This is a genomic window from Pseudomonas morbosilactucae (genome assembly GCF_023241665.1).
Lineage (GTDB): Bacteria > Pseudomonadota > Gammaproteobacteria > Pseudomonadales > Pseudomonadaceae > Aquipseudomonas > Aquipseudomonas morbosilactucae.
The window spans coordinates 111,941-216,524 of the sequence record NZ_JALQCX010000051.1 but is presented as its reverse complement, the minus strand read 5'-3'; the positions used below and the strand labels follow the sequence as shown (position 1 = coordinate 216,524).

The 104,584-nt window shown below is 60.9% G+C and carries 89 protein-coding genes and 4 pseudogenes (1 of these 93 only partly in view); 60 read left to right on the top strand and 33 right to left on the bottom strand.

Going from position 1 to position 104,584, the window contains the following annotated elements; all coding sequences use genetic code 11:
• Positions 1-7: 7 nt before the first annotated feature.
• A pseudogene (locus M1B35_RS25245) lies at positions 8-3,370 on the top strand (DUF637 domain-containing protein); the annotation flags it as partial.
• A 5-nt stretch (positions 3,371-3,375) separates the two neighbouring features.
• A complete protein-coding gene (locus tag M1B35_RS25240) occupies positions 3,376-3,693 on the top strand; it encodes a hypothetical protein (protein WP_268263407.1) in 318 nt (105 codons plus the stop codon).
• A gap of 31 nt (positions 3,694-3,724) precedes the next feature.
• Here M1B35_RS25240 and M1B35_RS32410 read toward each other — a convergent pair whose 3' ends face one another.
• The gene (locus M1B35_RS32410; RefSeq protein WP_425273448.1) at positions 3,725-3,811 is read right to left on the bottom strand and encodes a SymE family type I addiction module toxin; all 87 of its coding nucleotides are present in this window, start codon (positions 3,809-3,811) and stop codon (positions 3,725-3,727) included.
• Positions 3,812-4,267: 456 nt separating this feature from the next.
• Between M1B35_RS32410 and M1B35_RS25235 the strand changes: the two genes are divergently transcribed.
• The 4 genes from M1B35_RS25235 (at position 4,268) to M1B35_RS25220 (ending at position 9,009) form a co-directional block, all read left to right on the top strand.
• Positions 4,268-4,519 carry a DUF7660 family protein gene (locus tag M1B35_RS25235; protein ID WP_268263406.1) on the top strand — a complete coding sequence of 84 codons (252 nt, stop codon included), beginning with the start codon at positions 4,268-4,270 and terminating at the stop codon, positions 4,517-4,519.
• Between the two features lie 470 nt (positions 4,520-4,989).
• A complete protein-coding gene (locus tag M1B35_RS25230) occupies positions 4,990-6,120 on the top strand; it encodes a merozoite surface protein 3b (RefSeq protein WP_123334282.1) in 1,131 nt (376 codons plus the stop codon).
• A 1-nt stretch (position 6,121) separates the two neighbouring features.
• The gene (locus tag M1B35_RS25225) at positions 6,122-7,549 is read left to right on the top strand and encodes a DUF6384 family protein (RefSeq protein ID WP_268263405.1); all 1,428 of its coding nucleotides are present in this window, start codon (positions 6,122-6,124) and stop codon (positions 7,547-7,549) included.
• Positions 7,549-9,009, top strand: a complete 1,461-nt coding sequence (locus tag M1B35_RS25220) for a coiled-coil domain-containing protein (protein WP_268263404.1) — start codon at positions 7,549-7,551, stop codon at positions 9,007-9,009. Before M1B35_RS25225 ends, M1B35_RS25220 begins: the two co-directional genes overlap by 1 nt.
• An 83-nt stretch (positions 9,010-9,092) precedes the next feature.
• On the opposite strand, the gene M1B35_RS25215 is transcribed toward M1B35_RS25220, so the two are convergent.
• Positions 9,093-10,040, bottom strand: a complete 948-nt coding sequence (locus M1B35_RS25215; protein ID WP_341870163.1) for an AraC family transcriptional regulator — start codon at positions 10,038-10,040, stop codon at positions 9,093-9,095.
• Between the two features lie 207 nt (positions 10,041-10,247).
• On the opposite strand from M1B35_RS25215, the gene M1B35_RS25210 reads away from it, so the two are divergent.
• Complete coding sequence (locus M1B35_RS25210; protein WP_268263402.1) at positions 10,248-10,640, top strand: transcriptional regulator; 393 nt, start codon at positions 10,248-10,250, stop codon at positions 10,638-10,640.
• A 7-nt stretch (positions 10,641-10,647) separates the two neighbouring features.
• Here M1B35_RS25210 and M1B35_RS25205 read toward each other — a convergent pair whose 3' ends face one another.
• The 3 genes from M1B35_RS25205 to M1B35_RS25195 form a co-directional block, all read right to left on the bottom strand.
• On the bottom strand, positions 10,648-11,517 hold the full coding sequence (locus M1B35_RS25205) for a DUF6279 family lipoprotein (protein WP_268263401.1): 870 nt from the start codon (positions 11,515-11,517) through the stop codon (positions 10,648-10,650).
• A 65-nt stretch (positions 11,518-11,582) separates the two neighbouring features.
• The gene (locus M1B35_RS25200; RefSeq protein WP_123329930.1) at positions 11,583-12,302 is read right to left on the bottom strand and encodes a TorF family putative porin; all 720 of its coding nucleotides are present in this window, start codon (positions 12,300-12,302) and stop codon (positions 11,583-11,585) included.
• A gap of 208 nt (positions 12,303-12,510) precedes the next feature.
• Complete coding sequence (locus M1B35_RS25195) at positions 12,511-12,699, bottom strand: hypothetical protein (protein WP_030131898.1); 189 nt, start codon at positions 12,697-12,699, stop codon at positions 12,511-12,513.
• Positions 12,700-13,051: 352 nt separating this feature from the next.
• Here M1B35_RS25195 and M1B35_RS25190 point away from each other — a divergent pair, with 352 nt between their 5' ends.
• The 4 genes from M1B35_RS25190 to M1B35_RS25175 all read left to right on the top strand — a co-directional run bounded on the left by M1B35_RS25190 (position 13,052) and on the right by M1B35_RS25175 (position 16,596).
• Positions 13,052-13,888: a CvfB family protein gene (locus tag M1B35_RS25190; protein WP_123329932.1), complete on the top strand. Its 837-nt coding sequence runs from the start codon at positions 13,052-13,054 to the stop codon at positions 13,886-13,888.
• Positions 13,889-13,915: 27 nt separating this feature from the next.
• Complete coding sequence (locus M1B35_RS25185; RefSeq protein WP_268263400.1) at positions 13,916-14,329, top strand: DUF2177 family protein; 414 nt, start codon at positions 13,916-13,918, stop codon at positions 14,327-14,329.
• A gap of 284 nt (positions 14,330-14,613) precedes the next feature.
• Positions 14,614-16,065 (top strand): NCS1 family nucleobase:cation symporter-1, encoded by a 1,452-nt coding sequence (locus M1B35_RS25180; RefSeq protein ID WP_123329947.1) that lies wholly within the window; start codon positions 14,614-14,616, stop codon positions 16,063-16,065.
• Between the two features lie 402 nt (positions 16,066-16,467).
• A complete protein-coding gene (locus M1B35_RS25175; RefSeq protein WP_259740357.1) occupies positions 16,468-16,596 on the top strand; it encodes a PA1414 family protein in 129 nt (42 codons plus the stop codon).
• 108 nt (positions 16,597-16,704) lie between these two features.
• Here M1B35_RS25175 and M1B35_RS25170 read toward each other — a convergent pair whose 3' ends face one another.
• The 6 genes from M1B35_RS25170 to speB form a co-directional block, all read right to left on the bottom strand.
• The gene (locus tag M1B35_RS25170; RefSeq protein ID WP_123329951.1) at positions 16,705-16,956 is read right to left on the bottom strand and encodes an acyl carrier protein; all 252 of its coding nucleotides are present in this window, start codon (positions 16,954-16,956) and stop codon (positions 16,705-16,707) included.
• A gap of 30 nt (positions 16,957-16,986) precedes the next feature.
• Entirely contained in the window at positions 16,987-17,232 is a 246-nt protein-coding gene (locus tag M1B35_RS25165) for an acyl carrier protein (RefSeq protein ID WP_268263399.1), read from the bottom strand.
• A 288-nt stretch (positions 17,233-17,520) separates the two neighbouring features.
• Positions 17,521-18,900, bottom strand: coding sequence for a sodium:solute symporter family protein (locus M1B35_RS25160; protein WP_268263398.1), 1,380 nt, complete (start codon positions 18,898-18,900; stop codon positions 17,521-17,523).
• A gap of 155 nt (positions 18,901-19,055) precedes the next feature.
• Positions 19,056-20,567, bottom strand: coding sequence for a purine-cytosine permease family protein (locus M1B35_RS25155; protein ID WP_268263397.1), 1,512 nt, complete (start codon positions 20,565-20,567; stop codon positions 19,056-19,058).
• Between the two features lie 21 nt (positions 20,568-20,588).
• Positions 20,589-20,999, bottom strand: coding sequence for a YybH family protein (locus M1B35_RS25150; protein WP_268263396.1), 411 nt, complete (start codon positions 20,997-20,999; stop codon positions 20,589-20,591).
• Positions 21,000-21,008: 9 nt separating this feature from the next.
• A complete protein-coding gene (gene speB / locus M1B35_RS25145; RefSeq protein ID WP_123329962.1) occupies positions 21,009-21,959 on the bottom strand; it encodes an agmatinase in 951 nt (316 codons plus the stop codon).
• 264 nt (positions 21,960-22,223) lie between these two features.
• On the opposite strand from speB, the gene M1B35_RS25140 reads away from it, so the two are divergent.
• A complete protein-coding gene (locus tag M1B35_RS25140; RefSeq protein ID WP_123329964.1) occupies positions 22,224-23,117 on the top strand; it encodes a LysR family transcriptional regulator in 894 nt (297 codons plus the stop codon).
• A gap of 9 nt (positions 23,118-23,126) precedes the next feature.
• Positions 23,127-23,732, top strand: coding sequence for a tRNA-uridine aminocarboxypropyltransferase (locus M1B35_RS25135; protein ID WP_268263395.1), 606 nt, complete (start codon positions 23,127-23,129; stop codon positions 23,730-23,732).
• Between the two features lie 266 nt (positions 23,733-23,998).
• Here M1B35_RS25135 and M1B35_RS25130 read toward each other — a convergent pair whose 3' ends face one another.
• The 3 genes from M1B35_RS25130 to M1B35_RS25120 are packed head-to-tail and all read right to left on the bottom strand — an operon-like array spanning position 23,999 to position 28,902.
• A complete protein-coding gene (locus tag M1B35_RS25130) occupies positions 23,999-25,354 on the bottom strand; it encodes an HlyD family type I secretion periplasmic adaptor subunit (RefSeq protein ID WP_123329970.1) in 1,356 nt (451 codons plus the stop codon).
• 11 nt (positions 25,355-25,365) lie between these two features.
• A complete protein-coding gene (locus M1B35_RS25125; protein WP_123329973.1) occupies positions 25,366-27,525 on the bottom strand; it encodes a type I secretion system permease/ATPase in 2,160 nt (719 codons plus the stop codon).
• Positions 27,526-27,543: 18 nt separating this feature from the next.
• On the bottom strand, positions 27,544-28,902 hold the full coding sequence (locus M1B35_RS25120; RefSeq protein WP_123329975.1) for a TolC family outer membrane protein: 1,359 nt from the start codon (positions 28,900-28,902) through the stop codon (positions 27,544-27,546).
• A gap of 581 nt (positions 28,903-29,483) precedes the next feature.
• On the opposite strand from M1B35_RS25120, the gene M1B35_RS25115 reads away from it, so the two are divergent.
• Entirely contained in the window at positions 29,484-38,066 is an 8,583-nt protein-coding gene (locus M1B35_RS25115) for a retention module-containing protein (RefSeq protein WP_268263394.1), read from the top strand.
• Positions 38,067-38,163: 97 nt separating this feature from the next.
• Here the strand turns inward: M1B35_RS25115 and M1B35_RS25110 are convergent, their stop codons facing one another.
• Both M1B35_RS25110 and M1B35_RS25105 read right to left on the bottom strand, forming a co-directional pair.
• A complete protein-coding gene (locus tag M1B35_RS25110) occupies positions 38,164-38,607 on the bottom strand; it encodes a YbaN family protein (RefSeq protein WP_425273444.1) in 444 nt (147 codons plus the stop codon).
• The gene (locus M1B35_RS25105) at positions 38,570-39,157 is read right to left on the bottom strand and encodes a UPF0149 family protein (RefSeq protein WP_123329984.1); all 588 of its coding nucleotides are present in this window, start codon (positions 39,155-39,157) and stop codon (positions 38,570-38,572) included. Before M1B35_RS25105 ends, M1B35_RS25110 begins: the two co-directional genes overlap by 38 nt.
• Before the next feature lie 274 nt (positions 39,158-39,431).
• Between M1B35_RS25105 and recQ the strand changes: the two genes are divergently transcribed.
• Positions 39,432-41,558 carry a DNA helicase RecQ gene (recQ, locus tag M1B35_RS25100; protein WP_268263392.1) on the top strand — a complete coding sequence of 709 codons (2,127 nt, stop codon included), beginning with the start codon at positions 39,432-39,434 and terminating at the stop codon, positions 41,556-41,558.
• A 121-nt stretch (positions 41,559-41,679) separates the two neighbouring features.
• Complete coding sequence (locus M1B35_RS25095) at positions 41,680-42,114, top strand: MarR family transcriptional regulator (RefSeq protein WP_123329991.1); 435 nt, start codon at positions 41,680-41,682, stop codon at positions 42,112-42,114.
• Positions 42,115-42,225: 111 nt separating this feature from the next.
• Here M1B35_RS25095 and M1B35_RS25090 read toward each other — a convergent pair whose 3' ends face one another.
• The gene (locus tag M1B35_RS25090) at positions 42,226-44,415 is read right to left on the bottom strand and encodes a patatin-like phospholipase family protein (RefSeq protein ID WP_123329993.1); all 2,190 of its coding nucleotides are present in this window, start codon (positions 44,413-44,415) and stop codon (positions 42,226-42,228) included.
• A 71-nt stretch (positions 44,416-44,486) separates the two neighbouring features.
• Here M1B35_RS25090 and M1B35_RS25085 point away from each other — a divergent pair, with 71 nt between their 5' ends.
• Positions 44,487-44,774: an Rdx family protein gene (locus M1B35_RS25085; protein ID WP_123329996.1), complete on the top strand. Its 288-nt coding sequence runs from the start codon at positions 44,487-44,489 to the stop codon at positions 44,772-44,774.
• On the opposite strand, the gene M1B35_RS25080 is transcribed toward M1B35_RS25085, so the two are convergent.
• Together M1B35_RS25080 and M1B35_RS25075 are read right to left on the bottom strand one after the other, a co-directional pair.
• Positions 44,768-45,661 carry a DMT family transporter gene (locus M1B35_RS25080; protein WP_123329998.1) on the bottom strand — a complete coding sequence of 298 codons (894 nt, stop codon included), beginning with the start codon at positions 45,659-45,661 and terminating at the stop codon, positions 44,768-44,770. The two genes, M1B35_RS25085 and M1B35_RS25080, sit on opposite strands and share 7 nt — an antisense overlap.
• A gap of 117 nt (positions 45,662-45,778) precedes the next feature.
• The gene (locus tag M1B35_RS25075; RefSeq protein ID WP_123330001.1) at positions 45,779-46,537 is read right to left on the bottom strand and encodes a helix-turn-helix transcriptional regulator; all 759 of its coding nucleotides are present in this window, start codon (positions 46,535-46,537) and stop codon (positions 45,779-45,781) included.
• Positions 46,538-46,669: 132 nt separating this feature from the next.
• On the opposite strand from M1B35_RS25075, the gene M1B35_RS25070 reads away from it, so the two are divergent.
• A complete protein-coding gene (locus M1B35_RS25070; protein WP_268263391.1) occupies positions 46,670-47,491 on the top strand; it encodes a UDP-2,3-diacylglucosamine diphosphatase in 822 nt (273 codons plus the stop codon).
• 8 nt (positions 47,492-47,499) lie between these two features.
• Here the strand turns inward: M1B35_RS25070 and M1B35_RS25065 are convergent, their stop codons facing one another.
• Positions 47,500-48,090 (bottom strand): HD domain-containing protein, encoded by a 591-nt coding sequence (locus M1B35_RS25065; RefSeq protein ID WP_268263390.1) that lies wholly within the window; start codon positions 48,088-48,090, stop codon positions 47,500-47,502.
• 90 nt (positions 48,091-48,180) lie between these two features.
• Positions 48,181-48,492: an Mpo1-like protein gene (locus M1B35_RS25060; RefSeq protein ID WP_123330007.1), complete on the bottom strand. Its 312-nt coding sequence runs from the start codon at positions 48,490-48,492 to the stop codon at positions 48,181-48,183.
• A gap of 160 nt (positions 48,493-48,652) precedes the next feature.
• Here M1B35_RS25060 and M1B35_RS25055 point away from each other — a divergent pair, with 160 nt between their 5' ends.
• A complete protein-coding gene (locus tag M1B35_RS25055) occupies positions 48,653-49,714 on the top strand; it encodes an AraC family transcriptional regulator (protein ID WP_123330009.1) in 1,062 nt (353 codons plus the stop codon).
• Here the strand turns inward: M1B35_RS25055 and M1B35_RS25050 are convergent.
• Positions 49,671-51,125, bottom strand: a complete 1,455-nt coding sequence (locus tag M1B35_RS25050) for a TrkH family potassium uptake protein (RefSeq protein WP_123330011.1) — start codon at positions 51,123-51,125, stop codon at positions 49,671-49,673. The two genes, M1B35_RS25055 and M1B35_RS25050, sit on opposite strands and share 44 nt — an antisense overlap.
• Before the next feature lie 119 nt (positions 51,126-51,244).
• Between M1B35_RS25050 and M1B35_RS25045 the strand changes: the two genes are divergently transcribed.
• A complete protein-coding gene (locus M1B35_RS25045) occupies positions 51,245-51,811 on the top strand; it encodes a nitroreductase family protein (protein WP_123330013.1) in 567 nt (188 codons plus the stop codon).
• Positions 51,812-51,868: 57 nt separating this feature from the next.
• Here the strand turns inward: M1B35_RS25045 and M1B35_RS25040 are convergent, their stop codons facing one another.
• The 6 genes from M1B35_RS25040 to M1B35_RS25015 all read right to left on the bottom strand — a co-directional run bounded on the left by M1B35_RS25040 (position 51,869) and on the right by M1B35_RS25015 (position 56,019).
• A complete protein-coding gene (locus tag M1B35_RS25040; protein ID WP_268263389.1) occupies positions 51,869-53,215 on the bottom strand; it encodes a sensor histidine kinase in 1,347 nt (448 codons plus the stop codon).
• Positions 53,216-53,281: 66 nt separating this feature from the next.
• Complete coding sequence (locus M1B35_RS25035; RefSeq protein ID WP_123330017.1) at positions 53,282-53,722, bottom strand: LTXXQ domain protein; 441 nt, start codon at positions 53,720-53,722, stop codon at positions 53,282-53,284.
• A 193-nt stretch (positions 53,723-53,915) separates the two neighbouring features.
• Entirely contained in the window at positions 53,916-54,593 is a 678-nt protein-coding gene (locus M1B35_RS25030) for a response regulator transcription factor (protein ID WP_268263388.1), read from the bottom strand.
• Between the two features lie 7 nt (positions 54,594-54,600).
• Complete coding sequence (locus M1B35_RS25025) at positions 54,601-55,011, bottom strand: SH3 domain-containing protein (protein WP_123330021.1); 411 nt, start codon at positions 55,009-55,011, stop codon at positions 54,601-54,603.
• A 110-nt stretch (positions 55,012-55,121) separates the two neighbouring features.
• On the bottom strand, positions 55,122-55,421 hold the full coding sequence (locus M1B35_RS25020; RefSeq protein WP_123330023.1) for a YciI family protein: 300 nt from the start codon (positions 55,419-55,421) through the stop codon (positions 55,122-55,124).
• A 1-nt stretch (position 55,422) separates the two neighbouring features.
• On the bottom strand, positions 55,423-56,019 hold the full coding sequence (locus M1B35_RS25015; RefSeq protein ID WP_268263387.1) for a septation protein A: 597 nt from the start codon (positions 56,017-56,019) through the stop codon (positions 55,423-55,425).
• 87 nt (positions 56,020-56,106) lie between these two features.
• On the opposite strand from M1B35_RS25015, the gene M1B35_RS25010 reads away from it, so the two are divergent.
• From M1B35_RS25010 to arfB, 8 genes are all read left to right on the top strand, one after another.
• Positions 56,107-56,970, top strand: a complete 864-nt coding sequence (locus M1B35_RS25010) for a PHP domain-containing protein (protein WP_123330028.1) — start codon at positions 56,107-56,109, stop codon at positions 56,968-56,970.
• Between the two features lie 13 nt (positions 56,971-56,983).
• Positions 56,984-57,613: an L-threonylcarbamoyladenylate synthase gene (locus M1B35_RS25005; RefSeq protein ID WP_123334288.1), complete on the top strand. Its 630-nt coding sequence runs from the start codon at positions 56,984-56,986 to the stop codon at positions 57,611-57,613.
• A 120-nt stretch (positions 57,614-57,733) separates the two neighbouring features.
• Entirely contained in the window at positions 57,734-58,432 is a 699-nt protein-coding gene (locus tag M1B35_RS25000; protein WP_185039273.1) for a segregation and condensation protein A, read from the top strand.
• 12 nt (positions 58,433-58,444) lie between these two features.
• Positions 58,445-59,461, top strand: a complete 1,017-nt coding sequence (gene scpB / locus M1B35_RS24995) for an SMC-Scp complex subunit ScpB (RefSeq protein ID WP_268263386.1) — start codon at positions 58,445-58,447, stop codon at positions 59,459-59,461.
• 47 nt (positions 59,462-59,508) lie between these two features.
• Positions 59,509-59,700 (top strand): DUF1289 domain-containing protein, encoded by a 192-nt coding sequence (locus tag M1B35_RS24990; RefSeq protein WP_268263385.1) that lies wholly within the window; start codon positions 59,509-59,511, stop codon positions 59,698-59,700.
• A gap of 145 nt (positions 59,701-59,845) precedes the next feature.
• A complete protein-coding gene (gene rluB / locus M1B35_RS24985; RefSeq protein WP_268263384.1) occupies positions 59,846-61,054 on the top strand; it encodes a 23S rRNA pseudouridine(2605) synthase RluB in 1,209 nt (402 codons plus the stop codon).
• A 290-nt stretch (positions 61,055-61,344) separates the two neighbouring features.
• Positions 61,345-62,766 carry an amino acid permease gene (locus M1B35_RS24980; RefSeq protein ID WP_123330038.1) on the top strand — a complete coding sequence of 474 codons (1,422 nt, stop codon included), beginning with the start codon at positions 61,345-61,347 and terminating at the stop codon, positions 62,764-62,766.
• A gap of 88 nt (positions 62,767-62,854) precedes the next feature.
• The gene (gene arfB / locus M1B35_RS24975) at positions 62,855-63,268 is read left to right on the top strand and encodes an alternative ribosome rescue aminoacyl-tRNA hydrolase ArfB (RefSeq protein ID WP_123330040.1); all 414 of its coding nucleotides are present in this window, start codon (positions 62,855-62,857) and stop codon (positions 63,266-63,268) included.
• Here arfB and M1B35_RS24970 read toward each other — a convergent pair.
• The 5 genes and pseudogenes from M1B35_RS24970 to phhA form a co-directional block, all read right to left on the bottom strand.
• A pseudogene (locus tag M1B35_RS24970) lies at positions 63,265-64,463 on the bottom strand (MFS transporter). The gene arfB and the pseudogene M1B35_RS24970 overlap by 4 nt on opposite strands.
• Positions 64,464-64,578: 115 nt before the next feature.
• Positions 64,579-64,761 carry a hypothetical protein gene (locus M1B35_RS24965; protein WP_268263411.1) on the bottom strand — a complete coding sequence of 61 codons (183 nt, stop codon included), beginning with the start codon at positions 64,759-64,761 and terminating at the stop codon, positions 64,579-64,581.
• Between the two features lie 80 nt (positions 64,762-64,841).
• Positions 64,842-64,970 (bottom strand): hypothetical protein, encoded by a 129-nt coding sequence (locus tag M1B35_RS24960; protein ID WP_259740358.1) that lies wholly within the window; start codon positions 64,968-64,970, stop codon positions 64,842-64,844.
• Between the two features lie 170 nt (positions 64,971-65,140).
• Complete coding sequence (locus M1B35_RS24955; RefSeq protein WP_123330046.1) at positions 65,141-65,497, bottom strand: 4a-hydroxytetrahydrobiopterin dehydratase; 357 nt, start codon at positions 65,495-65,497, stop codon at positions 65,141-65,143.
• A gap of 69 nt (positions 65,498-65,566) precedes the next feature.
• Complete coding sequence (gene phhA / locus M1B35_RS24950; protein ID WP_268263383.1) at positions 65,567-66,358, bottom strand: phenylalanine 4-monooxygenase; 792 nt, start codon at positions 66,356-66,358, stop codon at positions 65,567-65,569.
• Between the two features lie 290 nt (positions 66,359-66,648).
• Here phhA and M1B35_RS24945 point away from each other — a divergent pair, with 290 nt between their 5' ends.
• The 32 genes and pseudogenes from M1B35_RS24945 to fliG all read left to right on the top strand — a co-directional run.
• Positions 66,649-68,217 carry a sigma-54-dependent transcriptional regulator gene (locus tag M1B35_RS24945; protein ID WP_268263382.1) on the top strand — a complete coding sequence of 523 codons (1,569 nt, stop codon included), beginning with the start codon at positions 66,649-66,651 and terminating at the stop codon, positions 68,215-68,217.
• A 225-nt stretch (positions 68,218-68,442) separates the two neighbouring features.
• Positions 68,443-69,183: a flagellar basal body rod protein FlgF gene (locus tag M1B35_RS24940; RefSeq protein WP_123330052.1), complete on the top strand. Its 741-nt coding sequence runs from the start codon at positions 68,443-68,445 to the stop codon at positions 69,181-69,183.
• 45 nt (positions 69,184-69,228) lie between these two features.
• Positions 69,229-70,014, top strand: coding sequence for a flagellar basal-body rod protein FlgG (gene flgG / locus M1B35_RS24935; RefSeq protein ID WP_123330053.1), 786 nt, complete (start codon positions 69,229-69,231; stop codon positions 70,012-70,014).
• Between the two features lie 61 nt (positions 70,015-70,075).
• A pseudogene (gene flgH / locus M1B35_RS24930) lies at positions 70,076-70,770 on the top strand (flagellar basal body L-ring protein FlgH).
• Between the two features lie 27 nt (positions 70,771-70,797).
• Positions 70,798-71,886 carry a flagellar basal body P-ring protein FlgI gene (locus tag M1B35_RS24925; protein WP_123334290.1) on the top strand — a complete coding sequence of 363 codons (1,089 nt, stop codon included), beginning with the start codon at positions 70,798-70,800 and terminating at the stop codon, positions 71,884-71,886.
• 10 nt (positions 71,887-71,896) lie between these two features.
• On the top strand, positions 71,897-73,162 hold the full coding sequence (gene flgJ / locus M1B35_RS24920) for a flagellar assembly peptidoglycan hydrolase FlgJ (RefSeq protein WP_268263381.1): 1,266 nt from the start codon (positions 71,897-71,899) through the stop codon (positions 73,160-73,162).
• A 10-nt stretch (positions 73,163-73,172) separates the two neighbouring features.
• Positions 73,173-75,230 (top strand): flagellar hook-associated protein FlgK, encoded by a 2,058-nt coding sequence (flgK, locus tag M1B35_RS24915; protein WP_123330059.1) that lies wholly within the window; start codon positions 73,173-73,175, stop codon positions 75,228-75,230.
• 13 nt (positions 75,231-75,243) lie between these two features.
• Entirely contained in the window at positions 75,244-76,821 is a 1,578-nt protein-coding gene (locus M1B35_RS24910; RefSeq protein WP_123330061.1) for a flagellar hook-associated protein 3, read from the top strand.
• Between the two features lie 123 nt (positions 76,822-76,944).
• Positions 76,945-80,517, top strand: coding sequence for a glycosyltransferase (locus M1B35_RS24905; protein ID WP_268263380.1), 3,573 nt, complete (start codon positions 76,945-76,947; stop codon positions 80,515-80,517).
• Positions 80,518-80,811: 294 nt separating this feature from the next.
• Positions 80,812-81,585 (top strand): glucose-1-phosphate cytidylyltransferase, encoded by a 774-nt coding sequence (rfbF, locus tag M1B35_RS24900; RefSeq protein ID WP_123330063.1) that lies wholly within the window; start codon positions 80,812-80,814, stop codon positions 81,583-81,585.
• Complete coding sequence (gene rfbG / locus M1B35_RS24895; RefSeq protein ID WP_123330065.1) at positions 81,567-82,649, top strand: CDP-glucose 4,6-dehydratase; 1,083 nt, start codon at positions 81,567-81,569, stop codon at positions 82,647-82,649. Before rfbF ends, rfbG begins: the two co-directional genes overlap by 19 nt.
• Positions 82,646-83,206, top strand: coding sequence for a dTDP-4-dehydrorhamnose 3,5-epimerase (rfbC, locus tag M1B35_RS24890; protein ID WP_123330067.1), 561 nt, complete (start codon positions 82,646-82,648; stop codon positions 83,204-83,206). Before rfbG ends, rfbC begins: the two co-directional genes overlap by 4 nt.
• Before the next feature lie 11 nt (positions 83,207-83,217).
• Positions 83,218-84,075, top strand: coding sequence for an NAD-dependent epimerase/dehydratase family protein (locus M1B35_RS24885; RefSeq protein WP_268263410.1), 858 nt, complete (start codon positions 83,218-83,220; stop codon positions 84,073-84,075).
• On the top strand, positions 84,065-85,135 hold the full coding sequence (locus M1B35_RS24880; protein WP_123330070.1) for a class I SAM-dependent methyltransferase: 1,071 nt from the start codon (positions 84,065-84,067) through the stop codon (positions 85,133-85,135). Before M1B35_RS24885 ends, M1B35_RS24880 begins: the two co-directional genes overlap by 11 nt.
• A gap of 19 nt (positions 85,136-85,154) precedes the next feature.
• On the top strand, positions 85,155-85,889 hold the full coding sequence (locus M1B35_RS24875; protein ID WP_268263379.1) for a cephalosporin hydroxylase family protein: 735 nt from the start codon (positions 85,155-85,157) through the stop codon (positions 85,887-85,889).
• Positions 85,890-85,940: 51 nt separating this feature from the next.
• On the top strand, positions 85,941-88,871 hold the full coding sequence (locus M1B35_RS24870) for a TIGR00180 family glycosyltransferase (protein ID WP_268263378.1): 2,931 nt from the start codon (positions 85,941-85,943) through the stop codon (positions 88,869-88,871).
• A gap of 97 nt (positions 88,872-88,968) precedes the next feature.
• A complete protein-coding gene (gene pseC / locus M1B35_RS24865) occupies positions 88,969-90,147 on the top strand; it encodes a UDP-4-amino-4,6-dideoxy-N-acetyl-beta-L-altrosamine transaminase (protein ID WP_268263377.1) in 1,179 nt (392 codons plus the stop codon).
• Entirely contained in the window at positions 90,147-90,854 is a 708-nt protein-coding gene (pseF, locus tag M1B35_RS24860) for a pseudaminic acid cytidylyltransferase (protein ID WP_268263376.1), read from the top strand. Before pseC ends, pseF begins: the two co-directional genes overlap by 1 nt.
• A 277-nt stretch (positions 90,855-91,131) precedes the next feature.
• The gene (locus M1B35_RS24855) at positions 91,132-92,058 is read left to right on the top strand and encodes a ketoacyl-ACP synthase III (RefSeq protein WP_123330079.1); all 927 of its coding nucleotides are present in this window, start codon (positions 91,132-91,134) and stop codon (positions 92,056-92,058) included.
• A gap of 85 nt (positions 92,059-92,143) precedes the next feature.
• Complete coding sequence (locus tag M1B35_RS24850; protein ID WP_268263375.1) at positions 92,144-93,433, top strand: motility associated factor glycosyltransferase family protein; 1,290 nt, start codon at positions 92,144-92,146, stop codon at positions 93,431-93,433.
• Complete coding sequence (locus tag M1B35_RS24845) at positions 93,430-93,696, top strand: hypothetical protein (protein ID WP_268263374.1); 267 nt, start codon at positions 93,430-93,432, stop codon at positions 93,694-93,696. The genes M1B35_RS24850 and M1B35_RS24845 overlap by 4 nt, the downstream gene beginning before the upstream one ends.
• 240 nt (positions 93,697-93,936) lie before the next feature.
• Positions 93,937-94,788: a flagellin domain-containing protein gene (locus M1B35_RS24840; protein WP_268263373.1), complete on the top strand. Its 852-nt coding sequence runs from the start codon at positions 93,937-93,939 to the stop codon at positions 94,786-94,788.
• Positions 94,789-94,861: 73 nt separating this feature from the next.
• The gene (locus tag M1B35_RS24835; protein WP_268263372.1) at positions 94,862-95,230 is read left to right on the top strand and encodes a flagellar protein FlaG; all 369 of its coding nucleotides are present in this window, start codon (positions 94,862-94,864) and stop codon (positions 95,228-95,230) included.
• 83 nt (positions 95,231-95,313) lie between these two features.
• Entirely contained in the window at positions 95,314-96,741 is a 1,428-nt protein-coding gene (gene fliD, locus M1B35_RS24830; RefSeq protein ID WP_268263371.1) for a flagellar filament capping protein FliD, read from the top strand.
• Positions 96,742-96,871: 130 nt separating this feature from the next.
• Positions 96,872-97,267, top strand: a complete 396-nt coding sequence (gene fliS, locus M1B35_RS24825) for a flagellar export chaperone FliS (protein ID WP_123330091.1) — start codon at positions 96,872-96,874, stop codon at positions 97,265-97,267.
• Between the two features lie 10 nt (positions 97,268-97,277).
• Positions 97,278-97,574, top strand: a complete 297-nt coding sequence (gene fliT, locus M1B35_RS24820; protein ID WP_123330093.1) for a flagellar protein FliT — start codon at positions 97,278-97,280, stop codon at positions 97,572-97,574.
• Positions 97,575-97,745: 171 nt separating this feature from the next.
• On the top strand, positions 97,746-99,221 hold the full coding sequence (locus M1B35_RS24815) for a sigma-54 dependent transcriptional regulator (RefSeq protein WP_123330095.1): 1,476 nt from the start codon (positions 97,746-97,748) through the stop codon (positions 99,219-99,221).
• Between the two features lie 128 nt (positions 99,222-99,349).
• Positions 99,350-100,547 (top strand): annotated as a pseudogene (locus M1B35_RS24810) (sensor histidine kinase); the annotation flags it as partial.
• Between the two features lies 1 nt (position 100,548).
• Positions 100,549-101,958, top strand: a complete 1,410-nt coding sequence (gene fleR / locus M1B35_RS24805; protein ID WP_268263409.1) for a sigma-54-dependent response regulator transcription factor FleR — start codon at positions 100,549-100,551, stop codon at positions 101,956-101,958.
• Between the two features lie 128 nt (positions 101,959-102,086).
• Entirely contained in the window at positions 102,087-102,413 is a 327-nt protein-coding gene (fliE, locus tag M1B35_RS24800; protein WP_123330099.1) for a flagellar hook-basal body complex protein FliE, read from the top strand.
• Between the two features lie 15 nt (positions 102,414-102,428).
• On the top strand, positions 102,429-104,216 hold the full coding sequence (fliF, locus tag M1B35_RS24795; RefSeq protein WP_123330101.1) for a flagellar basal-body MS-ring/collar protein FliF: 1,788 nt from the start codon (positions 102,429-102,431) through the stop codon (positions 104,214-104,216).
• A protein-coding gene (gene fliG, locus M1B35_RS24790; RefSeq protein ID WP_123330103.1) for a flagellar motor switch protein FliG crosses the window boundary here: on the top strand, positions 104,209-104,584 show its start. Its footprint extends 644 nt past the window's final position; the window shows 376 of its 1,020 coding nt (coding positions 1-376); the start codon lies at positions 104,209-104,211; its stop codon lies off the right edge, out of view. Before fliF ends, fliG begins: the two co-directional genes overlap by 8 nt.

Sequence of the window (104,584 nt, the reverse complement as noted above, 5' to 3'; positions counted from 1 at the left end):
TCGGTGGGGCGTGACCCTGACCGCCGAACAGATCGCGGCGCTGACCCACGACATGTCTGGCTGGAAAAGCCATGAAGTGAATGGCGAACAGGTGCTGGTGCCGGTGCTGTACCTGGCCCACGCCAACAAACGCCTGGCGCCCAACGGCTCCCTGATCGCGGGCAACGATATCAGCCTGATTGCCGGCAAGGATCTGACCAACGTCGGCACCCTGCGCGCGGCCAATGACCTGTTGGCGGTGGCGGGGGAGAGCCTGGTCAATAGTGGGTTGGTGGAGGCGGGCAATCGCCAGGACCTGCTGGCCGGCAACTACCTGGTTAACCGTGCCGGCGGCATCATCGCCGGGCGCGACGTGAGCCTGACCACCACCCAGGGCGACGTGATCAACGACCGCACCCTGACCACCCACCAGAGCAACAGTGAAGACTACGTCCGCGAGCAGCGCCGCGACTTCCTCGACAGCGCCGCCCGCATCGAAGCCGGCAACAGCCTGAGCATCGACGCCGAACGGGACTTCGACAACAACGGCAGCGTCCTGCACAGCGTTGGCGACACCCGCATCAAGGCCGGTCGCAACGTCAGCCTCAACGCCGTCGAGCAAGTGGTCAGCAACGACCGCGGCATTGGCAACCTCGACCAGAGCAAAACCCAGCACGGCGCCACCCTGGAGAGCGGCGGCGACCTGAGCATTGAGGCCGGAGGCAACGTCACCGCCGTCGCCAGCCAGATCGATGCCAAGGGCGATGTCTCGATGACGGCCACTGACTTGATGAACCTGGCCTCGGCAGCCAATGAACAGCACTGGGCCAGCAAGACCGGCACCACCAAGAGCGAAGAGGATCGCGTCCACCAGCAAGCCACCACGGTGACGGCGGGCGGCGGCGTGACGCTCAAGTCCGGCCAGGACATGACCCTGATTTCCAGCAAGGTCAAGGCTGGGGATGAAGCCTATCTGGTGGCCGGTGGCGAACTGAACCTGTTGGCGGAGCAGGACAGTGAGCACTCGCTGTATGACATGAAGAAGAAGGGGGGCTTTGGAAGCCTAAAGACCCAACGTGACGAAGTCACCCGCACCACCCATATAGGCAGCGAAATCAGTGCTGGTGGCAACCTGACGCTCAAGAGCGAGGGTGACCAGAAGTATCAGGTTGCCAAGCTGGAGAGCGGCAAGGACCTGACCCTGGACAGCGGCGGCGCTATCACCTTTGAAGGGGTGAAGGACCTGCACCAGGAGAACCACGAGAAGACCAATAACAATTCCTTCTGGGTGTCCTCCAAAGGCAAGGGCAATACCCACGAAACCCTGCGCCAGACCCAAATGCTGGCTGCTGGCAACATCGTGATCAAAGCCGTAGATGGCCTGAAGATTGATGTGAGGCAGGTCAACCAGCAAACCGTTAGCCAGAGCATTAATGCGATGGTCAACGCCGACCCACAACTGGCCTGGCTTAAGGAGGCTGAGAAGCGCGGCGGTGTCGACTGGCGGTTGGTGAAGGAGATCCACGACTCCTACAAGTACAGCGACTCCGGGCTGGGGCCGGCTTCGCAGATCATTATTGCGATTGTGATGGCGGCGGTCGTTGGACCGGCGGCAATGGGCGCGATGGGAACCGCAACAGGCGGCGCGGTGGCTGCGGGGACCATTAGTTCGGGAACGGCGGGAATGTTGGTGTCGGGTGCTGGAGCTATCGCGACAGGTGCTGCGACGAATGCAACTGTGAGTTTCATCAACAACGGTGGAAATCTGGGTGCGGTAGTTAAGGATGTAACTTCTTCCAATGCCATTCAAGGTTACGTCATTTCCGGTGTTACAGCCGGCTTGACCACCGGTTACTTCGATAAATGGGTCGGAGGTAAAACCGACGTTTTGACCGGCAAGGTTGACTTGCAATTAGACACTTGGACGGGGGTTGGCAAGTTCGCGGCTAACCAGACCTTGCAGGGAGGTACCTCGACACTGTTGAGCAAAGCCTTAGGGCGGGAGGGCAGTGCCAACGACACGTTGAAAAACGCGCTGTTCAACACCTTGGCAGCCGCCAGTTTCAATGCCGTGGGTGACTACACACAAGGTGTACTAAGCGACGGCATGCCGCCAAAAATATTAATCCACGCGATGGTTGGTGGCCTGCTGTCACAAGTGACTGACGGTGACTTCAAAACCGGTGCCTTGGCTGCGGGCGTGAATGAGGCAGTGGTTGTCCAGTTGGACAGGCTGGTCAAGCAAGACGAATCCCTGCTGAGTATGAGTTCGCAGATCGTGGGTGTGCTTACGGCCGCCGTGCAGAGGGATGCAGATGCTCAATCTATAGAGAAAGGCGGCTGGGTGGCGAAGAACGCTACGCAGTACAACTGGCTATTACATAAGGAGATAAAGGCGGCAGATGAAGCGCGAGAAGGCTGTAGGTTGCGCGGAGGTGACGTTGCTGGCTGTCAGAACAGGATTACTCAAGCTATGGATAGCTTGGACCAAGCTCGTAATTTTGAGCGGACTGAACAATTTCGGCAGGTACAACTGGCGGTTTATCAGGAGGGTATGACGCCGGAGCAGTATGAACAGGCTTTAGACCGCTACTGGACTGGGATCGATAAAAACCAGGTTGTCTTATCTGGATATGGGCCTGCTAAAGAGTGGGCATATATTGCCAGTGAGATGGGGGGTGGTTTTGCTGATGCAGCTTTAGGCTGGCCAGGCAAGTTCTACGACAGCATCGTCCACACGCTGACTCATTTGACGGATATTCCGGGCAATATTGTGCTGGCAGGCAAAGAGGGCGTTGACTGGCTCAATAGCCCGATACCCGGGCAAAGCCTAGAGCGTGCTGGTGATCAACTGCTGTTTTCGACACCTGATCGATTAGGTGGCATAGTCTTTGACGCGGCGACCGGAGCTATCACCGCAGCTATTGGCGGCAAGGCAGTTGAGTGGATTGGTGGGAAGTGGGTTGTTGCTGCAAAAGGAACTGTGCCTAGTGGGTTTGCGAATGCAAAGGAGTTTTCTAGTTTCGGCGGCAGTGTCAGAGATGGTCTGTCGAAAGCTGGTTACGGAAATGTTGAGCCCATTCTTCAGGGGAGCGCGGTAACAGGTAAAAGTTACCGAACTGGACAGGCGTTTGATGTTGGGAGGACTAGTGACTTTGATATTGCACTGGCAAGTCCGGAGCTTTTGCGAAAAGCAGAATCTCTGGGGGTTGGGTTAAGAAGTGGCGGGGCACGAACTGGTCCACTAAGCATGAGAGACCTAAAAGCGTTAGGTTTAAATGATCTGGCTAGTCAACTGACTAAGCAAGTCGGTCGAGATGTTAACTTCATGATTTATGGTTCGACATCCTCAGCAATAAGTCGAGCTCCAAGTCTTATTTTACCTAAGTGATTGAAATGGCTGCTTATGATTTATATGGTTTCAAGGGTGTGGCTATTTTGGAGGCAAAATCAAAAATCGAGGAAAAGTTAAATTTTTCTTTTGAGCAGAGAGATAGTTCATATCAGGGAGGGATCTATTATAAGTTTGGCGGCAAGGAGTCAGAAAGCTTTGTGCTGAAAGGAAATATTGACCCTTTTGATGGAGAGTCTGTTGAGCAAATGTTCTCGAACTATCCGATTTTGCTTTATGTGGACATGACTCTGCGCTCTGAGGAGATTAAATTGTTGTTGAGTACAGACTTTTATTTGCTCAGACATGAATTGTTTGACTAGAAATATCCCCCGGCGTTGCCGGGGGATATTTTCACTCCGCCGTAATCACCAAACACCCCTTCATCACCCGCATTTTAAGGTTCTCGTTCATCTCAAACCCCGCCTGCCGTAGCCACAGCCCCGTAGCCTAGTCTGGGACATTTTATACGGTGAGCATCGGCTGGGTGTAATGCATTCGGAGGCCGCGCCGCGTCTGGCGTAGGACATGATGCCGGAGCAATATGAACATGCTTTAGACAGCTACTGGACTGGCTTAGCAAATCCTAAAAATATTCGGTTCACGCAAGATAGTGTTTCTAATACTTTCAAATATGCAAAACCCTCTAGGCAAAAATTGATGGTTTGAAATCAGGAAAAATATCTCCAGATGATCTGCCATCTATCCGAGTATTTGAGAAGGATGGGAGAGTTTATAGTCTGGATAATCGGCGGTTGCTTGCAATATCTGAGGCGGGCGTTTCAGTTAAAGTTGTGCCCGCCACACCGGCAGAAGTTGCTAAGGAGGGTTGGAAAATGACTACGCAAAATAATGGTTCAATTATCTGTGTTCGAGGCGTTTGTAAATGAGGAACGTATGAGCGTTGAGCAAGTGGAAAATATACAGACAAAAGAAGAGTTTGCAGATTTTATCGAGTCGTTTAGAAAGGAGTTAGTACATGCTCCTGATGAATGGGAGAACTCTGATTTGGAGAGGTTTTTGGGTGCAATGGAAGCTTGGGTTAGGGCAATAGATATGTATGCAAAAAATTCTGGTGATAAGACCATTACTATTCCTAGTTGGAGGACTTTTGCAAAAATATTGTGTGCGGCGAAAGTTTATGAATAGTTGATCTAAAGCTCAGGATTTATCTGGAAGTTAAACTTAAAGTTCCCGGCTAGCCGGGGATCTTTCTATGCTTCACTCTGCCGTAATCACCAGCTTATTCTTACTTAGCTTGATTCTAATCTTCTGATTGATCTAAAACCCTACCTGCAACAACCAATGCCCACGTAATCGAAGCCATGGAACATTGGTGCTGGGGATACTCGGCTCTCGTTGAGAGTGGGGCAAGCAGCGATGAATTCTCTCTGTCCAAGTCGGGTGATATGCTCGCGCACGCCAGGTTGCTGGCTATCTGCCAGGGATGCACCAGGCCTTGCTTGATGAGAGGCCTCGGTTAACCCCGGCCCTTACGTAGAGGATGCCGGCAACGCTGTGACCGATTTTAAAGTGGGGGGTGGAAGCCCCCTTCGCCTATTCACCTATCAATGGATGATGGAGCTGCGCCTTCGCGGCTCCACCCCGGGAATATGCCCATGCTCACGAACTACCTCGAACGCTCCATGTCGGCCTTGCGCTCCATCGGTATCAGCTTTCCTCAACAGGACGCCCCGGTCCTGGCGCTGCTGGACAAGGTGGCGGTGTACGACGCTACCCGTGTGACCAATATTGCCGCCACCCTGCAGCAGTCCACGGTGTTCAACGCCGCCGTGCGGGACAAGCTCCAGGGTATGGACATCAGCACCCGCTATGCGGATATCGCCTCCAGCTTCGATTCGATCCGTACCGACGCCGAGCAGATGATGGAGTGGATGGCCGACGGCAAGTTGCAGTTCTCTGAGCGTATTCAGCTGGCGTGGCTGAACGTGCGTCGTGGTTCGATCCCGGATCGCTTCGAGAGCATCCGCGAGCATTACCTGGCAGTGGCCAAGTCGGCCAACGAGCAGATTCAGCTGGAAACCCTGATTCTCGAGGCGTATCAGGATTACCGCCTGGCCATGAAGTCGGCCGAAGTCGATGCCAGTGAAGTACAGAAAATCGCCCTGGCGCAGATGGACGCTGGGCGTAAGGCGCTGGCTGATGCCAGTGCCGCTCTAGAAGTAGCAGGGCTGGCGGCGGATCAGGCCAAGCTGGAGCTGGAGCGGGATGTGGCCCTGCGCAATCTGCAGGACGAAGATAAGCGCTTCCAGATCATCACCGACATCGCCGATCAGTTGAAGGCCGCCTATGGCGCGGCGGAGCTGGTGTTCGCTCGGCTCAATCAGTACCACGCGGTGAAAGAGCGGCTGTATCAACGGGCGGTGAGTTTCTTCGCCACGAACGAGATTGTGCTCACCGGGCTGGCGGCGGGCTTCACTTCGTCCGGTGGCTTGGCGGAAACCACTCAAACCCTGAACGCCATGACCGACGGGATCAATACCAGCCTTGAAGTGCAGGCGCGGGCCGGCGGCGATCAGCTCAATGCCGCACTCAAGGCCGGTTACGGTTCCAGCCTCAAGGCCAGTTCGGTGAAGGCCCTGGCCGATGCGGTGCTGGAGTTCCAGGCCAGCAGCCTGAGCCTGATCCAGGAGCTACGCAAGGAGTCGGCGTCGGCCGCCGCCGAGATCGAGTCGGTCACCGAGGACAGCAAGCGCCGTTTCACTGCGCTCCTGCAGAAGGGGGTGTGAGGTGAGCGGGGTTTCTCTCAGCGAACAGATGGGCGCTATGGCGCTGATCGATGAGCTGCGCCATGGCCAGACCGAGATCCAGAAGCACCTGGACCTGCCCAAACACCGCAAGGCGGTGGCCGAGCGCATTCGTGAGTTCTACAAGGCCAAGGGGGTCGAGGTCGAGGATGCGCTGGTGGAGCATGGGGTACGCAGTTACTTTGCTACGCGCCTGACCTATGACGTACCCACGTTGCGTTGGTGGGAACGGCGTTTGGCCCGGCTTTACATCGATCGTAAACAGTGGCTGAAAGGGACGTTGATTTGGACGCCGATTATCTTGTGGTCGTTGTATGCCTGGAGTCAGGTGATCAGCTCCCATGTCGAGCAACGACGGTACACACAGGCTGACTTGATCAGCATGCGGAGCCAGCTCGACAGCCGCTCGCAGCAGCTTTACACGCAAAGGGACCGATTGGGCAGATTGCATGAACAAGCAACGAGCGCTCGGGTGCCGGCTGCGGATCGAATGCTCGAGAAGGCGAGGGAACTGCTGGAGAAAGCCCAGAAGTTGACATTGATCTCGCTACCAGAGAAGGCTGTGCCGGAGGACCAGCGCAGCCTTGCTGATTCCAACAAGGTATTTGCGGCCCGAAACAGCCTGAATGCTGCAACCAACGCCATGGACGCATTGCAAGTTCAGTTGGACGATGTCTCGCGTGTGTTGTTGGGTAACCAGAAACTCAATGCCTTGGTCGGTCGAACCAGCTATTCCCCGATCAGTAAAGCTGTTCCCGAAGTGCTGACTGAGGCTGCTAAGGCACGCTCCGCATTGGATCAGGCCGATACTGTGGGTGTGGCGACTGCGCTAGCGGCGGTGGATCGACTCGAGCGCTTGATCGAACAGAACAGCCTGAGTCCGACTTACCTCGCCGCCCTTGAAAGCGCGCGTGGAGCAGTGGGCAAGATGGGGTTGAACCCGGCGGATGCTGCTCAGTTCGAGCCTCTGTTTACCAGCGTGGACCGGGCGATCAATGCACAAGATGCCAGTGCCGCAACCCGAAGCCTCAAGGATATTGATCAGTTGCTGACCTTCGCCAAGACACCCTTGAAGTTGGATGTGGTGAGCCGTGCCGGTGAAAAGTCCATGATCGAGCGTAATTACGACCCAACTGGGGGCAAGAGCTGGTACCTGCTGACCGAGGCCACGGATGCCGCCGGTAATGTGGTGCAGGTACCGATTACCAGTCGTGAAACCGGAGAGAAACGCTACGCCAAAGTATTTGGAGTCAGGGTCAGCGAGGCCACCTATCAGGAGGTCAAGAAGGACAAGCTTGCAGATGGTCACGTCGACAATCGGAGCATGGGGTCTAAAGACGCTAATGCGCTGGGCTTGAAGTTTGTCAAAGGGCGTACTACCGGCAACCCTGACTACATTCTGGAGTGGTGATGAGCTCAAACAATACGCTGACGCCTGTGAGTGAAGACTTGCAGCACCATGAGGGTGAACTGCGCGCGCTCCAGCAGGAGCTATCCCTGGCTCACAGTCAGGAGCTGCGCCTGCGGCAGGAAATCAGTTATGCCCTGGCCCAGGTAGCCCGTTATCAACTCAAGGGCGATTCGCAACAGTCGCTTGAGATCACGCGCCTGTTGGCAAAGCGCAACCAGGAAGAGGCCGAGGTGGCTGAACGTCTGGCCAAGGCCGAGGCCAAGGTGGAGCAGCATCAACAGATGTTGTTGGAGGTCTCCGCAGAGGTTCAGGCCCAGGCTGCGGAGCTCGATCGCCGGTTGGCCGAAGACCCCGAGTATCAGCAGCAGGTTGTTGCCTTGCATGCCACTGAGGCGGCGCAAGCAACTACGACCGAATCCTATGGGGAGTTGCGTGACGAGTGCGAGACCAAGTTGCGGAGCTTTCAGGTCGATCGGCTGTATTTGTACCTTAAAGCACGGAAGTTCGGCACCGAGGCCTACCCGCGTTGGACTCCCTGGCAGAGCTTGGATCGGTGGGTCGCAAAGCTTTGCAACTTCACTGAAAACTGGCGGGCCGAGCAGACTCTATATGCCATTCAGGAGGCAAACGAAGAGGCTGCCCGTCAGTCTGAACGTGAGCTGGTGGCCCAGCGGGCCAAAGTGTCTAACTTGTATAGTCGGTTTTCCGCGGCTTTTGATTTTGTGAAGCTTCAGCAGGCTCTGACAACGGGGGCGCAGGCGTTGGAGGCGGCCACGGCTCAGGCCAAGCAGGTCTACGACGAACTGGAGGTCTTCAGCCTCAGGCGTGATCCACATCTGGTTCGTGCGTCGCAGTTGCTGGCTGAGCAGTTGAACGAGATGAGCATTCTGGAGTTGGAGCGCCTGGCTGCGCAGACCAGCGGGCCAGAGGATGATGCGCTGGTGCTGCAAGTTCGAGGGATGCGTGCCGAGCTGGATGAACTACTGGTTCGCATGCCGCGCCTAGAGCTTAAGTGCAAGAAGGCTCGCAAGGATTACAAAAAGGCCAAGCGGATACAGCGCTTGCTGGAAGAGGAGGAAGCTTACGAGTCTGAGGAGGACTACGACGAGTACGAAGCTGATCAAGCCAGTACCGGTGACGGTAAGGCTGCAGCGCTTAGTTTGCTGAAAACGTCCTACACGGTAGCGAGCACATTAATGGGCGCGATTTTGAGTAGCAGTGCTGACTCCGGGTCCTCCAAGTCCAGTAGTTCGTGGAGTAACTCAGGAGCTGGCCGTACGTCCAGCCGTTCCTCTTTCAGCGATTTTTCGAGCGGCTCATCCTCAAGCGCTTCATCGAGCAGCTCCGGCTCCAGTGGCTCAGGCTCTAGCACATCCTCGAGTAGCTCGGGCTTCAGCACCTCTTCGAGCAGCACCCGTTCCCGCGATGGTGGCAGTTTCTCCACCAGCGACAGTCTTTAAGGCCGCGAACTCAAGCGAAAAAACACGGGGGAGCATTGGCTCCCCCGTGTCGTTTCCGGTTAGGGCCGTTTGTGGCCAAGGCGCTACAGCACCTTCACCGGAATACAGATCTCACACGCCAACGCCCCCGTCCTGGCGTCGTAGTACGCCTCCGCCGGATAGCGCTCGAACGCCGGGCGGGTGTCGAACTGCAGGCCACTCTTGGGCATCCAGTCGCGGCACAACTCTATCCAAGTGTCGCCGAGTTCGTGGCCCTTGCCGTTGAATTGCGCCACCGCATACAGGCCGCCTGGAAGGTGGAGGAGGCTGCCTGCACCGTTGGTCTTGAAGGTGGCATCCACTTCCACACAGGCGTCGTAACGCTGCCGGTGCGCTGGGGTGATATCGGGATCATCGTGGCCAATGCCGTAGCGCACTCGGCCTGATAGCTGGTTTTCCTGGATCCAGGGCGCCACTGTTTCGCGCCAGAACTGGCCGAGCTCCGGACCATAGGGGCCGATGTGGCGCAGGCAGGCGACGCGGGCGGGCGGCAGTTGTGTGAGCACGATGTGCAGGCTTGAGTGCTTCAGGTGAATGAAGGCATCGGGATCGTCAAACGCTGGGATGTGCGTCTGGCCAGGGTTGTTCAAGGTCCGCAGGCGCCGTTCGGGAACATCACTCTCGCGTCGGTGCCAGCGCTTGGGCTCGGTGCTGCGCCAGGTGGTCGGGCTTACGGAGAACTGCTGCTTGAAGGCGTGGGACAAGGCTTCGCCGGAACTGAAGCCAACCTCGCGTGCGACTTCAAGCATGCTCGCTTCCGGGTGGCTGGCCAGTTGATAAGCGGCACAGGCCAGGCGGCGTCGACGCAGATACTGGCCCAGGGTTTCGCCCACCCAGGCGCTGAACAGGCGATGGAAATGCAGCGCTGAGAAATGCGCCACCTGCGCCAGGTCGGCCAGCTCGATCGGCTGGTGCAGGTGCTGGTCGATGTACTCCAGGACGCGATTCATGCGGCGCGTGTATTCGTGGAGACTGTGGTCGGCGGGGCTCATAAATGCAGCTTAGCTGGCCGTGTCGGTCGTAGCTGTTTTTGTAGGGGCGGCGAGGGCGTTTTTAAAGGCCATCCACTGAGCAGCTGCCGACCCCGGCGTTTGTCGATCAAGGGACGGGCGGTTGGGTTAATTCCTGAACGGCTGGCCCTTCCCGCCAGTCACAATCGATGAAAGGCATTTCATTCGTTGGTTGGGAGGTTGATCAGGATGAGCACATACAACTGGGATTTGATCGAGCGCCTGTTGCATGAGGTGCAGAACGGCGCTGGCCACAGTTTCACCCCGCGTCCCTATGCCGAGCAGCATGCGGCGGCGCTGGCCGCTGAAGGTGAGACCCCCGGCAATCTGGACGAGCTGAAGGTGACAGCCACGGAATACGAAAAACTGTTGCTGGACCGCGGTTTTATCGAGTCGCGGCCTGAAGACGAAGGTGGCAATGGCGAGAACTTTATCCTCACGCCTCGGGGATCAAGCCTGTTGTGCCTGATCGACAGCAGCATCCCTGGCAATGATCACCCGCGTCAGGTGCTGGATGAGCAAGCCGACGCCCTGGCGCCGGAGACCTTTGATGAGGTGGCGTCTAAAGCGCAGATCGCCTGACGGGAATTCAGTCTTGATGGCTGGCCTGCAGGCATTTGAGCGCCTGGAAGTCGCTGCGCACGCCGTCGATTTTCTTCAGCAGACGCTGACGTTGTTGCGGCGTGCTTTCGGCCATCAGGTCCACCAGCAGGCTGCGGGCCGCCTGCTCGGTACTGGCGTAGGCCTGACGGTAACTTGGGGTCCATAAGCTTTCGCGGTTGACCAGCAGTTGTTCGATGCGTTGCGGGAAGTCGGTACTGTGCCGTTGCTCCACGGCGGCGCTGAACTGCGCCTGCCAGTGAGCGCGGTTGGCAGTCCATTGTTGGTTCTGATCGCCCAGGGCTGCCGACCAAGCGTCGACACGCTGTTGCTGGGCCGGGTTCAAAGGGCCGAGCCAGGTGTTCAGGCGTTTGCTCATGCGCTGGCTGCGTTGGCTGATTTGTTGCTCCAGGGTGGGTTTCAGGTATTGCTCCCGGCGCTCCTGCTGGTCCTTGGCAAAGGCCGCGTTCATCTCCTTGACCTGCTGGTCGTCGAGGCCTTGCAGCAGCTCAACGGCTGAAGGGGTGATTTGCCGCGCGGTCTCGGCGATGGCTTGCTTGGCTTCCTGGGTGCGGATTTGCAGGGCGGCGTCGCTGACCTGATTGCTTTCCACCATCTGTTGCAGGCGATCGAGCCAATCCAGGTAGCCCGGCAACTGGGTGCTGCAATGCCAGCTCAGGTGGTCTTTGAGGCGCTCGTTGAACCAGCCTTTTTGCTCGCTGTTCATGTCCAGGTAATCATTGAGCGTCCAGGGAATGATGACGTCGAGATTACGATAGGCCAGGCCCACGCGGCTGCAGGCCACCAGGACCAGGCTGAAGATCAGGAGCAGGGCGAGTTGCGGTAACCGGCGCGACATGGGCGAATCCTTGCGAATGCGGGTTCATGCATCTGAACCGCAAAGGCCTGCGGCAGTTCAGCCGATCAATAAAAGGCCCGTTCGGCCTTGAAGGTCAACAGCCCATCGCACTCGGCGTTGTGTCCGGAGTAGGCCGAGCAGTCGCCGCCGCTGAGGTTGGAGTCGCTGTAAATCAGGTTCAGGTCGATGCCCAGCCAGGGCCGCGAGAGTTTCACCGACCAGTCGTTGAAGCTGCTGACGTAGCCTCCGTCGGCGATCGACACCGGGCTATTCAACTGGTGGGTGCTGTACTTGAGGCTGATGCCGATGCCGAAGGGCTGGTTGCCGCTCAAGTCGGCGAACAGCGTGCTGTTGCGCTGGTCGGGGTCGTTGCTGAAGGCTGCCCCGAAGCGGCTGCCCAGCAGGGTCAGGCCACCGAAGAACTCGCGGCTGTCGAGGGTTTCCAGTTGCGGGTAGCTGTAATGGATCATCCCCAGTTCATAGCCCAGTGTCTGGTCGAAGGGCTGCTTGAAACCCACGTACGAGTCCACTTCCAAGTGGCTGGCGGGGCTGATGCCCATACTCGGCGCCCATTGGCCGACGTACCAGCCGCTGTCGTGGGCCAAGTCCAGGCCGCCGTGGAAAGAGCCGCTGCTGGACGGCTTGACTAGGCCCTGGGCCATGCTGCGGCTCGGCGTAGTGCCGAGCTTGAGGTCGAAGTCGCCCATCTCGCGCTGGAACACCTGCGCATCGACAGCTGGGCAGGCCAGCAAGGTGCTGGCCAGCAAAAGAGAGGGTTTGAGCATGCTGCACTCCATGAACAGCGAGGAGCAGGAACGGTAGAACCTACTGAAAGGCGCGATTTAGACGTGTGCAAGCATACCGATGAACGCTGTCCGATGAGGGCCGTTCGTCGATTTTTGCAGAGGTTCTGAAGGTGTTGCTGAGGGAGGGTGCCAGTCCTAGCGCCTTGAGGGGGACAAAGCGCATGAGGACCTGGGTGGTGCGGGGGTATTACTTTTTGCCCAGGGTGATCTGCTTGGACGGGCCGAAAGTCTGGCCACTGACGCCTTTGGCAATTTGCTGGATTTCGCCACCGGACTTCAGGAACGCAGCGATCTGATCGTTGATCGATTCGCTGGTCTCAACGGCTGGAGCTGGCTTTGCTTTGCTGTTGGATGCTTTTACGCGCATGGCGGCCATTTAACCTTTTTGAAAATTAACTTGGCCAGGCATCTTACCTGAAAGGCTTGACAATTGCTTGGCAAATATCCCTTTGAAATAACCCTCCCGGGCGTTGAATACGCCTAAGTTATTATTTGCACTATGTCCCTAAGCTGCTGTTTTAAATAAGGAGATTGGCTTGATTTGCAGGAGGCGCCACCAGCGACGTGGGATTCATCCCGTCCGTCGGACTGACGGGTGGCGTCGGGTGAAGGGGCCAAGCCATGAAAAACCAAAGCCCGGGCGGATTTTTCTCCAGCCGGTTCTTCGGCTGCCGAACCTGGCGCCCAAAACCGGGTAGAATGCCGCCCACGCAATGAGGGTATTGGAAATGGCTTTAGTCGGGCGCTACAACAGTTTGCAAGTGGTTAAACACACCAACTTTGGTTTGTATCTGGATGGCGGGGCGGATGGCGAAATCTTGCTGCCCAACCGTTATATCCCCAAAGATATTCCCAGTGAAGATGAAGACTGGCTCAATGTTTTTGTTTATCTGGACAGTGCAGACAAACTCATCGCAACTACTGAAAAGCCGAAAGTTCAGGTCGGTGAGTTCGCCAGTCTTAAAGTCGTTGAAGTTAACAGCATTGGGGTGTTCCTGGATTGGGGCCTGCCCAAGGATCTGTTGCTGCCGTACTCCGAAGAAAAGCGCCAGATGCATGCCGGCGAGTATTGCGTGGTGCACGTCTACCTCGACAAACACACCCGCCGCATCACCGCGACCGCCCGCCTGGACCGCTACCTGGACAAGACACCGGCCAGCTACAAACCGGGCCAGGAAGTCGATCTGCTGGTGGCCGAAGCCACGGATATGGGCTTCAAGGCCATTATCAATAACAAGCACTGGGGCTTGATCCACAAGAACGAGGTGTTCAAGTTCCTGCGTTCCGGCATGCAGGAAAAGGGCTTTATCAAAGAAGTCCGCGCTGACGGCAAGATCAGCCTCAGCTTGCAACCGGTGGGTGAAGAAGCGTCCACCAGCCTGAACTCCAAGATCCTCGCCAAGTTGCGGGAAAACAACGGTAGCCTGGCGGTCAGTGATAAGAGTGACCCGACCCTGATCAGCAGTCTGTTCGGTGTCAGCAAGGGCAACTTCAAGAAGGCCATCGGCGCACTGTACAAGCAGGGGCAGATTGTCATTCACCCGGATCGCATTGAACTAAGCTGACGTTCAACTCGATTCGGGATGTACGTCATGAAAACCACGCTGGTTGCCTACTTCGCTACATTGCTGGCCTTTCTGTTACTCGACGGTGTCTGGCTCGGGTTGCTGATGGGGGCAACGTACAAGGCGCAGTTGGGTTCAATGATGCTCGATCAGCCGCTGCCGGTCCCGGCAGTGGCGTTCTACCTCCTCTATATCCTCGGCTGCGTGGTGTTCGTGGTGCGTCCGGCGTTGAGCCATGGCGGCTGGCAACGGGCTGCGCGGCTTGGCGCCTTGCTTGGCCTGGTAGCCTACGGCACCTATGACCTGAGCAATTGGGCAACCTTGCAGGGTTGGCCGGCTTCCCTGGCGCTGATGGACATGGCCTGGGGCTGCGTGGCCACCGCCATTGCCTGCAGCCTGGGTGTCTTGGGCGCGCGGCAGTGGGGCGGTATCCCGCAATAAGGTCTGTTGCGTTTTCGTCTGTATACAATTATTTGTGCACCGATATCAGGCAATTGCGCACTGTCTGTGGGCAGTCGTGCCCATGATGATCTCGCCTTTAGTCCTCCTCTTGCTGTTCGCTCAATCGACTGAATACAAGGCTTGCGGCCGGATTCGGCACAGGTATCTGCACGATGGCACGCATTCTGCGTAGGGCTTCGTATACAAACCATGCCAGCTCCCGTACGCAGTGTGGTCACAAGGGCAGTCGCGGGGGCAGAGCTTGATCATCGAGGAGCCGCGCAATGACTGAGCAACTACCCGAGGGCTATAGCCCGCGCCTGTACAACCAGGATTTGGGACCGCTGCCGCAAAAATGGAACTGGTACAACATCTTCGCCTTCTGGATGAGTGACGTGCACAGCGTTGGCGGTTATGTGTTTGCCGCCAGCCTGTTTGCCTTGGGGCTGGCCAGTTGGCAGGTGCTGATCGCCTTGCTGGCGGGGATCTGTATCGTGCAGTTTGTCGCCAATCTGGTGGCCAAGCCCAGTCAGCAGGCGGCAGTGCCTTATCCGGTAATTTGCCGTTTGGCCTTCGGGGTGTTTGGGGCGAACATTCCGGCGGTGATTCGTGGCCTGATCGCCGTAGCCTGGTACGGGATCCAGACTTACCTGGCCTCCAGTGCCTTGATCATTGTGGTGCTGCGCTTTTTCCCCTCGATGGCGGTCTATGCAGAGCCACACTTTGCCGGCCTGTCCTACCTGGGCTGGTTCGGTTTTCTGGCCCTGTGGTTCGTCCAGGCCCTGGTGTTCTGGGCTGGTATGGAGTCGATCCGGCGCTTTATCGATTGGGCGGGCCCTGTGGTCTATGCGGTGATGTTCATTCTCGCCGGCTGGATCGTGTGGAAGGCCGGCTGGAGCCAGATCAGTTTTACCCTGGCGGAAAAGTCTCTGTCGGGCTGGCAAGCCTTTGGCCAAGTGATTGTGGCTACTGCCCTGGTGGTGTCTTACTTCTCCGGCCCCACCCTGAATTTTGGTGATTTCAGCCGTTACTGCCGCAGCATGCAGGACGTGAAACGCGGCAACTTCTGGGGGCTGCCGGTAAACTTCCTGGCGTTTTCCCTGGTGACCGTCGTCATCGTCTCAGGCACCTTGCCGGTGTTTGGTGAAATGCTCCACGACCCGATCGCCACCGTGGCGCGGATCGACAACGATGTGGCCGTGCTGTTGGGGGCCTTTGCCTTTGTCACCGCGACCATCGGCATTAATATCGTCGCCAACTTTGTCTCCCCGGCCTTCGATTTCGCCAACGTGGCGCCGAGCAAAATCAGCTGGCGCGCGGGGGGCATGATTGCCGCCGTTGCCTCGATCTTCATCACCCCTTGGAACCTGTTCAACAACCCGGAAGTGATCCACTACACCCTGGACGTACTGGCGGCCTTTATCGGCCCACTGTTCGGCATTCTGCTGGTGGATTACTACCTGATCAAAAAGCAGCAGATTGACGTCGACTCGCTGTTCAACGACAGCCCCAGCGGGCGTTACTACTACAGCGGCGGGGTCAACTGGACCGCGGTCAAGGCGCTGGTGCCAGCGACCTTGATGGGCGTTGCGATCACCTTCACCCCGGTATTGCAGCCGATGGCCAACTTCGCCTGGTTCACCGGTTGTTTCCTCGGCGGCGTGTTGTTCTTTGTCCTGGCCCGGCGCGAGCAGGCCTCAGGTTCGGTGCCTCTGGTGTCCGCGGTGTCTCGCTGAGGCACTGAGTTTCACGGCCCGGCGGGGATCTTTCTCCGCCGCTTTGCCGGATAATCGACAGCACACTATTCTTCGCCCCGGGGCTCGCTTCGGGGCTTTTTGTTTTCTGTCGAGTAACTGCCATGGTGTCGATTGCTTCCAAGGGGCTGCGGTGAGTATCGAGCGGCGCAGCGCCGATGGTTTCGCCCTCCAAGTGATGCTGGGCCTGTGCCTGTTGTGAGGCGTCGCATCAGGGGGCTTGAAGCGATTGCCGTCGACCCCATGAAGGGTCTTGTCCCATTGGCATTCATCCAGTAACAGTTCATTGCTAACTGAGTGGAGCAATGGCGAAAACTTAGGGCTATTATCTGACTTACGCGGCTCCAGAATCTCCGCTCGGCACGACCCTTAAGGGGGGGCACTATGAAAGACAAACTTCAAACCTGGCTGCACGACCTTGGCGTCGCATTGGGCCTGATCGAGCCACCGTTGCAACCGGTGCCGATCCCTACCGACGAAGAACTGCGCCGGCGCCAGCAACGCCGTCGTTAAGCGCTGACGCGAGAGCTGGGCCAGGCCCGGCTCTCCATGTCTCTGGCCTTTGTGGGTGTCGATGCACCCGCGAATTGTCGCAACCCTCGAATCCTATTCTTGCCCGGCTCAATGCCGGGCAATCTGTTGCAGGAACCGACTCAAGTCATTGGCGCTGCTGGCCGTCTTGAGCAGTTGGTCTTCTTCATGGGTAAAGGCCGTCAGGCCGAACTGGTCTTCCAGATGAAAGATCAGGTCCTCGATATCCTGCTTATCCAAACCCAACGCTTGCAGGCTGACATCGTCGGCAAAGTCGTGGTTGCCGTCGAGTTGGCGGCTGATGAAGTCGTGCACGACCTGGCGCACTTCGGCTCGTTTCATGGGCACGCCTCCTGAGGCTGCAAAGTGCGGTCAGCAGGTCAGGCGGGTTTTTTCCAGGATGTACTGGCTGAGCTCGTTGATGGAGGACACTCGACGCAGGTCGAGATCGCTGGCGAGCGGGATGTTGAAGTGGCTTTCCAGTGACTGGAACAGGGCGTTCAGGTCCAGTGAATAACTATCGCTGGCCTGGGCCTGGGAAGGCGGGACAAGCCATTTTCTGGCCATTTGTTCGTCGATGGAGCGGCGGATGGTTTGTTGGATGTCAAAGCGGTCCATAAAACACCTCTGTGCAGGGGAGGTTTTCTTGTTGGGTGACCCTTTCCTAGGGTGATGCGATAGCGCGCACATTGGCGGCTAGCGTTCCCTGTGCTGTCTTCCTGCAAAGACAACCGTCGCTGATTGCCAGTACAGCACAGCTTTTTGAGTGGCGTGGCTGCCATTCGTCAATCGCTTTTCGCTCTGTCGCGCGGTGCATTTTCCAGGCAAAAAAAACGGGTGCAGCCACCGACGCTGCCCCCGCTGAAGAAACCCGCTAACGAAAAAAGTGAGGCTGTATTGGCTGAATCAGAGGGCGCTGGCCACCACGACGGGGCGCCGGGACAGCAGGCTGACCACCACGAAACTCACCAGGCCCACGGCCAGGCTGTAGTAGATCGGGGTGTTGGCATCCAGGCCATCCTTGAACATGAACACCAGGGCGGTGACGAAGCCCAGGCCCATGCTGGCGATGGCGCCGGAGGTGGTCGCACGCTTCCAGAAAATCGCGCCGATCAGCGGGATCAGCATGCCGCCCACCAAGAGGTTGTAGGCCAGGGTCAGGGCGCTGATGACATCGTTGACGATCAGGGCGATCCCCAGCACCAGGATGCCGGTCAGCAGGGTGAACAGGCGGTTGATGCCCAGGCTCGACTGTTTGCCACCGCGCAGTTTTGGCAGCAGGTCTTCGGTCAGGGTGGTGGAGGCTGCGAGCAAGCCGGCGCTGGCGGTGGACATCATGGCGGCCAGGGCGGCGGCGATCACCAGGCCACGAATGCCGTCGGGCAGCGAGGCTTTGACGATGGCGGCAAAGGCATTGTTGACGTTGTCCAGGTCCGGCAACAGCACGTGGGCGGCCATGCCGATCAAGGCGCAGGCCAGGCCGTAGAGGATGCAGTAGACGCCGGCGACGGTGCCTGCGTATTGCGCGACCTTTTCATTCTTGGCGGTGAACACCCGTTGCCAGATGTCCTGGCCGATCAGGATGCCGAAGAAATAGATCATGAAGTAGGTGATGATCGTGTCCCAGCCGATGGTGGTGAAGTTGAAATTGGACGCCGGCAGTTTGGCCACCAGTTCGTCCCAGCCCCCCACGCGGTACAGGCAGATCGGCAGCAGGATGAACATCAGGCCCACGGTCTTGATCACGAACTGGACGATGTCGGTAAGGGTCAGGGACCACATGCCCCCAATCGCCGAGTAGATCACCACCACGCCGCCGCCCAGCAGCACCGAGATCCAGAATGGCAGGCCGAACAGCACTTGCAGCACGGTGCCGATGGCGAGGATCGAGGTCACGCCGATCATCAGCGCGTAGGCCAGCATGATCACCGCGCTGGCCTGGCGGGCCATGGGGTTGTAGCGTTTTTCCAGAACCTGGGTAACGGTGAAGATGCGCAGCTTGAGCAGGGGTTTGGCGAGCAGCAGGTTGAGAGCGATGATGCCCAGGCCTAGCGCGGCGCACAGCCAGAAACCCGAGATCCCGTGGACGTAGCCCAGGCGCACAGTGCCGACCGTGGAGGCGCCCCCCAGGACCGTGGCGGCCATGGTGCCCATGTACAGGGTCGGGCCCAGGTTGCGACCCGCCACCAGGTAGTCTTCGTGGGTCTTGGCCTTGCGCATGCCGTAGTAGCCCAGGACCAGCATTGCGGCAGCGTAAATAAGCACGACAAATAAATCTAAAGCCATGATGGCGAGTCTCCGATTATCTTTTTTATGGGTGAAACGAACAGGTCTTGCATGCAGGTGCCGGCCGGGCGGTGTTGGGTTTGGCCAGCGAAGGTCGCTTCAAGCTCTTTGCAAGGCGTGAAGGCCCTTCGCCGGCAAGCCGGCTCCTGCGTGGATCAGGCGGTTTGGCGCAGTGGGTTTCGTTGCGCGGGGTCGGTGCTTGGGCTGCGTGGGTCGTTGGGCCCGTAGACCTCTTTGGGCTCCGGGAACAGGTTCAGCAGCACCAGGTAGACCACCGAGGCCAAGCCCAGGGTCACCGGCAGGCTGATGTCGATGCCATCGGCCAGGTTGCCCAGGGGGCCGACGAACTGCCCCGGCAAGTTGACGAAGCACAGGCCCACCAGCGCGCTGGGAATCCAGGCACCCAGGCCGCGCCAGTTCCAGCCGTGTTGGAACCAGTAGCGCCCGCCCTGTTCGCCGCGGGTGAAGACTTGCAGGTCATCCGGGCAGTAGAAGCCGCGACGGACCAGCAGGCCGATGATCATGATCACCATCCACGGCGTGGTGCAGGTGATGATCAGCACGGCGAAGGTCGACACGCTCTGTACCAGGTTGGCCGCGAAGCGCCCGATAAAGATGAAGGCGATGGACAGCACACCGATCAGCAAGGTCGCCTTGACCCGCGACAGCACCCGTGGAAACACGCTGGACATGTCCAGCCCGGTGCCATAGAGCGAGGTGGTGCCGGTGGACATGCCGCCAATCACCGCAATCAGGCACACCGGCAGGAAGAACCAGCTCGGCGAAACGGCCAGCAGGCCACCGACATAATTGTTGGCGGCGATGTAGTCCGGGGCCTTGATCGCGACAATGGTGGCGGTGGCCAGGCCGAACAGGAAGGGGATCAGGGTGGCGACCTGGGCTGCGATCACCGCCAGCATGATCCGCCCTTTGGGGGTTTCACGGGGGATGTAGCGCGACCAGTCACCGAGGAATGCCCCGAAGGAAATCGGGTTGCTCATGGCGACCAGTGCGGCACCGATAAAGGCGGCCCAGAACCCGGCCTGGCCCAGGGCGACGGTGCCAGCGAACTGGCTGTCGAAGCTTGGCGCGAAGGCGAAGATGCCCAACAGGAACAGCAGGCTGGCGGCCCACACGGCGATGCGGTTGACCCACAGCATGAAGCGGAAGCCGTAGATGCACACCGTCAGCACCAGAATCGCGAACAGGCCGTAGGCCAGGCCCAGGGTCAGGTCGGTTTCCGGCAGGTCGATCAGGCGTTTGGCGCCGCCCACCAATGCATCGCCAGAACTCCAGACCGAGAGCGAGAAGAAGGCGATGGCGGTCAGCAGCGACAGGAACGAACCGACGATCCGCCCGTGCACACCGAAGTGGGCACCGGAAGACACGGCGTTGTTGGTGCCGTTGATCGGCCCGAACAGGCCCATCGGCGCGAGGATCAAGGCGCCCAGCAACACGCCCAGCACAATCGCCCAGGCACCGGCCTGGAATGACAGGCCGAACAGCACCGGGAAACTGCCGAGCACGGCGGTGGCAAAGGTGTTGGCGCCGCCGAAGATCAAGCGAAACAGGTCGCTGGGTCCGGCGTCACGTTCATGGTCCGGGATCTGTTCGACCCCGTTGGTTTCGATGCTGCTAAGGCTTTTTTCTTTGTTGTTGTTATTCATGATCTGCTCCGATCACATTGGCTAAGGGGGTGGCAGCCCTTCCGGCATTGCGGATAAATGTTCGTGACAGGCCAGCCATAGGCCTCGTTGTTCTTGTCTGCGAAACACAATGGTTTCGCGCTCCTGGCTAAAGTGTTGCTCCCCTTGCATGCGCAGCTCGGTGGCCACGTCATGAATAAACACGGCGACGTCACCTTGCAGGCTGACAACGGCGTTGCTTGAGGTGCAGGACAGCACCTCAAACCCATCCTCGGCACGCCAGTTGTCCCACAGCGCCTGATAGGCATTGCGTGACAGCAGTGGCTGGGGAAGGGTGTAGAACACAAAGCTGGCATCGGCGCTGAAGGCCCCGAAGTAGGCCTCGCGATCGTTGCGGGCAAAGGCCGCCACCAGTTCGGCGGCGGCGTTGAGGACCTGCTGTTGTTCGCTCATGGCCGGCACTCAGCGATGGGCCACGCCGGGCAGTACGCAGAGCATTTCGTACAGCAGGTTGGCGCCCAGCAGTGAGGTGTTGCCGGTGGTGTCGTAGGGTGGCGAGACTTCCACCAAGTCGCAGCCGATCAGCTCCAGGCCCTGGCAGCCCCGGATGATTTCAATGGCTTGGATGGTGGTCAAGCCGCCGATTTCCGGGGTGCCGGTGCCGGGCGCCCAGGCCGGGTCGATGCCGTCGATGTCAAAGCTCAGGTACACCGGGCCGCCGCCGACTTTTTCCCGCACTTCGGCCATCAGGGGTTCCAGGGACTTGTGCCAGCACTCTTCGGCCTGGACCACGCGGAAGCCCTGCTTGCGGCTCCAGTTGAAGTCTTCGGCGGTGTAGCCCTGGGCGCGCAGGCCAATCTGCACCACGCGGTCGCAATCGAGCAGGCCTTCTTCCACGGCGCGGCGGAAGGTGGTGCCGTGGGCGATCTTCTCGCCAAACATGTGGTCGTTCACGTCTGCGTGGGCATCGATGTGCACCAGTCCGACCTTGCCGTGTTTTTTGTGGATGGCCCGCAGGATCGGCAGGGTGATGGTGTGGTCGCCGCCCAGGGTCAGGGGGATCACGTTGTGCTCAAGGATGCCGTCGTAGGCTTCTTCGATGATGCGTACCGCATCCAGCAGGTTGAAGGTGTTGATTGCCACGTCACCAATATCCGCTACCGACAGGGAGTCGAATGGGGCGGCGCCGGTGGCCATGTTGTAGGGACGGATCATCACCGATTCGGCGCGGATTTCGCGAGGGCCGAAGCGGGTGCCGGCACGCAGCGAGGTGCCAATGTCCAGCGGCACGCCGACGAACGCGGCATCCAGGCCGGCCGGGGATTGCAAATGGGGAAGACGCATCATGGTGGCGATGCCGCCGAAGCGCGGCATTTCATTGCCGCCCAGTGGTTGGTGAAGAATCTTGTCCACGGGATAGGCCTCATCGTTGTTTTATTTATGGGCTGGGCGGCGCAGGCGATCTGCTCGGCCAACCGAGTGAGGCCGATTCTGCGAAATGCTGTGAGGGGAAAGAATCGCTACGGACAAATACTTAGTTCAGATTTTTCTAAACTAATGGCCAGGGTGACGCTAGACTCCAGCACGATTTCTTCCGCTGGCGCCCCCGACCCCAGGCGCGCTTGCCGGTTTCCTTGCCCCGGGAAGGGTGTCTGTTGTTTTCTATCGGAGCCCGACATGGCCAACGCTTTACCTGATCTGAAACTATTGCGCATCTTTGTCAGCGTGGTGCGGCATCAGGGGTTCGCCAATGCCCAGCACGAGCTCAACCTCTCGACCTCAGCCATCAGTACCTATATGAGCCAGTTGGAAGCGGCCCTGGGCCTGGTGCTCTGTCACCGTGGTCGCGGCGGTTTCAGCCTGACCAGCAAGGGCGAGTTGTTCCATCAGGAAACCCTGCGCCTGTTGGGCGAGCTGGAAGGTTTCGAGCAATACGCCGCAGCCCTCAAGGGCGAGCTGCGCGGCACCCTGAACCTGGGGGTGATCGACTCCACCGTCAGTGACAAGGCCTTGCCCTTCGCCGAAGCCATCGGCGCCTACAGCCAGGAACACCCGGCGGTGCATTTGCACTTGTCGGTGCTCAGCCCCCACGAATTGCAACTGGGGGTCCAGGACAACCGCCTGGACCTGGCCATTGGTGCGTTTTCCACACGCATGAGCGGCCTGATCTACATGCCGCTGTACCGCGAACAGCACTGGTTGTATTGCAGCAACCGTCACCCGTTGTTCAGCGAGCGGCGCATCCCCGAGCAGTTGATCACCCAGCAGCGCATGGTCGGGCGGGGCTACTGGAGCCAGGCGGAGTTGGCGCGCCACGGTTTCAAACACAGTGCGGCGACCGTGGAAAGCATGGAGGCACAGTTGATCCTGGTATTGTCCGGCGCCTACATCGGCTATTTGCCGGAACATTACGCCCAGGCCTGGGCCGACAAGGGCGACCTGCGGGTGCTGTTGCCGGCGACCTTCGGCTATCAGGCACCGTTTTCCATGATCATGCGTCGGGGGCGCAGCCGCGAGCCGCTGATCCAGACCTTCCGCGACCTGCTCAAGGCGCAGCTCAACCAGGCTTGAGGAGGCCCCATGTCCAGACCCCAGTGCCCCCGTTGCCAGAGACCGCACAGCCATTGCCTGTGCCCGCTGATCCCGCAGTTGGACAGCCGCACCCGAGTTCTGCTGTTGCAGCATCCCAGTGAAGTGAACCATGCGTTGAACACCGCGCGGCTGGCGGCGCTGGGCTTGAACAATGCCGAGTTGATCGTCGGCGAGGTGTTCGAGGATTTGCCCGGGTTGCTCAATCGACCGGGTTATCAGGCCCGGTTGTTGTTCCCGGCGGATGACGCCCAGCCGTTGCAGGCTTACGGGGCGGCGGATGAGCCTCTGCTGCTGGTGGTGCCCGATGGCACCTGGCGCAAGGCGCGCAAGTTGCTGCACCTCAATCCGTTGCTGGCGGCCTTGCCTCGGGTGACCCTGGCTGAAGGTGCGGTGTCCCGTTATCGCCTGCGCAAGGCGCCGGGGCCGGGTGCCTTGTCCACCGTGGAAGCGATTGTCCAGGCCTTGCAAGTGCTGGAAGCGCCGGTCTCTTTCGAGCCGTTGCTGCGACCCTTCGAAGCCCTGATCGAAGGCCAGATTGCCGCCATGGGCGAAGACACCTACCAGCGTAACCACGGCCCCCATCGCCCCTTGTAGGAGCGGGCTCGCCCGCGATGGCGTCCCTGAGCCTTGCGCAAAATTGGCGGGCCCTTCGCCGGCAAGCCGGCTCCTACCGCGTGGTGGATATGGACGTGCGGCGAGCCCCCACCTTTGTAGGTGCCGGGCTCGCCCGCGATGGCGTCCCTGAGCCTTGCGCAAAATTGGCGGGCCCTTCGCCGGCAAGCCGGCTCCTACCGCGTAGTGGATATGGACGCGCGGCGAGCACCCGCCCTTGTAGGAGCGGGCTCGCCCGCGATGGCGGTTTAGCGTTCGCGCATGGCTTCGGTGCGGGCCTTGAGCACGGGTTTGAGCAGGTAGTCCAGGACGCTTTTCTCGCCGGTGATGATGTCCACCGTGGCCACCATGCCGGGGATGATCAGCAGCGGTTTGAGTTCGCCCCCCAGGTGGTTTTTGTCGGTGCGCACCTGGATCAGATAGAAGCTGTTGCCCTTGTCATCGGTGATGGTGTCGGCACCGATCAGCTCCAGTCGGGCGCTCAAACCGCCGTAAATCGTGTAGTCGTAGGCACTGAACTTGACCATGGCCCGCTGGCCCGGATGGAGGAAGGCCACGTCCTGGGGGCGCACCTTGGCTTCGATCAGCAGGTTGTTTTCCATCGGCACGATTTCCACCATGTCGCTGCCCGGCTGGACCACGCCACCGATGGTGTTGACCTTGAGCTGCTTGATCACCCCATGCACGGGTGACACCACCGTGGTGCGGTTGACCCGGTCGTCGATGGCGATGCCCGAGGCGGTGATTTTCGACAGGTCGGTGCGCTTCTCGTTGAGTTCCTTGGCGGCCTCGGAGCGAAAGGTCTGCACCGACTCATCGATCTTGCTCTTGATCTCGTTGATCGCTGATTCTGCCCGGGGAATCGCCAAGGTGGTGGCGTCCAGCGAACCGCGGATCTCCACTGCGCTGCGTTTCAAGCGCAGGATCTCCACCGGCGACACCGCGCCGCTGCCCACCAGGGGCGCCGACATGTTCATCTCCTGGTTGAGCAGGCCCAGGCTGGAACTGTATTGCCCCTGCTTCGAACGGAACTCCGCCAGTTCCTGGGTCTTTTGCCGCAGTTGTTCGGTCAGGGTGCGTTGTTCGCTGGCCAGTCGGCGCTGGCGCTGGTCATACAGGGCGCGCTCGTCTTCGGAGACTTGCGGGGCTTTGCTCACCACTTCCGCGGAGGGGCTGAACGGGCGGCCTTCGGCTTCGGCGGACAAGCGCTCGACCTGGGCCATCAAGGCAAAGCGGTCCGCCTCGCTTTCGCCCTTGTTCGAGCGATAGCGTGTGTCGTCCAGGCGCAGCAAGGTTTCGCCCTTGTCCACTAATTGCCCCTCGTGGACGAAAATTTCAGTGACGATGCCGCCCTCCAGGTTCTGGATCACCTGGATCTTGCTCGACGGAATGGCCTTGCCTTCCCCCGTGGTGACTTCCTGCAGCACCGCGAACCTGGCCCAGACCAGGGCGCTGACTATAAGCGCTGCGGCGATCCACACCGTGATCCGTACCCCGCGCGGAGAGTCCTGCAACGAGGCGCCGGCGGTTTCCGGCATGAACTCGCTTTCTGCGCTTTTACGAAAGCTGCCGAAGTAACCCCGCGATGAAGATGACCCAGACATGCTGGTGACTCCTAGACGGCCGCAGAGCCGACACGGCCCTTGCGCAGTGCATCGATGACCGCTTCTTTCGGACCGTCGGCAACGATCCGCCCCTCGTCCAGCACCACCAGTCGGTCCACCAGGCTGAGCATCGAGGTGCGGTGGGTCACCAGCAGCAAGGTCTTGCCCTGGACCTTGGCCATCAGGCGTTGGCGCAGGGCGTCTTCGCTGCTGTTGTCCATGGCGCTGGTGGGTTCATCCAGCAGCAGGATGGGCGGGTCCAGGAGCAGCGCCCGCGCCAGCAACACCGCCTGGCGCTGGCCGCCGGAGAGCAGTTGTCCACGCTCGCCCACGGGCCGGTCGAAGCCTTGGGGATGCTGGCGGGCCAGCTCGGTGACGCCGGTCAACTCGGCGACTTCGAGCATCCGGGCATCGCTGATGTACCGCGCGCCCAGGGTCAGGTTGTCGCGCAGGCTGCCGGCCAGCAGCGGCAGGTCATGGGCAACGTAGCCGATCTGTTGCCGCAGGTCGGCAACGTCCAGCTGTCGCAGGTCCAGGCCATCGAGTAGCAGTTGGCCCTCTTCGGGGGCGAGAAACCCCATCACCAGGCGAGCCAGGGTGCTTTTGCCCGAGCCGCTGCGGCCGATGATGCCGATACGCTCGCCGGGCTGCAGGCTGAAGCTGATGGTGTTCAGGGCCGGCGTGCTCTGCCCGTTGTAGCGAAAGGTCACGCGGCTGACTTCCAGGGCGCCGCGCAGTTGGGTGCGCTCCAGCGGACGTTGCTTGGGGTCGCGCTCCTGGGGCAGGGCCATCAGCGCATCGGTGCTGCGCATGGTCAGTTGGGCTTGTTGATAGCGGGTGATCAGCCCGGCGATCTGTCCCAGCGGGGCCAGCACCCGGCTGCCGAGCATGTAGCTGGCCACCAGGGCGCCGACGCTGAGGTTGCCGGCAATGATGCTGTAGACCCCGGCGACGATGGTCGCCATGCCCGACAGTTGCTGGATGAACAGGGTGCCATTGGTGGCCAGGGCCGAGAGGTTGCGCGCATGGCTGTCGAGGCGGGTGAGGGCGCCGTGGGTGCTTTCCCATTGGTGCTGGCGCTCGCTTTCGGCGCTGCAGGCCTTGAGGGTTTCTAGGCCGCCCAGGGTTTCGATCAGCAGGGCCTGGCGCTCGGCGCCCAGGCTCAGGCTTTTTTGCACCGTGTCGCGCAGGCGCGACTGGATCAGCAGGGCGAAAATGATGGTGATGGGAAAGGCCAGCAGTGGAATCACCACCAGCCAGCCGCCGAGCAGGCCGATCACCACCAGCATTAATAGGGCAAAGGGCAGGTCGATCAGGCTGGTCAGGGTCACGGCGGTGAGAAACTCTCGCAGGCCCTGGAAGTCATGGATGCTCTGGGCAAAGCCGCCAATGGTGGCCGGCCGTGCCTTAAGGTTCATGCCGGTGATGCGTTCGAACAGGGTCGCCGAGAGAATCACGTCGGTCTTCTTCCCAGCCTGGTCGAGCAAATGGGCGCGCAGCACCCGCAGTACCAGTTCAAACCCGGTGCCGATCAGCAGGCCCAGGGTCAGTACCCAGAGGGTGGAAATCGCCTGGTTGGGCACCACCCGGTCGTAGGTCTGCATCACGAACAGCGGCACCATCAGCCCCAACAGGTTGATCAGGAAACTGGCGAGGATGGCGTCGCTGTAGAGCCAGCGAGAGAGTTTCAGGGTGTCGCGAAACCAGGCTTCGACCCGCGGCACCAGGGGCGTGCGCAAGTCTTCGAGTTCGTGGCGGGGCCGGGCAAAGAGTGCCTGGCCGCTGTATTCCTCAGTCAGTTCTTCACGGCTGACCCATTGTTCGCCGCCTTCGGCTTCGCACGGCAGGATCAGCGCCTTGCCGTCGTCGCCCCAGCGGCGCAGCACCGCGCACCGGCCATTCTTGAGGATCAGCAACACCGGCAGGTTGAGGGCGGAAATCGCCCCCAACTCACGGCGCAACAGCCGCGCCTGGAGGCTCGCCCGGGCTGCGGCACGGGGCAGCAGGTCCAGGCTCAGGCGTTGTTTATCCAGGGGCAGGCCGGCACTCAGGCTGCCCCGGCTGACGGTGCAGCCATGCAATTTGCACAGGATCAATAATCCATCCAACAGCGGGTCATCGAAGCTTGAGCGTGGATCGGCGCTCAAGCTCCCGGGTTCGATGCTGGTCACGTTGCGTCCTCCCGGGGACTACTTCATTTCCGGTAGGCGCGCGTCGCTTCTCACTTCGCTCTGGGCGATGGCCTCGGCCGGCACCACGACTTTTTCCTTGTTCAGCAACTCGCCCATGTTGGCCAGCACGCGGTACATGGAGAACTCCTCGGTGTAGCGCACTTCGGTGTAGCGGCGGTTGGCGTTGTACAGCTCGTTTTCACTGTCTAGCACGTCCAGCAGGGTGCGTTGGCCGAGGCCGAACTGGTCCTGGTAGGCGCCGCGCACCCGGGTGGTGGTTTCGGCATATTCCCGGGCGGTAGGGGTTTGCTTCTTGGCGTTGAGCATGGCGTTCCAGGCCAGGGTGATGTTCTCGTTGAGCATGCGCAGGGCGTTGTTGCGGATGTCCATGGCCTGGTTGATCTTGTGCGCGTCGGACTGCAGGCGAGCCTTGTCGCTGCCGCCCCGGAACAGGTTGTAGTTCATCACCACGCCGACTCGCCATTCATTGTCATGGCCGATGTCGCCTTGCACATTGTTGTTGGCGCCCACCGCGGCTTCGGCATCGAAGCGTGGGTAGAACGGTGACTTGGCCACCTCGTACTGGCTTTCCGCAGCCTGGATATCGGCTTGTGCGGACTTCAGGTAGGGGTTGTTCTCCAACATGCTTTGCTTGGCGTCGTTCAGGGTGGCGGGTACTTCGCCACGGATCGACGGCAGGCTTTCCAACTCATCGGGCAGGCGCCCTACGGCGCTATAGAAGTTGGCCTCGGCATCGGCCAGGTCGACTTCGGCCGTGTCGTAGTTGTTTTCCGCCAGGGCGCGCCGGGCCTTGGACTGGTCGAGGTCGGCGTTGCTGCCCACGCCCCGTTCACTGCGCAGGCCGATCTGATCGTTGACCCGCAGGTGGGCCTGCAGGTTGTTCTTGGCCAGGGTCACCAGTTCACGGCGCTTGAGCACTTCCAGATACACCTCGATGGTGCGCAGGGCCAGGCTCTCGGCGGTCCCGCGGGCGAAGTAGGCCCGCGAGTTGACCACCGACTGAGTACGCCCCACTTCATTGGCCGTGTTGAAACCGTCGAAGAGCATCTGCCGCAGGCGTAATTCCGACTGGGTGTAATTCAAGGTCTCGGTGTGGTGGTTGCCCAGGGCCCGAGTGGTGGTGTTGTCGCTGTAGCCACGACCGTAGCCGGCATTCAGGTCCAGGGTCGGGTAGAAGCCGCCTTTGGCGACCTTCACATCCTCATCGGCAGACAGGCGGCTGTTCTGGCTCGCCCGCAGTTCCGGGTGATTGTCCAGGGTGCTCTGGATGGCTTCGGTCAAGGACATGGCCTGGGCTGCGGGGGCGCACAGTATGGCCAGTAAAATCGCGCTGCTGAGGGGGGTGAAAACGCGCATTGGGGTGTCTCCCTGGTCCTGATGGTGAGGCAGTCGCCAAAAAAATGACGAAATTTTTAAGGTGAAACCGTTTCATACTTGTAACAACAGAGCTAAGAACATCCTGAAGAAAAGCTAAGAAAAAATTCGCATAGGTTTTATGCCGAAAAAAACTTATGCACTCGATCAAAAGCAGGACATTGTTCAAATCGAAAGCCCACGTTTTATCGGCTCTTAACGGCGTTTTCAGCGGGCTTAAAGGTTCAAATTTTTTTGCAGCTCAGGGCGGGGAAGTGGTGGCGGGGAGGGAGACGTGGAGGGTTGAGTAGGGTGGCATTTTTTTGTCACTTGCAGGTTCCAACCTTCAGCGCGGCTCTTGTTGGCGAGCTGTCCGGGGCCTGGACAGGGTGTTTTTCACCCCCAGGCGTCACGGCATAAACGGCCGATCAACGAGCAGCAGGGCGGGGTCGATAACGACCCTGCGGCGGGGTGGCTCCCAGGAGCCGCCGCAGTCAGGATAAGGATCGTTCAACCACTGGTTAACACCATCAGCGCTGCTGCAAACAACCAGATGCCGATCGTTTCGGCGTGGGAGGATGCACATGGCTACGTTAATCGGCGTGGTGACCCAGGTGGTGGGTCAGGTTTTTGCGGTGGCGGCAGATGGCGCGCGCCGGGCCCTGGTTGAAGGGGATCGGTTGTTTGCCGGGGACCAGTTGGTCACCGGGGCCGAAGGCGCGGTGGCCGTGCACCTGCAAAACGGCCATGAACTGACTCTTGGGCGCGACAGCTCCCTGCAGATGACCCCGCAGTTGCTGGCCAATCAGGCCCCCCATGTGGACACCACGGACGCCCTGGCTCCCAGCGATGCGCAGTTGACCGATGTGCAGCAACTGCAAAAAGCCATTGCGGCCGGTGACGACCCCACGCAAAACGCCGAAGCCACGGCAGCCGGCCCTGGTGGTACCGGTGCGACAGGTGGCGCCCTGGGGGGCGGGCACAGCTTTGTGCTGCTGGAAGAGGTCGCGGGCCGGGTCGATCCGATCATCGGTTTCCCCACTGCCGGCTTCAATGGCATTCCCGAATTTGTGCCCGAACGCCTGAATGCCGCACCGCCCACTGAGGGCAGCGCACCGCCGGACAACCCGGTGACCCTTGAGGGCCTCTCGGTGGAAGGGGGTGAGTTGACTCTCAACGAGGCCAACCTGGCCCAGGGGTCGATCAACAATCCCGCTGCCCTGACCCAGAGCGGCACCTTCAGTGTGTCGGCCCCCGATGGCCTCAGCAGCCTGAACGTGGGTGGCATCAGCGTGGTCAGCGGCGGGGTGCCTGCGGGCTTTCCCCAGTCGATCACCACGGGGTTGGGCAACATCCTGACCATCACTGGCTTTAACCCGGCGACCGGGGTGGTCAGCTACAGCTACACCCTGGTGGGCAACGAAGTGCATGCCGCAGGGGACGGCACCAACAACCTCAGCGAACATTTCAGCGTGGTGGCGACCGACAGCGATGGCGATTCGGCCAGCAACACCCTGGACGTCAACATCACTGACGATGTGCCGCTCGCAGCCAACGACAGCAATGCCCAAGTGGCGTCCGAGACGCAACTGACCCTGACCGGCAACGTCCTGACCAACGACACCCAAGGTGCGGACCGGGTGGCCACCGGTCCCGTAACCCCAGGCACTTTCATCGGCACCTATGGCACCTTGGTACTCAACGCCAACGGCACTTACACCTACACCCTGAACACCAATGACGCCGACTTCAAAGCCCTGCACGGCAATGGCAGCGGTACTGAAACCTTTGCCTATACCCTGACTGACTCCGATGGCGACAGCAGCAGCGCCAACCTGGTGCTGCAAATCCACAACAATGACGACCCGGTGATCGTGCGTGGGCTGGATGTTGAAGGCGGTGAACTCAACGTTTATGAGAAAAACCTGACTGACGGTAGCGCGCCCAACACGCCGGCCCTTACCCAAAGCGGCACCTTTACTGTCACTGCGCTCGACGGTCTGCAAACCCTGACCGTTGGCGGCATCAGCGTGGTCAGCGGTGGCGTGGCCGCGGGCTTCCCGCAATCGGTCACCACGGCACTTGGCAACACCTTGACCATCACTGGCTACAACGCCACCACCGGTGAAGTGAGTTACAGCTACACCCTGACCGATAACGAAAACCATCCGACCGCTCAGGGCGCCAACAGTCTGAGTGAGCAGTTCACCGTCGTGGCCACGGACACCGATGGCAGCAGTGCCACAGGCTCCCTGGATGTGAACGTGATCGACGACCTGCCCAAGGCGGTCAACGACAGCAACGTGGGTACGGCTTCGGAAAGCCAGTTGACCCTGACCGGCAACGTTCTGACCAACGACACCCAGGGTGCGGATCGTGTGCCCACCGGCCCCGTGACCCCCGGCACCTTTACCGGCACCTACGGCACCCTGGTTCTGAATGCCGACGGCACATACACCTACACACTGAACACCAGCGATGCTGACTTCAAAGCCTTGCACGGCAATGGCAGCGGTACTGAAACCTTTGCCTACACCCTGACTGACTCGGACGGCGACAGCAGCACCGCCAACCTGGTGCTGCAGGTGCATAACAACGACGATCCGGTGACCTTGAACGGTCTGGATGTCTACGGCGGCGAACTCACTGTCTATGAAAAAAACCTTAGCGACGGCAGCTCGCCCAACACGCCGGCCCTTACCCAAAGCGGCACCTTTACCGTCACTGCGCTCGACGGTCTGCAAACCCTGACCGTTGGCGGTATCAGCGTGGTCAGCGGTGGGGTGGCGGCGGGCTTCCCGCAAAGCGTGACCACGGCGTTGGGCAATACCTTAACCATCACCGGTTACAACGCCACCACCGGCGAGGTCAGCTACAGCTACACCCTGACGGACAATGAAAACCATCCGACCGCCCAGGGCGCGAACAGCCTGAGTGAGCAATTTGCTGTGGTGGCGACGGACACCGATGGCAGCAGCGCCACCGGTTCCCTGGACGTGAATGTGATCGACGACCTGCCCAAGGCTGTCAATGACAGCAACGCTGGTACGGCTTCGGAAAGCCAACTGACCCTGACCGGCAACGTCCTGACCAACGACACCCAAGGGGCGGACCGTGTGCCGAGTGGCCCCGTCACTCCGGGCACCTTCACCGGCACCTTCGGCACGCTGGTTTTGAATGCCAACGGCACCTACACCTACACCTTGAACACCAATGATGCCGACTTCAAAGCCTTGCACGGTAATGGCAGCGGCACTGAAACCTTCGCCTACACCCTGACTGACTCGGACGGCGACAGCAGCACTGCGAACCTGGTGCTGCAGGTGCATAACAACGACGACCCGGTGATTCTTGACTGCCTCGACATCAAAGGCGGCGAACTGACGGTCTACGAGAAAAATCTCACTGACGGTAGTGCGCCTAACACGCCTGCCTTGACCCAGAGCGGCATCTTTACCGTCACCGCCCTCGACGGGCTGCAAACCCTGACCGTCGGCGGTATCAGCGTGGTCAGCGGCGGCGTGGCTTCGGGCTTCCCGCAATCGATCACCACGGCGCTTGGCAATACCTTGACCATCACCGGTTACAACGCCAGTACTGGCGAAGTGAGCTACAGCTACACCCTGACGGACAACGAAAACCATCCGACGGCACAGGGTGCCAATAGTCTGAGCGAGCAGTTTACCGTTGTCGCCACGGACACCGATGGCAGCAGCGCCAGCGGTTCTCTGGACGTGAATGTGGTTGATGATTTGCCTAAAGCGGTCAACGACAGCAACGCCAGCTCTGCTTCAGAAAGCCAGCTGACTCTCACCGGTAATGTCCTGACCAACGACACCCAGGGTGCAGACCGTGTGCCCACCGGCCCCGTCACTCCGGGGACCTTCACCGGCACCTACGGCACGCTGGTTTTGAATGCCAACGGCACCTACACCTACACGTTGAACACCAACGACGCTGACTTCAAAGCCTTGCACGGCAACGGCAATGGCACCGAAACCTTCGCCTACACCCTGACTGACTCAGACGGCGATAGCAGCACTGCGAATCTGGTGTTGCAGGTGCATAACAACAATGACCCAGTGACTCTTGACTGCCTGGACATCAAAGGTGGCGAGCTGACGGTCTACGAGAAAAATCTCATTGACGGCAGTGCGCCTAACACTCCAGCTTTGACTCAGAGCGGCACCTTTACCGTCACTGCGCTGGACGGTCTGCAAACCCTGACCGTTGGTGGCATCAGCGTGGTCAGCGGTGGGGCCGCCGCCGGCTTCCCGCAATCGATCACCACAGCGCTTGGCAACACCTTGACCATCACTGGCTACAACGCCACCACCGGTGAAGTGAGTTACAGCTACACCCTGACGGACAATGAAAACCATCCGACGGCCCAGGGCGCGAATAGCCTGAGTGAGCAATTTGCTGTGGTGGCGACGGACACCGATGGCAGCAGTGCTACGGGTTCTCTGGACGTGAATGTGGTCGATGATTTGCCGAAGGCGGTCAACGACAGCAACGCTGGTACGGCTTCGGAAAGCCAGCTGACCCTGACCGGCAACGTCCTGACCAACGACACCCAGGGCGCGGACCGTGTGCCCAGCGGTCCGGTCACGCCCGGTACTTTTACCGGCACCTACGGCACCCTGGTCCTGAATGCCAACGGCACCTACACCTACACGCTGAATACCAACGACGCCGACTTCAAAGCCCTACACGGCAATGGCAATGGCACCGAAACCTTCGCCTACACCCTGACTGACTCGGACGGCGATAGCAGCACTGCGAATCTGGTGTTGCAGGTGCATAACAACAATGACCCAGTGATTCTCGACTGCCTGGATATCAAGGGCGGTGAACTCACCGTCTACGAAAAAAACCTCAGCGATGGCAGCTCGCCTAACACGCCGGCCTTGACCCAGAACGGCACCTTTACCGTCACCGCGCTGGACGGTCTGCAGACCTTGAGCGTTGGTGGCATCAGCGTGGTCAGCGGTGGGGCCGCCGCCGGCTTCCCGCAATCGATCACCACAGCGCTTGGCAACACCTTGACCATCACTGGCTACAACGCCACCACCGGTGAAGTGAGTTACAACTACACGCTGACGGACAACGAAAACCATCCGACGGCCCAGGGCGCCAACAGCCTGAGTGAGCAATTTGCTGTGGTGGCGACGGACACCGATGGCAGCAGTGCTACGGGTTCTCTGGACGTGAATGTGGTCGATGATTTGCCGAAGGCGGTCAACGACAGCAACGCTGGTACGGCTTCGGAAAGCCAGCTGACTCTCACCGGTAATGTCCTGACCAACGACACCCAGGGTGCAGACCGTGTGCCCACCGGCCCCGTCACTCCGGGGACCTTCACCGGCACCTACGGCACCCTGGTCCTGAATGCCAACGGTACCTACACCTACACACTGAACACCAGCGATGCTGATTTCAAAGCCTTGCACGGCAACGGCAATGGCACCGAAACCTTCGCCTACACCCTCACCGATTCGGACGGCGATAGCAGCACTGCGAATCTGGTGTTGCAGGTGCATAACAACAATGACCCAGTGATTCTCGACTGCCTGGATATCAAGGGCGGTGAACTCACCGTCTACGAAAAAAACCTCAGCGACGGCAGCTCGCCCAACACGCCGGCCTTGACTCAAAGCGGCACCTTTACCGTCACTGCGCTCGACGGTCTGCAAACCCTGACCGTTGGCGGCATCAGCGTGGTCAGCGGTGGCGTGGCGGCGGGCTTCCCGCAAAGTGTGACCACGGCCTTGGGCAATACCTTGACCATTACCGGTTACAACGCCGGCACTGGCGAGGTGAGCTACCGCTATACCCTGACGGACAATGAAAACCATCCTACTGCCCAGGGCGCCAACAGCCTGAGCGAACACTTCAATGTGGTGGCCACCGACAGTGACGGCAGTTCGTCCTCCGGGGTACTCGATGTGAACATCGTCGATGACCTGCCCACCGCCAAGGCGGACGTCGCCAATACCGTCGAGGGCGGTACGGTCGATGTCAGCGTACTTGGCAATGATGTGCTCGGCGCCGACGGCGGAGCGGTGGTGGGGGTGCGTGCCGGCAGCAATACTGCAACCTCGGCTATCGGCGGGTTGGGCAACACCATCACTGGTGTCTACGGCACCTTGACCCTGGATGCCGCCGGGCATGCCGTGTACCACAGCAACCCGAACTCGGTGAGCCCACCCGGGGCGACGGATGTCTTCACTTACACCGTTCGTGACGGTGACGGCGATGAAAGCACCACCACCCTGACCATCAATGTCAGTGATTGCGGCCTCAAGGCGGTCACCGATCAAGACGTCAGCGTCTACGAAAAAGCCCTGGACCTGAGCAAGGATGGCCAGGACCTGGCGGCGGGCACGGTGATTGGCAGCGACCCGAGCGCCAGCAGCGAAACCGCCAGCGGCACCCTGGTGGGGTCGGTGACCGGCGGTTCCGGTGGCATCACCTTCAGCCTGGTGGGCAGTGCTACGGGCAGTTACGGGCAGATTCTGCTCAACCCCAATGGCACGTACACCTACACCTTGACGTCAGCGCCGAAAACCTCGCCCATGGCCAACGACGGCGCCAATACCCTGAACGAAAGCTTTACCTACAAAGCCACCGATGCCCTGGGTAACAGCACCACCGGCAGCATTGTGGTGAGCATCGTCGATGACGTGCCCAAGGCGGTGGCCAGTGAGCGTTCGGTGACTGCGGTGGAGGTGGACTCCAACCTGCTGCTGGTGATCGACGTTTCCGGGAGCATGGCCGACGCGTCCGGCGTGCCCGGTTTGTCGCGCCTGGACCTGGCCAAGCAGGCCATCAGCGCGTTGCTCGACAAGTACGACAACATGGGCGACGTCAAAGTCCAGATCGTGACCTTCAGCACCAACGCTACGGACAAGACGCCGGTCTGGGTCGATGTGGCCACGGCCAAGACGATCATTTCGTCGCTGACGGCCGGGGGCAACACCAACTACGACGCCGCCGTGGCTATGGCGAAAACCGCGTTTGCCACTAGCGGTCAACTGACCGGGGCGCAGAACGTCGGGTACTTCTTCTCCGACGGCAAGCCTACGGGCGGGCAAGACATTGGCACCACAGATGAGGCCGCCTGGAAAACCTTCCTCGACGCCAACGGCATCAAGAACTATGCGATCGGCCTGGGCAGCGGTGTGAGTAATGCCAACCTCGACCCGTTGGCCTATGACGGCAGCACCCACATCAACACCAATGCCGTGGTGGTCACCGACCTGAACCAACTCAATTCGGTGCTGGCTGGCACCGTGCAGGGCTACCCGGTGACGGGCAGCCTGTTGGGCGAGGGGGGCACTTTTGGTGCCGACGGCGGTTTCATCAAGTCGATCGTGGTCGACGGCGGTACCTATACCTACGACCCCAAAGGCAACAGCAACCAGGGTTCGCTGAGCTTCAGCGGTACCACCAACAATGGCACCTTCAATACCGTCAACAACAGCATCAGCATTGCCACCGGCAATGGCGGCACGCTGGTGGTAAACCTCGACACCGGGGATTACAGCTACACCTCGCAAAAAGTCACCGGCAGCGTCATCACCGAGAACTTCAGCTACACCGTGAGCGACAACGATGGTGATCTGGCCAGCTCGACCCTGGTGGTCAAGGTCAACCCCAATGCGGCGCCGGTGGCGGTGGATGACCACATCATCACCAATATCCTGTCTGGCACCGTGACCGTACCCGGGGATGTATTGCTGGCCAACGACAGCGACGCCAATGGCGATCCGCTGACTGCGGCGCCCACCGTATTCAATACCGGGTGGGCGGCCAAGGGCGCGGAATTCACCGCCACCAGCCAGCAGAACATTGGCTTTGCCGGGAACGGCAACAGCCCCGGCAACCAGGCCATCAGCATCGACCGGGCCTCGTTCAATGCCAACGCCGTGGCCATGACCGCGGTGGTGGTGGTCAGCGGCTACCTGGGCAATGTGAGCAATTCCAGCGCCAATGATGAGGACGTGATCAGCGTCAAACTGAAACAAGGCGAGACCTTGAACCTCAATCACGACCTGGCCGGTGGGCGCGTCACCATGGAATACGCGCTGATGGGTGATGCTTACACGGGGATCGCCGATGGTGGCACCTTCACCGCTGCGGTGGCCGGTACCTATCAGATCCATATCACCAACATCACCAATGGCAGTGGTAGCAACACCGGTGGCTCGGAAACCTACCAACTGACCATGACCATCAACTACGCCGGAGCCTCGGACGTCACCCCGGATTACCACGGCACCTACACCGCCAGCGACACCCATGGCGGCAGCGATGCAGCTGCGGTCAGCATCACTTATCAGGACGGGCATACCCTCACCGGGACTTCGGGTGATGATGTGCTGGTGGCTGGCAGTGGCGACAACGTCCTCAATGGCGGTGACGGTAACGATGTGTTGACCGCGGGCTCGGGCAACAACACCTTGAATGGTGGCAATGGCAATGACCTGTTGTTCAGTGGGCCGGGCAACGACCTGCTCGACGGCGGCTCGGGCATCGACACCGCCAGTTATGCCCACGCGACCGCCGCAGTCACGGTCAACCTCGGGCTGCTGGGGGCGCAGAACACCTTGGGCGCGGGCACCGACACCCTGATCAACATCGAGAACCTGGTGGGCTCCAACTACAACGACACCCTGACCGGTGACAACCACGCCAATGTGATCACCGGTGGGTTGGGCAATGATGTGCTCAATGGCGGCGGGGGCGATGACTTGCTGATCGGCGGAATGGGCAACAACACCCTGACGGGCGGTGCCGGTAACGACACCTTCCAGTGGTTGCAGGGCAACAGCGGCCATGACTTGGTCACCGACTTCACCCTCGGGGCCGACAAGCTCGACCTGTCGCAACTGCTGCAAGGTGAAAATGCCACCTCGGCCTCTCTGGATGACTACCTGCACTTCAAGGTCACGGGCAGTGGTGCGTCCTTGGTGACCAGCATCGATGTCAGTGCGGTGGCCGGTGCCGCGCCGACCCAGACCATCGACCTGGCCGGGGTCGACCTCGCCACCCATTACGGTGTGACGCCGGGGGCGGGCGGGGTGATTGCAGGGGGGCCGGACACGGCCACTATCATCAACGGCATGCTCAACGATCACTCGTTGAAGGTGGACACCGTGTGACTCGCCGGGCCCAAGGGCCAAGGCTTTAGGCAGTATCGCGGGCAATAGCCCCGAAGGCGTGTTTCCAACGTCTTCGGGGCTTTTTTTGGGTGGGCGATCAGGTTTTGCGCAGGGTTTTCTGCCGCAGGATGTAGACCGTGACCAACACCGCACTGGTCAGCATGAACCCCCGGGCCCAGGGCAGGGGCACCAGGTAACAGGAGAAACCGATGCTGAGCCACATCAGGCCGATTGCATAGACCTTGGCCTTGAGGGGGATGCCGTTGCCGTCGAGGTAGTCGCGGATCCACGGCCCCAGGCGCGGATGCCCCACCAGCCACCCATAGAAGCGCGGCGAACTGCGGGCAAAACAGGCCGCCGCCAGCAGCAGGAACGGGGTGGTGGGCAATACCGGGAGGAAAATACCGATCACCCCCAGCACTACGCTCAGCCAGCCGATGGCCAGCAGAACGTAACGCAGGATCAGGGGGTGATTGCCTATGGGCTTGGCCATAGGCCGTGACTCAGTGGTGGCGCGGCTTGAGGATGGCCGGCTTTTCATCCGGAGCATTGCACAGCAGGTACAAGGCGGTGAGGGCTTCCGGGATTTGCACAATCATGTCGTCCATCAGGTTGGCATCGCTGGCGATGTCAGAGAACTCAGGCTGCTCATCGAACAGGCCGGAACCGACCATGATCGGCAGGAGCATTTCGCTGACTTCTTCTTCGGCGGTTTCGAACCAGGCCGCTTCGCGCAGGAACACCCCTTCCATGAAACCGATGCACCAGCCGCGCAGGTCGGAATCATCCGGGTCGTCGCCCAGGTCCAGCTCGCACGGCAGCTCGAACTCCTCGTCGGACGCCAGTTGGCGGGCGATGTGGGCCTTGAGGGCCAGCAAGGTGGATTCGATGGCTTCGCGCTCGGTGTCACTGCTGTAGTGAGGCTCTTCGGCGAAGAGTGCGTCGATCCATTCGCGATCGGGAACGGTCTCCGAGCAGATCGACAGGGCGGTCAGGTAGCCGTGAGCGGCCACGTAGTCCAGCGCCTCGTCATGCAGTTCATCGGCGTCGAGGAAGACTTGCAGGCGGGTTAGTTGCTCAGCGAAGGACATTGAAGGGCTACCTTGGGGAATAAACGATGCTGAATTCTAGGCCTTCTTGAGCGCTCAGGCCAGCAGCCGGGCAGATTTGAGCGGTTCTAAAGGTTACCGGCGGTCCTTGTCGGCGCCCTCTGCCGGGAAGCGCTCGGGTATACTCGCGCGTTTTGTGATGCCCTGCAGACGATGCGGCCGCTCAGGAAAACTCCGCTAACGGATTTGTCCGTGAACCCCGCGGTCTTTTCGGCCAGTCTGCCCCCAGGGATTTCAACGATTTTTGGAGTTTTTCATGCTCGAACAGGCTCAACGCGTCCTCAAGGACATCTTCGGCTACGACAGTTTCCGTGGTCGCCAAGGTGCAATCATTGAGCGCGTGGCCAGCGGTGGCGATGCGCTGGTGTTGATGCCTACCGGCGGCGGCAAATCCCTGTGCTTCCAGGTCCCGGCGCTGTTGCGCGAGGGGCTGGCGGTGGTGGTTTCGCCGTTGATCGCACTGATGGATGACCAGGTTGCCACCCTGGAGGAGCTGGGCGTCGCCGCAGCGGCCCTGAACTCCACCTTGAGCGCCGAACAGCAGCGTGACCTGGCCGCGCGGATTCGCCGTGGTGAAGTGAAGATGCTCTACCTGGCCCCCGAGCGCCTGGTGCAGCCGCGCATGCTCTCGTTCCTGCAGGGCCTGGATATCGCCCTGTTTGCCATCGACGAGGCTCACTGCGTGTCCCAATGGGGCCACGACTTCCGTCCGGAATACCTGCAACTGGGGCAGTTGGCGGAGATGTTCCCCAACGTGCCACGGATTGCCCTGACGGCCACGGCCGACAAACGGACCCGTGAAGAAATCGTCACCCGCCTGCACTTGCAAGAGGCCGAGCGCTTTCTCTCAAGCTTCGACCGACCGAATATCTTTTATCGCATCGTGCCCAAGGAACAGCCGCGCAAGCAGTTGCTGGCGTTCCTCAACGAGCGGCGCAGCGACGCGGGCATCGTCTATTGCCTGTCGCGCAAGAAGGTCGATGAGGTGGCGGCGTTTCTCTGTGAGCAGGGCTTCCCGGCATTGCCCTATCACGCCGGCCTGCCCAATGAGTTGCGGGCGTATCACCAGAAGCGCTTCCTCAATGAGGAAGGGCTGATCATGGTGGCAACCATCGCCTTCGGCATGGGCATCGACAAACCCAACGTGCGTTTTGTCGCCCACATGGACTTGCCCAAATCCCTGGAAGCCTACTATCAGGAAACCGGTCGCGCCGGCCGTGACGGGTTGCCCGCCGATGCCTGGATGGCCTACGGCCTGCAAGACGTGCTGATGCTCAAGCAGATGCTGCAGAACTCCGAAGGCGATGAGCGGCACAAGCGCCTGGAGCAGCACAAGCTCGATGCCATGCTGGCGTTGTGCGAAGAAACCCTCTGCCGCCGCCAGACCTTGCTGGCCTATTTCGATGAAGACATGCCCCAGCCGTGCGGCCATTGCGACAACTGTGTCGACGGCGTGCAGACCTGGGACGCCACCGAGCCGGCACGCCAGGCGCTGTCGGCGATCTACCGCACTGGCCAGCGCTATGGCGTGGGTCACTTGGTGGAAGTGCTGCTGGGCAAGGACACGGAAAAGGTCCGCAGTTCCGGTCACCAGCACCTGTCGGTGTTTGGCGTCGGCAAGGCGCGCACTGAAGGTGAATGGCGCTCGCTGTTTCGCCAATTGGTGGCACGCGGGCTGGCGGACATCGACCTGGAGGGTTACGGCGGCTTGCGTCTGAGTGATAGCTGCCGGCCGTTGCTCAAGGGTGAAGTGACCCTGGAACTGCGTCGCGACCTGAAGCCGCAGACCACCAGCAAAGGCAGCACCAGCCAGGCCAGCCAATTGGTGCGTGGCGAAGAGCGCGAGCAATGGGAGGCGCTGCGGGCCTTGCGGCGTAAGTTGGCTGAAGAGCATGGGGTGCCGCCCTATGTCATCTTCCCGGACTCCACGTTGCTGGAAATGCTCCGCAGCCAGCCTTCGTCCCTGTCGGAAATGGCCCAGGTCAGTGGTGTGGGGGCGCGCAAGTTGGAGCGCTATGGCGCAGCCTTCCTCGAAGTGCTCGGCGGTCAAGCCGAGGCGCCGAAGGTGGTGGCTGATATCCGTCACGAACTCATTACCCTGGCTCGGGCCGGCATGACCCCGATTCAGATCGCCGGGCAATTGCAGTGCTCGGAAAAGAACGTCTACACCTTGTTGGCCGAATCGATCGGCCAGCAGCAATTGTCCCTGGAACAAGCCCTGGATTTGCCGGAAGACCTGTTGGGTGAAATCCAGGACGCGTTCCTCGACGGTGAAGGCGAGCTGCCACCGGTGGCCGAAGTCGCAGAACTGTTCGCAGGCCGTGTGCCGGAAGGGGTGTTGTACTGCGTTCGGGCAGCGTTGCAGTCGGAATTCGAAATTTGAGTGGCTTGCGTTAAAGATGTAACGATTCAGTCTATTGCTGCGCTTGCCTCGGACCAAAGGTCATGCTTAGCTGACTAATAATTAGTTTTTCCTCTATTTTCAGTCTGATCATGAGTTTCCTATGCCGTTGACCGATGAACACCGTTTTGGCATGCAGTTGGCGCACATGTCCCGAGGCTGGCGCGCTGAACTGGACCGCCGCCTGGCCGGGCTTGGCCTGTCTCAGGCGCGCTGGCTGGTGCTGTTGCATCTGGCCCGCTTCGAAGACGCCCCTACCCAGCGTGAACTGGCGCAAAGCGTAGGGGTTGAAGGGCCGACCCTGGCCCGCCTGCTCGACAGTCTGGAAACTCAGGGCCTGGTCCAGCGTCACGCAGTTTTGGAAGACCGTCGGGCGAAAAAAATCGTGCTGTGTGCATCGGCCCGGCCGTTGATCGAGCAGATCGAAACCATTGCCACGGCTTTGCGCCACGAGCTGTTTATCGGTGTCGACGAAGACGACCTGCGGGTTTGCATGCGGGTCCACGACACCATTCTGGCCAACCTGGAAAAGTCCTGAGGCCAAGCCCTCGCCGGAGCGGATCAGCGTCTGGCGCCCCCCTAAAGACCCCGAGGCGGATGACGCACCTTGCATCCTTCGCCTCGGGGTCTTTGCGTTTATGCGGGTTCTCTAGAAGGTCTGACCCAGGTTCAGGTACAGGGCTTTCTGGTTGTCATCGTTCAAGCCATAGCTGAAGTTCAGCGGCCCCAACGGTGTGTCGAAGCCGAGGAACACGCTGGCGGCGTTGATGTAGCCACTGTCGAATTCATTGTCATTGTTCCAGGCCCGGCCCCGTTCCAGGGAACCGCCGATGTACAGCGGGAAATCCAGTGGCAGGTAGGAGCGCGGGGTCAGGCGCCGGTAGTACACCGCCCGCATCAGGCTGATGTTCTGCCCGGACAGTGCGTCCTGACGGAACCCCGACAACTGCCGCGCGCCACCGAGTACGAAGCTTGAGGTCACCACTTCGGCTTCATCCAGGGTGCGCCCGTAGCGGCCGCCGAGAATCACGGTGTCGGGCCCAGAGCTCATGGCCTTGTCCAGTTTGAGCTCCCATTGCCGGTAGCCTTTGTCCGAGCCCAGGTTCGGCTCGAACTGGCGGAAGGTCAGGCCAATGTCTTCGCCGGCGTGGGGGAAGTAGACGTTGTCCAGGGAGTCGAAGGAGTACTTGAGCTGGTAGTAACCCTCGCTGAAACTCTCGCTGGGCAAGTCCTGCTCGCCGATACGCACGTCGGCCTTGCCCCAGGCTTCGCCGACACCCAGGCGGATCTCGCCACTGGTGCCGATCTGCCGCCCCAGGTTAAGGCCGAAACCGTAGCGCTCCAGGCGATATTCGGCGATGGGGTCGTTATCCAGAACGGCCTCGATGTTCTGCGATTCGACGTCGATAAAGGGCGCGATGAAGTAGCGTGAGCCGGCATCTAGTGGCTGGTAGAACTCGCTGTACAGTTCCTGTTGATCCCCTATCTGCACCCGAGTCAGCCACTCGGCGCCCAAGCTGTTGATGCCGTTCATGCGGTAGCTGGCGCCAAGATTGAAGGCGCTGTCCCCGCGCATGTCATCGGACAGATTCAGGCCCAGGCGCAGGTAGTCGGTGCCGCTGCGTTTGCCTCGGGCGTTGATCACCAGGGTCTGATCCTGGCCTTTGTGGGTCACGCGGTATTGCACCTGTTCGAAGTAGTCGAGGCCGTACAGGGTGCCCATGTCCCGCTGCAAACGCACCAGGTCCAAGGGTTCGCCTATGGGTTGGCGAATGTAGTAGCGGATCACCTCATCGCTGACTTTCGAGTCGTTTTCCACCTTGATGGCGGTGATGACCGGTGTGCGCTGGCTCGGCTGGCGAGCGGCGGCGAGTTCAGCGTCCACACGGGGATTGGGCCGCAGGTGCGCCAGGCGTGCGTCGAGTATTCGGGTCGCGCGGTACCCGGCGTCGATCATTTCCTGGGCACGACCGAAGTCGGCGACGCCGAAGCTCGACAGCGGGGGCTGGATCAGCACGTCATCCTTGTGCAGTGTCGCCAACTGCTCTTCGGAGTTGCGCCGGGTCATCAGGGTGATGGACTGGGTCAGTACATCCACCACGGTGTTCAATTGCTTGCGTGAGCGCAGCGGTGTGCCGATATCGACGACGATGGCAATGTCCACGCCCATCTCCCGGGCCACATCCAGGGGGATGTTGTCGGTGATGCCGCCGTCCACCAGCAACCGGCCATCCAGCTCCACCGGTGCGAACACCGCCGGGATCGACATGCTGGCGCGAATCACCCGGGGCAGGTGGCCTTTGCGGAACACCACTTTCTCACCGCTGGCGATATCAGTGGCCACGGCGCGAAAGGGAATGGGCAGTTTGTCGAAGTCGCGGGTATCGCTGACGTGGGCGAATTTGCTTTCCAGCAACAGAGCCAGGTTCTGCCCCTGGATCACTCCCAGAGGCAAGCCCAGGCTGCCGTCGTCGCGAAAGCTGAGTTTTTGTTTCACCAGGAAGTCCCGGTCATCCTGCTTGCGGCGAAAGGGTACGTCTTCCCGGGGTGGGGCGTCGGACAGGGCTTGTTTCCAGTCGATCTCCAGGGCGAGCTTTTCCAACTCGTCGATTTTGTAGCCTGAGGCATACAGCCCGCCGATTACCGCGCCCATGCTGGTGCCGGCGATGGCGTCGAGCTTGATGCCTTGTTCCTCCAGCGCCTTGAGCACGCCGATATGGGCCAGGCCACGGGCCGCGCCGCCGGACAATACCAGGCCGATCTTTGGTCGTGGCGCCTCGGCGGCTTGCAGGGTCAGGGGCACGAGGCAAAGCAGCAGGCAGGTCAACAAACGACGCATCAGGGATCTCGGGGCGAGCGATAAAGCCGGCTATTATAGCGACGCCCTTGCCCCCATGAGCCCGCCGTACCATGACTGAACGTAAACCCGAAGTGGTCATCACCTATTGCACCCAGTGCCAGTGGCTGTTGCGTGCCGCCTGGCTGGCCCAGGAGTTGTTGAGCACCTTCAGTGACGACCTCGGCAAGGTCGCCCTTGAACCCGCGACGGGCGGCACGTTTCGCATCACCTGCGACGGTGTGCAGATATGGGAACGCAAGGCCGATGGCGGCTTTCCCGAAGCCAAGGTGCTCAAGCAGCGAGTGCGTGACCAGATCGACCCCCAGCGTGACCTGGGGCACAACGACCGCACTCAGTGAGCGCTGGCTTCCGCTGCCACGTTGTTTTTCTGTGCGCTGCCCGATAACCGACTCGAGACCACGATCGCCACAATGATCAACGCGCCGCCCAGCAGCATGCGCAGCGTGGGGTTCTCGTCGAACAGCAGCCAGGCCACGGTAATCCCGTAGACCGGTTCCAGGGCGAACACCACCGCCGCCGTGCGCGCCTTGATCACCGCCAGGCTGGCGACGAATAAGCTATGGGCCAGGCCCGTGCAGAAAATTCCCAGGAGGCTGATCCACAGCCAGTCGATGGCGCGCACGGTGCTCAGCTCCGGCGCGGCAAAGGCCAGAAGGCACAGGGCGACCACCAGGTTCTGGCACAGCGCGGCCTGTACGGCGGGAACGCGGGAGGACGTGGCGCGGTTGTTCAGCGACAGCAGGCTGAACAGCAGGCCCGAGGCTACGGCCCACAGCAGACCGCTGGTGGCCTGGCTGGCCAGATCGAAGTCCGGCGTGACCAGGACCAGGCCGACGCTGACCAGGGCCACCAGGACCATTTCGTTGAGGCGAATCCGCTCGCGGAAGATCAGGCCCTCAAGGATGACGGTGAATGCCGGGAAGCTGGCAAAGCCCAGGGTGGCGATGGCCACACCCGCGACTTTCACCGCGATAAAGAAACTCACCCAGTGCCCGGCCAGCAGCAGGCCGCTGAGCAGCAGGCGGCGCAGGTCGCCTGCGTTCATGGCTTGCCAGGACGTGCGGCTGGCCCAGCGGGCGAAGACGCTCAGGGCCAGCACCGCGAAGAGGGCGCGACCAAACACGATCACGGCCGGTGAGGCGGCGGCGAGTTTGCCGAATACGCCTGTAAGGCCGAACATCAGCGCGCCGATATGCAGGGCGCCAAGGGCAGTGCGCGGAGTCATTGCAATCCTTAAATGCAGCGGGGCGAGTGCCCTTTAGGGTGTGTACAGGTAGGCGGACAGTCTACGGGCCCGGCGAGGAGGGCGTCTGTCGCCAGGCTCGCGTGTTTTGTCGACGGCCTAGCGCTTTCCCACGGCACGGCGCAGGGCGCCCGGGGATGCGCCGAACTCCCGCAGCATGGCGGCGGCAAAGGCACTTTGGGAACTGTAGCCGACCCGGCTGGCCACTTCGCCAATCGGCCATTCGGATTCGCGCAGCAACGCGGCCGCCTTGTGCAGGCGTCGGCTGCGGATGTAATCCATGGGCGTCTGCCCACATTCGGCCATGAAGCGTGCATGCAGGCGGGCGCTGGACAGGCCGGCGACCCGCGCCAGGTCGGCCACTTGCAGTGGGTAGGCCGCGTACTGGTCGATGTGCTCATTGAGCGCCGCATACGGCAGGCGGCGGCCACCGATACTCGTCGCGGTGTTGCCGTTGAGGCTGGCCAGCAGCAAGACCGCGCCTTGCTGGGCGATCAACGGGTCATGCACCGGGCTTTGTGCCAGCCAACTGACCAATTGGCTTTGCGCGGGCGCCAGGGGCAGGCGGCCGGGGTGGTCGAGCAGGCGACGACTGGCATCGGCGTGATCCCCCAGGGATTGGCCAAGCCATTGGTCACTGGGCACGTCCAGCACCAGGCAATGGCTGCCTTTGGGGCTGCCACAGGCATGATGTGCGCCGCCGGGCACCACCATCAGGCTTTGCTGCACCACTTGGCTGCCCAGGCCGTCCACCTCGAAATCCAGGCGCCCGGACAGGCCGAACACCAGTTGCGCGTGTTCATGGCTGTGGGCGATCAGGTCGTGGCTGTAGTGGCGTAGCGTGAGGATTGCACCCATCCCGTTCTCCTTGGCAGACGGGCAGTTTACACCGGCTGCCGGGGTGTGGGCGCTGTCATGGGACTGCCGTATTTGTGTCATGGGCTATTAACCCCTGGGGCGCAAGCTCGCAAAAAATCCAGGAGCCTGCCCATGACCAGTGCCGAACTCGCCAGACCCAGCCGCAAACAACGGGTGCGGACCTTGTGGATTTCCGATGTGCACCTCGGCACCCGGGATTGCCAGGCGGAGCATCTTTCGCAGTTTCTCAAGGGCTATCACGCCGACCGCATCTACCTGGTAGGCGACATCATCGACGGCTGGAAGCTGCGCGGCGGCATGTACTGGCCCCAGGCGCATACCAACGTCATTCGTCGCCTGCTGACCATGAGCAAGCGTGGCACCGAAGTGATCTACGTGACTGGCAACCATGACGAGTTCCTGCGCCGCTATTCGAAGCTGATCCTGGGCAATATCCAGTTGGTGGACGAGGCGGTGCATGTGACGGCCGACGGTCGTCACTTGTTGGTGATTCACGGCGATCAGTTCGATGTCATCACGCGCTATCACCGCTGGCTGGCCTTTCTTGGCGATTCGGCCTACGAGTTCACCCTGACCCTCAACCGTTGGCTCAACCATTGGCGTGCGCGCTACGGTTATGGCTACTGGTCGCTGTCGGCCTATCTCAAGCACAAGGTGAAAACCGCCGTCAGCTTTATCAGCGACTTCGAAGAAGCCATCGCCCACGAATGCGTGAAGCGCGAGCTGCATGGGGTGGTGTGCGGGCACATTCACCATGCCGAAATTCGCAAGGTCGGTGGCGTGGACTACCTCAATTGTGGCGACTGGGTGGAGTCCTGCACCGCGTTGATCGAGCACTGGGACGGCACCATCGAACTCTATCGGCTGGCCGAGGCCCAGGCGCGTGAGGCCCAGGGCAAGGCGGATCTGATCAAGGTGCAAGAGCCCGCTTAGCAGCGTCGTCAGGCCGCGCTGTTGGATGCCATGGCCGCCTTGTACAACGAGTTTTTGGGTTCGGCGAACAGGCGTTCGAGCATGGGTTCGAAGAAGCTCAGGGGCAGGGTGTCGTAGGTTGGATCGAAGGCCGCGGCGTCGTACTTGGCGCAGAACTCGGCGGTACGCAGGTACAGCGGGTGCTCTTTGAATTGCTCGCGCAGGTGCCGGTCCATGCCCAGGTGGTGGAAAAAGTAGTAGCCCTGGAAAACCCCGTGCTGCTGCACCATCCACAGGTTTTCGGCGCTCACGAAAGGCTTGAGAATGGCAGCGGCGATGTCCGGGTGGTTGAAGCTGCCGAGGGTGTCACCGATGTCGTGAAGCAAGGCGCACACCACGTATTCCTCATCACGCCCGTCGTGCCAGGCGCGGGTGGCGGTTTGCAGCGAATGGGTCAGGCGGTCCACCGGGAAACCGCCAAAATCGCCGTCGAGCAACTTCAGGTGGGTGAGGATTCGAGCCGGCAATTGTCGTGCGTATGCACTGAAGTCCGTGGCAATGATCGCCCAGTCCTCCTGGGTGCCATCCTGCATATGGGTGAAGCGGGCATGCGTGCTCATCGGCCACTCTCTTATTGTTCAGGGTTCGACTGCAGGCCCGGGCGCCACGGCCACGGAGGCTGCGCGGGATGGCTGGCTGTCCGGTAACGCCTAAAAGGGTACTTTGCCGAGGATCATGTCGCGGTACATGACGAAGTCCCCCAGCAGGCTGTAGAGCGGGTGCTGGAAGGTGGCGGGGCGGTTCTTTTCAAAGAAGAAATGCCCGATCCAGGCGAAGCTGTAGCCGGCCAGGGGCAGGGCCAGCAGCAGGAGCCAGGCCCCCTTGCCAATGGCGAAGGCGAGAATGAAGATCACCAGGCTGGTACCAATGAAATGCAGGCGACGGCAGGTGCTGTTGTTGTGTTCCGTCAGGTAGTAGGGGTAGAACTCGGCGAAGCTGTTGAATTGTCTGGTGTTTTCCACGGCCGCGCTCTCTTGGGTGGTGGTTCTGCTGGCGGGATGGGCTGCGGGCAGCCTATTTGAGTCTAGAGTCATCGTTGGTTGTCGCCAGTGACAATGGGCGCCACTTTAGTATCCTTGAAATATTGGCCGTGGCATGCGGCTCACCATGTAAGAAAACGCCATGAGCGAACGAACGACTTCTGCAAGCTGGGCCATGGGCATTGTCAAAGCCCTGGAAATGGACGGCCTGGATTGCCGGGCATTGTTCAAGCATTTGGGGCTTGATTACGCGGCGCTGGACGACCCCGATGCGCGCTTTCCCCAGGACTCCATGACCCGCCTTTGGCAGCGTGCGGTGGAGCTTTCCGGCAATCCGGCGATTGGCTTGAACATGGGCAAGGTGGTGCGGCCGGCCTCCTTTCACGTGGCCGGCTATGCACTGATGTCGAGCCGGACCCTGGCCGAGGGGTTCCAGCGACTGGTGCGCTATCAGCGAATCATCGCCGAAAGCGCCGACTTGAGTTTCCGCCTGCTGCCTGAAGGGTATGCCCTGATCCTGACGGTGCATGGCGATCACCTGCCGCCGACCCGACAAAGCGCCGAAGCCTCCCTGGCGTGTGCCTTGGCGCTGTGCGGCTGGTTGACCGGGCGTACGCTGCATCCGCGCAAGGTGCTGGTGCAGGGGGCCGAGCCTGTGGATGTGGAGCCCTACAAGCAGGCCTTTCATGCACCGCTGTTGTTCAACGCGCCTTACGATGCGCTGATTTTCGAGCGTGCCGACATGGAGGCGCCCCTGCCGACCGCCAATGAAGCCATGGCTTTACTGCATGACCGTTTTGCCGGTGAGTACCTGGCGCGTTTTTCCGAAAGCCGGGTCACCCACCAGGCGCGCCAGGTGCTATGTCGGCTGTTGCCTCAGGGCGAGCCCAAGCGCGAGATGGTGGCGCAGACCCTTCATCTGTCCCAGCGCACCCTGCAGCGCCGGTTGCAGGAGGAGGGTACGAGCTTTCAGACCTTGCTCGACGACACTCGTCGTGAGCTGGCCGAGCAGTACCTGGCGCAGCCGCGCATGACTTTGCTGGAAATCGCCTACTTGCTGGGTTTTGCCGATCCGAGCAATTTCTTTCGCGCGTTCAGGCGCTGGTTCGACACCACGCCCAGTGAGTACCGGGCGCGCTTGCAGGAGTCGCCGGCGCCGGTCAGTGGCGCCAGAACGCCGGAATGCACAACACAAACACCGTAATGATCTCCAGGCGGCCGAGGAGCATGCCCAGGGACAGAATCCATTTGGCGGCATCCGGCAAGGTAGAGAAATTACCCGCCGGGCCAATGGTTTCACCCAGCCCCGGGCCGACGCCGGAGACGGTGCTGGCAGCGCCAGTCAGCGCGGTCATCCAGTCCAGGCCCAGCAGAGACAAGGCCAGGGCGATCATGCAAATGGTGATGGCGAAGAAGAACGAAAAGGTCAGGATCGAGCGCACGATTTCTTCGTCGAGGCGATGGCCGTTGTACTTCTGCTTGATCACTGCCCGAGGGTGGATCAGTTGATTGAGGTTGGCCTTGAGCAGGATGTAGGCGACCTGGAAGCGGAAGATCTTGATGCCCCCTGCCGTCGAGCCCGAGCAGCCGCCGACAAAGCCCAGGTAGAAGAACAGCATCAGCGAGAAGTTGCCCCACAGGCTGTAGTCACCCAGGGCAAAGCCGGTGGTGGTGACCACTGACGTCACGTTCAGCGCCACGTGACGCAACGCGTCCAGCCAGTGCAGGTTGGTGGTCCACCAGTACCAGGTGCCGAGCACCAGCCAGGTCACCAGTAGCAGGCCGAGCAGCCCTTGCACTTGTTGGTCCTTGATCAGCGCCCGGCGGTTGCCTCGCAGGGTGGCGACATACAGGGTGAAGGGCAGGCTGCCGAGGATCATCACCACCACCGCGACCCAATGCACGGCGGGCTGTTCCCAGTGTGCCAGTGATGCGTCCGAGGTCGAGAAACCGCCGGTAGAGATGGCCGACATCGAGTGGTTGATGGCATCGAATATATTCATCCCCGCCCACCAGAACGCCAGGCTGCCGAGGATGGTGATGCCGACGTAGGCGGCGACGATCAGGCGCGCCACCATGTGCGAGCGCGGCATGACCTTTTCCGAACGGTCCGAAGACTCGGTCTGGAACAGGCGCATACCACCGATGCGCAGCAACGGCAGAATCGCGACCGCCATGCCGATAAAGCCGATGCCCCCCAGCCAGTGCAGCAAGGAGCGCCACATCAGGATGCCCGGAGACATGTTGTCCAGGCCGCTGAGCACAGTGGCGCCGGTGGCGGTGATGCCCGACATGCTTTCGAAGAACGAATCGGTGTAGCTGATGTGCTGGGTCAGCAGGAACGGCAGGGCGGCAAAGATGCACACCACCACCCAACTGGAGACCGTCAGCAAATACATGTCCCGAGGGCGCAAGTGCACATGTTCCGGGCGCCCGGGGATCACCAGGGCCAAGCCGGCAATAAAGGTGATCATGCTGGCCCAGAGAAAGGACGGCAGGTCGCTGGTGCGTTCGAAAATCACCAGGGTTGCCATCGGAATGACCATGGCGATAGCCAGGGTGATCAAGAAGATGCCGATGATGAAACCAATGATGCGTAAGGTCGGCAACGCCATGAAATCCGCTCGGGCTGGTTGGGAAGGGCGCCATTCTACCTGTGGGGCAGGCCATGTAAACCGGCACCCCGCCGGCAGATACCCTAGAATAGCCGGACATTTTTTTCAGGAGGTGGCCGATGGAGGCTCTCGACGCTTTGCTCAACCGTGTTTCCGTGCCGCGCTTGCTGGACCCGGCGCCCACCGCGGCGCAACGTGAGGCATTGTTCGCCGCGGCCTTGCGTGCGCCGGACCATGGTCAGTTGCGCCCTTGGCGTTTCTTGACCGTGGAAGGCCGGGCCCGGGAGCAACTGGGCGAGTTGCTGGCAGAAGCGGTGCAGTTGCAAGGTGCAGACGTGACCCAGGCTGCGCTGGACAAGGCTCGTGCGATGCCGTTGCGCGCGCCGTTGGTGGTTGTGGTGGTGGCCCGGTTGCAGGAGCACTTCAAGGTGCCGAAGTCCGAGCAGTTACTGGCGGCTGGCTGTGCAGCCCACGGCATTTTGCTGGCGGCTTACGCTCAGGGGATCGGCGCGGTCTGGCGCACCGGCGAGCTGTCCTATTCGGCCCATGTGGCCAAGGGCTTGGGCCTGGAGGCCGGTGAAGAGATCATCGCCTTCTTGTACTTGGGCACGCCGCTGAATGAACCCCGGGTTGCCCCCAAGGAAGATACCGCAGCGTTTGTCAGCGCCTGGTCTGGCGCGAACTGACGGGTGTTTCTGGCGGTGGTTGGGTGAGCCCGTCCGGGGCCTCACCCAACCTGAATCTCACGGATTCAACACCACGGCGCCCGGCTCCAGGGGCAGCTCCAGGGTGGCGATAAATCCACCCTGGGTGTGGTTGGCCAGGGTCAGACTGCCGCCATGGCGCTCCGCCGCACGCCGTGCAATGGCCAGTCCCAGCCCATGGCCCGGCGCGGTTTGCCCGGGAGCGCGGTAGAAGGGCTCACCCAGTTGACCCAGGTGCTCATTGTCCACGCCCGGGCCGTGATCGCGTACGCTCAGCAAAATCTTGTCCCCCTGGCGCTTGGCCTCCAGCTCGATCGGCTGCCCGCTCGGGTTAAAGCGCTGGGCGTTGCGCAGCAGGTTGTCCAGTGCCCGCTCGATCATGGTCGGCCAGCCCTTGAGGTGCAGTTGCGGCGGGGCATCGACCCGCACGTGCTGTTCCGGGCAGGCCAGTTGGGCGTCTTTTTGCAGGTTGTTCATCAGGGCGTTGAGGTCGATGTCCTCGGCGCTGGCGTTATCCGCATCCACCCGCGCCAGTACCAGGATTTCACTGATCAAGGCTTCCAGGCGGTCGCATTCGCGGGTCAGTCGCGGCCAGAGCTTTTCCCGCTCCTCCTGGCCAGCGCGCTCGGCCAGGGCCAGGGCGATACGCAGTCGCGCCAGGGGGGAGCGCAATTCGTGGGAGACATCCCGCAGCAACTGACGCTGGCTGCCGATCAGCCCCTGCAGGCGTGCGCCCATCCGATTGAAGTCGGTGGCCAGTACGCCGAACTCGTCGCGGCGGTTGGCCAGCCGCGCCAGGCTGTTCTGCTGGTAGGTGGCTTGGCCTAGGTCATGCACCGCACCCCGCAAGCGGCTGAGGGGGCGGGTGATCGACAGCGTCACCAGCAGGCTGAACAGGGTCAGCACCACCAGGGCGATGGCCAGGGCACTGAGGGGCCACATCAGGCTGTCGCGATGCCAGGCGTCCAGTTCCGGGTGGGCGATGCGATAAATCAGCAGGTAGGTGTCGCCACTTTGCGGGCTGGTGTACTCGGTGGTCAGGCGCCGCCAGGGCAAATGTCGGTCATCATTGTCGTTCTGCCGGGCCTCGAAGGCCGCGGCTCGCCGGGGGAAGGTCCCGCGGACCACCGGGTCGCCGCTTTCGTTGAGCACTTGCACGTCGATGTGGTACTGGCGCTTGCGCTGCTGCAGGACCTCCTGGGCAGCCTCTTCACCTTGGGTCTCGAAGGTCTGGGTCCACTCTTGCGCCAGGGTGTTGAGGCCCGGGTGACGGCTGAGAATCCAAGCATCCTGGTTCAACATGTGGCCGAGCAGGATCGACAGCCCTGCAACCAGGGCGATGGCCAGCCAGAAGCTGGCCAGGATGCGCCAGAACAATGAACGCACGGGAAGTCCTCAAACAAAGAAAGCCCAGTGGGGGGAGGCCACTGGGCTGGGATCAACGCTGGCGCATTATTGCGCTTTTTGCGGTTGCTGCGCTTTCCAGGCTTTGAATTCAGCCCATTCCGCACGACGCTCGGCCTGTTTCTTCTGGATGGCGTCGAACTCTTTCTGTTGTTCAGGCTTGAGCAGGGCGCGGATATCGGCCTGGGTTTTCTGGTGCTTGGCCGCGATCTCGTCCTTCATGGCCTTCTGGTCGGCCGGCGACAGCTTCTCCAGGTACTTCTCGACCAGTTGCCGCTGTTGGTGTTTTTGCTCGCCCATCAACTTGCCGATTTGCTCGCGTTGTTCGCGGCTCAGGTCCAGTTGGCCGAAGGGACCTTTGCCCCGCATGTGTTCGCTGTGGCGTGGGCCGTCCATCGGACCACCCATTGGGCCCGGGCCTTCCGGCATGGCCATGGCGACGGTGGGCAGGGCTGCGGCGAACATCAGAGCGATCAGGGTCTTGCGCATGGTGTTTCTCCTTGTCTCGTTCCCGGTCAGTTCCGGATGAGTTCAGATTACGCAGATCAAGGTCAGCGGCAGTCAGTGGACGGTAAAGCTTGAGTAAAGAGGATTTGCCCGGTCACTGACAAAAGGCAGGCACGCCAAGGGCCAAGGCGTGCCGGTGCCGGCGAGTAAGCGGGTGCTCGCCGACGGGGAGGGGTTACAGGCTGTAGTAGTAGCCGCGGCTGCGCAGGGCCACGATGCGGGGGCGGCCGTCAGGGTGCGGGCCGATCTTCTTGCGCAAGTTACTGACGTGCATGTCCAGGCTGCGATCGTACAAGGTCAGTTTGCGGCCCAGGGCAATCTGCGCCAGTTCCTGCTTGTCCAGGGGATCGCCAGGTTGCTTGAGCAGGGCTTCGAGCAGCCGGCTTTCGGACACGGTCAGGGTGATGTCTTGCTGATCGATGCTGACCACGCCACGCACCGGGCTGAAGCACAGGTCACCCAGTTCCATCTGGCTCGACGCCGACACCGGATGGCTGCGGCGCAGGACCGCGCGTAGGCGGGCGGTCAATTCCCGTGGGTCGCAGGGTTTGGCCAGGTAATCGTCGGCGCCCAGTTCCAGGCCGAGGATGCGGTCCAGCGGTTCGCCGCGGGCCGAGAGCATCAGCACCGGCAGATCGGGATGGTCGTTGCGCAGTTGCTTGAGCAGTTCCAAGCCGCTGCCGTCGGGCAGCATCACGTCCAGCACCACCGCCGCCGGGGCGGTTTCGGCCAGGGCCCGGCGCGCACTCAGGCCATCGTGGCAGGCACGGACCTGAAAGCCTTCCTGGCTCAGCCAACTGGTCAGAAGCTCGCACAGCTCCTGGTCATCATCAATCAGTAACAGGTCGCTCATGAATCACTCAATTTAGCCATTGACGACGCTTGCGGTGTCCACCGCTGGCGAAGATACCGCAGAGCAGGGCCACCAGTGCAACTGCGCCACCGATGACGAACCACTGTTGCTGATCGGTCAGCAAGCGCGGTAACGGACTGGCCTGGGCCTCTTTGAGTTGCAGCTTGAGGCGCTGGTTCTCCTGACGCAAGCGCGTCAGTTGGGCACTTTCCCGTTCGTTGTCGACACTTTGCAGTTGTTTGCTCAATTCCTCGCGCTGACGCTCGCTTTCCTTCAAGCGTTGCTGCAGCTCGGTGATCTGGCTGCCGGCGCTCAGGGAAAGCGGCGTCGAACGGCCTGAATCCACAGCCTCTTCGGCATGGGCGACGGCCCCGATCGATAACATGACCCACAGCAGACACAACGGACCTTGGCGCATCGGAACTCCTGATTCCAATCGAGTGTTGGGCAGGTTGTCGGCCGTCAAACGAGAATAATGAGCGATTGAGAGCGCGATGAACCTGGAAGGTTCACCGCGTTGGAGAGGATTTACGGCAGGACTTGCTTGAACGGCTTGACCACTACGCTGGCATAGACGCCGGCGGCGATATACGGATCAGCATCGGCCCAGGCCTGGGCAGCGCCCAGGGAGTCGAACTCGGCGACGATCAGGCTGCCGCTGAAACCGGCAGCGCCCGGGTCATTGCTGTCCACCGCAGGGTGCGGACCGGCCAGTACCACGCGGCCTTCGCCCTTGAGCTGCTGCAGCCGCTCAAGGTGCGCCGGGCGTGCGGCCAGGCGGTTTTCCAGGGAGTTGGCGACGTCTGTAGCAATGATTGCGTAAAGCATGTCAGTCCTCGGTTTTCGGCGTAGTGGGTTCGGTGTCATGCAGATGACGGGACAGGTAGACGCCTTGGCCCACCAGGAACAATACGGTCATGCCCAGGCTGCCGAAGACCTTGAAGTCGACCCAGATGCTCTGGAAAGTGAATGCGACGAACAGGTTGGCGGCACCGCAGAACAGGAAAAACACGATCCAGGCGATGTTCAAGCGGGTCCAGACCGGGTCCGGCAAGGTCAGCGCGTGGCCCATGATGCGCTTGATCAGCAGGCGATCACCGACGAAGTGGCTGCCGATAAAGGCCAGGGCGAACAGCCAGTTAACCACCGGGGCTTTCCATTTGAGGAAGGTTTCGCTGTGGAAGGCCAGGGTCAGGCTGCCGAAGACCAGGCAGGCAACGAGGGTCAGCCACTGGCTTTTTTCCAGCTTGCGCTGGGAAATGAACAGCGCGCCGTAGACCACCAGCGAGCTGATGATCAGCACCGCCGTGGCGCTGTAGATGCCGCCCACGCTGAGTTGCTGACCGGCAATGTCGACAACGCGGGGATCGAGTTTGTAGACGATGAAAAACAGGAACAACGGGATGAAGTCGATGAATTGTTTCACAGTGGCAGCCAGAAGCAGGATGTGGCGGCATAATAACAAACATCCTGGGTAGCGAAAGCGCCAGCTGACTTGAGGTTTTACCGTCCCGTGAACGTTGATTTGCATTGCCATAGCACGGCCTCCGACGGCGCACTTGCGCCCGCGGTTCTGGTGGCGCGTGCCTTTGAGAAAGGCGTGCGAGTCCTGGCACTGACCGACCATGACACCCTTGAAGGCCTGGACGAGGCGCGCGCTGCGGCGAACGCCCTGGGCATGCATCTGGTCAATGGTGTGGAGTTGTCCTGCACTTGGGGCGGGGCCACCATCCATGTGCTGGGTTACGGGTTTGACGTGAACGCCCCGTCGTTGGTGGCGGCGATTGCCAAACTGCACGATGGCCGATGGCTAAGGTCCGAGGAAATAAGCCGCAAGCTCGCCCTCAAGGGGATGCCCGATGCCCTGGAAGGTGCCCGGGCGATCCAGCAGGAGCTGGGGGACAGTGGCAATGCCCCGGCGCGGCCGCACTTTGCGGATTTCCTGGTGCGTGCCGGCTACGTCAAGGATCGCGCCGAAGCGTTCCGCAAATGGCTGGGGGCCGGCAAGCTGGGCGACGTCAAGCAACACTGGCCGACCTTGGAGGAAACCGTCGAGACGCTGCGGGCGGCAGGGGCCTGGGTCAGCCTGGCCCATCCTTGGCATTACGATTTCACGCGCAGCAAACGACGCCGTTTGATTGCCGACTATATTCAAGCGGGTGGCCACGCCATCGAAGTGGTCAATGGTTATCAACCCGCCGAGCAAGTGGGCAGCCTGGCTATCCTTGCTCGTGAGTTCGGTCTGCTGGTCAGTGCCGGCAGTGATTTTCATGGCCCAGGAGGCTGGTCCGAGATCGGCGAGTACCGCCCGCTCCCCGAAGACCTGCCGCCATTGTGGTGTCGGTTCAAACATGACCCAATTATTGCCGCCGTCTGAACAGGTAGAAAATGTGAGTCAATTTTTCCAGATTCATGCGGAAAACCCGCAAGCGCGCCTGATCAAGCAGGCGGTGGAAATCATCCGCTCGGGCGGCGTCGTGGTGTATCCCACGGACTCGTCGTACGCCATCGGCTGCCAGATGGGCGATAAAAGCGCGATTGAGCGCGTGCGTCGCCTGCGCCAATTGGACGACAAGCACAACTTTGCCCTGATCTGCAGCGACCTCTCGCAGTTGGGCCTGTTCGCCAAGATCGACACCGGCACTTTCCGGCTGCTCAAGGCCCATGTGCCTGGCCCCTACACCTTTATTCTCAACGCCACCCGCGAAGTGCCGCGGCTGTTGCTGCACCCCAAGCGCCGCACCATCGGCCTGCGGGTGCCGAGCAACCCGATTGCCCTGGCGCTGTTGGCCGAGCTGGGCGAGCCGCTGATGAGCGTCAGCCTGATCATGCCCGGTGACACCGAGGCGATGAGCGACCCCTATGAAATGCGCCAGTTGCTGGAGCATCAGGTGGACCTGATCATCGATGGCGGCTTTGGCAGCATCGAGGCCTCCACCGTGATCAACCTGTCCGATGGCGAGCCGGAAGTGATTCGTGTTGGCTGTGGTGACCCGTCGCCGTTCATGGCTGAGGCCTAGATGTCCGCAGTGGAAGCCGTTGACGAGCAAGCGGGCGCCCAGCAGGAGCTGCCGTTTGCCATGGTCTATGGCCAGGCGGTCATGGAAATGCCCCTGGACCTGTACATTCCGCCGGACGCCCTGGAGGTCTTCCTCGAAGCCTTCGAAGGCCCGCTGGACTTGCTGCTGTACCTGATCCGCAAGCAGAACATCAACATCCTCGACATCCCGGTGGCGGAAATCACCCGCCAATACATGGGCTATGTCGAATTGATGCAGTCGGTGCGCCTGGAGCTGGCCGCCGAGTACCTGGTGATGGCGGCGATGCTGGCCGAGATCAAGTCGCGCATGCTGCTGCCGCGTTCGGCCGAGGTCGAAGAGGAAGAAGACGACCCCCGGGCCGAGCTGATCCGGCGTCTGCAGGAGTACGAGCGCTTCAAGGCTGCCGCTGAGGGTATCGACGGCTTGAGCCGGGTCGGTCGCGACGTCATCGTGCCCAAGCTCGATGCCCCGGAAGCCCGGGCGCGCAAGCTGCTGCCGGACGTGGCCTTGGAAGAGGTGTTGTTGTCCATGGCCGAGGTGCTGCGCCGTGGCGACATGTTTGAAAGCCACCAGGTCAGCCGCGAGGCCTTGTCCACCCGCGAACGCATGAGTGACGTGCTGGAGCGCCTCAAGGGCGGTGGTTTTGTGCCCTTTGTCGAACTGTTCACCGCCGAAGAAGGGCGCCTGGGTGTGGTAGTGACCTTTATGGCGATTCTCGAACTGGTCAAGGAATCCCTGGTCGAGCTGGTGCAGAATGAGCCCTTTACCGCCATCCATGTGCGGGCGCGAGCCGAATAACGAGCTGAAACAATGAATCTGAATGAACCCCGCGAGCTGGCGCCACTGCTTGAAGCCTTTCTGTTGGCCTCGGGAAAACCCCAATCCATGGAGCGCCTGTTCGAACTCTTCGAAGAGGCCGAGCGTCCTGAGCCGCCTGTGTTCAAGAAAGCCTTGGCGTTGCTGGCCAAGTCCTGCGATGGGCGCGCCTTTGAACTTAAGGAGGTGGCGTCGGGTTACCGTCTGCAAGTGCGCGAAAAGTTCGCGCCCTGGGTGGGTCGCCTGTGGGAGGAGCGCCCCCAGCGCTATTCCCGCGCCATGCTGGAAACCCTTGCTCTGATTGCTTACCGCCAGCCCATCACTCGGGGGGAAATCGAGGACGTGCGGGGCGTGGCGGTCAACAGCCAGATCGTCAAGACTCTGCTGGAGCGTGAGTGGATTCGCGTGGTGGGCCATCGCGATGTGCCCGGTCGGCCGGCGATGTTCGCCACCACCAAGGCCTTTCTCGATCACTTCAACCTGAAGAACCTCGACGACTTGCCGCCCCTGGCGGAGTTGCGCGAGATCGAGACCGAGCCGGTGCTGGAGTTCGACGATGTGCCGGTTCCTGCGCACCTGCAGGCCCTGGCCGATGCCACGGCAGAGCCGGAAGAGCCCAAGGAAGAGACCAGCTTCCATACGCTGCTGCTGGAACTGGACTCGATGGAGGAGGGGATCAAGACCGACTTCGACGACCTGCATCGCGACGGCCTGTCGGCGCCGTTCGAGCCGGACGCCGAGTTCAGCCTGGACAGCCCGTCGTCGCCACCGGTCGAGGTACTGCCGCTGGAGACTGAGGTTGCCGCCCCTGAACCAGAACCAGAACCAGAGTTTGAACCCGAGCCACCGGCGCCCGTCGATGCCGAGGACGATGTGCTGGGTGTCGCTGAAGCCCGAGCCAAGCTGCTGGCCGCGGTCGCGGCCCTAGAGCCTGAGCTGAGTGAAGAAGAGGCTGAAGCCCTGGCCCTGGCCGAAGCCATCGAAAACGAACGCCGCCTGTTCGACGACTAACCTTGCAAGCGCTTTCGCCGGCCAGCCGGTTCCTACAGAGGTGCGTGATGAGTGCTGTCAAGGATCCCTGCATCAGCCTTTGCAAGTTCAGCGATGACATCTGTATAGGCTGTGGTCGCAGCAAGCGCGAGATCAAGGCCTGGAAGAAACTCGACAAGGCCGAACGCCGCCTGGTGCTGGCCGAAGCCGCGCAGCGCCTGCTGAAACTGCGCGCCACCGGCCGGCGGAAAAAAGCCTGAGCGCCGACTTATCAACTAGTCTCTGATGCGCAACCGCTGTCATGAGCGTATGATTCGCGACCCTTTGGCGATCCCTTCGCCACAAGACCTGTTTTCCACGCTTCAGGCCATTCGCGCCTGAACCGACACACCGGGAGGTGCCCAGATGAGTGATAACGACCAGAAAGACAGCCAGGAAATCGGCCCAGCAGGCGAAAAACTGCAGAAAGTCCTCGCCCGTATCGGCGTCGGCTCGCGCCGCGACGTTGAGTCCTGGATCAGCCAGGGCCGCATCAAGGTCAATGGCAAAGATGCCACCCTTGGCCTGCGCGTCGACCTGCATGACGCCATCTCCATCGATGGCAAGGTGATCAAGCGTGAAGAGGCTGCCGAATCGGTACGCCGCGTGATCATGTACAACAAACCCGACGGCGAAATCTGCACCCGTGACGACCCGGAAGGCCGCCCGACCGTGTTCGACAAGTTGCCGCGCCCGAAAGAAGGCCGCTGGATCAACATCGGCCGCCTGGACATCAACACCACAGGCTTGCTGATGTTCACCACTGACGGTGAGTTGGCCAACCGCCTGATGCACCCGTCCTACGAGATGGACCGCGAGTACGCAGTGCGTGTGCGTGGTGAAGTCGACGACGAGATGATCGAGCGCCTGAAAGCCGGCGTGGTTCTCGAAGACGGCCCGGCCAAGTTCACCGACATCAAGCAGGCTCCCGGTGGTGAAGGTTTCAACCACTGGTACCACTGCGTGGTGATGGAAGGCCGCAACCGTGAAGTACGGCGCCTGTGGGAATCCCAGGGCCTGGTGGTCAGCCGCCTGAAGCGCGTGCGTTTCGGCCCGGTGTTCCTCAATTCCGACCTGCCGATGGGGCGCTGGCGTGAAATGACTCAGTACGAGGTGGATATCCTCAGTGCTGAAGTCGGCCTGACCCCGGTGGCAATGCCGCAACTGAACGCCAAGAGCAAGGACAAGCTGGAGCGTATGCAGCGTAAATCCTCGCGTCCGGTGGGCAAGAGCGAGCGCGTGCGGACTTTGCGTCCCGCCAATGGCGCGCCAGCCGGCGCACCCCGCCCGGCCCGCGAGCCGCAGATCGAAGGCGAGCGTCCAGGGCGCAAGCCGGCAGCACGCCAAGATGGCGAGCGTGGCCCACGTACACCGCGTCCTGCGGGCCGTGGCGAGTCGGGTCGCGGTACGCCGGTGGCTGATCGTCCAGCGGACAACAAGCGTCCGGCCAAGCCTGCGCCGAAGTCCAAGCGTCCAAGCCTGGTGCTGGATAAGGACACACCGTCGGGCAAGCGCCGTGGCGCCCCGGCCGGTTCCGGCCAGCGCCCGGGCTTTGGTCGGCGCAAGCCGGAGTAAGCTCGCGGTAAGCTTTCGAGCTTCGAGCTGCAAGTGAAGAACGCCAACCTCAGGGTTGGCGTTTTTTTTGGGGTGCGTGGTGGGGCGAGAGGGTTGAGGCGTCGGCGTCTGGCAGCTGGGGTTCAGGCGTGTACAATGCGCGGCGTTTTAACGGTCACCCAACTGACGCATGACCGTTCATAACACGTTGAACTCCTGGTGCCTGCGCTGGGGTTTGATCCGCGTTGCTTAAGCCGTCCTGCGGCAGCAACGTCTATCGAACATCATCAACCCTTGCGTGAGACCCCTTCATGAGTGGACCCAACGCTGCTTCAGGCGAGCTGAAGCGCGGCCTGAAAAATCGTCATATCCAATTGATCGCCCTCGGTGGCGCGATTGGTACCGGCCTGTTCCTCGGCTCTGCCGGGGTGCTCAAATCCGCCGGCCCGTCGATGATCCTCGGCTATGCCATCTGCGGTTTTATCGCCTTCATGATCATGCGCCAGCTCGGCGAGATGATTGTCGAAGAGCCCGTAGCCGGCTCCTTCAGCCACTTCGCCCATCAATACTGGGGCGGCTTCGCCGGTTTTCTGTCGGGCTGGAACTGCTGGATTCTCTACATCCTGGTGGGCATGTCGGAGCTCACGGCAGTGGGCAAGTACGTGCACTACTGGTGGCCCGACGTGCCGACCTGGGTCTCGGCCGCCGTGTTCTTCGTGATGATCAATGCGATCAACCTGGCCAACGTCAAAGTCTTCGGCGAAGCCGAGTTCTGGTTCGCCATCATCAAGGTGGTGGCCATCGTCGGCATGATCGCCCTGGGCAGCTACCTGCTGGTCAGCGGCCATGGCGGCCCGCAGGCTTCGGTGAGCAACCTCTGGGAGCACGGCGGGTTCTTCCCTAATGGGGTCAGCGGCCTGGTGATGGCCATGGCGATCATCATGTTTTCCTTCGGTGGCCTGGAAATGCTTGGCTTTACCGCTGCCGAGGCCGACCAGCCGAAGACCGTGATTCCCAAGGCGATCAATCAGGTGATCTATCGCATCCTGATTTTCTACATCGGCGCCCTGGTGGTGCTGTTGTCCCTGACGCCTTGGGACAGCCTGCTGGCGACCCTCAATGCGTCCGGCGATGCTTACAGCGGCAGCCCGTTTGTCCAGGTGTTCTCGATGCTGGGTAGCAGCACCGCGGCGCAGATTCTCAATTTCGTGGTTCTGACAGCAGCCCTGTCGGTCTACAACAGCGGCACTTACTGCAACAGCCGCATGTTGTTGGGCATGGCCGAGCAGGGCGACGCGCCGAGGGTCCTGGCCAAGATCGATAAGCGTGGCGTGCCGGTGCTGTCGATCCTTGCATCAGCAGTGGTGACCTTCATTGCGGTGGTGCTCAACTACCTGATTCCGCAGCATGCCCTGGAGTTGCTGATGTCCCTGGTGGTGGCGACCCTGGTGATCAACTGGGCGATGATCAGCTACTCGCACCTCAAGTTCCGCCAGCACATGAATCGCACCCGGCAAACACCGCTGTTCAAGGCGTTGTGGTACCCCTACGGCAACTACTTCTGCCTGGCGTTCGTGGTGTTTATCCTTGGCATCATGCTGATGATCCCGGGCATTCAGGTGTCCGTGTACGCGATCCCGGTGTGGTTGGTGTTTATGTGGGGCTGTTACTGGATCAAGAACAAGCGCCGTGCCCAGGGCCCACAATCGGCGGCCAACACTTCGCTGAAATAGCGCCTCAGCTTACCCCGACAAACCCGGCCCCGGCCGGGTTTGTCATTTCTGGCGTATCCTGTGGGCCCTTAACACGGATACCCGTTCCATGCTGGTGATTTCCAACAACGTGCACCTGGCCGATGCCGAGATCGAATTGACTGCCATTCGTGCCCAGGGCGCCGGTGGGCAGAACGTCAACAAGGTCTCCAGCGCTGTGCACCTGCGCTTTGACATCCCCGCGTCGTCCTTGCCGCCGTTCTATAAGGAACGCCTGCTGGCCCTGAGTGACAGCCGTATCACCAGCGACGGCGTGATCATCATAAAGGCCCAGCAATACCGCACCCAGGAGCAGAATCGCGCCGATGCCCTGGAGCGCCTTACCGAGCTGATCCTCAGCGCCACCAAGGTGGAAAAGAAACGCCGTCCGACCAAGCCGACCCTGGGCTCGAAGAAGCGTCGCCTGGAATCCAAGACCAAGCGCGGCAGCATCAAGGCCGGTCGCGGCAAGGTGGATTTCTAGCGCGCGTCGCGTTCTTCGCGGTACTTCGGCGCCTGGTGATACAGGTAAAGGCTGAGCAGCAAGCCGCTGAGGGCGGCGATGGCGGCGAACAGGAAGATCGAGGCGAAGCCGAAGCCGGCGGCGATCGCTCCTGCCAGCGGGCCGGTAATCCCCAGTGACAGGTCGATAAACAGCGAATAGGCACCCACCGCAGCACCGCGGCTGGAGGCCGGCACGAGGTTTACCGCCTCGACCCCCAGGGCCGGGAACACCAGGGAGAAGCCAAAACCGCTCAAGGCTGCACCGGCCAGGGCCCAATGGGCGTCAGGCGCCAGCCATAGCAGCAATAGCCCGAGGGTTTCCACCGAGAGGCAGGCGATGGCCACACGAAAACCGCCCAGGCGGTTGATCAGATTGCCGAACAGCAGCCGTGCGCCAATAAAGCTGGCGCCGAACAGGCTCAGGCACAGCACCGCGTTGGACCAGTGCTGGGCGGTGTAATACAGGGTGATAAAGGTGGCGATGGTGCCGAAGCCGATGGAGCCCAGAGCCAGGCCGCAACCGTGGGGCAGCACCCGCCCCAGCACATGCATGAAGGGCAGGCGTTCACCGGCAACGATGGGCGCAGCGACTTTAGGCCAGGCCAGTGCCAGACCGATCACCGCCAGCAGGATGATGCTCACGCCCATGCTCCAGAGTCCCAGCCGGTCCACCAGCCAAACCCCGAATGGCGCGCCGATGGCCAGTGCGCCGTAGCTGGCGATACCGTTCCAGGAAATCACCTTGGCCGTGTTCTGCGCGCGACCCGGCCGATACCCCAGCCGATGGAGCCCGAGCCCACCAGGCTCTCCGCGCTGCCCAGCACCAGTCGGCCGATCAACAGGCACGCCAGGCTCAGTGCCGGAAGGTTGTGCAGCCATGCCGAAAGCAGCATGAATACGCCGCTCAGGCCGCAACCGGCAAGGCCGTACATCACTGCGCGCTTGCTGCCCAGGTTGTCGATGATTTTGCCGGCGTAGGGTCGGCTGAGCAGAGTGGCCAGGTACTGCACGCTGATCACCAGGCCGGCGATCACCGCACCGAAGCCCAGGTCGCTGTGGACGTAGCCCGGCAATACGGCCAGGGGAATGCCGATGTTCAGGTAGCCGATAAAGGTGAAAAGGACGATGGAAACGACTTGCAGCGTGACCGCCATGGGTCGCTGGGTATCTGGCATGGGTAAAGGTCCACTGGCGCAGCAGGATAGATAGGCTGCTTATGATACCGATGCTTGGGGGGAATCTGGGGTAGAAATCGACGCGCTGTTCAGATGTTTCTGTGCGTGGAGACGATCAGGGCTGATCGGGTGCCAGCAATTGGGTGGTGACCAGGGCGGCAAGGGCGTTTTCCTGAGTGCCGAAACGGGCCAGCAGGACGGCCTGCTTTTCTTTGCTGAGACGGTTCCAGACGTCGATCATTTTTTCCGCGGTGCCAATCAGGACGCTGGCTTGGGTTTCGCTGGAGAGGTCGGTCATGGTCGGGCTCATTGGCAGGTGTTTCAGGCGGTGTGGAAAGCGCATGAAGGAGCGCTTTCCACACGGTCTGGAGTGCTTTTTCAGTCTTCGCTGTCGGCCTTGCGGCTGTCGGCAGATTTCGGCTCGGGCTGTTGGGCGCCGGCTTGTTGCGGGGTTGTCTGCTCAGTTTCGTGCAGGCTTGGGAAGGGGAGATTAGGAATCTCGTGCATGTTCGTTGCTCCTCGCAAGGTCTGTTTTTTAAATCGCTGGGTAGATCCGCGCTTTTAAAAAGCCTGGGCAGGATACAGCACTGGAAATGACAATTAGATTTTTTATCGCGACTTGAGGATGAAAGGGATTTCATCCTCAAGTCGCGCGCGGGCAACTCCCTTGAAGGGTATTACTTGCGGCCTTCGGCGGTCTGGGCCACTTCATCGGTGCGGGCGGCCATGATGAAGTCGTTGCGGTGCAGGCCTTTGATCGAGTGGCTCCACCAGGTCACGGTGACTTTGCCCCATTCGGTGAGCAGGCCCGGGTGGTGGCCTTCAGCTTCGGAGATTTCGCCCATGGCATTGGTGAACGCCAGGGCAAATTTGAAGTTCTTGAACAGGAAGACTTTCTCCAGTTGCATCACGCCGTCGCGGACCTCGATGTTCCAGTCCGGGATCTGCTTGATCAATACCGGCAGTTCTTCGTCGCTGACGTGCGGTGCGTCGGCACGGCAGGCTTCGCAGTGGGCTTGGTTGAGAGCGGTCATGGTGGGTTCCTGGGTTGAATGCTGGTTGGCGATGACGGGGTTGGCAGGCCGCGCGGGAGGGCGACCGGTTCAGGCGGCCTTGGGTTTGGGTGGAAACTTCGGCGCGTGCAGCCCCACCTGCATGCCCTGGTGAACCAGGGCCATGATGTCTTCCTGGGCCAGGTCGAACAGGCGCTTGAGGCTGGGCAGGACGAAGTAGATCGGTTGCAGGATATCGATACGGTACGGCGTGCGCATGGCTTCCAATGGGTCGAACGCCTGGTGCTCTGGCTCGCTGGAGAGGCTGTACACCGTCTCCTTTGGAGAGGACAGGATGCCGCCGCCATAGATGCGCTGGCCCTGGGGTGTGTCCAGCAGGCCGAATTCGATGGTCATCCAGTACAGGCGCGCCAGGTACACCCGTTCTTCCTTGGTGGCCTGTAGGCCGAGCTTGCCGTAGGTGTGGGTGAATTCGGCGAACCAGGGGTTGGTCAGCAGCGGGCAATGGCCAAAGATCTCGTGGAAGATGTCCGGCTCTTGCAGGTAGTCCAGTTCTTCGCGGGTGCGAATAAAGGTGGCAACCGGGAAGCGTTTACTGGCCAGCAGTTCGAAGAAGGTCTGGAAGGGGATCAGCGCCGGCACCCGGGCCACTTGCCAGCCGGTGGTGGCGCCCAGCACCTGGTTGATTTCGTCCAGTTGCGGGATGCGCTCGTGGGGCAGGCCTAGCTTGTCGATGCCGTCCAGGTATTCCTGGCAGGCGCGGCCTTCAATGACCTTCAGTTGGCGCGTGATCAAGGTATTCCACACCGCGTGTTCTTCGGCTGAATACTCGATAAATCCGTGCGCGTCGGGCTCGCGGGCCACGTACTGCGTCTGCTTCATGCTGCTCTCCTGCCGAGATGCGTTCTTGTTATGTGTGACCCTAGAGATACCCCAGGGTGCCCCTCGGCGCAGCAGGTCTTGAGGGGCCTGATCGTACCGTTGAATGATTTTTCGTAAAGTTTTCGTTACGAAATACTCCTCGTGCCCGGAATGTCGAGGCTGGGCGCTTTGGAAAAGGCTATGGCTGTCACGTAATCTTGACGACTTTCTGCGTCCTCCCGTAAAAACATCGCCGTCGGACCGCCTTTTTCCCATGCCTGCTCCTTCCCACTCTCTTGGGCCTTCTCTCTATGCGTATCAAAGTTCACTGCCAGAACCGCATCGGCATCCTGCGCGACATGCTCAACCTGTTGGTGGAGTACGGCATCAACGTGGCTCGCGGCGAAGTGGGCGGTGAGCACGGCAATGCCATTTATTTGTACTGTCCGAACCTGATCAACCTGCAGTTCCAGGCCCTGCGTCCGAAATTCGAGTCCATCGCCGGGGTGTTTGGGGTCAAGCGTGTGGGTTTGATGCCCAGCGAGCGCCGGCACATGGAGCTCAACGCTCTGCTGGGGGCGCTGGAGTTTCCGGTGCTGTCCATTGACATGGGTGGTTGCATTGTTGCCGCCAACCGGGCGGCGGCGCAGTTGCTCGGGGTGCGGGTCGATGAGGTGCCGGGTATCCCGCTCTCCCGTTATGCCGAGGACTTTGACTTGCCCCAGCTGGTGCGGGCCAACCAGTCGCGGATCAATGGCATGCGGGTCAAGGTCAAGGGTGACGTGTTCCTGGCGGATATCGCGCCCTTGCAATCCGAGCACGATGACAGCGAGGCCATGGCCGGTGCGGTGCTGACGCTGCACCGGGCGGATCGGGTCGGTGAGCGCATCTATAACGTGCGCAAGCAAGAGTTGCGTGGCTTCGACAGCATTTTCCAGAGCTCCAAAGTCATGGCCGCGGTGGTTCGGGAAGCGCGGCGCATGGCGCCGCTGGACGCGCCCTTGCTGATCGAGGGTGAGACCGGCACCGGCAAGGAGTTACTGGCCCGTGCCTGCCACCTGGCCAGCCCGCGGGGGCAGTCGCCATTGATGGCGCTCAACTGCGCCGGCTTGCCGGAATCCATGGCCGAGACCGAGTTGTTCGGGTATGGCCCGGGGGCGTTCGAGGGCGCTCGAGCTGAAGGCAAGCTGGGGCTGTTGGAGCTGACGGCGGGCGGCACCCTGTTTCTCGATGGCGTTGGCGAGATGAGCCCGCGCTTGCAGGTCAAGCTGCTGCGCTTTCTGCAAGACGGTTGCTTTCGCCGAGTGGGCAGTGACGAAGAGGTGTTCCTGGATGTGCGGGTGATCTGCGCGACCCAGGTGGACCTGTCGGAGCTCTGCGCCCGGGGCGAATTTCGCCAGGATTTGTACCACCGGCTCAACGTGCTGTCCCTGCATATTCCGCCCTTGCGCGAATGCCTCGACGGTTTGCCGCCACTGGTGGAACACTTCCTTGACCAGGCCAGCCGACAGATTGGCTGTGCCTTGCCGAAACTGGCGCCAGCGGCCCTGGAGCGCCTGGGCCACTATCACTGGCCGGGCAACGTGCGGCAGTTGGAAAACGTGCTGTTCCAGGCGGTGTCTTTGTGTGAGGGCGGCACCGTCAAGGCCGAGCACATCCGCTTGCCCGATTACGGCGTGCGTCAGCCCCTTGGCGAATTCTCCCTGGACGGCGGCCTGGATGAGATTGTCGGGCGTTTCGAAAAGGCCGTGCTGGAGGCCTTGTACGCCGAGCACCCCAGCAGCCGCCAACTGGGCAAGCGGCTGGGCGTGTCCCATACCACCATCGCCAACAAGCTGCGTGAATATGACCTGGGCAAGGGGGCGGCAGGCGAAGGGTGACGGAGGGCGGCGAGTCGGCCCTGTGTATCAGGGAGGTTACTTGCCGTAAGCGGCATAAGTCCGCCGTTTTTCCGTCTCGGGTGTGCGCCTGAAAAATCGCCCGATCCTTGCAAAGGCCTGGCCCGCTTGGGTGCGAACGCATGGAAATCAAGTTGGTGCGCTTATTGCTTATGGCTCATCAGTACAGCGGTGGGCGGCAAACGTCCGGCAGATAGAGGAAAGACTGTGGACAAGTACCTTTACGTGGCAATGACCGGCGCCAGCCAGAACGCACTGGCGCAGAAGGCTCATGCCAACAATCTGGCGAACATCTCCACCAACGGTTTTCAGCGTGACCTGGAACAGGCCCGCTCGATGCCGGTGTTCGGTGACAGCTTTCCGGCGCGGGCCTTCGCCATGAGCGAACGTCCAGCGACCGACTTCACTCCGGGGTCCTTGGTGGAAACCGGGCGTGACCTGGATGTGGCCGTCAGCGGCAATGGCTGGATCGCCGTGCAGGGCGCCGATGGCTCGGAAAGCTATGTGCGCACTGGCAGCCTGAATGTCGACGCCCTGGGTGTGCTGCGTGCCGGCAACGGCATGCCGGTGATGGGCAATGGCGGTCCGATCGCCGTGCCGCCGGAGCAGAAGGTCGAAGTCGGCCAAGACGGCACCATCAGCATCCGCGCCATGGGCGAAGGGCCGCGAGTCATGGCCGAGGTTGACCGCATCAAACTGGTCAATCCGGACCTGAAGAGCATGACCAAGGGCCTGGACGGTTCGATCAAGACCAAGGACGGCCAACCGGCCCCTGTCGATGCCAACGTGCAACTGGTCTCGGGGTTCCTGGAGTCGAGCAACGTCAACGCTGTGGAAGAGATGACCTCGGTCCTGGCCTTGTCCAAGCAATTCGAATTGCACATCAAGATGATGAACACCGCTAAAGAAGACGACCAGGCCATGGCTCGGGTCTTGCAGATCAGCTAATTACCAGTACGTAGCGCCGTAAAACAGGCGCGCGAGGAGAATCGAATGCTTCCGGCTCTATGGGTTGCCAAAACCGGTCTGTCCGCCCAGGACACCAACCTGACCGTGATTTCCAACAACTTGGCCAACGTGTCGACCACGGGTTTCAAACGTGATCGCGCCGAGTTCCAGGACCTGCTGTACCAGATCAAACGTCAGCCGGGTGCTCAGTCCACCCAGGACAGCGAACTGCCGTCGGGCCTGCAAGTGGGTACCGGTGTGCGCATTGTCGGCACCCAGAAGAACTTCACCGCCGGCAGCCTGCAGACCACCGAGCAGCCGCTGGACATGGCGGTCAACGGTCGCGGTTTCTTCCAGATCCTGCAGCCCGATGGCACGACTTCCTACACCCGTGACGGCACTTTCCACCTCGACTCCAACGGCCAGATCGTAACGGCCAACGGTTTCGCCCTGGAGCCTGCGATCGTCGTGCCTAACGATGCCCAGACCTTCACCGTGGGCCAAGACGGCACCGTGTCCATCACCATCGCCGGCAACCCGGCTTCCCAGGTGATCGGCAACCTGCAGACCGCCGACTTCATTAACCCGGCCGGCCTGCAAGCCGTGGGTAACAACCTGTTCTTGGAAACTGCCGCCAGCGGCGCGCCGCAAATCGGCACGCCGGGCCTGAACGGCTTCGGCACCACGCTGCAGAACACCCTGGAAACCTCCAACGTCAGCACCGTTGAAGAGATGGTCAACATGATCACCACTCAACGTGCCTACGAGATGAACTCCAAGGTGATCTCCACCGCCGACCAGATGCTCTCGTTCGTAACGCAGAATCTGTAATCAAGTCTTTGAGGCGGCCATGAATCTCAATGGCGCGCCTGCAACACCGTGAGGAAGGGTCATGAATCGGTACGTTTGTCTTCTAGCACTGAGTGGGATTGCCGTGCTTGCGGGTTGTGTCTCGCCGCCGCCAAAACCCAATGACCCTTACTACGCGCCAGTGTTGCGCGTACGCCATTGCCTGCGGCCGCCAACAACGGTTCGATCTACCAGGCCGGTTTTGAGCAGAACCTCTACGGTGACCGCAAGGCGTTCCGGGTCGGTGACATCATCACCATCACCCTGAACGAGAGGACCGCGGCCAGTAAAGGCGCGAACTCGGCCTTGACCAAGACCAGCACCAACAGCATTGGCCTGACCTCGCTGTTCGGTGCTGTGCCTAACGTCAACGACCCGTTGAGCGACGGTAACCTGAGCCTGGATGCCGGCTACAGCGGCAACCGTGCTACCAAGGGCGATAGCAAGGCCGCCCAGAGCAACAGCCTGACCGGCTCGATCACAGTGACGGTAGCGGACGTTTTGCCCAACGGCATCATCGCCGTGCGGGGCGAGAAGTGGATGACCCTCAACACCGGTGATGAGCTGGTGCGGATTGCCGGCCTGGTCCGGGCTGACGATATCGCCACCGACAACACCGTGTCGTCGACCCGTGTGGCCGATGCGCGCATCACCTACTCGGGCACCGGTTCGTTTGCCGATGCGAATCAGCCTGGCTGGTTCGACCGTTTCTTCCTCAGCCCGCTTTTCCCTTTCTAGGTGGCCACGTTGAATTTCAAGCACCTGATGGCGGCCGTGTTGTTGCTGTCCACTTCCCTGGGCGTTCAGGCCGAGCGGTTGAAGGACATCGCCAGTATTTCGGGCGTACGTTCCAACCAATTGATCGGCTATGGCTTGGTGGTGGGGCTAAACGGTACGGGTGACCAGACCACCCAGACCCCGTTTACCCTGCAGACCTTCAACAACATGCTGTCGCAGTTCGGCATCAAGGTGCCGGCCGGTTCCGGCAACGTGCAGTTGAAGAACGTCGCGGCGGTGTCGATCAGTGCTGATTTGCCGGCGTTTGCCAAGCCGGGCCAGCAGGTGGATATCACGGTATCGTCTATCGGTAACTCCAAGAGCCTGCGTGGCGGCACCCTGCTGCTGACGCCGCTCAAAGGTATCGACGGCAACGTTTACGCCATCGCCCAGGGCAACCTAGTGGTGGGCGGCTTCGATGCCGAGGGTCGTGACGGTTCGAAGATCACCGTCAACGTTCCGTCGGCGGGTCGAATTCCTGGCGGGGCCTCGGTGGAGCGTGCCGTGCCCAGTGGTTTCAACCAGGGCAACAGCCTGACCCTGAACCTCAACCGTTCGGACTTCACTACTGCCAAGCGCATCGTCGACAAGATCAACGACATGCTCGGCCCTGGCGTGGCCCAGGCCATCGACGGCGGTTCGATCCGCGTCACGGCGCCCCTGGACCCGAGCCAGCGTGTCGACTACCTGTCGATCCTGGAAAACCTGGAGATCGATCCAGGCCAGGCCGTGGCCAAGGTCATTATCAACTCGCGCACGGGCACCATCGTGATCGGCCAGAACGTCAAGGTGTCGCCGGCCGCCGTGACCCACGGCAGCTTGACCGTGACCATTACCGAAGACCCGATCGTCAGCCAGCCCGGGCCTCTGTCCAATGGCGAGACTGCAGTAGTGCCTCGCTCGCGGGTCAACGCTCAGCAGGAAGCCAAGCCGATGTTCAAGTTCGGCCCCGGCACCACTCTGGATGAAATCGTTCGAGCGGTGAATCAGGTGGGTGCGGCGCCAGGTGACTTGATGGCGATCCTCGAGGCACTGAAACAGGCTGGCGCGTTGCAAGCCGACCTGATTGTGATTTGAGGTAGAGGCCATGGATATTCGCAAGGGCGGTGTGCTTGGCAGTGGGGATTCGGGGGCTTACTCCGACCTCAACCGGCTTAACCAGCTAAAGGTCGGCGACAAGAACAGCGAAGGCAACATGCGCAAGGTGGCGCAGGAGTTCGAGTCGCTGTTCCTGGGGGAAATGCTCAAGTCCATGCGTTCGGCCACCGAGGCCCTGGGCAAGGACAACCCGCTCAATACGCCAGCGGCCAAGCAGTACCAGGAAATGTACGACCAGCAACTGGCGGTGTCGCTGTCGCGTGAGGGTGGTGGTATCGGCCTGGCCGACGTGCTGATGCGCCAGATGATGAAGAACAAGCCGGCGGTGCCGGGCACTACGGCCGCCTTGCCGGGAGCCAGTAGTGAGGCGCCGGTGGCGACGCCCACGGCCATTGCTGCGGGGACCACGGCCTTGGGCGGTCCGCTGACCCGGGTCAACGGCCAGCGTCCGCTATGGGCGTCCCGCGCGGTGGATCCGCAGACTTCCGGAACCAGTCACAACGACATGGCCTTGCTTAACCAGCGGCGAATTTCCCTGCCCAGCAAGCTGACGGATCGTTTGTTGGCGGGCATTGTGCCTTCGGCTGCTACCGACGCTGCGGCAAAAAATGCCGCGCCAGGTCGCACCACGACTGCCACCGATGCCGTGATCAAAGGCGAGTCACTGGCTGCCCTGGGGCGTGGCGCATCTCGCAACTCGCTGCAGATTTACAGCCGCGCCGTGGCCCAGCCACCGTTGGCTCCGGCGAAGAAAGCCTTCAGTTCCTCCGACGAGTTCGTCGCCACCATGCTGCCCATGGCCAAGGAAGCGGCCGAGCGCATTGGGGTCGATCCGCGTTACTTGGTGGCCCAGGCAGCCTTGGAAACCGGTTGGGGTAAATCGGTCATGCGTCAGCAGGATGGCAGTAGCAGTCACAACCTGTTCGGCATCAAGGCCGGCAGCAGTTGGAAGGGCGCGCAGGCCCGGGCGATCACCAGCGAGTTCCGAAATGGCGAGATGGTCAAGGAGACGGCAGCGTTCCGTTCCTACGATTCCTACCAGGACAGCTTCCATGACTTGGTGACCTTGTTGCAGAGCAACAATCGCTATCAAGAAGTGTTGAAGGCTGCCGATAAACCAGAACAGTTTGTACGTGAGTTGCAGAAAGCCGGGTATGCAACCGACCCGGACTACGCAAGCAAGATCTCGCAGATAGCCAAACAGATGAAGAACTACCAGAACTACGCTGCGGCGAGCGCCTCCACGAATTTATAAGGTCTGAATCATGAGTTTGCTCAATATCGGGATGTCGGGGCTGTCCGCCAGCCAAACGTCGTTGATGACCACGGGTAACAACATTGCCAACGCCGACACCGCCGGTTACTCGCGTCAGCAAACCGTGCAGGGCACCAAGGCCTCGAACCAGTATGGCAACGTCTTCATCGGCAGCGGCACGACCCTGGCCGATGTGCGTCGGGTTTACAACAGCTACATCGACGCCCAGCTGCAGACCACCACTTCCCTGAACAGCGACGCGGCGGCCTACCTGGGGCAGGTCACGCCGGTGGATCAGTTGCTGTCGGACAGCGGCACCGGCATCAACGGCGCCCTGACCAAATTTTTCGCCTCGGTGCAGAACCTCAACGCCAAGCCGACCGACGAGGCCGCCCGGCAGTTGCTGCTCAGCGACGCCCAGGCCTTGAGCAACCGTTTCAACTCGGTGTCGACCCAGCTCAATGCGCAGAACGCGAGCATCAACGGCAACCTCACCAGCATGGCCGATCAGGTCAACAAGCTGGCGGCGACCGTGGCTCAGTTGAACCAGAAAATTTCCGAAGTATCGAGCAGCGGCTCGGGCATGCCTAACGACCTGCTCGACGCGCGTAACGAGACCGTACGCCAGCTGTCGACCTTTATCGGGGTGCAGGTATCGGAGCGCGGTTCCAACGTTGACCTGTACCTGGGCAGCGGCCAGCCGCTGGTCATGGGCAACACCTCCAACACCCTGGAAGTGGTGGCCGGCAAGACCGACCCAAGTCGTTCCGCCCTGCAACTCAATCGCGGCTCCAGCACCATCGACATCACTTCGGTGACCACCGGCGGTGAAATCGGCGGCCTGTTGCGTTATCGCAGTGAAGTGCTGGACCCGGCGATGAATGAACTGGGGCGCGTGGCCCTGGTGATCGCCGACCAGATGAACAGCCAGATGGCCCAAGGCATCGACAAGAACGGTGAGTTTGGCGGCAACCTGTTCAACGACATCAACAGCGCCGCGCTGGTCAACCAGCGCAGCATTGCCAGCAACGGCAACGATCCGACCTCGGGCAACTTCGCGGTCACCATTGAAGACACTGGCAAGCTGACCACCTACGACTACCAGGTGACCTTCACCACCGCCACCGATTATTCGGTCAAGCGTTCCGACGGCACTAACATGGGCACCTTCACCACGACGCCACCGCCGAACCCGGCGCCGGTGATCGACGGTATCTCCATGGTGTTCAGTGGCAGTTCGGTTGCCGGTGACAGCTTCAAGATCACCCCGACTCGCAACGCCGCCACCACCATCCAGACCGAGATGACCGACGCCAAGCGTCTGGCGGTTGCCGCGCCGTTGAAGGCTGAAATCCTGCCTGGCGCCCAGGGCTCCCTGACCATCGCTGCCCAGCCTTCGCTGACGGTGCCGGTGGATATCTACGACAGTGCGGCAAAAATCGAGATGCAGACGGCGATCCAGAACTCGGGTCCGGTCAAGCTGGTGTTCGATGATGCCGCCAGCGGCAGCCAGGGCTACAAGTACTACGACGCCAAGGGCGTGCTGATGGGCAGCGGCTCCATTGTGCCGGGCCAGAGCAATACCCTGAACCTGCAGATCAACATGGTCGATGCCACCGGTGCGCCGATCACCGATGGCGGCACTCCAGCGGTGCAGAAGACCTTCACCGTGGCCATGACCGTCGCCGGCTCGCCAGCGAGCGGTGATTCCATGAGCATCTCGGTTAACGGTGCGGGCTCCACCGACAACCGTAACGGCCTGGCCCTGGCTAACCTGCAGACCAAGCAGACCGTGGACACTGGTTCGGCGAGTAAAGGCATCACCTTGGTGGACGCCTACGGCAAGCTGGTGGAAAACGTCGGCGCCAAGGCCAGCCAGGGCAAGCTCGACAGCGCCGCCACCGAGAGCATCCTGGCCAACGCCAAGAGCGCCCGGGACTCCCTGTCCGGGGTCGACCTGGATGAAGAAACCGGCAACCTGGTCAAATACCAGCAGTACTACACAGCCTCTTCGCAGATCATCAAGGCTGCGCAGGAAATTTTCAGCACGCTGATCAACAGCCTTTAAGGAGTCGTAACCCATGCGCATTTCCACCGCCCAGTTTTACGAGTCTTCGGCTGCCAACTACCAGAAGAACTTCGCCAACGTGGTCAAGAGCAGCGAAGAGGCCAGCAGCCTGGTTCGCGTCAACACCGCGGCCGATGATCCGGTAGGTGCCTCGCGACTGCTGCAACTGGGCCAGCAAGCCTCGCTGTTGAATCAGTACGACGCCAACACCACCACCATCAAGGCCACCCTGGGCCAGGCCGAAGCGGCCATGACCAGCATCACCAACGTGTTGCAGCGCGCCCGTGAGCTGGCGGTCAGCTCCGGCAACGCCGGGTTCACCGATGCCGACCGTCTGTCCAACGCTGCTGAACTCGGTCAGATCGAAGAGCAACTGCTCAGCCTGATGAACACCCAGGACGAAAACGGCAAGTACATCTTCGCCGGTTCCAAGAGCGATACCCCGCCGTTCAGCCGCAACTCCGACGGCACCTACAGCTACAACGGTGACCAGACCAGCCTCAGCCTGCCCGTGGGCGATGGCATGACCATGGCCACCAACAGCACAGGCTGGGATGTGTTCCAGCAGGCAATCAACACCAGTCGTACCCAGATCAGCCTGCCAACGGGGCAGGTGGATGACGGGCGTCTAGTGTTGTCCGATGGCCAGGTTGGCAACAGCGCCTCCTATAACTCCGCGTTTCGTAGCGGTGCGCCCTATACCATCACCGTGACCAACGGTAACCAGTTGAAGATCCAGGATGCCGCTCTCAATGATGTGACCTCGGATGCCAGCGCCAACGGGATTTTCAAGGCGGACGGTGGCGCCGACTCGCAGACCGTGAGCTTCCGTGGGGTGGACATTCGACTGAACGTCAACCTGCAAACAGGTGATGATCCGGCGACAGTGCTCGATGGCAAGGTTTTCACGCTGGAAGCCAAGCCCGACAGCTTTAACGCCTCCCGTAGCCCGGGTAACCCGAGCACGGCGCAGATCCTCAGCACTGAAGTTACCGATTCTGCGGCCTACAACGCAGCCTTCCCGAATGGTGGGGCGATTCTGAAGATCGGCGCGGGCGACACGTTCGAGCTTTACGCGTCCCCCCTCACGTCGTCGAGCAAGCCGATTGCCAATGGCCCGTTGACCGGCACACCGCCGGACACCGTCGTCGCTGCAGGGGTGACGTTTACCCTGACCGGTACTCCGAACCAAAATGACCAGTTTTCGGTGGCGGTGAACAATCACCAGACCCAAAACATTCTGGATACCATCAGCCAGTTGCGCACCGCACTGTCGACACCCATCAACGGTGATCCGGTTGCCAAGCAGAAGCTGGTCGCGGCCCTGGATACGGGGATGGCTAACTTGGCCGCCGGTACTGATCAGGTCAGCAATGGCTTGAGTTCGGTGGGTGGTCGCGGCCAGTCCCTGGACACTCAGGTGGAAACCAACGCCAGCCTGCGTGCGGCCAACACCCAGACCCAGTCGGCGATCCGTGATTCCGACCCGGCAGAAGTGATGACCCGCTTGACCCTGCAGCAAACCATGCTGCAGGCCTCGCAACTGGCGTTCAGCAAAATCGCGCAATTGGGCCTGTTCAACAAGGTCTGAGTCCGTCGTCAAACAGCGCTTGCCCTCGCATAGCGCTGTCGAGCCGCCAACCGTCTTTTCCAAGCGGTTCTGGGGCCTTTGCCGGATCACCGGCAGGGGCTCGCCGCTCGAGAGTTTTTCTACGTGAACCACACTCCGCTCGTCAGTATCGTCATCCCGGCGTTCAATCCGCGTTTCTTCCGCCAGGCCCTGGAAAGTGCCTTGGCGCAAAGTTACCCGTCCCTGGAAATCCTGGTCTGTGATGACAGTGTCGGTGATGAAATCCGCCAGATCGTCGACGACCTGGCGGGGGCGCCTCACCCCATTCGTTATGTGCGCAATCCGCAACGGCTCGGTCTGCAAGGCAATGTGCTGCGGGCGGTGGAGTTGGCACAGGGCGAGTTGATCAAGATCCTCTGCGACGATGATCGTCTGTTTGCGCCCTGCATTGAGCTGCAAGCGCAGGTGTTGGCAGAGCACCCCGAGGTCAACCTGGTGTTCGGCCTGCGGATTTTTGGCGACGCCGGCAATTTCATTTTGCCGTCGCGGATCACCAACTGCCGCTTTGTGCCGACCGATGCCGTGCTCAAGGGCGATGATATGTTGGCGATTTTCGAACTGTCGCCGCGTAACTTCCTCGGCAATTTCAGTTCGGCGTTGATGCGTCGCGCGGATGTGCTGGAACTGCTGCCAGCGGTCATTCAGGACGGCGCTGGTTTCTACGGGTTGCTGGATTTTGCCCTGTTCGTCTGTCTGATGCGGCGGGGCAACCTGGCGGCCTTGAACACGGTGTTGAGCACCGAGCGCTTGTACCCTGAGCGTCTGAGCAATACCCCGGAAATGCTCAAGGCGAGGACCACCGAATGGGAGTGGATCCAGCAGATGCTGGCGGTGCGCAACGGCGAGTCGGCACCGGCCAGCGGCTGGGTGCGATACGTTGAGCTGCGTAAGGCTGCCGAGCAGCCACGGCAATGGCAGGAAGTCGGTGTAGGCCGAGTCCTGGGCAATCGCACCACGGTGATCGAAGGGCGGGTAGGTTGTGAGGCCCAGAGTTACCAGGAGTTCTATCGTGAGTGGCTGGCCGTGCGCCGGTTCTCGGCGGTCGAGCAACGCCATTTGGATCAGCGCATCGGCAGTTGGAGCATGCGTCCGCAGATTGTGCCGGTGGTGATTGATCGGGGTGGCGATGCGGTAGCACTGCGCCAGACACTGGAAAGCATCGCTGGGCAACTGTATCAGCCGCCGGCGGTGCTGCTGCTGTCTGACGCAGTGTTCGAGATGGATGCGCGGGTGGTGCAGTTGCCCTTGGCGGATAATTGGGCGCAGCAACTCAACGGCCTGCTGCCGCAGCTGGAAGGCAGTCACTGGTTCTACTTGTTGCAGGCCGGTGACCGCTTGCAGGAGTCGGCGTTGCTGGTGCTGGCTGAGCGTATTGCCAACACCCCGGGCATGCTCTGCGCTTACAGCGATGAGGGCGCCTTGGCCGAGGTGGGCTCCACGGACCCTGTATTCAAGCCGGACTTCAATGTCGACCTGATGCGCTCTTATCCCTATGTCGGGCGGACCCTGGCCTTCCAGCGTGAGCGCTTTATGGCCATGGGTGGGTTTGATTCCCAGCAGGGCGAACTGGCGCCCCATGACCTGCTCTGGCGCCTGGTGGAAGAGGCGGGCCCGCAGTGTGTGGAGCACATCGCGGAGATCCAGCTTGAGTCCGTCTTCGACTTTGCCCAATGGCTGTCTCTGCCCGACGTCGTCGAGGGCAGCGCACGGCTGGTCAGTGCACACCTGTCACGCATCGGTGCCGAGCACCGGATTCGTCTTGGCGACTTGCCGTTGCTCAACCGCATTGACTACCTGCATGCGAGTCGTCCGTTGGTGTCGATCATCATTCGCTGTGGCGATTCCCTGGCGTCGCTGCAGCGTTGCATTGAAGGGCTGATCGAAAAGACGGCCTACAGCCGCTACGAAATTCTGCTGGTGGCCAGCGATCGGTCCAACCCGGCCATGGGCGACTGGCTGGCCGCCATGGCGCAGTTGGACGCGGCCATGCTGCGGGTGCTGCCGTATGCCGGTGTGCTGAATGACGCGGCCATCGGCAACTTCGCCGCTGGCCAGGCCCGTGGTGATTACTTGCTGCTGCTCAGTGCGCGCAGCGTGATCTGCGCGGCCGATTGGCTGGACGAGCTGCTCAACCATGCCCAGCGTCCGGAAGTCGGTGTAGTGGGGGCCAAGCTGCTGGCGGCTGATGGCTCCATCGCCCATGCCGGGCAGATCCTCGGCCTGGCGGGGCCGGTGGGTACGCCGTTTGCCGGCGACACCGCCACCGCGCGTGGCTACATGCAGCGCTTGCAGGTGGCACAGAATTGGAGTGCGGTCAGTCGCGATTGCCTGATGGTGCGCAAAGAGGTGTTCGACAGCGTCGGAGGCCTGGATGAAGTGCGTTTCACCCTCGGCCTCAGCGACACTGATTTGTGCCTGCGGGTCGACCGTAACGGCTACCTGGTGGTTTGGACCCCTTATGCCAGCCTGATCCTCGGCCCTGATACCACGGTCGACCAGGCCCCAGGCACCTTGCAAGTGCAAGAGGCCGAGCATGATGCCTTTTATCACCAGTGGATGCCCAAGGTCGCCCGCGATCCGGCCTATAACCCGGCCCTCAGCCTGGGCTTTTCCAGCTTTAGCCTGGAACCCTCGTTGCGCAACAACTGGAGCCCGTTCTGCAGTCGGAGCTTGCCGTTGATTCTTGGCTTGCCGGTGAACGACTCTGCTGTGGGGCATTACCGGGTCACCGGCCCGCTGACGGCGCTGGAGGCGGCGGGGCGGGTGATTGCCCGGGTCGCCTACGAGTCGCCGTCGACCGTGGAGATCGAGCGCATTGCCCCCGATACCATTGTGCTTCAGGGGCGCTACAGCGAAGGTGCGGCTGACGATATTCTGCGGATGAAAAAGTACTCCAGTGCGTTGCGCATTTTTGAAATCGACGACTACATCGTCAACGCACCGAAGAAGAATTCTCACGCTCGCAACAAGCCGGTGAACACCGAAGATTTGCTACGCCGGGGCATTGCCTTGTGTGATCGGGTGGTGGTGACCACCCAGCCCCTGGCGGATGCCTTGTCGAGCATGCACAGCGATATTCGCGTGGTGCCCAACATGCTGTCGCCGGAGCCCTGGGCGGGCTTGAAAAGCCGCCGTGGCACGTCCAGTAAACCGCGGGTTGGCTGGGGCGGAGGCACCAGCCATACCGGCGACCTGGAGCTTATCGCCGACGTGGTGCGTGAGTTGGCCGATGAGGTGGAGTGGGTGTTCTTCGGTATGTGCCCTGAGGGTTTGCGGCCCTACGTGCATGAGTTCCACGCCTCGATTTCCTTGCGCAACTACCCCTTCAAGCTGGCCAGCCTGAACCTCGACCTGGCGTTGGCGCCGTTGGAGTTCCATATCTTCAACGACTGTAAAAGCAACCTGCGCCTGCTGGAGTACGGCGCCTGTGGTTACCCGGTGATCTGCACCGACACCGAGGCTTATCGTGGCTTCCTGCCGTGCACCAAGGTCCATAGCAACAGCACTGAGGAATGGTTGCAGGCGATTCGCATGCACCTGGCCGATCCCGAGGCCAGCTACCGCATGGGCGATGAGTTGCGTGAGGCGGTGCACCGTGACTTCATGCTGCGCAGCGACAATCTGCAGCACTGGCTGTGGGGCTGGTTGCCGGACTGATGGGGCGTTGTTGTCCTGAATGCCTGAGGGGCTCGCCGGGTATTCAGGGCGTGCTTGAGGCCTTTTCGGCTGTTCTTTTCCCTTGTGTGAAGGGCGCGTTCAACGCGCCCCATCTTCCGCTGCCTCCTCAAGGTGCGCCCCGCCTGCAATTGGCGCACTTCCTGCAAGCCTGCCTGATATCGCCATAAAACCTTCATCGCGTCGCGGTGCAGGTGGCCGGTCAATGATGTGCAGCGGGCGCCCCGCGCAGCCCTGCCAGGCTGAGTGGGCCGTACACGGAGCAAGAGGACAGCGATGAAGGCAGTAATTCTGGCAGGTGGTCTCGGTACGCGAATCAGCGAAGAGTCGCACCTCAAGCCCAAGCCGATGATCGAGATCGGCGGCAAGCCAATTCTTTGGCACATCATGAAGCAGTACTCCGCCCACGGAATCCACGACTTCGTCATCTGCCTGGGCTACAAGGGCTACGCAATCAAGGACTTCTTCGCCAACTACTTCCTGCACACCTCCGATGTGACCTTCGACATGCGCAACAACCGCATGGACGTGCATCAGAACTACAGCGAGCCGTGGAGCGTGACCCTGATCGACACCGGCGAGGAAACCATGACCGGTGGGCGCCTGCGGCGTGCCGCGCGGTACCTGCAGGATGATCCGGCGTTTTGCTTCACCTACGGCGATGGCGTATCTGATTTGAATATCCGCGCACTCTTGGACTTCCACCAGGCCCACGGCAAGTTGGCGACGGTGACCTCGGTGCAGCCGCCGGGCCGCTACGGCGCTCTGGAGCGCAGCGGCGACCAGGTGCTGGGCTTCACGGAAAAACCCCGGGGCGATGGTGGCTGGATCAACGGCGGCTTTTTTGTCCTGTCGCCCAAGGTGCTGAGTTACATCGACGGTGACCACGTCAGTTGGGAGGCGGCTCCCCTGGAACGCCTGGCCAAGGAAGGGCAGTTGCACGCCTTTGAACACGGCGGTTTCTGGCAACCCATGGACACCCTGCGCGACAAGAATCATCTGGAACAGTTGTGGCAGAGCGGGGAGGCCCCATGGAAACAATGGGACTGAGCCCGGCGTTCTGGCAGGGCAAGCGTGTCTTGCTCACCGGTCATACCGGCTTCAAGGGCAGTTGGCTGGCCCTGTGGTTGCAGAGCCTGGGGGCCGAGGTCACGGGCTTTGCCCTGGACCCGTCGACCACCCCAAGCCTGTTCGAATTGGCCCGCGTGGCCGAGGGCCTCAATGACCAGCGCGGTGACCTGCGAGACCTGGGTGCCTTGCTTGAGCTGATCGCCGAGACCCAGCCGGAAATCGTCCTGCACCTGGCGGCCCAGCCCCTGGTGCGTGAAGGTTATCGAGACCCTCTTGGCACCTACTCCAGCAATGTCATGGGCACCCTCAACCTGCTTGAGGCGATTCGTCAGGTCGGTGGCGTGCGTGCCTGTGTGCTGGTGACCACCGACAAGGTCTACGCCAATCAGGAATGGCTCTGGCCCTATCGGGAAAACGAAGCCCTGGGCGGTCACGATCCCTATAGCAGCAGCAAGGCCTGCTGCGAGTTGCTGGCACAGTCTTACGCCGCTTCGTTTTTTGCCCCCGAGCGCCATGCCGAGCACGGCCTGGCCCTGGCCACGGCACGGGCGGGAAATGTCTTGGGCGGCGGCGACTTTGCCCCTGAACGCTTGATTCCCGATGTGCTCCAGGCCTGGTCGGCAGGGGAGCCGGTGACCTTGCGTTATCCCCAAGCGGTCCGCCCTTGGCAGCATGCCCTGGAGCCCCTGGCCGGCTACCTGCAACTGGCCGCCGGCCTGTATGAGCAGGGGCCGGCGTTCAACGGGGCGTGGAACTTCGGCCCGGGCGAGGCGGACATGTGCAGCGTCGGCGAGGTGGTGGAATTGCTGGCCCAGCGTTGGCCCGAATCCCCAGGGCTGAGGGTCGAACCCAGTGACCTGCATGAGGCTGGATTGCTACGCCTGGACAGCAGTCGTGCCCGCCAGCGCCTGGCCTGGCAGCCGCGCTGGTCGTTGCAGCAATGCCTGGAGCAGACCCTGGACTGGCACCTGGCTTGGCGCGCAGGTGAAGACATGCGTGTGGTCAGCCTCAACCAATTGAATCTCTACAAGGAACGAGCATGAATGAAGTCAAGCTCCAGGCATTGCGCCTGGAAGGGCTTTATCTGATCCAGCAAAAGGTCTTCAGCGACGAGCGCGGACGTTTCGCTCGACTGTTTTGCCAGACTCGCCTGACCCTGGAAGGACGTTCTTTCGATATTCGCCAGATCAACCACTCGCGGACCTCGGAACGCGGCAGTGTGCGTGGCCTGCACTTTCAGCAGGCCGGGTTTGCCGAAGCCAAGCTGATTACCTGTCTGCGGGGCGCGATCTGGGACGTGGCGGTGGACTTGCGTCCCGAGTCGTCGACCTTCCTGCAATGGCATGCCGAAGAGCTGCGCGCCGATGATGGACGCAGCCTGCTGATCCCCCGTGGTTTTGCCCACGGCTTCCAGGCCCTCGAAGAGGACAGTGAAGTGCTGTACTTCACCGATGCCGACTACGCCCCGGAGCATGAAGCCGGGCTGTCGGTGAGCGACCCGGCCTTGGCCATCAACTGGCCGCTGCCGGTGCGGAACCTGTCGGCCAAGGACGCTTGCCATCCGCTGTTGGACGCGCAATTCCCGGGCGTGCGCCTGTGACCTTGCCGGCCATCAAGGTGCTGGTCACCGGTGCCACCGGTTTTGTCGGCCAGCACTTGGTGAGTGCCTTGCTGGAGCGGGGTTTTGCGGTGCGCGCCGTGGCCCGGCGACGTGAGCCGGCCGAGTGCTTGCCTTGGTTCTCGGCGGTGGAGTTTGTCGAAGCCGATGTGCACGCCGCCGACCTCGATGTGGCTGCCTTGGCCGCCGGGGTTGACGCCCTGGCTCATCTGGCCTGGCCCGGCTTGCCGAACTATCAGGCCTTGAGTCATTTCGAGCACACCTTGCCGGCGGACTACCGCTTTATCAAACAGGTGGTGCAAAGCGGCGTACAGCAGGTGCTGGTCACCGGTACCTGTTTTGAATACGGCCTGCAAAACGGTGCCTTGAGTGAAGACACTGCGCCGCAGCCCGTCACGCCCTACGGGCTGGCCAAAAATACCCTGCGCCTGTTCCTTGAAGCCTTGCAGCGCGAGCAGCCGTTTACCCTGCAGTGGGCGCGCCTGTTCTACCTGCACGGTGCGGGACAGAACCCCAAGAGCCTGTTGGCCAGCCTGGATCGGGCGATCGATGCCGGTGATGCAGTGTTCGACATGTCGGCCGGTGATCAATTGCGTGACTACCTGGCCATTGAAGAAGCGGCCCAGTGGCTGGCCCGTTTGCTGGCCCGGCGCGACGTGGCCGGAGTGATCAACTGTTGCAGTGGTCAGCCGGTTTCCCTGCGGGACCTGGTGGAACAGCGGGTCCGGCAACGTCACTCGAATATTGCCCTGAACCTCGGGCACTACCCTTACGCGGCCCACGAACCCTTGGCGTTTTGGGGTGTGAACCAGCGGTTGCAGCGCCTGGCAGGAGACGCCCATGAGGCATGAGTTGTATCGCGCTACCGGTTTGCCGGTGTTGCAGAATCGCACCTTCGCCACGGCCGAGCAGGCTCGGGCTTCAGGCAGCGCCGATATCGTGTTGGTGCAGGACGACGACAGCGGCTTGATCTTCAATCAGGCCTTTGACGCCGACAAGCTCAGCTACGACAGCGACTATCAGAACGAACAGGCCCATTCCGGCCAGTTCCAGCGGCACTTGCAGGATGTCGAAGGTGTGATCGCCCGGCATTTCAAGGACCGCAAGCTGATCGAGGTGGGCTGCGGCAAGGGCTATTTCCTCGAGATGCTGCGCGATCGCGGCTACTCGATCACCGGCATCGACCCCTCCTATGAGGGCGACAACCCGGAGGTAATCAAGGCGCCGTTCACCCGTGAACTGGGGTTGGCCGCCGATGCCATCGTGTTGCGCCATGTGCTGGAACACATCAGCGACCCGGTGGGTTTCCTCGAAGAGATCGCTGCGGCCAACCAAGGCGGGCAGATCTATATCGAGGTGCCGTGCTTCGACTGGATCGTCGAACACAACGCCTGGTTCGATGTGTTCTACGAACACGTGAATTATTTCCGCCTCGGCGATCTGCGGCGTCTGTTCGGCACCGTGCATGAAGCCGGGCACTTGTTCGGCGGGCAGTATCTATACCTGGTGGCCGACCTGTCGACCTTGCGCCGCGACTGCGAAGAGCCGGTGCAGCGTCTGGAGTTGGCGGAGCACTTCACTGCCAGCCTGCGGCACGCGGTGTCGCTGATTCAGGGCAGCGCCGGCCAGGGCGTGGGCATCTGGGGGGCATCGTCCAAGGGCGTCATTTACTCGCTGTTCCTGCAGCGGGCCGGGGTAACGGTGGACCATGTGGTGGACATCAACCCGTCCAAGCAGGGGCGTTACCTGCCGTTGAGCGGTGCGCGCGTGTCTTCCCCGCAGGAAGCCCTGGACAGCCTGCCGGCGGGTGCCCACCTGCTGGTGATGAATTCGAATTACCTGGAAGAAATCCAGCGCATGACCGATGGGCGCTACGTCTATCACGCCGTCGACAGTGCCGCATTCCAATGACTTTTCAGTGAGACCGGACATGACTCAAACACACGCACAAGCATTCGAAGCCGAGAGCCAGGCGGAAATCCGCGCTCAGGGCGAGAATGAAAACCTCAAGGGCCTGGCCCGGGACTTCTTCAACGAGTCGGCCAAGCACAAGTACAGCTATCACTTCTCCTGGATGGGCCGGCCGATCATTCAACTGCCCCAGGACATGATGGCGATGCAAGAGATCATCTGGCAGGTCAAGCCAGACCTGGTGATCGAGTGCGGTATCGCCCACGGCGGTTCAATCATCTACTACGCCTCGCTGCTGGAGTTGCAGGGCCACGGTGAAGTCCTTGGCATCGACCGCGACATCCGCCCGCACAACCGCGAGGCGATCGAAAGCCATCCGATGTTCAAGCGCATCAGCATGATCGAAGGCTCCAGCGTTGACCTGGCGGTGGTCGAGCAGGTTCGCGCATTGGCCGCGGGCAAGAAGGTGATTCTGGTGCTCGACTCCAACCACACTCACGAGCATGTACTCGAAGAATTGCGCCTGTACGCGCCGCTGGTGTCGGTGGACAGCTACTGCGTGGTGATGGACACCGTGGTCGAGGACATGCCGGCGGACTTCTTCCCCGATCGTCCGTGGGGCCCGGGTGACAACCCCAAGACCGCGGTCTGGGCCTACCTGGAAGAAAATCGCGATTTTGAAATCGACCAGCAGATGCAGAACAAGTTGCTGATCACTGTGGCGCCAGACGGTTATCTGCGCCGGGTTCGCTAATTACCATCGCTTTCAGAATGCCGGCGGTCAGCTGGTTGTGGGGACAGGAATATGCAGGTTCAGAACATGGTTCAAGACGTCGCACCACTTAGTGAGCGCTTTACTCTGGTAGTGATTACCCACAATCGTAAAGCCTATTTGCGCCGCACCATGGAGTACTACAAGGGGTTTGCGGGCAAGGTCCTGGTGCTGGATTCGTCTTCGGAAGGTGATGAGCGCCTGGCGGTGGATTATCCCGCAGCGGATTACCGTCACTTGCCGCAGTTCGCTTACTCGGGTCTGCAAGACAAGCTGAATTACGGAGTGGCCCAGGTGACCACGCCGTACATGGCGTTTGCCGCCGATGACGACTTCCTGTTGTTCGACGCTCTGAACGAGTCTGTGGAATTCCTCCAGGCCAACCCCGACTACGGCCTGTGCCATGGCTACGGGATCATGTATTCGGCGCACGCTAACGAAGTCCAGTATTTCCGCCGTGACCGCCGTGTCTGTGAAGACTACTGCTCGGAGCAGGCCGGTGAACGGGTCATGGAGTTCATGAGCCAGTTTCTGCCGCCGTTCTATGGGGTGACCCGCACCGAACTGCTGCAGCAGTGGTTTAGCCAGTTACCTGCCGGGGTCAGCTTCGAGTGGCAGGAAATCGGCCATGCAATCTACCTGCTGGCCTGCGCCAAGGCGCGGATTCTGCCGATCCCCTACGCTGTGCGCGAAGTCAACTCAGGCGGCTCCCAACACAACACTAATGTGCTGACGGTATTGCTTTACAACGATGCCAAGAGTGTTGCCCAGCGTGAACAATTCGCCGAGCTTCTGGCATCGCTGCCCACCCGGCTTGAGGGTTCCGCGGCAGAGCGCAAGCAATTGCTGCTCGACAGTTTCCAGGCCATGGGCGATTGCCTGCAAAGCGGGCGCTCCCTTGAGGGGGTGCGGATCTTCCGCTCCAATTGGCTGGAATCGACCATGGCGCCAGTGCGCAGCTTCGGCGAGCGTCAATTTGTCGAGATGCCGTTCTATAACCAGAAAGTGTTCGATCTGTTGACCCAGTTCGAATTCCTGATCCACAGCATGCCGACCAGCCGGCCGCAGCTTAAGCAACTGGAGGGCATCCTGCTCAAACAGGAAGAACTGCTGCGGGTCCAGCCCAACGATACCGAGGCGACGATACGCAACCGTCTTTGGGTCGCTTTGGATAGCAACGTCTTCAACCTACAGGTGGTCAAGCGCCTGCTGCAGTCCCTGGCGGGCAGTGATGAGCCGCAACTGGTGGCGCAACTGCAGGCCTGGGTCGAGCGCCTGGAGGCCGTGCCGACCACGCACAGCCGCACCCTGCTGGACGGTATGCCGTCGGGGCGCCTGCTGAACTGGCTGGACGCACGTAAGCCGGACACCCTGCAACTCAAGGCGATTGCCGCGCACTTGGCCAAGCACAAGGGTGGACCGCAGTTCTGCATCCTGTTGCTCGACCTTGAGGGCAACATGGCCAAGTTGCAGGCGACCTTCGACAGCTTGGTGGCCAGTCATTGCAAGGCCTTCAAGGTGGTGGTGCTGACTGCGGGTGATCTGCCGGCGTCCACGCGACCGCAAGACACGGTGCACTTCGTCAAAGTCACTGCCAGCAACTATGTAGAGCGCCTCAACCAGCTCGCCGGCCAGTCCACTGCGGGCTGGTTGCTGCTGGTACGGGCAGGGGATCTGTTTACCCAAAGCGGCCTGTTACGTGCCAGCCTGGAACTGCTCGACGCTTCGGGCTGCCGTGCGGTGGCGATGGACGAGGTCCAGCGCCAGGCCGACGGCACCCTGAGGGATGTGTTCCGCCCCGGGGTCAACCTCGACCTGCTGCAGAGCGTTCCGGACCTGATGGCTGGACACTGGTTGGTGCGTCGTGAGATCTGGGCCGATGTCGGTGGCTACTCGGTCGACTTCGCGCCGGGCCTGGAATTCGACCTAGTGCTGTGCCTGATCGAGCAGGGTGGCCTGGCGGGCCTGGCCCACTTGGCCGAGCCACTGTTGATCAGTGAGGTCCAGGAGCCTCTCGAGGCCGGCCTGGTCAAGCGTATGCTCACCCGTCACTTGGGGATCCGTGGCTACCGTGCGCAGATTGGCACTGAGCAGTCGGGTGTCTACCAGGTCGATTACCGCCATGCCGAGCGGCCGCTGGTTTCCATCCTGTTGCAGGCCGAAGATAACTTCGCCGAGCTGCAAGCTTGCCTGGTCAGCGTGCTGCAGCGTACCCGCTACTCGCGGTATGAAGTGTTGATTGCCGATAACCACAACCAGAGCTCGGAACTGACGACCTGGCTGGGTAGCCTGGAGCAGCAGGGCAACCGCGTAAGAGTGTTGCGGACTGAGCAGCGCCTGAGCCCAGCCGAGCTGTCCAATGCCCTGAGCCAGGAAGCACGGGGAGAGTACTTGGTACTGCTGTCGGCGGACGCTCAAGTGGGCAATGCTAACTGGATCGACAGCCTGGTCAATCAGGCTCAGCGTCCGGAAGTGGGGATTGTCGGCGCGCATCTGGTGGATGAGCAGGGCGTTACCACTCAGGCCGGCCTGATCCTGGGGCTCAATGGTGGCGTGGGCGCGGCATTTGTCGGCGCTCCGAAGAGCGAAGCCGGTTATCTGAATCGCCTGTGGGCCGAGCAGAACTACAGTGCTGTATCGGGCGCCTGCCTGATGGTCCGCAAAGAGTTGTACCAAGCCCTGGGCGGCTTGGATCAAGAGCATTTCGCCGAGGCGTTCGCCGATGTCGACCTGTGCCTGAAGGCCGCTGATGCTGGCTACCTGACGGTGTGGACGCCGCGGGCGCAGATGGTTCATTTGGGCATCCTGCCGGATCACCCACAGGCCGCTGCGGCCCTGGTGGACAAGTGGTCGGCGCGGTTTGCCCAGGATGTGGCCTATAACCAGAACCTGGCCTTGACGGGCAAGGCTTTCACCCTCAGTGCCGCCTCCGGTGTGGACTGGGCGCAGTTGCTCGTCAGTTGATCACCGCCAGAAGGGGTTGAACCATGCATAACGATACTTCCGTGCTCCATGGCCTGGGCCTAGCGCCGGGCCCGGCCGCCTGCCTTGAGCAGCCGCTATGACGCCTTACCGGATTCCTTATGGGCGCCAGAGTATCGATCAGGCCGATATCGATGCGGTGATGGAGGTGCTCAAGTCGCCCTGGTTGACCCAGGGGCCGATGATCGAGCGTTTCGAGGGCGCCCTGGCGGAGTATTGCCAGGCCGGTTTCGCGGTGGCGGTGTGCAATGCCACCGCCGCGCTGCACATTGCTTGCCTTGCGGCGGGGTTGGGGCCGGGCGATGCTCTGTGGACCAGTCCCAATACCTTTGTCGCCTCGGCCAACTGTGGGCGTTACTGCGGTGCCGAGGTCGATTTTGTCGACATCGATCCACAGACGCTGAACATGGACGCCCGGTTGCTGGCGCAGAAGCTGGAGCTCGCCGAAGCCAGCGGTACCTTGCCCAAGGTGGTGGTGGCGGTGGCGTTCGCTGGCCAGAGCTGTGACATGCAGGCGATCGCGCGGTTGTCCGAGCGCTATGGTTTTGTCCTGATCGAGGATGCGGCCCATGCGGTGGGCGCTTCTTACCAGGGGCGGCCGGTGGGTTGCGGGGCGCATGCGGCGATGACTATTTTCAGTTTCCACCCGGTGAAAATCATCACCAGTGCCGAGGGCGGCATGGTCCTGACCAACCGCCCCGAATTTGCCGAGCGTCTGCGGCGGCTGCGCAGCCACGGCATTACCTCTGATCCGGCACAGATGGATGTTCCGGCCGAGGGCTTGTGGTACTACCAGCAGTTGGAGTTGGGCTTCAACTACCGGATGACCGATGTGCATGCGGCGTTGGGGCTTTCGCAAATGACCCGGCTCGATGAGTTTGTCGCTCAGCGTCGTCGGCTGGCCGGCCGCTATGAGTCCCTGTTGGCGGGGTTGCCGTTGACCTTGCCGAGTGCCCAGCCGGGGGCTGAGTCGGCCTGGCATTTGTATGTGGTGCGTTTGCAGTTGGACAGGATCGGCCTGAGCCAGCGCGAGGTCTTCGAGCAACTGCGCGCGGCAGGCCTGGGGGTGAACCTGCATTACATCCCCGTGCACCTGCAGCCGTATTACCGTGAACAGGGCTTTGCGGAGGGTGACTTCCCTGAGGCTGAAGCGTATTTCCACCAAGCCATCAGCCTGCCGCTGTACCCGGAACTGACCGATGAACAGCAGGACGAAAGCGCCGCCCATGTGCGGCGTGTTCTCAGCGGACGGGCCTGATGAGTCGCATCGCCATTATTCCGGCCCGTGGTGGCAGCAAGCGTATCCCGCGCAAGAACCTCAAGCCGTTCGATGGCGAGCCGATGATTGCCCGCTCGATTCGTACTGCCTTGAATTCGGGGTTGTTCGACAAGGTATTGGTCAGTACCGACGACGTGGAGATTGCCGAGTTGGCCGCGCGCAGCGGGGCTTGGGTGCCGTTTATGCGGCCACTAGCCCTGGCCGATGATTTTACCGGCACTGGGGCCGTCATTGCCCACGCCTTGGAGACCCTGCATGAGCAGGGCCAAGACTTTGACTACAGCTGTTGCATCTACGCCACGGCGCCGTTGCTGCAGGCGCGCTATCTGCGCCAAGGCTTGGAAGCGCTGCAGCAGCACCCGGACAAGTCCTTTGCCTTTTCCGTCTGCGGCTTCGGGTTTCCGGTGCAACGGGCTTTGTGCCTGGACGGGGAGGGCGCCTTGACGCCGCTGTACCCTGAGTTTCGCGACACCCGCTCCCAGGATTTGCCCGAGGCCTATCAGGATGCCGGGCAGTTTTATTGGGGCCGCACCCAGGCCTGGCTGGCCGGAGAAGTCATGTTTTCCTCGCGGAGCCTGCCGGTGATCCTGCCCCGGCACCTGGTGCAGGACATCGATACCGAGGAGGACTGGCTGCGTGCCGAGTACCTTTATGCGGCACTGAAGGCTGGCGGCGAGGTGCAATGATTCCAGGTTCGATCGATGGTCGGGGCCCGGAATTGCGTGTCTGTCGAAGGGGGCTTTGTCGGTGGATTCGGCAAAATAGCGTGACCTGCGAGTCATAACGCGCATCTTCACTGTATTGTATTGGCCGGGGAGATGGCGCCAGGCCGGTGTTTGGTCCTGTGATAGCCCTTTGTTCTTCCGGTGCCCTCTTGGCGAGGGCAACAAAAACCTGTTTATCGGCAGCCCTCGATCGTTTATCGATGGAGGGTATTGGGCTGTTTATTATTGGGAAGCCGTAATGATTGGCATAAAGAGCATTGCGAGCTACGTGCCTGTAGCCGGCGTGGACAATTACGCACAAGGTGCAAAATTCGCCAAGGATGAAGAATTCATCCTGGGCAAGATCGGTTCCGCTTTCCTGCCGCGCAAAGATGACGGCCAGGAAACCTCGGACCTGTGTGTCGAAGCGGTCAATGCGTTGTTCGCCAGCAATCCTGAACTCAAGCGCGAAGCCATCGACGTATTGATCGTCGTTACCCAGAATGGTGACGAAGAAGGTTTGCCGCACACCGCCGCTATCGTCCAGGACAAATTGGGCCTGCCGACCACGGTCGCGGCGTTCGATATTTCCCTGGGTTGCTCCGGTTATGTCTACGGCATTTACGCAATCAAGGGCTTTATGGAAGCGGCAGGCCTGAAGAACGGCTTGTTGGTCACTGCTGATCCGTATTCGAAGATTGTCGACCCCGAAGACCGCAATACCACCATGCTCTTCGGCGATGCAGCGACCGCCACCTGGATGGGCGAAGATGCCGCCTGGCAGTTGGGCAAGGCCAAATTCGGTACCGACGGTTCCGGTGCTCCCCATTTGAAAGTCAGCGACGGCGTGTTCTTTATGAACGGTCGTCAGGTGTTCAATTTTGCCTTGCTGAAAGTACCGGCGCATTTGCACGAGCTGCTGAATGAGTCCGGTTTGAGTGCCGACGATATCGATGCGTTTTGCATTCACCAAGGCAGCGCGGCGATTGTCGACGCCGTGGCGCGACGCTTCGAGGGCGACCCGGAGAAATTCATCAAGGACATGGTCGAGACCGGTAATACCGTGTCGTCGAGCATTCCTTTGCTGCTGGAGAAACATGTCCTGGACTCGGACTGGAAGCGCGTGGCCCTGAGTGGGTTCGGCGTAGGCCTGTCATGGGGTTCGGCGATCCTCCATCGTCCATGAGTTGACGGTTCTTCAGGCTTCACACATAGCGCTCAGGGTGTAACCTTGAGCGCTATTTTTTTGCACGAATGATGAGCGAGGCGGCATGAGTGAGATCTTCGAGCGCAATGCCCTGGTGTTGCAGGCGCGATGGCCGGTATTGCTCGACCGGGTGCAGGCCGAGGACAGCGAGGTGTTGCAGGCCGAACTGATGGAGGGCCTAGGTTCGACCCTGAGCATCGCCGGCATTCAGCTCAGCAGTCGCCATGACCGTCTGCGGGAGGCGCGTTTACAGGCCGAGAGCCTGCCCGACAGCGCGCTACTGCATCTTTATGGCACCGGGCTCGGAGACCTGGCCAGGGTGCTGTTGGAGCGCCCGGGGCTGAAGCACCTCTGGGTGCATATTCTCAATGGCGCGGTGTTCAAACTGGTGCTGCAGTTGCTGGAGCAGCAGGATTGGCTGCAGGACCCACGTGTACAGCTGTGTTATGCCGGCGACTTGCCGGAGATCCAGCTTCCGTTCTTTGCGTTGCCGGCCGAACTGGTGCTGGCGGATGACTTCAATGCCAAGATCCGCGATCGCTTGGTGAGCGAGACTCACCTGGGGTTCAACAATCGGCAGTTTTCTGCCGATCATCCGGAGATTGCCCAGCGCCTGGCGGCCAGCCTGGAGTGGGTGCAGCGCGATCGGGATGTTGCCGAGCTGTTTGATAGTCAGCCTGGGCGCGAAGTCTTTGTCATCGCCACGGGCCCCAGCCTGGAGCACCACTTCGAGCGTCTTCGCGACATTCGCCAGCAGGCCCAGCGGCCGTTGTTGATCTGTGTGGATACGGCGTATCAGCCATTGTTGGCTCAGGGCATCAAGCCTGATCTGGTGGTGACCATCGATCGCTTGATCAACCTGCGCCATCTGCCACCCGATGACTCGGCGGACGTCGGCCTGGTGTACATGCCTCTGGCCAACCCCTTGGTGTTGCAGGGCTGGAAGGGGCCGCGTTACGTCGGTTATTCGGCCAGCCCGGTGTATCAGGCGCTGCGCCAGCAGGTGCCTCGGGCGCAGTTGCATACCGGGGGCAGTGTGATTCACCCGGCGGTGGACCTGGCGGTGCGCCTGGGTGCGCGTCGGGTGACACTGTTCGGTGCTGACTTTGCCTTCCCCATGAATAAAACCCACGCGGGCTGGAAGGATGGCCACCTTGGGCCCCAATTGGGCGTCGCCAAGCATTGGTTGCTCGATGGGCATGGGCGGCGGGTCAGGACCCAGCTCAATTTCCGCAGCTACCTGTGCGAGCTGGAGCGTTATATTGCCGGGCAGCCCGATGTGGCGTTCTTCAACACCAGTCGCGCCGGGGCAATGATCGCCGGCACCACCTTCCATGGGGAGTACATGCCGTGAATGAGGTCGAGTCGTTGTCCGTTGGCCTGCAGCAGGGGGCCGGTTTGTTTCGCCTGGGGCGGGATGTCGAAGCGTCGTTATTGATGGTTGAGCTCTGTGCGCGGGTACAGGCGTTGCTCGAGGAACGGATGGAGCTCGAACCAGAATGGACCCATTGGTTGACCCAGATATTGGGGCGCCAGGAGGCGCAAGACTGGTTGGGCGTGGCGGATTACATGGAATACGAGTTGGTGCAGTGGTTGCAGGCAGCGTTCGCGGCCTGATCGTTTGGGTGTTGATACCGGGATCGGTCTTTACCCCGGTGTTTTTCTGGCGTCATTTTCTTGGGTGTCTCGTGCCTAAGCCCTTGTTTTACGGGGGGTGGCAGTGTGATGGCAATTTTTTTTAAAAAAGCCCTCAAGCAACTTGCATTGCCGACGATAACTATTACGAAGGTTCTCTAGGCCATACCCGGCGGTTGCCAGGGCCGGAAGCCGCAGTACCCAACCAACGAGGAATTCGTCATGGCTTTAACAGTAAACACTAACGTCACATCGTTGAACGTTCAGAAAAACCTGAACAAGGCTTCCGATGCTCTGTCGACTTCGATGACTCGCCTGTCTTCCGGCCTGAAAATCAACAGCGCTAAAGACGACGCCGCCGGCCTGCAAATCGCTACCCGTATGACTTCGCAGATCCGTGGTCAGACCATGGCGATCAAAAACGCCAACGACGGTATCTCCATCGCCCAGACCGCTGAAGGCGCGATGCAAGAATCCACCAACATTCTGCAGCGTATGCGTGAACTGGCTGTTCAGTCGCGAAACGACTCCAACGGTACCGATGACCGTGTCGCTCTGAACAAAGAATTCGCGACCATGTCGGACGAGCTGACTCGTATCGCAGCGTCGACCAACCTGAACGGCAAAAACCTGATCGACGGTTCCGCTGGCACCATGACCTTCCAGGTCGGTTCCAACACCGGCGCAACCAACCAGATCACCATCACCCTGGACAGCGGCTTCGACGCCACCACCCTGGGTGTTGCATCGGGTACGATCTCCATCACCGGTAACGACAGCGCCACTGCAGAAACCAGCACCAGCGCTGCTCTGGTTGCAATCGACGCGGCTCTGAAAACCATCAACACCAGCCGTGCCGACCTCGGTGCTGCACAGAACCGTCTGACCAGCACCATCTCCAACCTGCAGAACATCAACGAAAACGCCAGTGCTGCACTGGGTCGCGTACAAGATACCGACTTCGCTGCTGAAACTGCACAGCTGACCAAGCAACAAACTCTGCAACAAGCTTCCACCGCAGTTCTGGCCCAGGCCAACCAACTGCCATCCGCTGTACTGAAGCTGCTTCAGTAATAGCTGGCTAAGCTTTGGCGGGTGAGTGCGCTGGTCGTGCTCTCCCGCTTTTTTACTTTTAGAGGTGATGGACATGGATATGAGCGTGAAGCTGAACTTGTCTTATCCGACGGCGCATGCTGCAGCCCCGGTTGCTGAAAAGCCGCTGGAGAAGCCTCAGGTCGTTGTGGCGGAGTTGTCGGCTACCAGTGACGAGAGTAAAAAAGACCCTCAAAGCGAGCAGGACCAACTGAAGATGGCTGTTCAGGAAATCGAAAAGTTCGTGCAGTCGGTCAAGCGTAACCTGGAGTTCTCGATCGATGAGCCTTCCGGAAAAGTGGTGGTCAAAGTGATTGCCAGTGATTCGGGTGAGGTGGTTCGGCAGATCCCCAATGAAGAAGTCCTGCGTTTGGCCAATAGTTTGAATGATGCGAGCAGTCTATTGTTCAGTGCTAAAGTCTGACGGCTGGCACGAATATTGTTGTTAAGTTCTTTTGAGCCTTGTAGCGGTCAAAAGACCGGCGGCACACGAAAAGGGAGATCAACATGGCAAGTCCAATTGTACCGAGTACTGGTCTGGGCTCCGGCCTGAACATCAGTGGCATCGTCGAAGCCCTGGTGAATGCTGACAAGGCTGCCAAGCAGGGTCAGATTACGCGCGCGACCGCGACCAATACTGCGAGCATTTCGGGTATTGCCAAGCTGCAGTCGTTGCTGGCGACTTTTCAAACCACCATCAAGACACTCGGCAGCACCACTACGCCGCAGTTCAATGGTTTTGCCGCCACAACCACCAATGACAAAGCGGTTACAGGCACTGCCACCAATACGGCAGTAGCGGGTACCTACGTGGTCAAGGTGACTAACCTGGCGACCTCCTCGAAAGTAGCCAGTGCTGCCTTCGCCGGCGGCACGACCAGTGCTATTCCGACTGGTGACCTGAAAATCAGTCAAAATGGCACTGATTACAATCTTTCAGTTAAAAGCGGCGCCACCCTGCAATCGGTGCGCGACTCGATCAACAGTGACTCTGCGCTGAAGGGCGCGGGTATTAGCGCCAACATCGTCACCGACTCCTTTGGCTCGCGTTTGGTGCTGGGATCTACTACCACTGGGGCGGGGTCCGATATCTCCGTTAGCGGCATCGCTGGGCTGGAAATCGACGGCACTGCCTTGATGGGTGACACCCCGACAGCCACCTCCTCGGGAGCCATCGGTTCCGTGGCGTTGGATGCGAAATATTCGGTAGATGGACTGGCGCTGACCAGCAGTAAAAACACCATTGATAAAGCGGTTTCGGGACTAACCCTGAATCTTGTGGCTGCTGATTCCGTTGGAACCACCATTACCGTGGCAGCCAATACCGACGGTTTGAAAGCCTCGATCCAGAAGTTCGTCGATGCCTATAACGCGGTGGCCAACGGCATTACGGCCCTGACCAAGGCCACTGTGAACGACGATGGCACCACCACGGCAGCGGCCATGACGGGCGACGCGTTGCCGCGGTCGATCCTGGCGGAAATTCGCAAGCCGTTGTCCGAGGTCGGTGCGGGTACCACTCTGACGGTACTGGCTCAGTTGGGGATTACCACCAACCAGAAGACCGGCGCTCTGGATTTCGATACCACCAAGTACGCCACGGCGATGAACGATAAGAAGCTTGGCAGTGAAGTCCAGGAGATGTTTACCGGCGACAACGGTCTGCTGGCGCGGATGGACAGCGCAACTAAGCAATTCACTCAGGGCGCTACCCCTACGCAAGAGAGTATCCTGACAGCGCGCTCCAAGGCCTTGTCGGTGACCAAGAACCGCCTGACCGCTGATCAGGAGGCGCTGGACCGCCGTATTGAAACCCTGACGTCTGTGTTGACCAAAAAGTACGCTGCGATGGATACATTGGTCGGGCAGCTTAAAGCCACTGCCAGCAACATTACGTCGATGTTTGAGGCGTTGACCGCGCAGCAAAAAGGCTAATATTCAGCCTGCGCCAAAAGCCCGGCAACGCTATTCCAGCGTTCCGGGCTTTTTGCTTTTGATCTAAAGTTTTTTGACGCGGTGTCGATACACTGCTTATACGAACCCTTGAGTTTTGATGAGGTACAACATGAATCCGATGCTAGCCCTTCGGCAGTACCAGAAAATTGGTGCCCAGGCGCAAACTTCCGTCGCCAGTCCGCATCGCCTGGTGCAGATGTTGATGGAAGGTGGCCTGGATCGTATCGCTCAGGCCAAGGGCGCGATCGAGCGCAAAGATGTCGCCAACAAAGGCGTATTTATCAGCAAGGCCATCGGCATCATCGGTGGCTTGCGTGAAGGTCTGGATCTGGAAAACTCGCTGGATAGCCTGGGTGATCTGGACAGCCTCTACACCTACATGATGAAGCGTCTGGCTGAGGCCAACATCAAGACCGACACAAAGATTCTTGATGAGGTCGCCGATCTGCTCCGCACGGTGAAAGATGGCTGGGATGCCATCGCCGAGCCGGGCTCGCAGTTTTAAGGAGGTTGCCATGAGTGCTGTCCTGCAGCGTATCGAACAAACCCGTGAAGCCTTGGTAGGTGCCTTGGCGGAGCGTAACTGGGAAGCCATCGGTGAATTAGACCTGGCCTGCCGTTCGTGCATGGAGGACGTGCTCAGCGAGGCTCAGGTCGATGAGACCGCCTTGCGCGAGAATCTTGAGGAGTTGTTGGGGGTATACCGGCAATTGCTTGAGGTGGCGACAGGGGAGCGCCAGGCAATAGTCGACGAGATGCAACAGATCCACCAAGCGCAAAATGCGGCAAAGGTTTACCATCTGTTCGGTTAATGTTGAGTTAATCCGACCTCGGCGCGCCATAAATTTGACTGTGCACGCTTTTTTGACTTAACTAGTGGCTGTTTTCAGATTTCAGGCGTCTACAAGGCAGAAGTGTCTAAAAGCGCGTCTAGCTTGCCCCTAAATCCAGGGCATTGAGTTGACTAGGGAAGTTGCTATTGCATGTGGCGTGAAACCAAAATTCTGCTGATCGATGACGATAGCGTCCGCCGCCGCGACCTGGCGGTGATTTTAAATTTTCTTGGTGAAGAAAATTTACCCTGCGGTAGCCATGACTGGCAGCAGGCTGTCGGCTCTTTGTCATCTAGTCGTGAAGTCATTTGCGTCCTCATCGGGACTGTCAGTGCTCCTGGTGCGCTTTTGGGCTTGCTAAAGACACTCTCTGCCTGGGATGAGTTCCTTCCAGTTTTGTTAATGGGTGAAAATTCTTCTGTCGAGTTGCCGGAAGACCAGCGCCGTCGTGTGCTGTCCACCCTGGAAATGCCCCCCAGCTACAGCAAATTGCTTGACTCCCTGCACCGTGCTCAGGTCTATCGTGAAATGTACGATCAGGCCCGTGAGCGCGGTCGTCACCGTGAACCCAATCTGTTCCGCAGCCTGGTAGGTACCAGTCGAGCGATCCAGCACGTGCGGCAGATGATGCAGCAAGTGGCGGATACCGATGCCAGTGTGCTGATCCTCGGCGAGTCGGGAACTGGCAAGGAAGTGGTCGCACGCAACCTGCACTATCACTCCAAGCGTCGTGAGGCGCCGTTCGTCCCGGTCAACTGCGGGGCGATTCCTGCCGAGTTGCTGGAAAGCGAACTCTTCGGTCACGAGAAAGGTGCGTTCACCGGCGCCATCACCAGCCGTGCCGGGCGTTTTGAGCTGGCCAATGGCGGCACCCTGTTCCTGGACGAGATTGGCGACATGCCGTTGCCGATGCAGGTTAAGTTGCTGCGGGTCCTGCAGGAGCGCACCTTCGAGCGCGTGGGTAGCAACAAGACCCAGGGCGTCGACGTGCGCATCATCGCCGCAACCCATAAGAACCTCGAGAGCATGATCGAGGTGGGCAGTTTCCGCGAAGACCTCTACTACCGCCTGAATGTATTCCCCATCGAAATGGCTCCGCTGCGTGAACGCGTGGAAGACATTCCGTTGTTGATGAACGAACTGATCTCGCGCATGGAGCACGAGAAGCGTGGTTCGATTCGCTTTAACTCTGCCGCCATCATGTCGCTCTGCCGTCACGGTTGGCCGGGCAACGTCCGTGAGTTGGCCAACCTGGTGGAGCGCATGGCGATCATGCACCCCTATGGTGTGATCGGCGTGGTCGAGCTGCCGAAGAAATTCCGCTACGTGGACGATGAGGACGAGCAACTGGTGGACAGCCTGCGCAGCGACCTGGAAGAGCGTGTTGCCATCAATGGCCACACTCCGGATTTCTCCGCCACCGCCATGTTGCCGCCTGAAGGCCTGGACCTGAAGGACTACCTCGGTGGCCTTGAGCAAGGCTTGATCCAGCAGGCCCTGGATGATGCCAATGGCATTGTGGCGCGCGCCGCTGAACGCCTGCGTATCCGTCGCACCACCCTGGTGGAGAAGATGCGCAAGTACGGCATGAGTCGGCGTGAGGGTGATGAACAGGCGGATGATTGACGCCTGTTTTTCAAGCCATTGAAAAACGGTCTGTTTTTTTTAGGCACGGGTATTGCTAAGTCTCTTGCAACGTTCCGTTTAACTGACGGTCAGCCACGCGAGAGAGCACGATGCCCCAAGCCGCCCAGATGTCTCCTGTCCCTGATGCCCAGGGTCAATCGTCGTCCGTAGAGCAGGCGAGCCGGCAGGGGCTTGAGCAGGCTTTTGCCTTGTTCAATCAGATGTCGAGCCAACTTACTGACTCCTACAGCATGCTTGAGGCGCGGGTGACCGAGCTCAAGGGTGAGCTGGCCGTCGTCAGCGCCCAGCGTATGCAGGAGTTGGCGGAAAAAGAGCGTCTGGCCAATCGTCTGCAAAATCTTCTCGACCTGTTGCCGGGTGGCGTGATCGTCATCGATGGCCAGGGCATTGTCCGTGAAGCCAACCCCGCTGCCTGCGAACTGCTGGGCCTGCCCCTTGAGGGGGAGTTGTGGCGGCATATCATCGCCCGCAGCTTTGCGCCGCGAGAGGACGATGGGCACGAAATTTCCCTCAAGGACGGTCGGCGTCTGTCCATTGCCACTCGTTCCCTGGATGCCGAGCCCGGGCAGTTGGTGCTGCTGAATGACCTGACAGAAACCCGCCATCTGCAAGATCAACTGGCGCGTCATGAGCGCTTGTCCTCTCTGGGGCGCATGGTCGCCTCCCTGGCTCACCAGATCCGCACGCCGCTATCCGCCGCCTTGCTCTATGCCAGCCACTTGACCGAGCAAGAGTTGCCGGTCGCCACCCAGCAGCGTTTCGCCGGGCGCTTGAAGGAGCGTTTGCACGAGTTGGAGCACCAGGTGCGCGACATGCTGGTGTTCGCCCGCGGGGAGTTGCCGTTGACCGATCGGGTCAGTCCGGGTGCCTTGATGCAGTCGCTGCAGGCAGCGGCCCTGACCCAGGTCCAGGACGTGTCGATTCGCTGGCAGTGCGACAGCCATATCGGCGAGTTGCTGTGCAATCGCGACACCCTGGTCGGGGCATTGCTCAATTTGCTGGAAAACGCCATTCAAGCCAGCGCCGGACAGGCGCGCCTGAAGGTGCATCTGTATGGCCGCGATAACCAGTTGCGCCTGTGCGTCAGTGACAGCGGCAGCGGTATCGATGCTGCCGTACTGGCTCGTCTGGGCGAGCCGTTCTACACCACCAAGGTCAACGGCACCGGGCTGGGCCTGACCGTGGTCAAGGCTGTGGCGCGTGCTCACCAGGGTGAGTTGTCCCTGCGTTCTCGCCCGGGGCGCGGCACCTGTGCGCTGGTCACGTTGCCGCTGTTCTGCGGCGCCCATGGAGGGGAATGAAGAACATGGCAATCAAGGTGTTACTGGTCGAAGACGATCGCGCATTGCGCGAGGCCCTGGCGGATACCCTGCTGCTGGCTGGTCACGACTATCGTGCTGTCGGTAGTGCGGAAGAGGCGCTGAGCGCTGTAGCGGAAGAAGCCTTCAGTCTGGTGGTCAGTGACGTCAATATGCCGGGCATGGACGGTCACCAGTTGCTCGGCTTGCTGCGTAGTCGCCAGCCCCAGTTGCCGGTGCTGCTGATGACGGCCCATGGTGCCGTCGAGCGAGCGGTGGAGGCTATGCGTCAAGGTGCTGCCGATTATCTGGTCAAGCCCTTCGAGCCTCGGGCCTTGCTGGATCTGGTGGCGCGCCATGCCCTGGGTACTCTAAGCGGTGCAGAATCCGAGGGGCCGGTGGCCTTCGAGCCGGCCAGCGCGCAGCTGCTGGAATTGGCTGCTCGGGTGGCGCGCAGTGACTCCACGGTGCTGATTTCCGGTGAGTCAGGGACCGGCAAGGAGGTGCTGGCGCGCTATATCCATCAGCATTCCCATCGCGCCAATCAACCGTTCATCGCCATCAACTGTGCGGCCATTCCCGACAACATGCTCGAAGCCACTTTGTTCGGTCATGAGAAGGGTTCCTTCACTGGAGCTATCGCGGCCCAGGCGGGCAAGTTCGAGCAAGCCGACGGCGGCACCCTGTTGCTGGATGAGATTTCCGAAATGCCCCTGGGCTTGCAGGCCAAGCTGCTGCGCGTGCTGCAAGAGCGGGAAGTGGAGCGGGTGGGGGCGCGCAAGCCGATCAGCCTGGACATCCGGGTGGTGGCCACCACCAACCGTGATCTGGCCGGTGAAGTGGCGGCCGGGCGTTTCCGTGAAGACCTTTACTACCGTTTGTCGGTGTTTCCCCTGGCCTGGCGCCCGTTGCGCGAGCGCACCGCCGATATCCTGCCGCTGGCCGAGCGCTTGTTGGCCAAGCACGTCAATAAAATGAAGCACGCGGCGGCTCGGCTCTCCGCCCAGGCTCAGGCTTGCCTGGAGGCTTACCCTTGGCCGGGTAATGTGCGTGAGTTGGATAACGCCATCCAGCGCGCATTGATCCTGCAGCAGGGCGGCTTGATCCAGCCGGAAGATTTCTGTCTGGCCGGCCCGGTGGCCTGCGCCCCGCTGCCGGCCCTGGCCGCAGCGCCGTCCAGCCATTTGCGCATCGTGCCCAAGGAAGTCGATGCCCCGGCGGCTGAGTCGGCGGGGGCGCTGGGTGATGATCTGCGTCGCCGCGAGTTCCAGATGATCATCGACACCCTGCGCTCCGAGCGTGGGCGTCGCAAGGAAGCTGCAGAGCGCCTGGGCATCAGCCCGCGCACCCTACGCTACAAACTGGCGCAGATGCGTGATGCCGGAATGGATGTCGAGGCTTACTTGTTTGCCACCTGAGTGTTGTGGAATCGGCTTCGCGAAGGGCTTTTGTCGGTGTAGCCATGGAGCTGGCACCCTTGTTGCTAACACCTCACTAACCGCTGCGTGAGTGTCAAAAAATTGCGGGTCGTCAGAGAGAGTAGACCATGAGCCAAGGTATTGAATTTAATCGGTTGATGTTGGACATGCGCACCATGCAAATGGATGCCATGGCTCAGCCGAAATCCGTCGCAGTGCCGGAAGTCAGCGGCAGCAGCTTCTCCGACTTGCTCGGGCAGGCCGTGAACAAGGTCAATGACACTCAGCAGGCTTCCAGTCAGCTGGCCAGTGCCTTTGAAATTGGCAAGAGCGGCGTTGATCTGACGGATGTGATGATTTCCTCGCAAAAGGCCAGTGTGTCTTTTCAAGCGTTGACCCAAGTGCGTAACAAGTTGGTTCAGGCCTACCAAGACATCATGCAGATGCCGGTTTAAGGACGAGATTGAGTCATGGCAGAAGCAGTCGCCGATAACGTACCGGCCAAGGCCACCCCGATAGACGGCAAACCGCCGCTGTTCGGCTTGTCCTTTCTGGAAAACCTTTCCGAGATGACCATGTTGCGTCAGATAGGCCTGTTGGTCGGTCTGGCTGCGAGCGTGGCGATTGGTTTTGCCGTGGTGCTGTGGTCTCAGCAGCCCGACTACCGTCCGTTGTATGGCAGCCTGGCGGGTATGGATGCCAAGCAAGTCATGGACACCCTGGCGTCTGCCGACATTCCCTATACCGTTGAGCCCAATTCCGGCGCCTTGCTGGTCAAGGCTGACGACCTGTCGCGGGCGCGCCTGAAACTTGCCGCCGCTGGCGTAGCGCCGGGTGATGGCAACATCGGTTTTGAAATCCTCGATAAAGAGCAAGGCCTGGGCACCAGCCAGTTCATGGAAGCGACCCGTTACCGTCGCGGCCTAGAAGGCGAGCTGGCGCGGACCATCTCCAGCCTGAACAACGTCAAGGGTGCCCGTGTGCACCTGGCGATTCCAAAAAGCTCGGTGTTTGTGCGTGATGAACGCAAGCCTAGCGCCTCGGTATTGGTTGAGCTGTATTCCGGTCGCTCCCTGGAGCCGGGCCAGGTACTGGCGATTATCAACCTGGTGGCGACCAGTGTTCCCGAGTTGAGCAAGTCACAGATCACTGTGGTCGACCAGAAGGGCAACCTGCTCTCCGATCAGGCGGAAAACTCCGAACTGACCATGGCCGGCAAGCAATTCGATTACAGCCGCCGCATGGAAAGCATGCTCACTCAGCGTGTGCACAACATCCTGCAACCGGTGCTGGGTAACGACCGCTACAAGGCCGAAGTGTCCGCTGACGTGGACTTCAGTGCCGTCGAATCGACTTCGGAGCAGTTCAACCCTGACCAGCCGGCCCTGCGCAGCGAGCAGTCGGTGAATGAGCAGCGCTCCAGCAGCAACGGCCCGCAAGGCGTCCCGGGTGCCCTGAGCAACCAGCCACCGTCGCCGGCCAGCGCGCCGCAAACCACCGGTGGCGCCACCGCCTCGGCGGGGATGGTGCAGCCCGGCCAGCCGCTGCTTGATGCCAACGGCCAACAGATCATGGACCCGGCCACCGGCCAGCCGATGTTGGCCCCGTACCCGGCCGACAAGCGTCAACAATCCACCAAGAACTTCGAACTTGACCGTTCCATCAGCCACACCAAGCAACAGCAGGGTCGCTTGAATCGCCTGTCTGTGGCGGTGGTTGTGGACGATCAAACCAAGGTCAATGCCGCCAACGGTGAAACCACCCGTGCCCCATGGAGCGCCGACGAATTGGCGCGCTTCACACGCTTGGTGCAGGACGCCGTCGGTTTCGACGCCAGTCGTGGCGACAGTGTCAGCGTGATCAACGTGCCGTTCTCGGCTGATCGCGGTGAAGTGATCGCCGAAACGCCGTTCTATCAGCAACCCTGGTTCTGGGACATCGTCAAGCAAGTGCTGGGCGTGCTGTTCATCCTGGTGCTGGTGTTCGGCGTGCTGCGTCCGGTGCTCAACAACATCACCGGTGGCGGCAGAAGCAAGGAATTGGCAGGCCTGGGCAGCGATGTCGAACTCGGTGGCATGGGCGGCCTGGACGGCGAACTGGCCAACGATCGCGTCAGCCTCGGTGGTCCGCAGAGCATTCTGCTGCCAAGCCCGAGCGAGGGTTATGACGCTCAGTTGAACGCAATCAAGAGTCTGGTGGCTGAAGACCCGGGTCGTGTGGCTCAGGTCGTGAAAGAGTGGATTAACGCAGATGAGTGATAACCGAGCCGCTACCGCCAAACTGACCCGGGTCGACAAAGCCGCGATTCTGCTGCTGTCCCTGGGGTCCACCGATGCCGCGCAAGTGCTGCGCCACATGGGGCCCAAAGAGGTCCAGCGTGTGGGTGTGGCCATGGCGCAGATGGGCAACGTGCACCGTGAGCAGGTCGAGCAGGTGATGAGCGAGTTCGTCGACATTGTCGGCGATCAGACCAGCCTTGGCGTCGGTTCCGATGACTACGTGCGTAAAATGCTCACCCAAGCCCTGGGCGAAGACAAGGCCAACGGCCTGATCGATCGCATCCTCCTGGGCGGTAACACCAGCGGTCTCGACAGCCTGAAATGGATGGAGCCGCGGGCCGTGGCCG

Coding starts and splice junctions, on each gene's coding strand:
- M1B35_RS25025 (WP_123330021.1), bottom strand. CDS start 55,011: ATGCGCCAAGGTCCGTTGTGTCTGCTGTGGGTCATGTTATCGATCGGG.
- M1B35_RS25150 (WP_268263396.1), bottom strand. CDS start 20,999: ATGAGCGAACAACAGCAGGTCCTCAACGCCGCCGCCGAACTGGTGGCG.
- M1B35_RS25140 (WP_123329964.1), top strand. CDS start 22,224: ATGGCCAACGCTTTACCTGATCTGAAACTATTGCGCATCTTTGTCAGC.
- fliF (WP_123330101.1), top strand. CDS start 102,429: ATGGCAGAAGCAGTCGCCGATAACGTACCGGCCAAGGCCACCCCGATA.
- M1B35_RS25155 (WP_268263397.1), bottom strand. CDS start 20,567: ATGAATAACAACAACAAAGAAAAAAGCCTTAGCAGCATCGAAACCAAC.
- M1B35_RS24875 (WP_268263379.1), top strand. CDS start 85,155: ATGACTCAAACACACGCACAAGCATTCGAAGCCGAGAGCCAGGCGGAA.
- fliS (WP_123330091.1), top strand. CDS start 96,872: ATGAATCCGATGCTAGCCCTTCGGCAGTACCAGAAAATTGGTGCCCAG.
- M1B35_RS25230 (WP_123334282.1), top strand. CDS start 4,990: ATGCTCACGAACTACCTCGAACGCTCCATGTCGGCCTTGCGCTCCATC.
- M1B35_RS24840 (WP_268263373.1), top strand. CDS start 93,937: ATGGCTTTAACAGTAAACACTAACGTCACATCGTTGAACGTTCAGAAA.
- M1B35_RS25220 (WP_268263404.1), top strand. CDS start 7,549: ATGAGCTCAAACAATACGCTGACGCCTGTGAGTGAAGACTTGCAGCAC.
- M1B35_RS25020 (WP_123330023.1), bottom strand. CDS start 55,421: ATGCTTTACGCAATCATTGCTACAGACGTCGCCAACTCCCTGGAAAAC.
- fliE (WP_123330099.1), top strand. CDS start 102,087: ATGAGCCAAGGTATTGAATTTAATCGGTTGATGTTGGACATGCGCACC.
- M1B35_RS25075 (WP_123330001.1), bottom strand. CDS start 46,537: ATGGGTGCAATCCTCACGCTACGCCACTACAGCCACGACCTGATCGCC.
- M1B35_RS25080 (WP_123329998.1), bottom strand. CDS start 45,661: ATGACTCCGCGCACTGCCCTTGGCGCCCTGCATATCGGCGCGCTGATG.
- M1B35_RS24965 (WP_268263411.1), bottom strand. CDS start 64,761: ATGACCGACCTCTCCAGCGAAACCCAAGCCAGCGTCCTGATTGGCACC.
- rfbG (WP_123330065.1), top strand. CDS start 81,567: ATGGAAACAATGGGACTGAGCCCGGCGTTCTGGCAGGGCAAGCGTGTC.
- M1B35_RS25110 (WP_425273444.1), bottom strand. CDS start 38,607: ATGAAAAGCCGGCCATCCTCAAGCCGCGCCACCACTGAGTCACGGCCT.
- flgJ (WP_268263381.1), top strand. CDS start 71,897: ATGGATATTCGCAAGGGCGGTGTGCTTGGCAGTGGGGATTCGGGGGCT.
- flgK (WP_123330059.1), top strand. CDS start 73,173: ATGAGTTTGCTCAATATCGGGATGTCGGGGCTGTCCGCCAGCCAAACG.
- pseC (WP_268263377.1), top strand. CDS start 88,969: ATGACGCCTTACCGGATTCCTTATGGGCGCCAGAGTATCGATCAGGCC.
- M1B35_RS25065 (WP_268263390.1), bottom strand. CDS start 48,090: ATGAGCACGCATGCCCGCTTCACCCATATGCAGGATGGCACCCAGGAG.
- M1B35_RS25165 (WP_268263399.1), bottom strand. CDS start 17,232: ATGGACCGCTTTGACATCCAACAAACCATCCGCCGCTCCATCGACGAA.
- M1B35_RS25170 (WP_123329951.1), bottom strand. CDS start 16,956: ATGAAACGAGCCGAAGTGCGCCAGGTCGTGCACGACTTCATCAGCCGC.
- M1B35_RS25130 (WP_123329970.1), bottom strand. CDS start 25,354: ATGTCTGGGTCATCTTCATCGCGGGGTTACTTCGGCAGCTTTCGTAAA.
- rfbC (WP_123330067.1), top strand. CDS start 82,646: ATGAATGAAGTCAAGCTCCAGGCATTGCGCCTGGAAGGGCTTTATCTG.
- M1B35_RS24910 (WP_123330061.1), top strand. CDS start 75,244: ATGCGCATTTCCACCGCCCAGTTTTACGAGTCTTCGGCTGCCAACTAC.
- M1B35_RS25050 (WP_123330011.1), bottom strand. CDS start 51,125: ATGGCGTTGCCGACCTTACGCATCATTGGTTTCATCATCGGCATCTTC.
- M1B35_RS25210 (WP_268263402.1), top strand. CDS start 10,248: ATGAGCACATACAACTGGGATTTGATCGAGCGCCTGTTGCATGAGGTG.
- M1B35_RS24835 (WP_268263372.1), top strand. CDS start 94,862: ATGGATATGAGCGTGAAGCTGAACTTGTCTTATCCGACGGCGCATGCT.
- M1B35_RS24870 (WP_268263378.1), top strand. CDS start 85,941: ATGCAGGTTCAGAACATGGTTCAAGACGTCGCACCACTTAGTGAGCGC.
- M1B35_RS25160 (WP_268263398.1), bottom strand. CDS start 18,900: ATGGCTTTAGATTTATTTGTCGTGCTTATTTACGCTGCCGCAATGCTG.
- M1B35_RS24960 (WP_259740358.1), bottom strand. CDS start 64,970: ATGCACGAGATTCCTAATCTCCCCTTCCCAAGCCTGCACGAAACTGAG.
- M1B35_RS25030 (WP_268263388.1), bottom strand. CDS start 54,593: ATGAGCGACCTGTTACTGATTGATGATGACCAGGAGCTGTGCGAGCTT.
- M1B35_RS25085 (WP_123329996.1), top strand. CDS start 44,487: ATGACTGAACGTAAACCCGAAGTGGTCATCACCTATTGCACCCAGTGC.
- phhA (WP_268263383.1), bottom strand. CDS start 66,358: ATGAAGCAGACGCAGTACGTGGCCCGCGAGCCCGACGCGCACGGATTT.
- rfbF (WP_123330063.1), top strand. CDS start 80,812: ATGAAGGCAGTAATTCTGGCAGGTGGTCTCGGTACGCGAATCAGCGAA.
- M1B35_RS25045 (WP_123330013.1), top strand. CDS start 51,245: ATGGAGGCTCTCGACGCTTTGCTCAACCGTGTTTCCGTGCCGCGCTTG.
- M1B35_RS25190 (WP_123329932.1), top strand. CDS start 13,052: ATGGCTTTAGTCGGGCGCTACAACAGTTTGCAAGTGGTTAAACACACC.
- M1B35_RS25135 (WP_268263395.1), top strand. CDS start 23,127: ATGTCCAGACCCCAGTGCCCCCGTTGCCAGAGACCGCACAGCCATTGC.
- M1B35_RS25055 (WP_123330009.1), top strand. CDS start 48,653: ATGAGCGAACGAACGACTTCTGCAAGCTGGGCCATGGGCATTGTCAAA.
- M1B35_RS24925 (WP_123334290.1), top strand. CDS start 70,798: ATGGCGGCCGTGTTGTTGCTGTCCACTTCCCTGGGCGTTCAGGCCGAG.
- M1B35_RS25200 (WP_123329930.1), bottom strand. CDS start 12,302: ATGCTCAAACCCTCTCTTTTGCTGGCCAGCACCTTGCTGGCCTGCCCA.
- pseF (WP_268263376.1), top strand. CDS start 90,147: ATGAGTCGCATCGCCATTATTCCGGCCCGTGGTGGCAGCAAGCGTATC.
- fliT (WP_123330093.1), top strand. CDS start 97,278: ATGAGTGCTGTCCTGCAGCGTATCGAACAAACCCGTGAAGCCTTGGTA.
- M1B35_RS24980 (WP_123330038.1), top strand. CDS start 61,345: ATGAGTGGACCCAACGCTGCTTCAGGCGAGCTGAAGCGCGGCCTGAAA.
- M1B35_RS25120 (WP_123329975.1), bottom strand. CDS start 28,902: ATGCGCGTTTTCACCCCCCTCAGCAGCGCGATTTTACTGGCCATACTG.
- M1B35_RS25205 (WP_268263401.1), bottom strand. CDS start 11,517: ATGTCGCGCCGGTTACCGCAACTCGCCCTGCTCCTGATCTTCAGCCTG.
- fleR (WP_268263409.1), top strand. CDS start 100,549: ATGGCAATCAAGGTGTTACTGGTCGAAGACGATCGCGCATTGCGCGAG.
- recQ (WP_268263392.1), top strand. CDS start 39,432: ATGCTCGAACAGGCTCAACGCGTCCTCAAGGACATCTTCGGCTACGAC.
- M1B35_RS24855 (WP_123330079.1), top strand. CDS start 91,132: ATGATTGGCATAAAGAGCATTGCGAGCTACGTGCCTGTAGCCGGCGTG.
- rluB (WP_268263384.1), top strand. CDS start 59,846: ATGAGTGATAACGACCAGAAAGACAGCCAGGAAATCGGCCCAGCAGGC.
- M1B35_RS25195 (WP_030131898.1), bottom strand. CDS start 12,699: ATGGCCGCCATGCGCGTAAAAGCATCCAACAGCAAAGCAAAGCCAGCT.
- M1B35_RS24945 (WP_268263382.1), top strand. CDS start 66,649: ATGCGTATCAAAGTTCACTGCCAGAACCGCATCGGCATCCTGCGCGAC.
- M1B35_RS25090 (WP_123329993.1), bottom strand. CDS start 44,415: ATGCGTCGTTTGTTGACCTGCCTGCTGCTTTGCCTCGTGCCCCTGACC.
- M1B35_RS24990 (WP_268263385.1), top strand. CDS start 59,509: ATGAGTGCTGTCAAGGATCCCTGCATCAGCCTTTGCAAGTTCAGCGAT.
- M1B35_RS25115 (WP_268263394.1), top strand. CDS start 29,484: ATGGCTACGTTAATCGGCGTGGTGACCCAGGTGGTGGGTCAGGTTTTT.
- M1B35_RS24850 (WP_268263375.1), top strand. CDS start 92,144: ATGAGTGAGATCTTCGAGCGCAATGCCCTGGTGTTGCAGGCGCGATGG.
- flgG (WP_123330053.1), top strand. CDS start 69,229: ATGCTTCCGGCTCTATGGGTTGCCAAAACCGGTCTGTCCGCCCAGGAC.
- M1B35_RS25185 (WP_268263400.1), top strand. CDS start 13,916: ATGAAAACCACGCTGGTTGCCTACTTCGCTACATTGCTGGCCTTTCTG.
- M1B35_RS25175 (WP_259740357.1), top strand. CDS start 16,468: ATGAAAGACAAACTTCAAACCTGGCTGCACGACCTTGGCGTCGCATTG.
- M1B35_RS24815 (WP_123330095.1), top strand. CDS start 97,746: ATGTGGCGTGAAACCAAAATTCTGCTGATCGATGACGATAGCGTCCGC.
- M1B35_RS25070 (WP_268263391.1), top strand. CDS start 46,670: ATGACCAGTGCCGAACTCGCCAGACCCAGCCGCAAACAACGGGTGCGG.
- M1B35_RS24880 (WP_123330070.1), top strand. CDS start 84,065: ATGAGGCATGAGTTGTATCGCGCTACCGGTTTGCCGGTGTTGCAGAAT.
- scpB (WP_268263386.1), top strand. CDS start 58,445: ATGAATCTGAATGAACCCCGCGAGCTGGCGCCACTGCTTGAAGCCTTT.
- M1B35_RS25235 (WP_268263406.1), top strand. CDS start 4,268: ATGAGCGTTGAGCAAGTGGAAAATATACAGACAAAAGAAGAGTTTGCA.
- fliD (WP_268263371.1), top strand. CDS start 95,314: ATGGCAAGTCCAATTGTACCGAGTACTGGTCTGGGCTCCGGCCTGAAC.
- M1B35_RS24955 (WP_123330046.1), bottom strand. CDS start 65,497: ATGACCGCTCTCAACCAAGCCCACTGCGAAGCCTGCCGTGCCGACGCA.
- M1B35_RS25240 (WP_268263407.1), top strand. CDS start 3,376: ATGGCTGCTTATGATTTATATGGTTTCAAGGGTGTGGCTATTTTGGAG.
- M1B35_RS25180 (WP_123329947.1), top strand. CDS start 14,614: ATGACTGAGCAACTACCCGAGGGCTATAGCCCGCGCCTGTACAACCAG.
- M1B35_RS25215 (WP_341870163.1), bottom strand. CDS start 10,040: ATGAGCCCCGCCGACCACAGTCTCCACGAATACACGCGCCGCATGAAT.
- arfB (WP_123330040.1), top strand. CDS start 62,855: ATGCTGGTGATTTCCAACAACGTGCACCTGGCCGATGCCGAGATCGAA.
- M1B35_RS25095 (WP_123329991.1), top strand. CDS start 41,680: ATGCCGTTGACCGATGAACACCGTTTTGGCATGCAGTTGGCGCACATG.
- M1B35_RS25105 (WP_123329984.1), bottom strand. CDS start 39,157: ATGTCCTTCGCTGAGCAACTAACCCGCCTGCAAGTCTTCCTCGACGCC.
- M1B35_RS25035 (WP_123330017.1), bottom strand. CDS start 53,722: ATGCGCAAGACCCTGATCGCTCTGATGTTCGCCGCAGCCCTGCCCACC.